The organism is Peristeroidobacter soli, from assembly GCF_004138485.1.
Taxonomy (GTDB): Bacteria; Pseudomonadota; Gammaproteobacteria; order Steroidobacterales; family Steroidobacteraceae; genus Steroidobacter; species Steroidobacter soli.
Map to the genome: position 1 here is coordinate 1 of NZ_RYEV01000010.1, position 115,343 is coordinate 115,343.

Consider the following 115,343-nt stretch of genomic DNA (forward strand, 5'->3'; position numbering starts at 1 on the left):
CAGCGGCCGGAATTGTTTGATCGGCTTCACCGACGTGGCGCCCGTGAAATGCATCTTTGGCGCGAGCGATGCCGCCAAGACCGTGGTGCTGTTCGGGGATTCGCACGCCGATCAGTGGTCCACCCCAGGAGCTGATGCTCGAGCCGATGCTCGAGGGCGCATTGATGAGCCAGGACGTGCCGAGGTCCTCGGATGACGGGTCAAAGCTTCCGGTTGTTGCACCCGACCGCTCCCATCATCTTCGGCTCCGACTGGAGTAGTCGGTAGAACAGGTAGCGAGCGGCAGCGAACCATCGAATCGCCCCTGTCACTTCAATCGCCGCGGCACCGCTCCGGCCTCACCACGCCTCCGCTGATCACGCCGCCGACCACGACCACTCCCCAGGCTTTCCCACCATCGGGCAAGTCGATGAAGGGAGACTGTGCTCGCATAAATGCCCGGATCGCACGCCGCAGTTTGAGCTTCACGGCTCGGCGCCTCGGTGCAAAGCCACCGCGCGATGCCATGGTGGTCCGGAACACGCTTGCGGCAAAGATGGCTTTGCGCAATGGCGTTTTGCGTGCATCGAGATCCGCGAGCCACAGCGCTGCCGTCCGCTCTGCATCCTTGCGCAGCGTAGCGGCACTCTTTTTGACGAGCCAGGCAGGGATCTCCGATAACACCACGGCCAGCTCACTGGAAATCGCCTTGACCAGAAGTGCCTTCAACAACGCCAGGAGCGCATCGATGATCAATTGAGCCTCCGAACGTGTCCCTCATCCATGGACCGCCCGAGATTGGATGACGATCCCCGCCCGCTCGTCGCCTCCTCGGCGAAGCGCAACGGCGGATCGCATCGCGGCCATGCCCGACGAGGATGACATGCAAACCGTCTCCTTGCACCATGGCCGCTTGGCGCAGCAAGGACAGGCGTGACCCGCCCGTCATCGTCTCTGCGCCAATTGAGAATGGGCGCGGAGCGCAGCTGCGAAAGCGAAGCGCTAGTGAGATGTGAGAGCGCGGGCGGCGGAGCAAACTCCGCGGGAGCCTGCCCGTCGCGGCCGGTGAATCGCCCATCCATCCATGCGTCGCTTCCCTCACTTCTGCATAGAGGAGGATCTGCACGGGGCCGAGCTGCCGGGCGGGCTCCGCCGCGACTGACGCGGACCGACACCACAACAAGACGATCGAGAGCACCAGCAACGAACACATTCTGACTACCATCCATTGACCCCTTCTCGCGGCAATTCTCTTGGGCTGTCACATAGGCAGTACCGCGCTTGGCAGCTGGACGCGCGCAAGCTGGGGATGAAATCTCTCCAATACGGCCATATCTGGCACGCCACATTTTCCGCGAAGGCTGACATCGCCTCTTCTGTGAGTCCGTCGCGACGAACCGTGCGCCTGTATCTACAGAGTAGCGAAGCACGCTGATCTTCCGATGAGGCTCACTGTCTTCCGTCAATTCAAAGCGTTCTACGTCCGCAGAGTTCATACACTGTATCTGGACGCCAAAGCGTACGCGCTTTCTTATCCGATTCGTGCCCACGATCGCCTACATGCTCAACCGGATCGCTACTGCAAGATCCTCAACGTTGAAGTGCCCCTGGATCTTCAGCGATGGATACGGCCTCGAGACCGAAGCAAACATAGACGAGAGAGCGTTTCATCGAGCGTGAGTGTGACCAATCGATATCCATACCGCCCGCCCCTTCCGTTCGTATGCGACACACATCTGGTTGTAGACCGGACTCAAAGCGAAGCTCATCCCCGTTGATCCATCGTTCAGTCACAATTATTTTTTCCGCACGGATTTGCGACGCCGAGCTTACTCGATCCCCTTATACTCAACGCTCGCCAGAGAGAACATCTCTCAACTCGTGATATTCAATCGCAAAGCGCGGCATCGAGTGCATGCTTCACACTCACTCGAACCTGCTCACGTTCGGAGGCATCGATGAGGTTTCCACGGATTGGGCTGGGACTGTTTGCCTCGTTCCTGTTTCTTGGGATCACGTTAGCGCACGCGCAGACATCGGCCACGCCGCCAAACATCATCGTTGTGCTCATCGATGAACTGCGCTACGACGAGGTGGACCCGAGCGCACGCCATCCGTTCGTGAAGCTACCGAACATCGACCGACTGGCCAACGAGGGCATGTCATTCAGGCAGTTCTACTCGGTCTCAACGATCTGCTCACCAAACCGAGCCACCTTGCTCACCGGACAGCATCCGGCCATTCACGGCGTCATCGACAATACTGATCGAAGCGCCTTGGGCCGATCCCTGCTCACCTTTCCACTGCTCCTCCAACAAAGCGGCTACGAAACGGCCTACGTCGGCAAATGGCACATGGGCAACGACCCCTCGCCGCGGCCTGGGTTTGATTTCTGGGCGGCCCTCCCCGGCCAGGGCAAGCTGTGGAACCCTGAGATTTGGAAGCAAGGCCGATTGCAGCAGGTGGAAGGGTATGTGACGGACGTACTCACCGATGAAGCGCTCGACTTTGTGCGCAGGCCTCGGAAGCGCCCGTTCCTGCTTTACCTCGCTCACAAAGCCATTCATCCGGACGCACATCAGCTCCCCGATGGATCGGTGGATTTGAGTTACGGCATGCGCTATGAGCCTGCGGCCCGACACTCGGGACGCTACCGAGACGTGCCGATATCCCTGCCGCAGGCGGCCGCAACGCTATCCGAGGACCTCAAAGGCAAGCCCGTTCTCGCCCGAGCACTCGACGCTCGGAATCAACCTGAGATCCAGAAGACGTGGGGCGAACTCCTCGGACTGGATGCTCAGCCCGATACGGTCCGCCGACGCGCCGAAATGCTGCTCTCGATTGACGAGGGGCTCGGACGCGTACTCGATGAGTTGAAGCGGCAGAAGCGTCTCGACAATACGCTCATCATCTTTACCAGCGACAACGGCACGAACTGGGGCGAGCATGGCCTCACGCTGGAGCGCAGGCTCCCGTACGAGCCGGTGATTCATTTGCCCTTGATCGTTTACTACAAACCCTGGATGCGCGAAGGCCGCCGCGTTAACGACAACTTGACGTTGCAGATCGATATCGCGCCCACGGTGCTCGCGGCCGCCGGCCTCCCGCAACCACCGACGATGCAGGGCCATTCCCTTGAGCCGCTACTGACCGCGAAGACGACGCCGTGGCGGGATTCCTTCCTCATCGAGCATGCGCCCGACGAGCGTCCCTTCTCCTGGCTACTCGATCTGTCCTACGTCGCTGTTCGTCAGCAACACCTGAAGCTCATCCATTGGTTGAAATATCCGGAGGAATCAGAACTCTATGATCTTTCAAAGGACCCGGGCGAGCAGCACAACCTCATCAAGTCGCCCGACTACGCGCCTCGCCTACCTGCCTTGCAGGCCGAGCTCAAACGCTTGGTGCTTGAGGCACGCAGCTTGGAGTGATTCGCCGCGCTCACCGGCCCTCCTGCCACAGCCAAGCATCGAGTCGCCTCGTCACGTCCAAATAGAACAACACTGCAACTCTGTGCGGCGCGCTGCCAACGGGCAAGATAGCGCCGCTGCGACCGACGTACGCTGCGCCTTCGGCAACGTGGGCATGGCCGCATCATGCACGTGCCCGGAAGCGGACCATTGACCGTGCCGCACGTTCGACGTAGCAAGGCCAGACAAACGCGCATGCATCCCTTGTTGGGTTGCGTAAGGAGCCTTCATGACGTTGTCCGTAATTGGCGCCGGATTCGGACGAACCGGCACACTGTCGCTCAAGTCCGCCCTCGAGCACCTCGGCTTTGGGCCGTGCTGTCATACATCCGATGAGCACCACTTCAAAGGCGGGCAGGCGTTCTGGGATCGGGTCTTCAATCACGAAACCATCGATTGGGACCAATATTTTGAGGGGTTTTCCTCGATGGTCGACTCGCCGAGCTGCCGCTTCTACCTCGAGCTTGCCGAAAAGTACCCCTCAGCCAAAGTCATTTTGACGTTACGCGAGCCGCAGGCCTGGTTCGAGTCCTATCGAACGACGATCCTGCAGCTGAGCGGCACGTCACAGGGCCGGAAATATTCCGCATTCCTTTTTGGTCGCGAGCTTCCCGATCGAGATTCGATGATCGCGGCCTACGAGCAGCACAACGCCGAGGTCCGGCACCGAATTCCACCCGCGCGCTTGCTCGTGTACGAGGTCAAGCAGGGCTGGGCACCCCTATGTGACTTTCTTGGAGTTCCCGTGCCCGCCCTGCCATTTCCTCACACGAACCAGCGATCGGAGTTCCCAGCGCTGCTCGACAAGATGCTCGGGCGCCTACAGCACTAGAGAAGACGCGGCGGGGACCGGATCGCCTACGTAGCCAGTCCTGACACATCGGCCCGCGCGCCTTGCACGCGCCGGTGTCCCAGCGCACGCCATCGCGGGCGGTAGTGTGCCGCGTGTTGGCCTCGCGCACCCGCCCCCTGCCGGGATGCGCAACGTCTTCGCAACGCGGGTCGCTACCGCCACGCTTGAACCCATGCCGGCGTGTGTCTTCCGATGGAGTGCTCAGATTGAGCAACCTGCGTCGTCATTGCCGCTCGTCCCTTGCTCATGGGTTCTTGAAATTCAAACTTTCCAACACTGAGTTCGCGCGCCGGCGAGAACGCCTGGGACTTGCGGTCGCGCGCAATTCCCAGGCCTGAGCGTGAAGCAACACACGGGCTGTGCAGGTCACGCGTTCTAACCTGGCGCTAACCATGTTGTTATTGACCTCCGGATGCGCACGCGGCGGGGACGCCGCCGTCCGCTGAGCGCGCGAAAGGAGAGTCCAATGACCGAACCCCGCCATGCATCGCTCCCTCGGGACAAGGTACCTGCGGCCTCCCCGAGTACGGCGCAGCGCGCCGAACTCCACGAACACAACCATCGGACTGCCGCCGAGTATCCCGCGCAGGCGCTTATTCACGAGCTCTTCGAAGCGCAGGTGAGGCGTGCGCCCGGGGCGATTGCGACCCTCTATGGTGAGCAAGAACTCACGTACGAACAGCTGAACCGTCGAGCCAATCGCCTCGCCCATCAGCTGCTAGAGCGCGGCGTTCAGCCCGATGATCGAGTGGGCCTCTACACCGAGCGCGGCATCGAGGAAATCATCGGGCTCCTTGCGATCTTGAAAGCAGGCGCCGCATACGTGCCGCTCGATCCGAGCTACCCGCCCGAAAGACTCCACTTCATGCTCGATGACACCTCCCCCGTTGCGATTCTCGCGCCGTCCTCTCTATCGCACCAGGTGACGAGTCTGGCGTCATCGACACCATTGCTGCTCGTGTCGACTGAAGAACCCCAAGCCGCATCCCACGATCCTCACGTACCGAGACTCCATTCTCGACAGTTGGCCTACATCATCCATACCTCAGGGTCGACGGGACGGCCCAAAGGGGTGATGGTGGAGCACCGTAGTGTCGTGCGGCTGGTCATCAACTCCAATTGCGTGCCGGTCGGACCCACCGATTGCATCGCCCATTGCGCAAGCCCCTCCTTCGATGCGACGACTTGGGAGGTTTGGGCCCCGCTGTTAAACGGCGCCCGTTTGCTGATCGTGCCACAGGCCGTGGTGCTGGAGCCTGCGGCCTTGAACGCCGCGCTCGTACGGCATCGGGTGACGGCGCTGTTTCTCACGGTGGGCTTGTTCCACGAATACGTGGACGAACTTGAAGCCGCGTTCAGCGGCCTGCGCTACCTGCTCACGGGTGGGGATGTGACCAATCCTGCGTGCGTGAGGCGCGCCCTGACCAAAGCCACTCCCCCTCAGTGCCTGATCAACGTCTATGGTCCGACGGAGACGACCACGTTCGCGACCGCGTTTGCCATTCCGCCCACGCACCCCGGCATCACGGCACTGCCCATCGGGCGACCTATTACCAATACCAGCGTCTACATCTTGGATCAGCATGGCAGACCTGTACCGATGGGGGGCGTCGGTGAGATCTACATCGGCGGTCCGGGTGTTGCTCGCGGCTATTTGGATCACCCTACGCTCACGACGGAGCGCTTCGTGCTGGACCCTTTCGAGCCGAGCGAGGGCGCACGAATGTACCGCACCGGAGACCTCGGTCAATGGCGTGCCGACGGCAATATCGAGTTCCTGGGCCGCAATGATTTGCAGGTCAAGATCCGAGGCTATCGGATCGAGCCGGGGGAGATCGAGGCGGTCCTACGCAGTCAACACGGCGTGAAGGATGCCCTCGTCGTTGCACGAGAGGACACGCCGGGCGAGAAGCGGCTGGTCGCGTACGTCGTCTCTGAGGATCGGTCCCGTAAAGTCGGCGCAGATACCTTGCGGGCACAGCTGAAGGCGGTGTTGCCCGACCATTTGGTGCCCAGTGCCATCGTGTCGATGCCAAGCCTGCCGTTGACGGTAAATGGAAAACCGGATCGGCGGGCGCTGCCCGCCCCGGTGCTCGCTGACTTTGTGAGCCAGCACTACGAGCCGCCACGCGGAGAGCTGGAGCGGGCGCTGGCAGAGCTCTGGCAGGCGCTGTTGCGGTTGGAGCGCATCGGGCGGCAGGACAACTTCTTCGAGCTCGGCGGAGACTCCCTCACCGTCTTCAAGTTGAGTGCTGCCATCGAACGTCGTTTTGGCATCAAGTTATATGCACACACGATTTTTGGCAGTCCCGCCTTCATCGACATGGTTGCGGCCATTGCGACGGCACGCTCGGCGACGACTGAGGCCGCGGTCGAGCCTGCCGTCGACTTCGAGCACGGTGTGCTGTGATGGCGGCCGGCCCGCACGACGTTCGCGCTGAACTCGACGAACTGCTCGAGTCGTTACAACGAAAGAACGTGCGGCTGTGGGTCGACCAGGGCGACTTACACTATCTGGCCGCACCCGGTGCGCTGACGCACCAAGAGCGCGAGGCGCTGCGCGCGTTCAAGGCGCGCATCGTGACGGAAGTGCGTGAGGGTGGCCTCGCGCTGAGCCCGCCCCCGGGCACGCAGCGGGCGCCGCTCACGCAGCAGCAACGAATCTATCTCGATCGAATGCGGAACGGTCACCTGCAGAGCCGACGAGCTCCGATCCTTTTGCAGATCGAGGGCCGTTTGAACGTAGAGGCCATGCAGTGCTCGGTACGCGCACTGGTACGTCGTCACAGCGTGCTGCGGACCCGACTGATTCAAGTGCGCGAGGAGCCCGAGCAATGGATCGACGATCTCCGCGATCAGTACCTCGAGGTTTTGGATGTCACCGGCATCCCGCAAGACGTCGTCCATCAGACACTGAAGGTGATCATCGATTCACTCTGCAACGAGCGCTGCGATGTGACGGTGGGTCCGTTGTTTGCAGCCAAGCTCATCAAGCTGACACCGACGGTACATGTCCTATTCATCGCCATTCACCACATCATCTTCGATGGCTCGACTCTGGCACTGTTGTTTCGAGAACTATGGTCTTCGTATGGGGACGTGGCGCTCGGGCGCGGTCTCTCGGTGAGCGCGCCCCCGATGCAGAACGCCGACTATGCGCGCTGGCAGCAGCTGCGGCATCACGCATGGATGAGGAACCATCGGCCCTACTGGTTGAAGCATCTCGCCGGCGCTCAGGGGATTCGATGGCCGAGGGACCCGATCGGCGATACCCGTGCAAACGGCTTGGCCTGCGTGAGCCTCCCGTTGGGCCCGACGCTCACGAACCAGTTGCGGGACGCCGCTCAGCACGCCAGAACGCTGCCCGTGATGGCGTTGATCGCCGTCTTCGCGGCAGTCGTTTCGCGAACGTGCGACCAGAAGGATTTCGTGGTGACGACCACGGTGCATGGTCGGGATCTTCCAGAGCACGAAGGGCTCGCAGGCTACTGCTCCCACAGCGTGTATCTGCTGATGCAGCTGCGCACAGATGAACGCTTTTACGACCTTCTGCGGTACGTCACCGACGAATTCCAACGAGCCATGGAGCACAAGGATTTCGGCGGGATCGTGGAGGAGCATCCGCAGTTACGGGCAGGCACGCTGTTTCAGTGGCTACCATGGCAGCGGCTTGAGGAGATCGATGCCTCGCAGGCTCAGGAGGGGCAAAGCGATCAACTTAAAGTGAAGCGCTTTGAGCGGCCTTTTCAGTTCAAGCACGATGCGTACTATCCCGACATCTACGACTTGGTCTGGACCGCCAGCAACACCAAGAACGGCATTCTGGTCCAAATCTTCTATCGATCGGAGATGTTTTCCGCAACCACAGTCGCGCAGTTTGCAAGCGACTTTCTTGCAACCGCCGAGCGATTAGCGGGTGACCTTCATGAGCCGGCGGTGCGGGTCGCCCCGTTCGATGCGGAACGCGTAAGTCTCAGGGAAGCACGGCATTCGTTGCAGAGCGGCGGCTCGTAACGGCGTGCCTCGGCATCGCGCTCGTCGGTGAGTATTTAGGTTGCTCTTGTCCCACGCCGGGACGATCGTAGTCACACACCCCGACCGGAAAGACCGCCTGCAACCTCGCAAGTTGCGCTGAACTCAAGGGGCGCTCGTAGTCGCGCCGATCGATCGGCTTCAATGCGCACTTCAACACATCCCCCGTCACCGGCCCACCGGCGGCCAGTCGAGGGGTTCCATAGGGCGGGTACTGCCGATTGCACTCCCCCGGCTCGGAATAACTCGCCGCCTCAGCGATCCACCGACCATCGGCGGCCCGACATCCCTCCGAAACGTCCTCCGGACGATTGCGCGAGATTCGCTCGGCGGTCGAGCTGAAGCGTTCATCTCGCTCAATGCGGCCGAGCCAATCATCCATGCTGCGTACGAATCGACTTTCTGTTTGAGCATTGTTTGCAAGCAGATTCTGCCTGCCCTGCGCCGTCCACAGAGGAATAAGTTCAGGTCGCGGCAGCACGAGCATGACGTGGTTGGTCGCGGTGCCGCTCGCAGCGAGCAACCGGGCTCGGATCATCATGGAGCCTGCGAGGACGTGGTTGTCCGCTAGGTCATCGGTGTACGTGCGCCAATCGATGATCGGAATATCCCTCAGGCCCCCTCCGCCGGTGAGCACCAGTCCATTGCGATAGGCATTGCGAATCGCAACCACATCTCCCTCCATGCGAGCGCCCGTGATGATGTTGCCGTCGGGGTCATAGCCGCCCATGCGCTCATTGAGCACGACGAAGTGCTCCGCATCGATCTGCCCGCTATTGAAGGCGAGCAAGCCATACTGAACGCCGATGTTATCGAGCGGCCGACGGGCACTGCCCGTACTCGGGTCGCGACCCAGCGCGCTCCATTCACGGGTGTAGTCACATTTGACTCCCGTTGGATTTCGCTGCTTGTCGTAGATCAGTGTTCGATCCATCGACGGATCGCAGTTGTCGGGTCGAACGATTTGCGGCATTCGAGCATAGGACAACCAGGTGTTCTTGCACGTTCGCCAAGTCGCAAATCCCGAGACGGCGCTCTTCTGTTCGTTGCTCCAGGCAAGCGTCGAGGTATTCATCGCATCATCCAGGAGCGCGCAATCCACCGGCATCACCAGCGTCGTCAGCATGTCTGGAAAGCTGCCCATGGTGACGATGCCATCGAGCAAGCCCGGATGGTTCTGGGCGATCAGCAACTGCTGAACGGCGCCGCCGGAGCCACCCTTACCGATCGTGTAGGCGGGCGCGCCATACTGTTTGGTGAAATGCTCCTTCACCATCGACAACGTTTCCGCGGACACCTCGTCATTGCAAAGGTTGATGAACTTATTCAAGGTCGACGTCGCGACCGCGTACCCCAGGGCGATCAGCGGATCCTCCGACATCGCCCCCAGCGTCCCTTGACGGTAGCCGGCGGCGCACCCGCCCCCAAAGACATAGATGAGTCGACCATTCCAGCTTCCCGCCTGACGCGCCCAGGGCGTCGGCAACGGGCTTCCCGGCTGATGAAGAAACTGAATGTCGTAGACGGCGCGGTTGATCGTGCCCAACTCGCGCCGAACGATGTAACTGACGCGTCGCCCATCGCTGGTCAGCGTTTGCGCCACGTCGGCGGGGACGGGTTTGGAGGGATCGTAGATCTTGAATCCTTCCGCCAGCGCGTCCGGCGCGGCGTCGGGCACGTTCGAGCGCTCACCGGAGACGGCCGAGGGGGCCGTCGACTTGTAGTAGTAGTAGATCCGGGTCTGCGCATTGCAATTACGGTCTAGCGCGGGGCCGAGCCCGTTCATCGAGGTTTGGCAAATGAACGGCATCTGGCGCGGCCCCGAGAAGATCGGGCCCTCTTTAGGGTGTCCCGTGAGTTCCAACGACTCGGCGCTCGTGCCATCGATACGAAGCTCAAATCGGTTGCGTCCCGGCTTGATTCCGCTCACGAGTGCGATCAGGGACGCCGAATTCTCGCTGCGACGAAACGCTTGGCTCACATCGCGCCCGTTCAGCATCACACGCCACTGCGGGTCCGACGGCGGCTCCAACTGCACCAAGACATCATCGCCGCTCACTGCATCCGCCGCACTCGAGATAACGCGAAGTGCGCCGGCGTCCGCGCTGAGGCCCCACGCAAGGCAGCAACTCGCCATGGACGAAATCACCATCCTGCGTACCTGCCTGAGCAGCAACGGAGCGGAATGAGGCATGAGCGCGTGAGGGGTCCAGGTAGCAGTGATGCTGAGTAGACCCCCTTACATTGCCGCTTACTCCCCCGGGGGCCCGGCGACACCGTCTGTCCAAGCGTGCGTTCGGGCATCCTGGTCTATCGGGATGCGAACCATATGACCACGGATTTCGCCGAACGCCAGGCAGGTATCCTGGAGCTAATGCTTGAGCCGATGCTCGAAGGCCATCTCACTAGCCAGGAAGCGCCGACATCATCGGATGCGGGCGCCTCGCTCTGATCCGGCTCCGAGCGGTTGGCCCTACGCTGCCGCCAATACCCGTGCCGCCTCGATGAGCGACGAGACCGTCGCTGACGCTCCGCTCACCACTGACGTGTAACCATCGCCCGCACATCCTCCGAGAGCTTCTTCAGGCTCGCCTCGACGGTGTAGAACAGATGGCCGCCCTGATAGTACGACGAGCGCACGCGATCCATCGGCCAGCCAGCCTGTGATATGAGGTAGTCCATGGCACCGATGGTCGTCTGCGTGTCGTAGTAGCCGTTGCCGACGAACACGCGGAACTTCGGGTTTGCTTTCATCACGTCGCGAACCTGCGTGACATACGGCCAGTCACCGAACGGCGATTTGTTGGGGCCCCAGTTCCAGCCGTTCAGGCCGGCGCCGGCGGTGGGCATGCCGGTGAAGTAAGTGCCGATCTCGGGTACCTTGAGCTCCTTATGAAAGTGCTCGATGGCTGCGGGTGAATAGCGAGACGCGTAGCCCGGCAGCTCTTCATCGTGGTTGCCCTGCGCCGCCGGTCGTTTGTAACGCGCATCATTGGTGTCGAGGACATACCCAGGGAATAACATCTGCTGATATTGCACCTTGGTGATCTTCAGATCGCGCTCCAGATACGACTGCGCTGACAGTCCAGTGAACTCCTGGAGCTTCCGGGCAACAGCTTCACGGCGCTCAGGCGCGGCCGTGTTGCCGAGGAACAGCACATTGAGATATTCGCCAGCGCCGTAATCCTGCGCCTCCTTGATGAACTGATCGAACGTCCGGCCTTTGCGATCCGTGACGTTGTGACTCCAGCCTATCGCCGCCAGCGTGGGCAGCGAGACCACGTAGCTCAGAATGTTTGCTGGACGTTGCGCGTACTCGATGATGTTGACCGCCTGGCCGAGCAGCATGATGCCTTCGAGCGGCATGCCGGCCTTCTGCAATTGATCGGCCGCCTCCACCGCCCGCATCGTGCCGTAGCTTTCGCCGACGAGATATTTCGGCGATGACACCCGGCGGTGAGTTCTCGCCCACTGCTGCACGAGATCGGTCAGCTGCCGGCCGTCGGCGACGACGGAGAACTGACTCTCCGGAGCCACGCCTGGTAATGTGCGGCTGAAGCCGGTGTTCGCAGGATCGAAGATCACGACGTCGGCCACATCGAGCGGCGCATAGACGTTGTCGATGACCTTGAAGCTCGCAGGATCGACGCTGATGTCATCCGGGATCGCGACGCGCTTCGGTCCAAATGCGCCCATGTGCAGCGGTGTCGTGGCCACGATGGGACCGCCGTTGAACACGAACAGGACGGGACGCGCGGATGCATCGCTGTCCTTGGCAATGTAAGAGGTTGATACGAGGCGCGCGACGGGCTTGCCGGAGGCGTCCGTGACGTCGAACGGCTCGACGACGGCCTCATACCTGATCCGTTTGCCCCCAAACGTTCCTTTGTGATGGGTAACGATGGGGCCTGGAATATTCACGGCACCAAACGGCGAGGCAGGCGCATCGGCGGACGCATCGATCGAGTAGATGGCGATGGTGAGCGTAGCCATCGCGATGGCGGCAGAAAGGCGCATACGAATCATGAAGAGTGGTCCACCTAAGGAGTGAGCACGGATTTGATGTAGCGATCGCGTAGCTGGCGGTTACGCGCGGCCAGCGATTGCTCGACGCCGCGGATCATCACCATCCGGGCCACGCTCGTCGTTTCCAGCGGGTCGCCGCTCCACAGCACGAGATCCGCGTCCTTCCCCTTCTCGATAGAGCCGAAGCGATCGGCGAACCCGAAGATGCGGGCAGGGTTGAGGGTGATTGCCGCCAGCGCGTCGTGAGGTGAGAGCCCGAAGCGTGCCGTGCGGCCGGCGATGAACCTCGGCGTGCGAATCAGGAACACGATGCGTGCCACGCTGGGTTTGAATGCAATCAGCACGCCGGCATCGTGCAGGATTCTGGCGTTCTCGTAAGTGGCGTTCAGGCTTTTGAAAGTGAAGGCTTGGTTCTCTTCGGCATCGAGCACCACGGGCACCTTGGCGGCCGCGATCTCATCCGCCAGCATCCAGGCCTCGGCGGCGCCGGAGAGAATGATTTTGACGTTCTGCTCGCGAGCCAGCGTGAGGATGTTGTGAATGTCCGGCGCCCGATCGACTTCCACGAGCAATGGCTGGCGTCCTTCGACGACCGGGATCAGCGCCTCCAGATCGGCCCGCGAGAGCGATTGTTCCTCCAGGCGTGCCGCATCGAAACTGCCGCGATTCTTCGCATAGGCTCGGGCATCCGCGAACGCCTGGCGCAGTCGAACTTGCAGTGCGCCCTGCCCGCCGCCCGCGACCGCCTCGCCCTGCTCGCCCGTATCCAGAAACATGGCGGCGTGACGTTTGACCGTGAGGTCGGCGGCATCGCCCAAGTGAATGATCGCGACCTGGCCGCCGAAGATGCGCGTCACATTCGGGCCGCCCGGTGCGTTCGGCGCGACGACCGCCCGCGTGACGCCTTCGATACGCGCCTCGCCGATCTGCGGTGACGTGGGCACGACGTCGTAGGAAACATCGAAGGCGGCGCTCAGAGTGGGGTTGGTCGAGGCGCGGCCGGCATAGCCCGACCCGATCGTGTCGTTGATCGCAAGCGGCGTGACGGTCGCAACCATGCCGGGCGTCAGGATCTGACCCTTGGCGTCGATGACCCGCGCATCGCTGGGCACGGCGACGGACTTTCCGACCGCCACGATCGTTCCATCGCGAACGACGACGGTGCCACCATCAATGTCGCCGGCAGCGCCCATCGTCAGGATGCGAGCGTTGGTGATGGCGATGGTTTCGGCGTGCGCCGTCACCGCCACTACGGACAGCAGCAGTGCTCGAAGCAACATCATGGCGTGCTCCCGAGTCCTTCAGGCGCTGGCCGTGCAGGTGACACCGGGCGTCGCACGTTACCCAGTTCGAAATCAGAGGCAGGCGTTGGCGAGGGCGCTGCGCGGTCGCTGACCAGCACGCCGTCGATGAACACCAGATCCGGCATCGAGTACACACTGAACGGATCGGCGCTCCAGAGCACCACGTCCGCCATCTTGCCGGGCTCGAGCGAGCCGGTTCGATCCGCGACGCCGATGATCCGGGCCGGATTGATCGTGAGCCATCGGACAGCTTCCTCAGGCGTCGTGCCCAGGCCCGCCTCGCGGCCTGCGGTCATTGCGCGCGCCGCCTCGTGATTCAGGTGCTGCAACAACATCACGTTGTCGGAATGCATGGCGGCCACGCCGCCGGCTTTGGCGACGAACGCGGCGTTCTCCATGATGGAGTCGTAGGCTTCCATCTTGTAGCCGGACCAGTCACCGGCCCAGGTCACGACGGCGATCTTCTCCCGCGCCAGCAGCGGTGCGATCTTGAAGGCCTCGGTGGCGTGATGAAACGCGGCGATCTGGAAACCGAACTCGTGCGAGAGGTCGATCATCTGCACCATCTCATCGGCTCGATAACAATGAATGTGAACTTTGATATCGCCACGCAAGGCCGCGCCGACGGTTTCGAGCATCAAGTCGCGCTTGGGTGGGTCTCCCGTCCCGCGTCGATGATAGTCAGCCCACTTCTGCGCGTACTCCGCCGCCGTGATGAACGTGGTGCGATAGCCGAGCATGTTCCCGGCACGCGTGGCGGGTCGTCCGGGACCGCCAGTTGGATTCTCGCCGCAGGCCATCTTCAATCCGGACGGCGCGCTGGGAAATTTCATTCCTTGCGTGCTCGTGGCGCTCACGTTCTTCAGCGTCACGGTGCGGCCGTTAAACAGGGTGCTGGAGCCCGGCAATATTTGTAACGTCGTGACACCAGCCGCACGCGCTCGCTCGAACATCGGATCCTGCGGCCAGATTGCATGCTCGATCCAGATGCCGGCGGCAGTCGGGCCGGTCTCATTCCCGCCTTCGCCATTGGCGGCACCAGGGCTGGAGCCCGAGCCGATGTGGGCGTGTGGATCGATGACGCCCGGCGTGACCCAGCGGCCAGCGGCATCGATCACGCGTGTTCCCTCAGGGATGGCTACGTCACGACCGACGGCCACGATTTTTCCATCACGGATCAGCACCGCGCCGCCGTCGATGCGCGGACCGACCGCCGTCAGCACCGTCGCGTTGATGATCGCAACCGCAGGCGCAGGCGTCGGTTGGTACGTCGATGCGAACGGATCGGGCCGCTGCGCAGGATCCAATCCAGGCGGCACCACACGCGGCGCCATCGCCGCAGATTTCACCGGCGCCGTGGAGCACGCAGTGAGAAATGCGAGTCCGGCAATCGAGCCCGCGAGGGCAATGAACTTACGACTCGACATCAATCTATTTCTTCGCTCCGGCAATGAATGCGCGAACATCTTTAGCGAGGGCCTCGCGTGCCTCGGTGCCCAGGTACGGCATGTGTCCGGATGGATATAGATAGAGCTGCGTCGCGTCCAACGGGATGCCCGCATGTGCGACGGTGTAGTCCGCCGCGCCGAGTGTCGTCACGAGGTCATAGTAGCCGGTGCCCACCATGAGTCGCAGTTGTGGGTTACGCCGCATGGCGACGGCAAGGTCAGTAGCGAAGTTCTTATCCGCGCCACCGCCCGGGCCACGACCGTAGTCCCACGGGCCATTCACTGCGCGGAATGCGATGGGCTGATACTCGTCGGCGATGGAGACGCCAAGGTCCTTGCGTGCATAGAGGTTATAAGCTGCAACGAAGCCCGGCACGTACTGTCCCATCGCGGGATCGTCGGCCACGGGGTCTTTGCCGCTTGCTGCCAGAGGCAGGGTGTAGCGACCGTCGTACATACCCAGCTCCTTGCCCTGATCGGCAAGCAGTGAGCGTGCAAACGCGCTGGCATTGAGGCGCAGATTGTTCTCGCGCACGACCGCAGGCGACAGTCCAATGAGCGCCGCGAGCCGGTTCACGACGGAGTCACGCTGAGCGTCCGTCAATCGTGAGCCCGCATGCAACGCTTGCAGATATTCCTCATTGATGAATTTGTTGGCAGCATCGACCTGCCCTGCCGCCGAGCACCCCGTCACTTTGCCGTGATAGCAAGCCGTCGCTGCGAGCGTCGGCAGCGTGTTGATGTAGCGGCCATCGTCTCCAGCAGATCCGCCCATATCCATCGCCTGGCCGAGCAGAATGACACCGTTGAGGGTTGTGCCCTCCATCGACCCGGTTTCCATCGGCCCGCCGGCGAGCAGCCGTGCGACCACGGCGGCACGAATCGTTCCGTAGCTTTCGGAGAGCAGATACTTCGGCGCGTTCCAGCGATCGTTCTCACGCGTCCAGCGCTGAATCAGCTCCACAGTCACCTTTGCATCCTGCGCCGTGCCGTAGAACTGCTCCGGCTTGCCGTCCGGCAGGATGCGGCTGAAGCCCGTGCCGACCGGATCGATGAGCACGATGTCTGCGGCATCGAGCGGGCTGTCGGGGTTGTCGACGGTGTTGAACGGCGGCACCGTCTCCGGCTTCACCACATCCTTGAAGTCGATACGGCGCGGGCCGACGTAGCCCATGTGCAGCCAGATCGAGGCCGAGCCCGGGCCGCCGTTGAAAACAAACATCACGGGTCGCTGCGCGCCTTTCGGAACATCGCTACGGATGTAACTCGTCGTGAAGATGCTGGCTGTGCGCTTACCGGCAGCATCGGTGATGAAGCGCTCCTCGACGATGGCCGAGTAGCGCAGCTTCTGCCCGCCGAACACACCCTGGTGATTCGAAGCGAAGCGACGGCCGTCCGCGTCGGCACCGTGACTTGCGAGTGGTGCGCTGGCCACGAAAGCCAACAACACCGCAACCTTGCGAGCAAGGGTCAATGGTTTCATTCTAAAAATTTCGCGTGAACGCCCATGTAGTACCGTCGCCGCCGCTCGAAAATGGAATCGACGCGTCGAACCCCAGGCCTTCGAAGTCATCCTTGAAGAGGTAATTGATCACACCGCCCATCGCGTCCGAGCCGTACACGGCCGCACCGCCGCCCGAGCTGTCGCCGTTGAGCGGTGACAGTGGACGCGCCGGTGAAATGAGCCTCGTCCCAGCGGATTCGCCATGGTCGTTGTACGCCTGCGCCAGATTCAGGTTTTTAATGCGGGCTTGACGCCTCTGGCACAAAATTTTGCCACCGGGGTCGCGCATACTCGTTTCCTTTTGGCCGACGCTCCGGGGCGGCGAAGAATCGTTCATGCACGAACCCTCCGGCGGACTCGCGACGCATGCGCGAGGCGCTTGGGGGGGCCGTAGAAGAGGGATATTTCTAAATCGATCTCAGCGCAGCTGGCTGTCCTTGCTGCCGCGGCGGTTGTAGCCGCTGAACGCGCCGTTTTCCTTGTCGTCGGCTTCCTGGCACGGAATACACAGCCGCACGCCGGGGACGGCCTTGCGGCGGGCTTCGGGAATCTCGGCTCCGCAATCGGCGCAATGGGTCAGGCTCGGACCGTTGGGCAACAGGCGCTTGGCGCGCTCCACGGCGTCCTTCACCGTCGCGTCGATCTGATCCTGAACTGCGCCGTCGCCGGCCCACCCTGTCGCCATGGTCACCTCGAAACCGCCTGCCTTCGGCAAGCTCAAGTATGTGGACGAGTGTCATTCATGCAAGTGCCGGGGCAGCAGGTGCATAGGCATCATATTGAGGCGGCTACGCTTCTACGCTGACCTGTAGGAGAGCATTACCTAAGCAAACGGACCACATTCCGTAACAAACCTCATCGCGCTGCCAAAAAACTCTCGCAGGGCCGTTGCCTTTCGAAGTCGCTGGAGTATATTCCGGCCATAGACGCTTGAGCGGACACAGAAATGCCGCCGGGCGGACTGAGTCACTTCTCAGCTATCGCTCGCCGTTGTTGTTGCTGGAACGATCGATTTGATCCTTGGCGCCATCAGCGGCTAACCCATCCGGGAGTCAGTTGAATGAGCAGCGCCTGGGAGAATTTTTTCGCCGCTACGGTTGTGCTTGCCTCCGCCGGGCCGATCAAGCATCGCCTTGCCGAAGCTTTTCGCGAGCACCTTGCCGATCTGGAAGAAGAAGAGCTGCCGCGGGAGATCCGCGACGAATACACCTCTTTGTCCTCCGCCATGTGCTGTGTCCGCCCGATGAAGGGCGAGACGGCCATTCAGGCGACCGTCCGCAAGATGTCCGACACCGAGGCCGGTGGCTGCGCCGTCCGCATCGTCGGCATGCTGGGTGTGCTGGCCCGCCTACAGTCGGCACAGCGTGCACCGAAATTGCGCGCGGTCGGCGAAGACTAGGACCGATCAGTCCAGCTTGAACTCGATGGTGTCCCAGCGGGCCGTGTCCTCGTGACGGGCCTGCCGGCGGATGGCGTCCGCGATGGAGCGCTCGTTCCACTCGATGATCTCGTCGCCGAGCGCTTCCAGCTGCACCGGTACTTTCTCCTTGACCCCGAATTTCTCCAGCACGATCACCGGTTTTTCGAAGCCCTTGGCGCAATTCAACTGAAAGTCGAGCAATTCCCGGTGGCGCTGGTACAAGCCGGCGGGAACGATCACCACCTCTGCGAGATTGATCTGTTTGCGCAGCTCCTCCTTCATCGCCTCGCGCGAGCTGGTGGCGAGCTCCGGATTGCTACAGTTGCGGTAGTAGAAGTTGTGTGAACTCTCCAGATACTCGAACACACGGTGATAATCGTCCGAGGGCTCGAACGCATGACTGACGAACAGTCGCACCGGATTGTGTTGAGAAATGCTGCCCACTTGGCTGGCTCCCGCCGCGATGATGGGCCCATTCTAATCCATAATGCTGCTGTAGAATGCGCTCGGTCCGCTTGCTCCTAAGCCGATGGTTTGAGCTCACGCCAACACGATGCGCTTCGTTCTGTACAACATCCGGTATGCCACCGGTTTCGGCCCGGCCTTCCACCTGCCGGTGCCCGGTGCAGGCTACCTTCGCAGCAACACGCGCGTCCTGAACGGCATCACCGACTGGCTCAAGTCGCTCGATCCGGACCTGGTGGGGCTGATCGAGATCGATACCGGCTCGATCCGCTCCGGGCTGGTCAACCAGGCCAAGCAGATCGCCGATTCGCTCGGCCACTATTCGACCTACCAGTGCAAATACGGCACGGCCTCGATCAACCAGCTGATGCCCATCGTGCGCAAGCAGGGCAACGCGTTCCTCGCGGCGCCCCGGGTCGAGGGCGAGCGCTTCCATTATTTCGAGACCGGCATCAAGCGCCTGATCATCGAGCTGGAGCTCGAGGAATGCGCCATCTTCCTGGTGCATCTGTCGCTGAAGTTCCGCCATCGCCACGACCAGCTGCGCCACCTGCACGAGCTGGTGAAGCGCGCCAGCAAGCCGGTGATCGTGGCCGGCGACTTCAACACCTTCTGGGGCGACCACGAGATCTACCTGTTCATGGAGGCCTCGGGCCTGAAGAGCGCGAACCGCCTGGGGCTGCCCTCCTACCCCAGCCACAAGCCGCGCAAGGAGCTGGACTTCGTGCTGTATTCCAACGGCATCGAAGTGACCCATTTCGAGGTGCCGGACGTGCGTTTTTCCGATCACCGGCCGCTGATCTGCGACTTCAACATCCGACCGCGAACTTGAGGAAGCTCGGATTTTTCGACTTCCCCAACCTCAACGACATGCCACGGGAAGGGATGCTTCGTGGGCCAAGGCCACCATTAAGGAAAAACAGTAATTGGGTGGGGGATTGCATGAACAACAACTGCGGGAGTCGACCATGACCGAAGCCTCGGCCGCTGCCAGCGGCGCCGTCCACTGGCGTTTGGAGACCGAAGCAAACGGCATCGCCTGGCTGATCATCGACAAGGCCAACGCCGCGGTGAACAGCCTGTCGCGCGAGGTGATGGAGGAGCTCGACGCCATCCTCACCGCCCTGTCCCGCACGCCGCCGAAGGCGCTGGTCGTCAGCTCCGCCAAGAACGGCTTCATCGCCGGCGCCGACATCAAAGGCTTCGTCGGCATCAATTCGCCCGAGGCGGCCTATCGGATGATCCGGCAGGGGCAGCAGGTGGTCGACAAGCTCGCCGCGCTCCGCTGCGTCACCGTCGCCGCAATCAATGGATTTGCCCTCGGCGGCGGTCTGGAAGTCGCCCTGGCCTGCCGCTATCGCGTGGCGGCCGATGACCCGTCGGTGACTCTGGGCTTTCCCGAAGTGCAGCTCGGCGTGCATCCAGGCCTGGGCGGCACCGTGCGGGCGGTTCAGCTGGCCGGCCCGATCGCCGCCATGGACCTCATGCTCACCGGCCGGCACATCCGCCCGAAGCAGGCGCTGCAGATGGGGCTGGTCGACAAGCTCGCGCCCGCGGCCCAGCTGCGCGAGGTCGCCCGGCAGGTCGCGCTCAGCCCGCCGCCGGTGAAGACGATGTCGTTCAAGCATCGGCTGCTGAACCTGGGGTTCGTGCGCCCCATCCTGGCCGGGCAGATGCGAGCGCAGGTGGCGAAGCGTGCCCGTCCGGATCACTACCCTGCTCCCTACAAATTGATCGAGCTGTGGCAGGACTACGGCGCCTCGGGCGAACGCGCCTACGAGGCCGAAGCGCGCTCGATGGGCAATCTGCTGTGCACGCCGACCTCACGCAATCTGGTGCGCGTGTTCTTCTTGCAGGAGCGGCTCAAGTCCGCGGGCAAGAGCGGCGGCGAGCCGATCAAACACGTGCACGTCGTCGGCGCGGGCGTGATGGGCGGCGATATCGCTGCGTGGTGCGCGGCTCGCGGACTCACGGTGACGCTGCAGGATCGCGAGGAAAAATACGTCGCGCCCGCCATGGAACGGGCGAGGAAGTTTTTCGAGAAGCGTTATCCGGATCAGACCAAGCGTAATGAAGTGATGAGCCGCTTGACCGCGGACGTCCCGGGCGCGGGCGTACCGCAGGCCGATCTCGTGATCGAGGCCATCTACGAAAATCTCGATGCGAAGCGCGAGCTGTACGCGCGCGTCGAACCGCAGCTGAAACCCACTGCGATCCTCGCGACCAACACGTCGAGCATCGTGCTCGAACAGCTGGCCGAGAAACTCGCGCAACCTCAGCGACTCATCGGTCTGCACTTCTTCAATCCGGTCTCGCGCATGCCGCTGGTCGAAGTCATTCAAGCCGAAAATACCGATCCGAAGCAGGTGCAGGCCGGGCTCGGCTTCGCCCGCCAGATCGACAAGCTGGCCATCGCCTGTCACAGCGCGCCGGGATTTCTGGTGAACCGGGTATTGATGCCTTATTTGAGCGAGGCGGTGCGCGCGGCGCAGGAAGGCATTCCGCTGGCCCTCATCGATCGCGCCGCCGAAGAGTTCGGCATGCCGATGGGCCCGATCGAGCTCGCCGACGTGGTGGGTCTCGATGTGGTCATGAGCGTCGGCAAAGTCTTTTTCGAGACGGGCGCGGACGTGCCGCCGGTGCTCGCGACGCCGTTTGCGCAAAAGAAGTTCGGCAAGAAAACCGGCGAAGGCTTCTATGTGTGGCAGAACGACAAGCCGGTGAAGCCGCCCGCCACGGGCCAGCATGCGCCGGATGATTTGCAGGACCGCTTGCTGCTGCCGCTGCTCAACGAGGCGGTGGCCGTACTGCGGCAGGGGATTGTCGAGGATGCCGATCTGATCGACGCCGGTGTGATCTTCGGCGCGGGCTTCGCGCCCTTCCGGGGCGGTCCCTTGCAATACGCCCGTGCACGCGGTGTCGACGCCGTCATCGCCCGCTTACAAGAGTTACAAAGAGTTCATGGGGACCGATTCGCGCCGGATGAAGGGTGGGATTTAGTGCGCTGATCGCGGCTGGTAGCGCGGCCTTACCGCCAAATCGGCTGTGCTACCATTTCCGGCAGATCTTTCAGGCCCGACGCCGCGTTGCTCGGGCAACCGCCCCCTGCGACATTGGAGACACATGGAGAGCAAGCCGCTCGATCTTGGCCTGCTTCGGTCATTTTCCCCGCTCGACGGATTAAAACCCGAGAATCTGCAGACCTTGGCGCGCAAGACCGTGCTCCGCGAGCTGTCCGTGGGGCGTTTGCTGTTCAAGGAGGGCGACAGCGACAAGCGGACGTTTTACCTGGTTAGCGGCGTCCTCGAGCTGCTGAAGGACGATCGCAGCGTGCAGATATTGCGCGCCGGCTCTCCCGAAGCCCGCAATCCCATCGCCCCTTTCACGCCCCGACGCTACAGCGCGCGTGCCGTGTCCGAGCGCGTCGAATTCATCGTCATCGACAGCGACATGCTCGACATGATGCTGACCTGGGACCAGACCGGCTCCTACGAGGTCGGTGAGCTGAGCAGCGCCAACGAGCAGGCGCCGGCGAGCGACGACTGGATGACGACGCTGCTGCAGACCAAGGCGTTTCATCGCATTCCACCCGCCAACATCCAGGCCATCTTCATGCGCATGCAGCGCCTCGAGGCCAAGGCGGGCGATGTCATCATCAAGCAGGGCGATGATGGCGATTACTTCTATGTGATCGTCAAAGGCAAATGCCTGGTGACGCGCGAGACGCCGCTGAACAAGGCCGGCATCAAGCTCGCCGAGCTCGGCATGGGCGACACCTTCGGCGAAGAGGCGCTGATCGCCGATGCGAAGCGCAACGCGAACATCACCATGCTCACCGATGGCGCGCTGATGCGGCTGGCGAAAGATGATTTCCGCAAGCTGCTCAACGAGCCGATGCTGCATTGGGTCACCTACGATCAGGCCAGGCAGATCGTGGCCCAGGGCGGCAAATGGCTGGACGTGCGTCTGCCGAGCGAGTTCGAGACCTTCCACATGGAAGGCGCGCTCAACCTGCCGCTGTATTTCATTCGTCTGAAGTTGAAGTCGCTGGACCCGAATGTGCACTACGTGGTGGTGTGCGATACGGGCCGGCGCAGCTCGGCGGCGGCATACATCCTCGCGGAGCGCGATTTGAATGCGTCGGTGTTGAAAGGCGGCTTGGGCGCCGCGGATGTGAAGCCCTGAGCATTTGTTGCGAAGTTGCTCGCTTGCTGTAACCGCAGGCGAGGCGCCCGCGTCGATAGCGTTGCGTGATTCGCTCATCCATGTCGGAGGTTGTCCCACCGCATGCGATTTCTGCCTCTCATCTGGTCCGGCATCTGGCGCAAGCCCGCCCGCAGCCTGCTGATCTTTCTTCAGGTCGGCGTCGCGTTCGCGCTGTTCGGCGTGCTTCAGGGCATGAAAACGGGCGTCGAACAGTTGATCGGCGAGGCCCGCGCCGATCTGTTGCTGGTCCATAGCAGCCTGGGGTTCGTCGACTCGCTGCCCATCGGCGCGCTCGGGACCATCGAGTCGGCGCCGGGTGTCAGGGCCGTCGTGCCGGTGGGCCTGTTCGGTGGGATGTATCAGAAGCCCACTCAGCAGATGGGCATCGTCGCGATCCGACCCGACCAGGACTGGCTCTCCGCCTTCACCTACACGGTCGCCCCGCAGGACGTCGCGGCGTTCGAGAAAACCCGCACCGGCACGCTGGTGAGAAAAGCGCTGCTGGAAAAGTATGGCTGGAAGATCGGCGATCGCATTCCGATCGTGACCAACGTTGCGAAGATGGACGGCTCGACCGACTGGACCTTCGACATCGTGGGCACGTACACCGACAGCGACATGGCCGGTGGCACCGACGTGATCCTGATTCAGTACGACTTCTTCGATGAGTCCCGGGCCATCGGCAAGGGCATCATCCATCACTTCAACGTTTCCATCGTCGATCCGAGACAGGCCGCGACGGTGGCCGATGCCATCGACCGGCGCTTCGCCAATTCCTCGCACGCCACGAAAACCGAGTCGTTGCGGGAGCTGGCGCAGGTGCAGATGCAATCGATCGGCGATCTGGGATTTCTGATTCGCGCCATCGTCGGCGCGGTGCTGGTCGCGCTGCTGTTTGCGACCAGCACGATGATGATGCAAACGACCCGCGAGCGGATGCCGGAGCTCGCGGTACTGAAAACCCTCGGCTTCGCGGACCGTGCCTTGTTCGTTTTCATCCTGGCCGAGGCCGCGGTGGTCTGCGTCGCAGCCGCTGCATTCGGACTGGCGCTCGCCCTACTCGCCTTTCCGTTCGCCGCCCGCTTCGTGCCCGGCGTCTCGATGCCGATTGAAGTGGTCGCGATCGGGTTGGGCTGTGCTGCGCTCGTGGCGCTGCTCAGCGCTTCGGTGCCCGCGGCGCGGGCGGCCCGATTGAACATCGTGGCTGCATTGGCCAGCCGGTAGGGGCGTATGAAATTCTTCCGAGAGCTCTTCGCCGTCCTGCGTGTGAACCTGTCGAGCATTCCTCAGCGCGTCGGCTCGGCGCTCACGATCCTCGTCGGTGTGACCTGTGCTGTCGGCGCACTGGTCTCCATGCTTGCGATGGGCACCGGCGCTCGCGAACAGCAGGTGGCCAACATTCGTCCCGACCGCGTCATTCTGACGACCAAGGGCACCCGGTTCGGTCAGGGCAGCATCACCAAGGAAGAAGCCGCCATCATTCTCGGTTTGCCCGGCGTGCGCAGAAACGCTGCGGGCGCGCCGATCGTCATGTTCCAGTCGATGGTGCCCATCGAAGGCCGTCGACGCGCGACGGACAAGCGCATCTACTTTCCGCTCGTGGGTGTCACCGCGACATTGCCTGATCTGGTGCCGGAGATGCACTTCACCGCGGGGCGGCCTTTCAAGTCGGGGCTCTCCGAGCTGGTCGCGACCAATGCGTGCACTCGCCAGTTCGTCGGCTTCGAGCTCGGCGACAAACGGTTGCTTCGCGGTGGCGATTGGACGGTCGTGGGCCTCTTCGATCAAGGTCACGGCCAGGACTGCGTCGTCTATGCCGATGCGAGCACGCTGATGAGCGCCTTCGGCCGCACCACGTATTCATCGGCCGCATTGATGCTGCGTTCACCAGGCGACTTCGATGCACTTCGCGCGGCGGTCTCGAGCGATCCACGGCTGCGACTCGATGCGCGTCGTGAGAAAGAAGCCATCGAAGAGAACTTCAAGCCGCTGAACGCGATTCTGAACTTCGTGAGTTATTTCGTCGGCACGATCATGGCCATCGGCGCGACGCTCGGCGCGGTCAATTCGCTCTACGCCATGGTCGACTCTCGCCAGCGAGAGATCGCGACGTTGCGCGCGATCGGGTTCAAGAGTGGCCCGGTGATTCTGGCTGTGCTGATCGAATCGATGCTGCTCGCCTTGCCGGGCGCGGTGCTGGGCAGCGTGCTCGCGTGGCTGCTGTTCAATGGACTCGCCGCGAGTCCGCTCGGTTACAGCTTTGAGCTTTCGGTGACGGTATCGCTCGCCGTGCTCGGTATCGAGTGGGCGTTGGCGATGGGATTGTTGGGCGGGCTACTGCCCGCGCTACGCGCGGCCCGTCTGCCAGTCGTGACGGCGCTGCGGGCGATTTGAGTTACATCGTATGGGTCGGCTTGTCGCCGCCCAGGGCGCCGGCCAGATAGCTTTCGATCTTGCGCTGGGTGTTGCCGCGGTCCTGCTCGCTGAACTGTACGCCGATGCCGGCGGTGCGCTTGCCCTGCGCGCCCTTGGGCGTCATCCAGATCACGCGGCCGGCGACCGGCAGCTTCTCGTCCTCGCCCATCAGGTTCAGCAGCATGAATACTTCGTCGCCGAGGCGATAGTTGCTGTTGGTCGGAATGAACAGGCCGCCGTTTTTCACGAACGGCATATAGGCCAGGTACAAGGCGCTCTTGTCCTTGATTGTCAGCGTCAGCAAACCGGGTTTGCTGCTGGGTTGACGCATCACCATGCGATCTTTCCGACGAGGCCTTTGGCGTTGACGTTAAGAGGAACTCAGCTCGCGCGTGCCACCGGTGCCTTGGAGGGCGCCAGTGCTTCCAGCAGAGCGATCAGCCAGGATTCCACGGCCAGCTCGCGCTGGAGCGCGGTGCGGGCCAGTTGCGCTTTCAAAGCCCGCGTGCGGTCCACCATGCTGTACAGCGCGCTTATGTTCAACGGCCGCGACGGGCTTGGCAAGTGCGCAGGTCCCCCTGGGAACGTGACCCGATCGTCAGTTCCAGCAATCCCTGTCCGGGCGAGCGCGGACAGCCACAGGTCGAGCCAGATCAGCCGGTCGATGAGTGCGTCATTGCCCCACTCCGCCGCGACCTGGGTCACATCCGTGTCGCCGGCGAACAGATCGCGCAGGGATTTCTGAATGTGCTGGCTGAGCTCATCGAAGCGGCCGTCGGCGTATTCCAGCGCCTTGAGCGGCGCGCCGCCGGCAAATTCCAGCAAGGCCGGCGCGACCGTTTTCCCGGCTTCTTTCTGCAGCCAGGCCATGGCCTCGGCCGTCGAGGGTCGCGCGATGGTGAGCTTCTGACAGCGGCTGCGCACGGTCGGCAGCAGGCCCGAGGGCCGTGAGGTCAGCAGGACCAGCAAGCTCCCCTTCGAGGGCTCCTCCAGCGTCTTGAGCACGCTGTTGGCCGCGCCCGGCGTCATCTGATGGGCCGGCTCGATGATCGCGACCTTGTAGCCCTGGCGGAAGCTGGTCTTGGCGAGCTTCTCGCAGCCGGCGCGCACCAGATCGACCGACAGCTGAGTCTTGTCTTCCTCGGGCGCGATCCAGTGCAGATCGGGATGAGTGCCCGCTTTGATGAGCGCGCAGCTCACGCACGCGCCACACACGTCGAGCACGCCATCGACCGACTTCTCACACAGCACCGCGGCCGACAGCCATGCCGCGAACGACCCGGTGCCGAGGCCTTCGGCGCCCTGCACGAGAATGGCGTGCGGCAGCCGATTGGCCGTCCACGCGTGTTTGAGCTGTGCGATCGCCTCCGAATGCCACGGCAACAGGCGTGGGCTCGGCAACGTTCGCGGCTCGGCTTGTTCCTCTTTCTTTGCCATGACTCGAACTGTAACTGAGAGTTATGAGCGCGGCGCTGGAGATAACTTCAGCAGACGCTCGGCAATGGCCTGTTGAATCGCGACCGTCACCGCTTCCAGGCTCTGCGTGGCGTCGATCACGGCAAAGCGCGTCGACTCCTGACGCGCGCGATCGAGGTATGCCGCTCGCACGCGCTCGAAGAACTCGCGGCGCTCCTGTTCGAAACGATCGCTGCTCCCCGCGGCCGCATTCCGGGCGCTCGCACGCGCGGCGCTGATATCGAGTGGCGCATCGAGCAGCAGCGTCAGATCGGGACGCAACGTTCCCTGCACCATCTGCTCCAGCGTCGCGATGTTCTCGACCGGCAGGTTGCGACCGCCGCCTTGGTAGGCGTACGTCGCATCCGTGAAGCGATCGCAGATGACCCAGGCGCCGCGTGCCAGTGCAGGCCGGATCACGTTCTCGATATGCGTCGAGCGTGCCGCGAACATGAGCAACAGCTCGCACGTGCTCGGCATCGGCTCATCGCTGGTTTCCAGCAGCAGCTCACGAATGCGCTCGGCGCGATGGGTGCCGCCGGGCTCGCGAGTGATCACCACCTCGACGCCCTGCCCGGCGATGAAGTCTTTCAGACGTCCGATCTGCGTGGATTTGCCCACGCCCTCGCCGCCCTCAATGGTGATGAACTGACCTTGCATCATCGATTACTGCGCAGCTTCTGCAGATAACGTTTCACGGCGGCGTTGTGCTCCGCCAGCGTGCGCGAGAAATAATGGCTGCCATCGCCATTGCCGGTCGCGACGAAGAACAATGCCCCGGTGGCCTGCGGCTGCACGGCTGCTCGAATGGAGTCGAGCCCGGGCAAGGCAATGGGCGTCGGCGGCAAGCCCGCGCGGGTGTACGTGTTGTACGGCGTATCCCGCAGCAGATCGGCACGGCGAATGTTGCCGTCGTACGCGTTCATCATGCCATAGATGACCGTGGGATCCGTCTGCAAACGCATGCCCCGTCGCAGTCGCTCGACGAACACGCCGGCGATCTGTGCCCGCTCGGTATCGAGGGCGGTTTCCTTCTCGATGATGGAGGCGAGAATCAGTGCCTCGTAAGGCCCTGCGAGCGGCAGATCCTTGGCGCGCGATTCCCAGGCGGTCTTCACTTCCTGCTGCATGCGTCGAAACGCCATGCCGAGCAGCTCGATGTCGGTGGTGTTGCGCGGGAAGCGATATGTGTCGGGGAAGAACTGCCCTTCTGGATGCAGATCGGGCTGACCGAGCGCGCGCATGATGTCCTCCGGCGAGCGCGCGGCGTACTCGCCGCGGACATCGGGTGACTGCGCGAGCAGCTTGCGAATGTCGGCAAAGGTCGAGCCCTCGATGAACGTGATGCCATGGAGCAGCACGTTGCCGGAGTTGAGCAGATCGAGCAGCCCGATCGGCGTCAGCCCGGGCGTCAGCTGATATTCGCCGGCCTTCAAGGAATGATCGCGCTTGGTGATGCGTGCCCATGCGGTGAAGATCAGCGGCTGATCGAGCAGGTTCTGATCGTTCAGCGTGCTCGCGACCGTGCGCAGCGAGGCGCCCTTGGGCACTTCGAACACCGTGGGTTCGGTCAGCGTGGCGATCGGCGTCTGCAGCCACTGATGCCCCCACCAGGCGAGCGCACCGGTCGCGATCACGCCCAGCAGAATCAACCCAATCAACAGACGGAACAGAATTCGCATTACAACTTGATTCCTTCAGTCGCCTGGCGCTAACGCAGCCGCCAGCCGCGTCGCCATGCTGGTCTCGCTCCACTGCAATGAATCGAGCGACGCCACCGATCGGATGCCGCGCACCGCGTTGGTGATGAACACTTCGCTCGCCGTCTCCAGATCGTGCGGCCACAATGGCTCTTCGCTGACCGCGAGATCGAGCTTCGCGGCGGCCTCGATCACTCGAGCGCGCATCACGCCCCGCACGCCGCTGAAGCGCAGATCCGGCGTGAGCAAGGCGCCCTCGCGCACGATGAACACGTTGGCCGACGTGGCACAGACGACCTCGCCCTCGGTGTCGAGCATCAGACCTTCATCGGCCTCGCCTTCGCGCCACTCACTTTGCGCCAGCACCTGCTCCAGTCGATTCAGATGTTTGATACCGGCCAGCCGGGCGTTGCGTCCGAGACGAATGTCACACCAGCGCAAGCGAAGCGCTCCAGGCGGCGCCGGATTGAAGGGATGCAGCGCCACGACGCGATTGCTCGACATTGCACTGCCGGGGCGATAGCCGCGTCCGCCCGCGCCCCGGGTTACGATGATCTTGAGCACGCCTCGATCGGCACCGGCGGTGACCTGCGCGATCTCACGCAGCAGTGCCGGCCGATCGGGCGGCGCAATTCCCAAACGTGCGCACCCGGTGAACAAACGCTGGCAATGATCGTCGATGAAACGCACGCGACCGTCGACGAGCAACGCGGTTTCGAACAATCCGTCGCCGTATTGAAAGCCGCGATCGTCGGCGGAAATCTGCTGCGAGGGTTGGCCGTTGATGAGCATGGCGAGGCTCATCGGCCGCCACCTTCTGCATCCGATCCCAACGCGCGCAGTACGCCGCGAGCCTTGGCGCGCGTCTCCGCCAGTTCGCGCTCAGGAATCGAATCGGCCACGATGCCGGCACCGGCGCGCAGCGTGAGCCGGTCGCCCGCCACTTCGAGCGTGCGAATCAGGATGTTCGTATCCATGCTGCCGTCGCGGTTCAGATAACCGAACGAGCCGGTGTACGCGCCGCGCGCGACGCCCTCGAGCTCGGCGATGATCTCCATGCAGCGAACCTTGGGGCAGCCGGTGATCGTGCCGCCTGGAAACACCGCGCGCAGCACATCGCCGGGCGTCGCATCGGCGCGCAGCGTGCCGCTCACATTGGAGACGATGTGATGGACGTGCGCATACGACTCGATGGTCATGAACTCGTCGACCTTCACGGTGCCCGCTTCGCAGATTCGCCCCAGGTCATTGCGCTCAAGGTCGATCAACATCACGTGCTCGGCCCGCTCCTTCGGATGAGCGTGCAGCTCGCGTGCGAGATCGACGTCGTCGTCGGCAGTCTGGCCTCGCGGTCGCGTGCCCGCAATGGGGCGCGTGGACACGTGGTTATCGCGCACCGAGACCAGCCGCTCGGGCGATGAGCTGACGATGGTGATGTCCTCGAGCCGCACAATGCCGCTGAACGGCGCCGGATTGGTCTGCCGCAAGCGCTGATACAGATGCTGAGGCGTGATGCCAGAAGTGAGTGTCGCCTGCCAGCTGCGCGAGAGATTCGCCTGATAGATGTCGCCGGCCGCGATGTAGTCGAGCGCGCGCTCGACACTTCGCAGGAATGTATCGGGCGCATCTTCGGTCACCCCGCCCGTTACCAGCGGCACGCTCGGCGGGAGCAGCGCAGGAGCGTGGGCGAGATCGTGCGCCATGCGCGTGAGCAGCGATTCGAACGCGGCCTCGGCAATCAACCACGACTTGCCGCTGTTGCGCTCGTGAATGATCGCGGCCGGCACACGAATCGCCGAAGCAATCGGGCCTGCGGCCGGTGCTGAAAGATGCAGTCGCGGTTCGATCTCTCCGGCGAGCTCATAGCCGAGATAGAGCAGCCAGCCGCCGGTGAACGGCAGCTCGCTGTCGATGCGGGCTTGGCGGCGCTCGCGTTGCCACCAGCGATCGAGCGCCGGAAGAAACTTGTCATCGGTAATGGCGCCCCCCGCTCGCGCCCGAGCATCCTGCTCGGCGCCGGTGCAAGCGCTCAGGGTGCCGTCACGAAGCAATGACAACCGCCCCTGCGGAAACGCAAAGAGAATGTCGAACCGGGTGGACGCGTTGCCCGCGGCGGCGCTCTCGAAGAGCGCCGGATAGCGATCGGGGAACGCGGCGTGCAACGCCAGCAGCGCCGAGGAATCGGCGCTGACGGGTTGGATGAGCGGCGCGCTATCGAACGATATGGACGTGGGCGACTCCGGGCCGCGCACTGATCAGTCGAGCTTCTTGAAGATCAGGCTGCCGTTGGTGCCGCCGAAGCCGAATGAATTCGACAGCGCCACCTTGATCGGCATCTGACGCGCGGTCTTGGGCACGTAGTCGAGATCGCAACCCTCGCCCGGGTTGTCCAGATTGATGGTCGGCGGCGCGACCTGATCGCGAATGGCCAGAATCGAGAAGATCGCTTCCACCACACCGGCGGCACCCAGCAGGTGACCGGTCATGGACTTGGTGGAGCTGACCGCAAGCTTCATCGCGTGATCGCCAAAGGCGCGCTTCATCGCGATGGTCTCGGCACGGTCGCCGAGCTCGGTCGAGGTCGCGTGCGCGTTCAGGTACTGCACTTCGCCCGGGTTGAGCTGCGCATCCTTCAGCGCATTGGTCATCGCCAGGCGTGCGCCCTCGCCGTCTTCCGGCGGCGCGGTCATGTGATGCGCATCGCCGCTCATGCCGAAGCCGACCAGCTCTGCGTAAATGCGAGCACCGCGCTTCTTCGCGTGCTCGTATTCCTCGAGCACGACGGAGCCGGCACCATCGGACAGCACGAAGCCGTCGCGATCTTTGTCCCACGGGCGGCTCGCCGCCTGCGGGTTGTCATTGCGGGTCGACAACGCTCGCGCCTGGCAGAAGCTGCCGAGGCCCAGCGGCGTGGTCGCCATCTCACCGCCGCCGGCGATCATCACATCGGCGTCGCCGTACTGAATCAGGCGCATGGCCAGACCGATCGAATGGGTCGAGGTCGTGCAGGCGGTCACCGTGGCGATGTTCGGCCCGGTGAGCTTGAAATCGATGGACAGGTGACCGGAGATCATATTGATGATGCTGCCGGGCACGAAGAATGGAGAGATGCGCTTCGGGCTCTTGGTCTCCATCCACTTGGTGTGATTCTCCTCGATGGTGTCGAGGCCGCCGATGCCGGCGCCCATCGCCACACCGATGCGTTGCGCGTTCTCGGGCGTCACGACGATGCCCGAATCCTTGATGGCATCGGCCGCGGCCGCATAGCCATAGTGCATGAACGGATCCATGTTTCGCAGCCGTTTCGCCGGCAGATACTTCTCCGCATCGAAGTCCGCCACCGCGCCGTGGAAGCGCACCGGAAATGCGCTCACATCGAAACGGGTGATCGGCACGATGCCGCTCTTGCCTTCGAGCACGTTGCGCCACGCCGTATCGAGCTGCGAGCCGACGGGAGAAACGATGCCCAGACCAGTGATGACGACGCGTCGCTTGGACAAACAGTTACCTCACAAGCGTGACTTCGAAAAACATGGAGGGGACAGAGAGGGGCGATTGGCGGAAGACCGTGGATGGTGCGGCCTTCCTTGATGCTTCAGCGTGGCGCTGCCGAGATGTCGACGGGGGCGCCGACAGCTCGTGTGCGAGGCCCGATCAGGCCTGGTTGCGGCGCTCGGTGATGTAATCGATCGCCTGCTGCACGGTCGTGATCTTCTCCGCGTCCTCGTCCGGGATCTCGGTCTCGAACTCCTCTTCCAGCGCCATCACCAGCTCAACCGTGTCGAGCGAGTCGGCGCCCAGGTCGTCAACGAAGGAAGCGTCGTTGGTGACTTCTTCCTCTTTCACCCCCAACTGTTCGGCGACGATGGCTTTGACCTGCTGTTCAATACTGCTCATTTGTGTACGAGTCCTCTATGAGGTGCTTAAACCCTTCGCTCGAGACCGACCCTTTTTGTTCATGGGTGGGGTCGCACGGGGGGCGTATTCTAAGTTAGAAGCCCGAAAGGGCCAACATTTGCGAAACTTATCGAATTCCGGGGTGACCTGGCCGCTATCAGACCATGTACATGCCACCGTTGACGTGCAGTGTCTCGCCGGTGATATAGCCGGCCTGTGGCGACGCAAGAAACGCCACAGCATGGGCAATATCCTCGACAGAACCCAGTCGCCCCAGCGCAACTTGAGCACTCAGCTGCTGTTGTTGCTCGGCGGGCAGCTTGGCGGTCATATCGGTGGCGATGAAGCCCGGCGCCACCACGTTCACCGTGATGCCGCGCGAACCCACTTCGCGTGCCAGAGATTTGGAAAAGCCGATGATGCCGGCCTTGGCCGCGGCGTAATTGGTCTGCCCGGCGTTGCCCATCACTCCGACCACCGAGGCGATGTTGATGATGCGGCCCCGGCGGGCCTTCATCATGCCGCGCAGGACCGCTTTCGACAGCCGGAACACCGACGCGAGGTTGGTGTTCATGATGTCGTCCCACTCCTCCTGCTTCATGCGCAGGAGCAGGTTGTCACGGGTAATTCCTGCATTGTTCACCAGAATGGTGAGCGCGCCTTCCTTGCCTTCGATGTCTTTGAGCGCGGTTTCGCTGGAAGCGGCGTCGGCGACGTTCAGCACGATGCCGCGACCTTTGTAATTGCCGGCGGCGAGCCACTCGGTGATGCCTTGAGCGCCGGCCTCGGTCGTTGCTGTGCCGATGACGGTCGCACCATTGCGCGCCAGTTGCTCGGCGATCGCGCGACCGATACCGCGCGAAGCGCCGGTCACCAGCGCGATATCCTGCGTCAAACCTTGCTCGCTCATGACTGACTCCGGCAGGCCGTGAGCGCCTGCTGCAAGCTCTCGGGATCTTCGATCGAGAGCATCGCGATGTCCTTGTTCTTCTCGATGCGGCGATTCAGGCCGGTCAGCACGCCCTTCGGGCCGCACTCGACCACCACTCTGGCGCCGCCGGCAAGGATGGCGCGAACCGTTTCGGTCCAGCGCACCGGCTTGACCAACTGCTGCACCAAGGCCTGACGAATGCTGTCCGGTCCCTGATGGGTCTTCACATCGACGGTGTAAATGTCGCGCACTTCGGGCTGCGCGATATTGATGCTGCTCAATTTCTCCGCGAGCCGGTCGGCGGCGGGCTGCATGAGCGCGGTATGCGACGGCACGCTGACCGGCAGCTTCATGGCGCGCTTCGCGCCCTTGCCTTTCAGCACTTCGATCGCGCGATCGACCGCAACCGCGGCGCCGGCGATCACGACCTGTCCGGGAGAATTGAAGTTGGCGGCCTGAACGATTTCGCCCGCCGCGCCACTCTGAGTGGCTTCAGCGCAGGCGGCTTCGACATCGGCATCGTCGACGCCGAGGATGGCGGCCATCGCGCCCTGGCCCGCCGGCACCGCCTGTTGCATGGCCTGGCCACGAAACTGCACCAGGGCCACGGCCGTCTTGAAATCGAGCGCGCCGGAGCAGACCAACGCCGTGTATTCGCCGAGGCTGTGACCGGCCATCGCCGCCGGCAGCGGACCGCCATGCTTGCGCCAGACCCGCCAGGTCGCGACCCCGGCGGTGAGCATCGCCGGCTGTGTCCGCTCGGTGGCACCGAGCTGATCCTCCGGGCCCTGCTGGCACAGCTGCCAGAGGTCATAGCCAAGCACGGACGACGCTTCGGCGAAGGTCTCCAGTACCTGCGGCTCGGCACTCGCCAGCCCGGCCAGCATGCCGACCGACTGCGACCCCTGCCCGGGGAATACAAAGGCAAAACTCATTGAGCTCCTGTGGGTCTTCTGGCCACTTTCGCGGCGGGACCGTCTGAGACCTGTCTCATGCGGCGCGCGATTATATCCATCCGCCCCCAGGTGGCTAGATCCTTGACTTTACGGCCACTTGCCTGTGGGCCTGCACCCACAGGATGAACCCGGCCAGCGCGCCCCCCAGGGCGCCGTACAGATGCGCGTCCACAACGACCGGCAGATCGCCCGACAGCGGCAAGGCGCCCTGCCACTGCTCCCAGGCCAATTTGCCCAGCAAAATCGCACTTAACGGCAGCGCGAGGCGCTTCGATTCATGGCGCCACCAGCCCACTGCGCCGGCCGCCAGCACCCCATGCAGAACCCCGGACAGGCCCACATACCAGCTCAGTTGTGGCTCCCAAAAGACAAACCCGAGATCGATGGCCGCCATGCTGAACAGCGCAATCAGCAGCCAGGCGCGCCAGGAATAGTGGTCGTCGTGCCGGAACAGCGCCGCGATCAGTGCCAGTCCCGCACTGTTCAGGAGCAGATGCTGGGTGCCGCCATGGACCAGATGTCCTGTAATCAGCCGCCAGTATTCTCCCTGCAGTACTGCCTCGCGCTCATACCGCAGCAGCCGTCGTCCGTCTTCGCCAAGTAGCGACAACAGAACCAGCCCGAGGAATACGAGTCCAAGCAGCCACTGTCCCCGGTTGTGGTCATCGGGCATCCATTGTCGGAGCCGACGCGAAAACGACAGGGCGGGCCGGGACAAGCCGTCACTCATTGGTACGATCTGCTTTGTTATGATCCGGCGCCTTACGCATAGCGGTAGAGCTCTCATTATCCACACTCGCCCCTCGCTTGGCCTGAAGCAGCGACACGGCGGCTTCACGCTGCTGGAGCTGCTGGTCGTGCTGGTGATCATCGGCGTGATGGTGGCGATGGCGGCGCTGTCCTTCGGCGTGCTCGGCCGCGACCGTCAGACCGAGGAGGAATCGCGACGCTTCTGGACGGTACTGAAGCAGGCGCGTGAAGAGGCCGAGCTGCAGGTCGAGGACATCGGCATCTTCATGTCCACCGGCGCCTACGAATATATGCGCTTCGATTCCCGCAAGAACGAATGGCAGCCGATCGAGGGCGATGAGTTGTTCATGCAGCGGGAGTTGCCCGCAGGCCTGCGCTTCCGGCTGCGGCTGGAAGCGCGCGAAGTGGTGCTCAAGCCGTCGCTGCCCAATCGCGGCGACAAAGATGAGAACAAGCGCAATCCGCCGCACGTGATGGTGCTCTCGAGCGGCGATGTCAGCCCGTTCGAATTGGAGATCGAGCGCGAAAACCAGCCGGCGCAGTGGCGCGTGACCGCGCTCGCCGACAACGATCTGCGCGTCGAAGTGCGCGATGAGCGCGATCAATGGGGGCCGCTGTTGCAGACCCGGCCGCCTAAAGATGACAAGAAACAGCCCACACGGGTGTCCAGTGCGCGCTGACATCCGCAGACTCACCGCCGGCTTCACGCTGATCGAAGTGCTGGTGGCGCTGATCGTGGTCGGCCTCGGCATGCTCGCAGTCATTCAGACCGTGAGTCAGACCGCGAACAACACCGCCTACATTCGGGACAAGACCATCGCGCACTGGATCGCGATGAATCAGCTCACGCAGGTGCGCCTGCAGCCCAACGCGCCCGCCATCGATAAAACGTCCGATGAAGTGAAGATGGCCGGCCGCGAATGGCGCTGGACCATGGAAGTGAAACAGACGCCGGTCGAGTCGATCCGCCGCATCGAAGTGAACGTGCGTCCCTCCGATGCGCCGGAGAAGAGCTCGATGGCTTACATCACCGGGTTTTATGGCACGGCCGTGGCGCCCGCCGGCATGACCCAGGTGTCCTGGCGTGGAAACAAACAGCCCGGGGGCGGTGGCCGTCAGGGCGAGCGCCGCCGGGATTCGGAGACCGAGCCGCCACCTCAGCAGACGCCGCTCGAGCCCGGTGAGCCGGTGCCCTCGGATCCGGAGCCGCCGCAGACGGAGGATCCGTCCTCATGAACAAAGTGAGCGCGCCCCCGCGCGGTTTCATGACCGGTGGCCGCATGGCACGAGGAAGCGGTCGAGAGTCCGGCTTTACGCTCGTCGAAATCATGGTGGCGATCTTCATCTTCGCCATCGTCAGCGCCATCGCCATGGGCGGCTACAACGAGCTGGTCAAGCAAAGCGACATCGTCGATGCGGGCGCCGCGCGCACGCGAGCCATTCAATCGACCATGCAACGCCTGAACCTGGATTTCACGTCGCTCGAGCCGCGCCCGGTGCGCCAGCCCCTGGGCGACGGTCTCGTGCCCGCGCTGCGTGCCGATGAGAAGAGCGCCGATGCGATCGTCGAGTTCACCCATTCGGGCTGGAGCAATCCGGCCGGCGTGCCCCGCTCCACTCTGCAACGCGTGGCGTATCGGATCGAGGAGAAAAAACTCATCCGCGAGTATTGGCTGGCTCTGGATCGCACCATGACCAGCGAGCCGGAGAGCGCGGTGATGCTCGATGGCGTCAAGACGGTGAAGTTCCGCTTCATGGACGCCAATCGCAGCTGGCACGATCAGTGGCCGCCCCTGGGCTACTCGCCGCAGGATGCACCGTGGCTGCGCCCGATCGCGGTCGAGGTCACGCTCGACCTCGAAGACTGGGGTGAGCTGAAGCGCCTGATGGAGGTGTCCGGATGAAACGCCGGCAACGCGGTGTCGCGCTCATCATGGCGGTGCTCATCGTGGCACTCGCCACCATGCTGGCCGCGGAAGTCGGCTTCCGTGGCTATCTGGACCAGCGCCGCACGGTCAACACGTTCTCGCTCGATCAGGCATTCGAGATCGCGATGGGCGGCGAAGCCTGGGCCTCGGACGCGCTGCGCCGGGACAAGATGCAAGGGGGCAACAAGACCGACGACTTCACCGAAGAGTGGGCCACGCCGATTCCGCCGATTCCTCTGGAAGACGTGGGCGGTGAGTTCGAAGGCCAGCTCGAGGACCTGCAGGGCCGCTTCAACTTGAACGATCTGGTGACATTCGATGAGTCGGGCCAGAGCACCATCAATCAGCAGGCGGTCGAGCGCTTCCAGCGCTTGCTGACGCTGCTCGAGATCGAGCCGAAGTGGGCCGGCTACATCGCCGACTGGATCGACTCGGACAACAATCCCGGTTTTCCCGATGGCGCCGAGGATCCGGTGTACACGAATCTTTCGCCGCCCTACCGCACCGCCAATATGGCGATCACCCGCGCCAGCGAGCTGCTGGCCTTGCCGGAATTCGGCGCCGAGCGCTATCGCAAGCTCGCACCGTTCGTCACGGCTTTGCCGCCGGGCACACACGTCAATCTGTGTACCGCCGCGCCGGAGTTGCTCGATGCAATGATTGGCGACAACCGGGAGTTCACGCTCGGGCGCGAGACCGGCAAGCAGACGCGCGCGCAACGGTGTTTCCCGAGCCAGAGCGAGTTCGAAGCGAGCCTCACGCCGGATCGCAAGCAGGAACTGGAAAACATGCTCGGTGAATCCAGCGACTACTTTCTGGCCACGATCTGGGTCACCCTTGGCACTCAAAGGTTCACCCTGTACAGTTTGTTGTATCGAAGCGGCGGCGCCAACCAGGTCCGTCCCATCCTAAGAAGCTACGGAACGCTCTGATGCCGGAAAACCTAGTTGTCCGCTTGCATCCCGTCGCGGCCGCCTCCCAGGGCGAGTCGCAGACGGCACCCCCACAGGCCGAATGGTTGCTCATCGACGGCACCGGCGCCCGCCGAGGCAATGTCTCGTGGGGCTCGCTCAACGATGCCGCCGAACAGTCACGCACCCACAAGACCATCGTGCTGGTGCCGGGCACCGATGTGCTGCTCGCCGAGCCGGTTCTGCCGGTGAAGAGTAGCGGCGCGAAGCTCGCCCAGGTCGTGCCCTTCGCTCTCGAAGAACACCTCGCGGTTGACGTCGAAGACATGCACTTCGCGGTCGGCAAGCGCGGTTCCGCCCCTGGCACACCAGTCGCCGCCGTCGCGCGTGCTCGCATGGATGAGTGGGTCGATCTGCTCAAAGCGGTGGGCCTGTCCACCGACACGATCTACGCCGAGACCAGCGTGCTGCCGACGGTGACGGGCGCGGTCGCCGTGCTCATCGATGGCAAGCGCTTGTATGTGCGTCGTGAGAATCAGCCCGGCACGGTCATCGAGGTCGAGCCGCTGATCGAAGCGTTGCAGATGGCGCTCGCAAGCGGCGAGGAATCCCGCGAGCACGTGACCATCTTCGTCTCCGAAGAAGATTACGAGCGCGAGCGCGAATTGCTCGAAGGCCTGCGCGAGTTCACCGCGAGCCTGCAGTTGAAGCTGCTGCCGGATGGTCCGTTGCCGCTGCTCGCGAGCAACATCTTGAAGAGCGGTGCCGTGAACCTGCTGCAGGGGCCCTACGCCGCCAAGACCAAGCTGAATGTTTCTTTTGCGCCGTGGCGCTATGCCGCGATTCTCGCCGCCGTGTTCGTCGCTGCGCACGTCGGCGTGAAGAGCTGGCAGTACTTCCATTACAAGAAGGTCGAAAGCACGCTCGATGCGCAGATCGCGGAAGTCTTCCAGCAATCGTTACCGGGTGCCCCGGTGCCCGATCCGCTGGAAGCACGTCGTCAGGTCGAGCAGATTCTGGGGCAATTGCGCGGCACCGGCCCGACCAGCGGCATGCTCACGACGCTCGCAATGTTGAGCGAGGCCATGGCGCAGGCCCCCAATACGAATATCGAAGCGCTCTCCTATCGAAACAATGTCACGGATCTGCGCGTGCTCACGCCGTCGGTCGACACGCTCGACAAAATCCGGCAAGTGGCCGGTGAGCGCGGCGTGACCGCCGAGATCCAATCCACCAATCCGCGCGACCAGAAAGTCGAGGGTCGGCTGCAGTTCAAGAAGGCAGGCGCGTGATGCAACCGCTCAAAGATAAATTCAATGCGCTGCAGCCTCGTGAGCGCATCATCGTCATCGGCGGCGCCATTCTGGTGCTCGTCGTCGCGGTATACGTGCTCGCGCTCTCGCCGCTCTATGCCGCGGTGGACAAGCAGGCCAAGCGCGTCGCGCAGAAGGAAGGCGATCTCGCCTGGATGCGCAGCGTGGCCGGCGAAGTCGCCGTGCTGAGTGCAAACGCGCCGAGCCATCCGGGCCCGAGCAACGAATCCATGGTCGTGCTGATCGATCGCGCCGCGCGCGAGTGCGGCCTGGGCTCCTCTCTCACCGGCCAGACGCCGAATGGCGAACGCGGCATCCGCGTGCGTTTGGAAGCGGCCGAGTTCGACAAGCTGATGGTGTGTCTGGGCACGCTTCAGCAGGTGCATTCCGTGGACGTGGAATCCGCCACCATCGATCGCACTGGCAAGCCTGGTCTCGTGAATGCCAACTTGGTCCTGACCCGCGTCGGCGCATAACAACTCTATGAAGCGACTCTGGCCGTTGGTTGTGCTCGGCGTGGGCGCATTCATCCTGTTCGCCGTGGTCACGTTTCCCGCCAGCATCGTGATGGGCTGGCTGGGCTCCTCGGGCGTTCAAGCCGGCGGCGTGTCCGGCACGATCTGGAACGGTCGCGCGCAGGTGTTACAGGTCCAGGGCGCCAACATCGGCAGTGTCGAATGGAAGCTGCATGCCCTGCCCTTGCTCACGCTGCACGCGAATGCGGACGTGAAGGTGACACGCATCGATGGCTTCGCGCAGACCCAGCTCAGCGTGGGACCGACCGGCACCCTCAGTTTGAAATCGCTCGCGGCCTCGCTGCCCTTGAGCGCCTTGCCACCGAGCGCGCTTCCCGGCGGCTGGGCCGGCACCCTCAATGCGCGCTTCGCTCAACTCACCTTGGACAACGGCTGGCCGACCCAGGTGGATGGCACTCTGGAAGTGCTCGATTTGAACGGCCCCGCTCGCAAGCCCGCGAAGGCCGGCAGCTACCGAATCCTGTTCGATCCCGCCGCGTCCAGCGCCGAGGCGTTGAAGGGTGCGATCTCAGATGCCGGCGATGGTCCGCTGCAAGTCAACGGTACGATTCAACTGAAGCCCGATCGCAGCTACGCCGTCTCCGCACGCATCGCCGCCCGCCCCGATGCACCTCGCAATCTGGTGCAGGCGCTGGAGTTCTTGGGGCCTCCGGATGCGGAAGGGCGCCGCGAGTTCAATACTGAAGGCACGCTCTGAGCTTGGCTCAAGCGGCTAGCTCCATTTGCCGCCGGCAACCTTCGCAGGCTCGAGCTTCGACGCGCTCGGCTCCAGGGTTTCGTCCGGGTAGTCGACGATTGGAGCAGCCCCCATTTCGACCGGACATAGTTGCGTAACTTAGGAGCTAGGCTTAAGCCTAGTCATACGCCTATGTCTTACGGTAGTGATCGTGTTGAAGTGTTGAGCGGCGTTCAACGCCGCCGTCGGTATTCGGTCGATCAGAAGATGGCCGTGTTGCAGGAAGCAGCGCAGCCGGGCATGTCGATTTCCTATGTGGCCCGCCGTCATGGTATTGCTCCCAGTCTGATCTTCAACTGGAGGCGGCGGATGAGCGAGGGTGGCAAGGAGGCGGTGCGCGCCGACGATGAAGTCGTCGCCAAGGCCGAGGTGTTGGCCCTACAGAAGCAGATCCGCGAGCTGCAGCGAGTACTGGGCAAGAAGACCTTGGAGAACGAGATTTTGCGTGAGGCGGTGAAGATCGCCCACGAAAAAAAACTCATCTCGCGGCTGCCGTCGTTACCCGAGGACGATACGCCGTGAGGCGCGTTGCTCAGGTCTTGGGCGTGTCTCGATCGCAGCTTAGCCAGCGCCTGAAGGAGCCTGGCAAGTCACGCTCGAGCTACCGCAAGCCCGAGGATGAGGACCTGCTGGTTGAGGTGCGAGCCTTGGTCGACGAGCGACCGACTTACGGCTATCGGCGCATCACGGCATTGCTGAATCGGGCACGTAGAAAAGCCGGAGTCGGCAAGGTCAATCACAAGCGGGTCTATCGGCTGATGTCACGGCACGGACTGCTACTTCAGCGATATACGGGGCGGCCACCAGATCGTGCTCATGAAGGCATCATTCGCACGATCCATCCGAATGCCCGGTGGACCTCCGATGGCTTCCAGATCCCTTGTTCGGATCAGGCCGTGCACGTGGCGTTCTGCCTGGACACCTGCGATCGCGAGGTGATCAGCTGGTGCGCCGGCACTAGCGCCATCAGTGGCCAGATGATCCGAGATCTGATGCTCCAAAGCGTGGAGCGGCGCTTCAAGGCGACAGCGACGCCTCATCCGGTCCAATGGCTATCGGACAATGGCAGCTGCTACCGAGCGCACGAAACCATCGAGTTCGCCACACTGTTGGGCCTGGTGCCGTGCTTCACGCCGCCACGTAGCCCGCAGTCGAATGGAATGGCCGAGGCGTTCGTGAAAACGTTCAAGCGTGACTACGTTCGCGTGAGCGAGACTACGACCGCGAAGTCAGTGCTATCGCAAATCGCGGGATGGTTCGAAGATTACAACGAGAACCATCCCCATCGGGGACTGCGGATGAAGTCACCTCGTGAGTTCATCCGCGGTTATCATCAATCCGCAGCCTGTCCGGTCTGACGGGGGCAACTCCAACGATATCTCGTGCCGGATCAGATGTGAGCTCGCCATCGACTTTCGCGATGCCAGGGAGCGGCACCGTCGCCACGTCCATCGGCGGCTACGGCGAACTATATTTCACACGGTATGCCTTGACCAACCGATGCACCGCCGGAAACGCCTTCGGCGAGCCATCGAGCTGACGTAGCGCAGCGAGTTCATCTGCCGTCACGGGCGCGACGTAAATCGGACTGAGATACGCCGCCGCTACTGCGACATAGCAGCCAGTCGCAGCCGAGGCAAATACCTCCCGCTCCAAATTTCTCAGTGCTTCGCTATCTTCACTCGGAAGCAGCACGCAAGCCGATGGAAACCCGGCAGCATACTCGGGCAGCGCGCGAACTTTCGACAACCACTCGTGCCCCAACGTCTCCAACAGGAACGCACGATTGAGCCTCGAACGCGAGTCTCCCAGCGACACAAATCTGACCGCGCGCCCGGATTCCGTCATCGCCAGGCCGCTCTCCGGCCCGTCGTAAAAATCGAATGCCAGGACTCGCACGTAAGCGCTGACTTGGTCCTGAAGCAGTTGACTCATGACCACTCTCGAATCACTTGAAGAGATCATTCCACATTCTGGCAACGTCCTCCGTCACGGGCTCCGGAAGCTCCACGGTATAGTGATCCGGATCTTTGCCCGTCTTCGTCACGCTGAAGCCGGCGTTCTCCACGTCGCTACATTTTGCACAGCGTACCACCTGGTCCGGGCGCTTGCCTTTCGGGTTGGTGCTGACAGAAACGCCATGAATGTTGACATCAGCGTTCGCTTTGGCATCTTGCGCCTGCTTTTCCAACGTCCTGCGGCTGTCATGCGGACCACGCCGATAAAGTAGCTTGTCGCCCGCCACACGGGTGATCTGCGCGCCGTTCTCCGCTTCTTGCACAACATGAGAGACTTGACTCAGGGCCCTTGCAGCATCGACCGTCTTGTCTGCAGCCCGCGCCGCTTTAATTACCTGTCCCGTACCTGGGATCGGACTCGCCACACCAATAACACTCGCCCCCACATCGATGAGGGCCCCTTGCACACCGACGCCGGTGTAGAGCGCCACACCGAGTTTGCCCACGTCGTACACCAGGAACGCGACATCCAGCGGACTATGCCCATCCGGGTCAACGAACTTGTAGGGATTGTTGTTGGCGTACGCGTACCGGTTCAGGCTGTGCAGGTTGTCGGGGTCGAGCTGTGCCGGGTCGATTCCCAGGAAACGCCCCAGCGTCGGATCGTAGTAGCGCGCCCCCATGTAGCTGAGACCCGTGCTCGCGTCATAGGACTTGCCTGCAAACCACAGCGAGTTGTTGGCAGAGGCCGACGACTGAACGATGCGATCGCCGTAGGGGCGATATGTTTCCTTCCACACCGGATTGCCGTTTACGTCGGTCGCGAGCGCCGGGCTTCCGGCCGCGTCGTTGTGAAAGAACGTGGTCGTCTCACCGGCATATGACGGAGTGAGAGCGCAGAGCGCGATCAGCGCTACGACTGCCGCGCCGAATCTTCTCAGTAACCGCATAAGGGGATTTTTTTCCTTGATCATATGCTTCATTCCCACGGTTAGTTGGACAACAGCAGATCCAACACGGCGGGCAACCAGGCGAGATTGACAACCTTGATCTGGAACACCACGGTATTGCCCGAGTTGCCGGCGTCCCCCGAATAGGTCGCGGTAATGGTATGAGTGCCCAACGCCAGGCCCTGCACATCGATGCTTGCCTGGCCGTTGACCACATAGACCGTGCCGAGCAAATTGCCACCCTCGCTAAAAGTCACCGTACCCGCTGGCGATGTGCCACCCACGTTGACGGTCAGAGTGACCATTTGATTGGCCTGGATCGCAACTGACGACCTCGTCGGCGTAATCGCGGTGGCCGGCAGCTGATCGGACACGCGCTGTGCGATTCGTTTGCCTCCCAGATAGATGTACTCGACCAGTTTGTTGGATTGCGTCGGTGTGTACTCGATCAGCAAATCGCCGTTGGCCGCATAGAACTCATAGGTCGTGGTACCTGATTTGGCCCGCTTCACCCGCTTGGCCAATCCGTCGTAGCCATATTCGATCTTATTGGCTGTCGCGCAGTTGATACAGCGCAAGTTGGGCGCGCCATCGTAGGTGTAGGTCGTACCGGCACTGGCCGCAATGTTGCCGTACGCATCATACGAATACGAAGATACACGACTACCTGAGACGCCACTGAGCCGGTTCTGAGCGTTGTAAGCGTAGGAAAGATCGAAAGACCCGAGGCTTTGACTAGTGATATTGCCCGCGCCGTCGTAGCCCAATGTTCCAGTACCCCACGGGCCCGTTGCGCTGGTCAGGCGATTCAGATTGTCATAGCCGAGAACGCGGTCCATCGTCGCATCGACAGCGTCGCTGACACCGGTCAGGTTGCCGACGCCGTCATAGGCGTACGTGCTGCTGATGTAGTACGTGCCGGCTCGACGCGAATGAAAGCCGCCCGTCCACAGCCTGGAGTTCTGATCATAGTTGGTGACGATGCCATTGGCGTAGTCGACCTGCTTGATCATGCCGGACGGCCAGTAACTGACCGTATTGACGTACCCTGAGACCTGAGTCGGACGACCCAGCACATCGGGAGCATAGCTGACCGTTCGAGTGGAGACCGGATACGTGATCGCAGACAGCTGGTCTCTAGCGTTGTATGCATACACCACTCCGAGCACATTGCCGTCGACCGTCAACGATTCGCTGGTCAGATTGTCGTTCGCGTCGTAGCCCATAACGCGGGTCGCGACAGATGAAGTTACAGTATTGAGCCGACCGGTCTTGTAATAGGTCTGCGACACTGCCGGCGTGCCATCGGAATAGGTGACGCTGTTGAGTCGATTCTGGCCATCGTAACCAAAGTCAGTGCGCACTCCACCGACGATTCTGGCCGTCATGTTCCCGGCCGCGTCACGTTCATAGGTCGTCGCCGCTTCAGGGTGAGTCTCCGAGGTCATGTAGTAGCGGCTGTCATACCCAAACGAGCGAGCAACGCCTGCCTGAGATGCCGCCGTCACGAGATCGACGCTATTGCGCGTTAGCGTGACGTTCGCGGCAGCGTCCGCGGCGACCACACTCATGAGCACTTTACGATCCGGATCCCCATATGCCCGAAAATGATAAGTGGTTACCTTGCTGCGCTCATCCGTTACGGTTGCACTGCCCGCGCCATATGAAAACACCTTGTAACTGTTATCCGCGTTAGTAATCTTCGTCAGCCGATCAACAATGTCGTATTCGTACCGCGTGCCGATTGTAGCCCCGGGATTCGACTCGAATGTCTTGCGACCGAGGGCGTCGTACTCGGAGAGTGTAGCGACGCCTCCGAGCTCAACCCGCGTGGGCCTGCCGTATGCATCATACGTCGTAGTCTCAACCAAGCTGCCGCGGGTGGAAGTCTTCGAATTCTGGGTGTAGACAATCGTCGTGGCATTGCCAATGGGTCGGGTAATCGAGGTCACCCGGCCTAATCCGTCAAAAGCGTAGGAGGTCACTCTACCCTCGCCGTCTGTCAATGACGTGATCTGGCCTGCGTCGCTGACCACTCGCGCGAGGTTTACTCCCTCCGGCTGGATCTCGGTGCGGGGGATTCCACGCTTATAGCTGGAGAATGTATGCACCAACCCGCGCGGAAAAGTAGTGGTGCTGATGTTTCCTTCGGTGTCGTAGGTATAGCTCGTCGAAACGCCGTCCGAGGTGCGCGAAGTGAGGCGCCCGTTGGCGTCGAATGAACGCGTAGTACTGGTGCTCGTGCGTGTTTCATCCTTGAGTCGACTGACGATCCACTTGGTCGTGTCAATGTAGTAGGTCAGGGCCGTGGTACGAGCACCGCCGTTCGGTCCGGATTCCGCCACCGTGCCCGGATTTCCGTAGCCATCGTAGTTCGAGAACTCCGTCGTGTGGGCTGCGCCGTTCACTGTGACCACCTTGCGCGCCAGCACGGGAATCTGCACGGAATAGTCGAAGGTGCTGCCCGAGCGTGCCGCCACCAGCGGCACCCTGGCGAATGTGTACTGCCACTTCAACGTCGTGGCGACCGACGTCCATTCGTTCGTTTCAGTGTAGTTGGTACCGATCTTTCGCTCGATCAGCAGCCCCAACCGCCATGCGCCGCCTCTCGTATACGTGATCGTTGGCGGCCCGCACAGCGCATCTCCCAAGGACGAAGAAAGCGGAACGTCTCTGAATTCGACAGGAACGAAGTACCCCAGGCCGATATGGCGATACTCCTCAACGCCTGCCGGAGTGGTGATCGTGGTGACATCATACTCACCTTCCGCGAGTCCCAGCACATAGGCAAATTGCCAAATTCCATCTGCCGTCGTACGCGTCAGCAGCCGGGGCTCGGTGGTGCTGGGCATGGGCGTGACGTGGCAACTCTCCGGCGGAGACCATAAGCCCACCTCCGGACTTGCCTCATAGTTGTAGACCACTTCGCCGCCGGAGGGCAGACGTACGGCCCTCAGTCGCTTCCAGCCATCGCCCTGCACTGTGAAGTAAGTGGTGAAATACTGGTAGCTCCAGTAAGTGGCGTCGGGGCGAATGGCTTTGTTCAGCGGCCACATGTCACCTGCCGCGTCATACTCGTACTGGTAGATGATGCCGGCGCTCTCGATTTGAGTCAGTCTCGCGACGGTGTCGCTACCGAACGCCTTCGGCGTGTAAGTAAGCACGACCGAGCGCCCATCGCTGGCATCGATCCGTGTTGGAACATAGGGTGGTGGTGACGCTGCCGAGGAACCCTGCGTATCCGAATATTGAATGGTGAGAGTGTTGCCGTTGAGATCGACCACGCGGGTGGCCTGCCACTCGGCGACCTTGTTGCCGAGTGGCCCGACAACCTTTCTGGATCCCATTTCAAACTTCAAGCCCGCCGGCGACACCAGGGTCGGCAGACCGCCTGGACAGGTCATGCGCCAGTTCGATGAGCTGCGCACCTCTCCGGCGGCACCGTGCCACAAGGGTTCCTTCGTGCCATTGATATGGAACAATTGATACTTGCGCGAGGTTGCCACCCAGGCTGTACCGGCACACAATGAATCCGTACTGGGTTGCTCCGTAGCGATCACCACCGGAGCAACATACAGGGTCCACCCCGCTCCCATGGAGCTCTGCGTGCCGCGCACGCGCCCATAGACGCGATTGATCTCGATGCTCAGTCCACCATTGCCCGACAGTTGCAGCTCACGATGCACAAAGGCCAGGTTGCCATTGTGGTAATCGATCTGCTCGGTGGCACCAAGTAACTCGTTGGACCGCTCGACTTGATTCCTCGCTTGATCGAGCGGGATCGGACTTTGCGCCAGCGCGGATTGGGCAAGGCTCAGTGCCAGAAGCAACGCAGCCACCCAACACATTCTGCTGGCGACCATGTCAGCGACTTTAAAGAGATATTGGCTCATTATTTTCTCAACGGCTGATGTCCACCGTGACTCGCGTACGAGCGTCCGCCAGACAGCCCTATTGGCATGGTTGAATTTCAATACAGTACGCGGAGGTGTCGATGTGCCCGTCGCTGTGAGTGCGGGATGATTCGCATTAGTCGCTGCAGCTATTGCTCAGCTGGGCGCGTAGATGCAGGAAACGTTGCAGCCCACTGACTGGTCGATGATCCGTATGCCAACTGTGCGATCTGACATCTGACGGGCGAGCAGAATGGCGTACATTTCTTCGTAGTTAAGCGACGAGCGCCTCAGCGTAATGTATGTATTCGACGCCAAAGTGCAGCCAAGCAACGCCATGTTGCCATGAGCTTCGACACACGTGTCGCCGTCACTGGTGCCGTACGAAGCCTTTATTTTTACGTCGCGGCAAGCCCAGGTGCTGCAATCGGCAGCCGCAGTCGCCATGGCCGACATTGCCAGCAGAACCAGTACTAGCGAACACATTCCCTTCATGTCCAGCTCTCCGAACAGTTGATCAATTTCCAGAGCGGGAACATCAACCAGACCCGGCCCGTCTTCATTGACACTCCAACCGCTCGCGTTGGCGTGCTCAGCCGAGCGGAACTCCTGAGCTCACCGTCCTTAGCTTCGAAGTCACACTGATCTCGTCCCGGAAGATCATCACGGCGCTTCTCATTCGGGTTTCGTTTGGAGAAGTAGGCCATCCAGTGATCATGGACCGCGGGAGTGAGCGACCTGAGAATCTGTTCGGCCGATGCCGCGCCGGTGAGCCACCTCCATGTCTTCATCGCTGATCTTCCCTATCGACAGGCGGGTTGCCTGCGTTCGTCATTGTTGTTGAACATACAATCGCAGCGCCAAAGGATATCTGTCAACGGCGATCATGTTGAACGTGTGCGAAATCAGGGATTCGATGAAACGACGAAACGGCAGCTTCATCGGGACCGTTCTCAGCGAAGCAGTGCTCGGTGAATCCCTGAATTTGTTCCTACGGCGATTGACATGACCACGAACTCGCCGCAAAACTAAGCCGGCTCAACATTAGTTATAACGTTGGCAACCAGGGAAGAAGAACACATGAAATTGTTTCGTTCGTTAGCCGTTTCAATCTTGTTATTGGTCGGCCACGCGGCGCCCGCTCATAGCGAGGCCTCCGCCGTGAATGCGATCATTCAACGCATGCAGATCAACAAGAATCTGGGAAACATGGTGTTCATCCAGCTTGCCACTCCGCCCGTCGACCGAGGCAGCTGCACGGGATCGCCTCCGAACCCGAGCTGGCACTTCCTGTTGCTCCTCGATGATGAGACGGGCGCGGGCAAGAGCATGTACGCACAGCTGTTGGTTGCTTTTGCAGCGGGACAGCCCGTCGACCTTGGAGGCACCGGTCTGTGTCCGTGGGGGACGGTCGAGGAACTGAAGGGAGTCGCTCTTAGAGCGAATTAGCTCAGCTGCACTTCCCGCCACTGCTTCATCAGCGGGAAGTACAGCGCGGCGCGCACCTGCTGACCGGGACGAAACAGTCCCATCAGCCGTGCATAGCGCTGCAGCTGTTCGCGATATCGCCGCACTTCATCGGCGAGAAACTGCTCCAGGCCGCCGCCCTCGTGCGTGCCGGTCTTGAAGTCGACGATCCAGCGCACGCCGTGTTCGTCGACGAACGTACGGTCGATCACACCGGAGACGAGTTCGCCTTGAAATACACCGGTCAAGGCCAGCTCGGACTCCGCGTCGATCAACTGAGATGACAAGCCAAGCAGCCAGCGACCGCGATCGTCGGCGAGCGTCTGAGCCATCGCGGCGACGACGCGTTCGGCGGCCGCCTCGCATCGATCGGGGGGCACGCCGAGCTCGGCCAGCTCGGCACACAACCGAGCGCGGTTCGGCGAGGGAATCGTATGGTCGACACCGGCGCGGACCAGCCGGTCCAGCTCACGGTGTACGAGCGTGCCGATGTGACGAGCGGTTTGCGAGGCCCAATCGAATTCGAGTCGCGGTTCCACATCGCTGACATTCACGGCCTTGGCAGTCACCGGCGCATCCGGCGCAGGCGGTTGCCATTGCGGCGGCAGGCGGCGCACGCGTAGAGCAGGACCGGAAGCGGCTGCGAACAAATCCTGTTGAGGCTTGGTTTGCACCGTCGATTCGAAGTGTGACTTCACCTCGGGCCAGAGCAGACGAAGCATCGAGCCATTCAAGGGCTCGCGGATGGACGCGCCCTCCTCTGTTTCTTTCACGCGGACCCGGCCGAGCAGGTGCAAGACTCGTTTGGCGCGAGTCGCCGCCACATACAGCAATCGGCCGCGCTCTCGGGCGCTACGCTCACGTTCCAGCATCTCGATCCAGCGGTACATGGGATCGGAGTCGGTGCCGGCGGCTTTGATCGGTGCGAAGACGATGCCGCCGTCGTTTCCTGGAATTCGCGTCCAGCGCATCAGCTCGCGGCTCTCACCGCGCAACAGTCGATCCAGCGCCGGCAGGATGACCACGTCGTATTCCAAACCCTTCGACTTGTGGATGGTCATCACTTCCACGCGCGCGCGGTTCTCGGGTCTCGGCCGGGCGAACAAGCGATCCAGCTGTTCTTCCAGGCGCGCGACGTCATCGAGATCGCCGGCGATTTCGATCTGATCGAGTCGCGACAGATACGCGTCGGCATCATCGAGATCCTGCGGCCGATGCAGCGTCGCCGGGCCGCCCAGCGCATTCCACGTTCGCTCGACCCAGTCACGCAGTGACAAGCGGCCACGCTGAGCTTCGGCAGTCTGCAGAATCGAGTGCACGCGAGCCACGCGCTCTCGGCCATCCGCGCTGAGCGCCTCGCTCGACTCCAGCGCCCGAGTCAGCAGCTCGCTAACCGTCGAGTTGCGATTGTTGTTCACGATCGCGTGCAAGTCGTTCAGCGTGAGCCCACTCCATGGCGCGCGCAGCACCGCGAGCCAGGAGGTGCGATCCGCAAGATGCAACAGCGCGCGCGTGAGCGCAGTCAAATCCTGCACGACGGGTCGATCCAACAGCGCCTCGATTTCGATGGCCTGGAAATCGATCGACGCCGCATGCAGCTGACTTGCAATCATGCCGACGTGCGTACGCGCCGTGACCAGCACAGCGACGGTCGTCTCCGGATCTTCGGCGAGACTCTTGCGCACCAGCTTCACGACCTGGCGCGCCTCAGCCAACTCATCCTTCTCGAACGACGGATGCACCTTCACGCCGCCGCGCGTGCTCGACAGCGCCGCGACGCTCGGGCTGTAACGAACTGCGCCCTGCTCCGCATTGTCGGTGGGCGACAGCACGCCCGGGAACACGCGATTCACCCATTCGATGATGGGGCGCGTGGAGCGGAAGTTCGAGGTGAGCTGCAACGGTTCGAGCGGCACATTGCGCAGGCCGTGCCGCTGCAACTGCAGGAACAAACCGACCTCGGCCTGGCGGAAGCGATAGATCGATTGCATCGGGTCGCCCACGCAGAACAGCGTGCGCCCATCGCCTTGCGTCCAGCCCGCCGTCAACCGTTCGAGCAGATCGAGCTGTCCGAACGAGGTGTCCTGAAACTCATCGACCAGCAGATGTTGCAGGCGATAGTCGAACGCGAGCGCAAGATCGGTAGGCTCCTCGCTCGATCCCAACGCCTGCAGCGCTCGCAAGGCGGCTTCGATGTAGTCCGCCTGTCCTTGCGACTGAAACACGATCTGCAACTCGGCGACCGCGACTGGCAGCACCGCGAGCAACGCTTCGAGAATCGCCCACTGATCCATCGAGTACGTCGGCCGCGGCAGACCGCGAAGCGCGTCGAGGTGCGCAATCAGCGTCTCATCGTCGGCAAGCTCGGCCAGCACCGAGAGCATCCGCTCCTTCTCGCGGGGATGCGTGGTCGGAAAGCCGCTCTTCTTCGTGACGGTCTGATACGGCGAGCCATCGCGCTTCAGGAACACACTCGCCAGCGCGAGCCAGGCATCGATGGTGTCGCTCTGCGCGTTCGGACACGCCTGAGCATTCGAGCATGCGTTCAGCAGCAGTCGTTTCTCTTCGTTGACGCCGGCGGCATCGCGCAGATTGGACGCGGCAAATACCGCCAGATCCCAATACTCGCGACGGCGAACGTCGTTGAGCAGTGCGCACAGCGTCGTGAGATGGCGCTGGATCACGTTCTGCAACGTTTGTTCGAGCACCGTGCGCAAGTTGTCGTGAGCGCCTGCGCTGACGATCTGATGCAACCACTGATCGCGCTTGGCGAGCAGCTCGCACAGCAGATCCGCGAGCAGATCGGTGCGATTGCCCAGATGCACGATGAGCGATTCCAAGTGCTCGGCGACCGTTGAGCCCTCGCCCAGTCGCTCGATCAGGCGGCGCGCGGCGGTTTCATACAAGGGCCACGGGTCGCTGGCCGGCTCCAGCGCGGAGCCCGTGCCGGCGAGAATCGGCAAGCGACGCGCGAGCGTCGAGTTGAGCGCGTCGATCGTTTGAATACGCAGGCGCGAGGGATGCTCGGCGAGTTTCCAATTGCGCTCGACGTCGGCGGCACGCACCGCGCGAGCCAGCTCCCACGTCGTGAGCTTGTGCGGCGATTCCGGGGCCGGGGCGCCAGCCGCTTCGATGGACAGCAAGATGCGATTGCGCATTTCCGCCGCGGCTTTGCGCGTGAACGTGATCGCGAGGATTTGTTCCGGATGCTCGACCGTCGCGAGCAATCGCAGATAGCGCTGAGTGAGCAGCTCGGTTTTACCGGAGCCGGCCGGCGCCTGGACGATGAATGAGCGCGTCGGATCGAGCGCGCGCTTGCGGGCGGCAGCGTCGCTACTCATCGTGAAGCTCCGTCTCGTCTTCCTGTGACTGCTCGCTGACGCGGCAGAATGCGCTCAAGTGACAGTACGTGCACTCCTGTGGCGTCAATGGATCGACCACCGCCTGCCCCTCGACGAAGCTCTCCGCCAGGTGCGTGAGTGTCTTGCGCCAGTGATCCACCAGCGATGGCCAATCGGGCGGATGATCGGGCCGCAAGCGCACGTGCCCTGGATAGGCCGAAACACCCTCGCCGATGAACGCACCGTCACTCCATCCGCGATACTCCACCGCGCCCGCCGCTAGCACGACGTATGCGAGGCCACGCAGCGACTCGGCGTGCGCCAATCCATATAACGGCAATTGCGGCCGCAGCGGACGGCCCGGCTTCGTGTCCAGCCATTGCCGGGGTGAATGCGAGTCGCCGAGTTTGTAATCGATCAACAGATAGCCGCCGTTGCCGAGCTCATCGATGCGGTCCGGCTGCAGCGTGATCGACAGGCCGCCAATTGCGTAGGGCTCCGACTTCTCGGTGAGTTGCAGCGCGAACGATGGCCGCTGCTTCTCCACGTCGAGCAACTGCAGAACCTGCTTCGCGACGTTGCTCGCTTCCAGAGCGGCGAGACGCTGGCGATAGCGAATGGTCGGCTGCAACGCCTGCATCGTGTGTCGCTCGGCGCTCGCGCGCACGCGCTCCGCCAATGTTTCCTCAGCGATGGCCATGAGGCCCGCGTGACTTCGCAGCGAGCCCCAGATCTCTTCGAGCACCCGATGCAGGATGATGCCGCGATCGATGGGCTCGACGCCGATGCTTACCGTCGGCAGCTGCTCGGCGCCCAGGCGAATCTGCGCCTGGGCCCGGAACGGACAGCGCGATTGCAGCTCGAGCGTCATCGCGCCGCCTCGCGCCGATTTCACAGTGAGTCGAGGGGCGACTTCATCACGCATCTGTTCGAGCAGTGGACGTTGATCGAATAACGTTCGTCGTAACGGACGCACTGAGGCGATGGCGATATCGCTGCCTTTGACCGTCGGCCACGCCGAGAGCATCGGACTCGGCTGCAACTCAGCTTCGCCCTCCTGTCGCGGCCAGCTCAGCACCACGTGAGCCGCGCTGCTCGTCCACCGCGCGAGCCTCGCTTGCGACAGCTGCATGACGCCTTCTGCCGTCGCTTCAGGAATCTTCGCCGCGCGCTGTAACGCGACCGGCAACAAAGGATCGGGATTGACCGGCTCGGGCAGGCGCGCGGCATCGAGGCCCATGACCCAGGTCGCATCGAACGTCATGCCCGCAACCGTCGCAGGATCGATGACGGTGATCGAGGTGGCCTGCGTCTCCGGCTCGAACGGCGTATCTCTCAATAGTTCCTGCAGTCGAGACAAAGCCGCGGCCGCTGAGAGTGGTGGTGTCACGGCATCGAGCGTGCCGAACTCGGCGAGCGCCGTGTGAAACTTGAGAACGGTTTGATGTTCGACGCTGCTGAGCGAGCGCTCGCCCGGCCAGCTCACCGCACGCAGCCAGGCATGGAAACGTTCGGCCCAGACGCTCGCGCCGGCCGATGACGTATTGCCGCGAATCAGCTCACCGATCGTGCGCGCCGCGAGCGCCAGTTGATCGCACTGGGTCGCTGCGGCCCATCGCTCGAGCTCAAACCAATCCCATCGATCGCGCTGATCCTCGCGCAGACGAAAGTCCGCCATGGCACGACGATCTCTCTCTGCTTCGTTGCCAGCGATGAAGGGAGAACGTAACAAGCGGCCTGCATGCGTCGCCGGGCGATCGTGCAAGGCGAACTGCAACACCAGCATCGCTGCATCGACGACCGGATAGGACGCGAGCGGCGTGGGCGCCGCGATCACGACCGGAATCTTCGCCGACTCCGCCTGAATGTTTCGCTGCCCCGGTGCGAATACATCTTCGAAGACACGCTGCACTTCCGCGCGACGCGACTGCAGGTCGGCAACGACGACGCCCACCGTGCTCTTGCCCGTGGCGATCTGCGCCCGAGCCCATCGCGCGGCCAGTTCCAATTCATCATCAGCATCGCGAGCGGTAACGACCACGACCGAGCGCATGGGCTGCTCTTCGGCTTCGACCTCCGCGATCTTGCCCAACCCGCGCCAACGATCGATGAGTCGTGCAACCGAGGGGGGCAGACTATCGAAGCCCGCGAGCGCCAATGTTTCCTCGGGGACAAAGTTCGCGTCATGCGCCCAGTGCGCCAGACGTGTTTCATCGATCGCCTGCAGCCTCTCGCAGCGGCGAAGGAAGTCGGTGCACCACGCGTGCAAGGCGCGACCCTCGGCGCTGTCGCTATTGTTCAGCGCTGCGAGCGGGATCAGATATTCCTGCATGCGTCGCCAGCTGCGCGCGGCGAGTCGGGCGGCGTTGGAGGGATTGAGCAGGCCCTCGCCCCACTCGCTGTCATTGACCAGCGTGTCCCAGAGGATTCGCGCCTGAGCATTCGTCAGCAAACGCGCGTGATGGGCGTGCGCACCGCTGGCTCGGGCTTCGAGCCATTGCTGAGCGAGCCAGGTCGACCACGGCAGGATGCGCGGCGTGCGCCAGACGGATTGGCCCAGGCTCTGTGCATGCTGGGCATAGCCCAGACGCAAGGCGTGCGCGAGCCTACGGCTCGCGGTGAGGACCGTGACGTTCTGGTCGAGAAGAGAATGGAGCCGCAATGCCCCTTAACTCATGAAGACGTGCGGACGACCTTCAGATCCGGCGCCGCGCGTGACACAGGCTCGGCCCCATCGGCGTAACTGTCCAACAGTTCCTCCATACGGCGGAACACGTCGGCCAGGACCTCGGGCCGCGGCAGATTGGTGATGCGGAAGTGCGTCTTGTAGGGGGTGTTGAAGCTGGTGCCTGGCGCGAGCAGCACGTGTTTGTGCTCGAGCAGGTCCATGGCGAAACGCTGATCGTCGAAGGCCGGCAGCACGCCGTCCTTGATGCCGATGAAGGCATAGATGGCGCCGCGTGGCGCATGCACCTGCAGATATTTGCTCTTCGCGACGCCATCGAGAATGGCCTGACGCGATTCATACAAACGGCCGCCCGGGCGGGTCAGCTCCTGAATGCTCTGATAGCCGCCGAGCGCGGTCTGCACGGCCCACTGGCCGGGCACGTTGCTGCACAAACGCAGCGACGACAGCTTGTCCAGCGCGCTCATATATTCGCGGGCCGATTCGACATCGCCGGAGAACGATACCCAGCCGACGCGATAGCCGCACGCACGATACACCTTGGACAGGCCCGACATGGTCGCGCACAGCGTGTTCTGCACGAGCGTCGCCATCGGCACGAACTTCGCGTCGTCATAGACGATCTGGTCATAGATCTCATCGGAGAACACAACCAGATGATGGCGCTCGGCGATGCGCGCGATCGCTTCCAGCGTCTCGCGTGAGTACACCGCGCCGGTCGGATTGTTTGGATTGATCACGACGATCGCCCGGGTGCGACTGGTAATCAGCGCCTCGATCTCCTCGGGCTTGGGCTCGAAGCCATTCGCCGCGTGACACGGATAGTGCACGGCGCGGCCGCGATTCAGATTCACTGCCGCCGTCCACAGCGGATAATTCGGCATCGGCACCAGCACTTCGTCGTCGGTCGACAACAATGCTCGCAGTACCAGATCGATCAGTTCGCTGACGCCGTTGCCCATGAACACTTCATCGGCGCTCACGCCACGCACGCCGCGGCTCTGCTGCTGCATGACCACGGCTTCGCGGGCCGGAAAGATGCCCTTCTGATGGCTGTAGGCTTCGCTGGCCTTCAGATTCTCGATCATCGCCAGGCGCATGGTTTCGGGCGTGCGGAACCCGAACACGCCGGGATTGCCGATGTTCAGCGGAATGATGTCGTAGCCCCGCCGCTCCATTTCATGGGCGCGACGTGCCAGGTCGCCGCGAATTTCGTATTTCACGTTGGCGAGGCCGGCACTGGGGCGGATGGTACGCATGGCTGGAGTCAATGGACTGTGGAACAGGCCTGCGAAGATAACAGAATCCATGCGCCCGAAGTGCGCACAGGTTCAAGGCCCGGCGGCCAGGACAGCTGCGCTCAATGCTCGGTCAGCAACGAGCCGAAGCCCTCGATCTTGTCCTCGATCCCCGTGCTTCTGAGCGCATGCCAGTAGGTGCAGGTGTTCACCGCCAGCACCGGCTTGCCGAGCCAGCGCTCGGCTTCGGCCGCGATGGCCGCGAACGCCAGGTTCGTCCCCACCTGCAGGATCAGCTCGACGCTGCTGTCATCGACCTCGCGAACGGCCCGGCGCAGACGCTCGGGCGACTCGTGGGCCATCAGCAGCGGGCTGTTGCTCTTCAGGCCGAGCAGGTTCACGACCTCGAAGCCACTGTCAGTAAATGAACGGCGCACCTGGGCATCGCCCGAGGGCATGTATGGCGTGATCACGCTGATCCGTCGGATCCCACCATAGCGCTGGATCGCAGCCTGACAGGCCTGCACGCCCAGGATCACCTTCACCCCGGCCCGCGCCTCCAGATGAGCCTGGACGGCATTGGCATCCATCACGCCCTCCCAGAAGGTCTCGGCGTTCAGCCCGGAAATGACGGCCGAAGGCGAACACGCCATGACGGCGTCCATGGCGCCTTCGATGTTGCTTCGGACCTGCCCCATCATGGCCGCGAATTCGCTTTCGGTCCCGACCGGCGAGTCGGGAATGACAACGCGGGCCATCTGGTTGGTCACACCGCGCGGTCGCATGGCGTCGAACTCCGGCTGTACGATGGTGTTCGTGGCCGGGGCGATCACGCCGAATTTCAGACGGGGAGCAAGGGCATCGGGCATGGCGGGAGCAGTCGTTCTCGTTGATGGCCGGCAGTTTAGCCGGTTGGCGGCCGGGGCCGGCGGTGAGCGCATTCCAGTTCTGGCAACGCGCGGCCGATTTGGCCGCTTTTCCCCTGCGGAACATGGCAGTACGCGACACGTTGTCGATTGACTCACGCGCTACGTTACAGTAGCTTGCCCGCCCGCTGCGGCGGCCTGCAGCCCTTACGTTTTGCGGTAGTTATCGGAGCCTAAGTTGAGCAAGATTCTGGTGGGCCTGAAGCGCGTGGTGGACTACAACGTCCGCGTCCGCGTCAAACCCGACGGCACGGGTGTCGTGACCGACGGCGTCAAAATGAGCATCAATCCTTTCGATGAGATCGCGCTCGAAGAAGCGCTTCGAATCAAAGAGAAAGGTGGCGCGACCGAAGTGGTCGTCGTCAGCATCGGCCCCGCCGATACCCAGCAGCAGCTGCGCACCGGCCTCGCCATGGGCGCCGATCGTGCCATTCTCGTGCAGACCGATACCGCCATCGAACCCCTCGCCGCCGCCAAGGTGTTCCTGAAGCTCATCGAGAAAGAGAATCCGCAGATCGTGTTGCTCGGCAAGCAGGGCATCGACGACGACAACAATCAGACCGGCCAGATGCTGGCCGCGCTGTGGGATCGTCCGCAGGCGACCTTCGCCTCCAAAGTCGAGCTCGACGGCGGCAAGGCCAAGGTCACGCGTGAAGTGGACGCGGGTCTGGAGACCATCGAAGTCGATCTGCCGGCGGTGTTCACCACCGACCTGCGCTTGAACGAGCCGCGTTACGTGAAGCTGCCGGACATCATGAAGGCGAAGAAGAAGCCGCTCGACACGGTCGCGATTGCTTCGCTCGGTGTCGACACGGCGCCGCAGTTCAAGACCACCAAGTACGAGCCGCCCGCGGCGCGTTCCAAAGGCATCATGGTGAAAGATGTGGCCGAGCTCGTCGCGGCCCTGAAGCAGAAGGGGCTCGTCTGATGGCCAAGATTCTCATCGTCGCCGAACATGCCGGCGGCAAGCTCAATCCCTCCACCGCCAAGTGCGTCGCGTGCGCCAGCAAGATCGATGGCGCGCAGATCGATATCGCGGTGTTCGCAACCGACGGCGCTGCTGTCGCCGCTGAAGCTGCGAAGATCCAGGGCGTGAAGACCGTGCTGACGGTGAACAACGCAGCGAACGCCGAGCCGCTCGCCGCCGTGCTCGCCCCGCAGGTCGCCGCGGTCGCTGCGAACTACACGCACGTGTTCGGTCCGTCGACCACGTTCGGCAAGGACCTGATGCCTCGCGTGGCTGCGCTGCTCGGCGTCGGTCAGTTGAGCGACATCGCGGCGGTCGAAGGCGCCTACAAATTCCGTCGTCCAGTGTACGCCGGCAACGCGATCATCAGCGTCGAGGCGCCGCAGGATAAGAAGCTCGTCGCCACCGTTCGTACGGCATCGTTCCAGGCGGCCCCGCAAGGCGGCAGCGCTGGTGTCGAAGCTGCGAATGTTTCTGCATCCCTGCCCTCCCACACTCGCTTCGTGTCCCGCTCGGCGGCCGCAACCGGTCGTCCGGATCTGCAGACGGCGTCGCGCGTCGTGTCGGGTGGTCGTGCGCTCGGCAGCGCGGACAACTTCAAGATCATCTTCGGCCTGGCCGACAAGATGGGCGCGGGTGTCGGTGCCTCTCGTGCGGCCGTGGACGCGGGCTACGCTGCCAACGATCTGCAGGTCGGCCAGACCGGCAAGATCATCGCGCCGGAGCTGTACGTCGCGATCGGCATCTCAGGTGCGATTCAGCACCTGACCGGCATCAAGGATGCGCGCACCATCGTCGCGATCAACAAGGACGCTGAAGCACCGATCTTCGAAGTGGCTGACATTGGCCTGGTGGGCGATCTGTTCACGATCGTGCCGGAATTGGAAAAGGCGCTCGGCTAAAACCCTACCGCCCTTCAAGACAAAGGCCGCCGCGTCATCTCATAACGCGGCGGCCTTTTCTTTTGTGAGCCACGCGTGCGTCCAGAAAAGAAATGGCCGCGCGTAGCGCGGCCAAAAACAAGCAAATTTCTTTAGCCCGCGCCCGCCGGGGCGAGGGCCTTCCGTCAGAGCTGCGTCAACACGTGATCCGCGCTCGACACCTTGAACTCACCCTTCTGCTCGACGTTCACCTGCTTCACCACGCCGTCGTCCACGACCAGCGAGAAACGCTGACCGCGGATTCCCATGCCGAAGCCGGTTGCGTCCATGTCGAGGCCCAGCGCCTTGGTGTAGTCGGCGTTGCCGTCGGCCAGCATCTCAACCTTGCCGTCGGTGTTCTGGGACTTGCCCCAGGCCTTCATCACGAACGCATCGTTCACCGCCATGCAGGCGATGACGTCGATGCCCTTGCCCTTGATGTCGCCGGCCTTCTCGACGAAGCCCGGCAGATGCTTGGCATCGCAGGTAGGCGTGAACGCACCCGGTACCGAGAACAGCACGACCTTGCGACCCTTGAAGAAGTCTTCGGCGCTGACCTTCTGCGGTCCGTCCTTGGTGATCTGCGTGAATGTGCCCGCGGGCATCTTGTCGCCGACTTTGATCATGACCATCCCCTTCGTTGCTGACGTGAATCTGGAATCCGGCATTGTAGTGCCGAATCCCCCTCACACAACCAAGGTTCCGCGCGCGCCGAGAATATGCGAACGCATCAGCGCCGAGCTCCAGTCGCCGTCGCGGGCTTCGAGGGCGCGCACGATTTCCAGATGATGCGAGGCACTGCGGATCAGGTCTTCGTCCTGATAGGTCGTAAATGATTTCAGCATCAACGGCGCTTCGATCAACGAGTGCAGTGCCGAGACCAGTCGCGGGCTGCCGGCGAACTCGTGGATGCGTCGATGGAAGTGGCTGTTGAGATGACCGACCCGCTCGAGATAACCCTCGGGCTTCGCGAGTGTTTCGTGATACTGATCTTCCGCGAGCTGACGCAATTCAGCGATGCCCTCGCCGGTGATGCGACGGGCAGCGCGAGCCGCGCCGTAGGCTTCGAGCATGGCGCGCAATTCATACACGTCGTCGCGATCCTCGAGGGTCCATTCCGTCACGATCGCGCCCTGATGCGGGACGAATTCCAACAATCCTTCCGCGTGGAGTTTTCGCAACGCCTCGCGCACGGGCGTGCGACTCACCCCGGCAACTGCCGCCACTTCCTGTTCAGTGATTCGGGAGGATGCTGGATACACACCGCGCACGATGCGTTCACGTACAGTGTGATACGCCTTGTCCACTGCCTTGGCCATGGTGCTCCTTCAGACATTCGGTGATGGAGGCCCGCAATTGCCAGTGCATATTGATTGAATACGACGGGCCTCGTATGACGCGAGTGTATACGCGCCCCCAAATGCCAAACAGCAATATACGCCCTGGATTCACTAACTTAAGTTAGGGGCGCGAACCCAGCCGAAGTGAGCCTGCTGCGGCGGGGCGGTAGCCGCGGCGGGAAAACCAGCCTGGAAGGCTGATGATCCGATAGTTATCTGGGGGTTACAGCAGGGAAGCCGCCGGCTTTGGAGACCATGCTCGGCACCGGTTTGCCGCGCTGTTCACCGAGCCACTTCGCGGTCTCGATCAGTTTGGTGAGATCGATGCCGGTGTCGTATCCCGAGCGGTTCAACATGTACACCAGATCTTCCGTGCCGACGTTGCCGGTCGCATTTGGTGCGAACGGACAACCGCCGACGCCACCGACGCTGGCATCGAGTATGTTCACACCGGCGAGCACAGCGGCGTATGCATTCGCGACCGCTGTATTCCGTGTGTTGTGAAAGTGACAGCGAATGGCGACATCGCCGACCACGCCTTTCACCTGTTCCACGAGCGCCGAAACTTGACTTGGAACCGCAACACCGATGGTGTCGGCGAGCGCGATTTCGAGCGGGTTGGACTTCGCCAGACGCTCACAGATTTCGACGACGCGAGCTGCCGGCACTTCCCCTTCAAAGGGACAGCCGAACGCGGTCGACAAGGTCACCTGCATGCGCACGCCGGCTTCACGCGCGAGCGGCGCGATTTCTTCGATCGTGTGAATGAGCTCTTCGGTGGTCGCGCCCTGATTGCGCTCGCTGAAGCTGTTGGTTGCGGCGGCAACCAGGCCCATTTCTGTACAACCGGCGGCGAGCGCACGATCGAAGCCTTTGCGATTCAGCACCAGGCCGACGTATTGCACGCCCGGCACCTTCGGCAAGCCAGCGAGCACCGCTTCGGCGTCGGCCATCTGAGGTACGCGCTTGGGATTGACGAAGCTCGCGACTTCGATGCGCTTCAGGCCGGCGGCCACCAGACGCCCGATCAATTCCAGCTTGGTCGCCGTCGACAGAATCTCAGGCTCGCTCTGCAAGCCATCGCGCGGCCCCACATCAACGATTTCAATCTTTCGCGCCATCGCTAAATCTCAACGTCTGAATCTGATCTGCCCTCGCCGCCTGCGGCGGCTGGGCCCAACTGAATATACGTTGCCGCCTGCGGCGGCGACCACTCACTGAATGCTCCCGCCGCCTATGGCGACGGAGCGCCGCTCACTGGATGCTCCCGCCGCCTATGCGACGGAGCGCCACTTACTCGAACGCTCTCGCGCCTATGGCGATGGGCGCCCGCCTACTGGAGCGCTCTCGCCACCTGCGGATCAATGACTCTCGCAGGCGTCGCCGTCAGTGATCGCGCCGAGTGAGGCGCTGCTGACTTCGCGAGCATACTTGGCGAGCACGCCGCGACGTGCGTACGGTGCGGGCGCTTTCCAGTCGGCACGACGCTTCGTCATTTCCTGATCGCTCACTGCGACCTGAATCTCACGCGCGACCGCATCGATGGTGATCTGATCGCCATCGCGGATCAGACCGATCGGTCCGCCGACCGCGGCTTCCGGCGCGATGTGGCCGACGACGAAACCGCGGCTGCCACCAGAGAACCGACCATCGGTGATCAACGCGACTTTGTCAGCGAGACCGGCGCCTGCGATGGCGCTGGTCGGGCTCAGCATCTCACGCATGCCCGGGCCACCCTTCGGGCCTTCGTAGCGAATGACGACCACATCTCCCGCTCCGACCTTGCCATCGAGGATGGCCTGCACCGACGCCTCCTCGCCATCGAACACGCGCGCGCGGCCAGTGAACGACAAGCCTTCCTTGCCGGTAATTTTCGCCACCGAGCCTTCCGGTGCGAGGTTGCCATACAACACCACGAGATGACTGTCGGGCTTGATCGGATCGTTGAACGCCGAAACGATGTCCTGATTCTTCGGATACGGCTTCACGCTCTTCAAGTTCTGCGCGAGCGTCTTGCCAGTGACGGTCAAGCAGTCCCCGTGCAGCAGCCCCTCCTTCAGCAGGATCTTCATCAGCGGCTGAATGCCACCGATGCGCACCAGCTCCGACATCATGTATTTGCCGCTCGGGCGCAGATCGGCGAGCACCGGCACCTTCTTGCCGATGCGGGTGAAGTCATCGAGCTCGAGCTTCACGTTGGCCGCGTGCGCGATGGCGAGCAGATGGAGCACTGCGTTGGTCGAGCCGCCGAGCGCGATGACGGTAGTGATCGCGTTCTCGAACGCTTCGCGCGTCATGATCATCGACGGCACGATGCCCTGCTTGGCAAGCTTCACGACCGCCTTGCCGGCGTTCTTGCAGTCTTCGATCTTCTGTTTCGACACCGCATCCTGCGCGGAGCTGCCAGGCAGGCTCATGCCCATGGCTTCGATCGCCGAGGCCATCGTGTTCGCGGTGTACATGCCGGCGCAGCTGCCGGGGCCGGGGATGGCCTTGCGCTCGATCTCATCCATCTGCTTCTGGGTGATCTTGCCGCTGGTGAGCGCACCGCGTGCCTCGAACACCGAGATGATATCGAGATGGCCCGCGCCCGGACGAATGGTGCCGCCGTACACGAACACTGCCGGGCGATCCAGGCGCGCCAGCGCCATCATGCAGCCGGGCATGTTCTTGTCGCAGCCGCCGATCGCGACCACGCCGTCGAAGCCTTGCGCACCGGAGACGGTCTCGATCGAGTCCGCGATCACTTCGCGTGAGACGAGCGAATAGCGCATGCCGGGCGCGCCATTGGAGATGCCGTCCGATACGGTGATGGTGCCGAACGTCGTGCTCTTGCCGCCGGAGGAGTCCACCGCGGCCGCGGCGGCCTTGGCGAGCTTGTCGATGTGCATGTTGCACGGCGTGAGATTGCTCCAGGTGGAGGCAATGCCGATCGCCGGCTTCTTGAAGTCCGCATCCTTGTAGCCGACGGCACGCAGCATGGCGCGGCTGGGCGCCTGCTTCAGACCATCGACGACCTCACTGGAATAGCGGCGAAAATTGACGGCGGGCTTGGGTGCTTGCTTTTTCGTGGCCATGACAAAGGACGCAACAGGAAGATCGGGCGACGGCCGCCATTGTAGAGGCCGTCGCCGAGGACCGGACAGTTTTTAAATATTTATGACGGCGCTCTTCTGCGCGCCTTTTTTCGAGTGCAAACCGGCGATACGCATGGCCAGCTCCAGCGCCTGCTCATGATTCAGACGTGGATCGACCTGCGATTTATAGGCGCGCGCGAGGTCTGCATCCGTCAGACCTCGAGCGCCACCCGTGCATTCGGTGACGTCCTCACCCGTGAGCTCAAAATGCACACCCCCGAGCCAAGAACCCAGTTCGCGGTGGATTCGGAACGCCGACTCCAGCTCGCTCAAAATGTTTTCGAAGCGCCGTGTCTTCAGGCCTGACGTGGCCGTCTCGGTATTGCCGTGCATGGGATCGCAGATCCACAGCACCGGACTGCCGGTGGCACGCACCGCCTGAATCAAGGGCGGCAGACGCTTGTCGATGTCCTTCGCGCCCATGCGATGGATCAGCACGATCCGGCCGGGCTCGTTGTTCGGGTTCAAGGTGGCGATCAGCCCCTGCACCCACTCCGCGCTCATCGACGGGCCGACCTTGACGCCCAACGGATTGGCGATGCCACGGAAGAATTCGACGTGTGCGCCATCGAGCGCGGCGGTACGCATACCGATCCAGGGCAGGTGCGTGGAGAGGTTGTACCAGCGCTTGGAGCGCGGGATGAAACGCGTCTGTGCCTGCTCCAGCAACAAGTGCAGAGCTTCATGACTCGTGTAGAAACGGGTCGTGGTGCTCTCGTGGATCGGCTGGCCCGAGGCCGCTTCGAAAAAGTCGAGCGATTCGGAAATCGATTGCACGACCTTCTCGTACGCATCCTTCGACGGCGAATGACGCACGAAATCCAGATCCCAGTATTCGGGGTGATGCAGGTCGGCGAAGCCGCCATCGATCAGCGAGCGCACGAAGTTCAGCGTCAGTGCCGAGCGTTCATAGCCACGCAGCAGTAACGACGGGTCGGGGGTGCGCTCCTCCGCCGTGAAGCCGGGACGATTGACGTTCGCGCCCCGGTAGCTCGGCAGCGTCACGCCATCGCGGGTCTCGGTATCCGCCGAACGGGGCTTGGCATACTGCCCGGCCATGCGGCCGACGCGGATCACCGGCTTCTTCAAGCCATAGACCAGCACCAGGCTCATCTGCAGCAGGATCTTCAACTTCTTGGCGATTTTGTCGGACTCGCAGTCCTCGAAGGTCTCGGCGCAGTCGCCGCCCTGGAGCAGGAAGCGCTCACCGCGCTGGGCGGCGGCGATCTGCTCCTTCAGCGCTTCGATCTCCCACGAAACCACCAGCGGCGGCAGGCGCGAGAGCTCGGCGACCACGCTGTCGAGCGCCGCCTGATCGGGATAGGTTGCTTGTTGCTGAGCCTGCCTGGACTGCCAGCTCGAGGGATGCCAATGAATCAGATCGGGAGTACGCGTCATAGCGGGCGGCAGACTAGCACCCGCCCGGTGCGAAGCAAACGGACAGACTGCGAAAATTGCATACAGTCGGGGCAGCCTCTGCCCAAAACTGCCCGATCGCGCCCCAAAAGTTTACAGCGCCGGGTTTCCGGGCCTTTAATGACCTCCTTTGGCCGGGGCCCCGCGGTGCCCGGCTCGCAGGCAAAGGAGCGTCCATGGCCAAGGTTCTGATTCTCGGTGCCGGCAAGATCGGCGCGTTGATCTCCGGGCTGCTGGCGGAGTCCGGGTCGTACGAGGTGCATCTGGGCGACGTGAGCGCCGAGGCCGCCAACGCCGTCGTCAGCGCGCATCGCTTCAAGAACCTGCACGCGCACCATGTTGATGCGGCCAACGCCGATGCGCTTCGGGCCCAACTGACAAACCATCCCGTCGACGCGGTCATTTCTAGCCTGCCCTACTACTGCAACGTCGGCGTCGCCGAAGCCGCCCGCCACTCAGGCACGCACTATTTCGATCTCACCGAGGACGTTGAAGTCACGCGCGCAGTTCGCAGGATCGCCGACGGCGCCTCGCAAGCGTTCGTGCCTCAATGCGGACTGGCGCCCGGGTTCATCTCCATCGCGGCCAATGAGCTGATCGGACACTTCGATGAGCTGCGCGCCGTGAAGCTGCGCGTCGGCGCCCTGCCCCAGCACCCGAACAACGTGTTGAAGTACTCATTGACCTGGTCGACCGAGGGCTTGATCAACGAATACGGCAACCCCTGCGAGGCCATCGTCGATGGCCGCCGCATCGAGGCCGCGCCGCTCGAAGGGCTCGAAGAAATCGAAATCGACGGCACGCTCTATGAATCGTTCAACACCTCGGGCGGCCTGGGCTCGCTCGCCGAAACGTATGGCAGCCGCGTGCAGAGCATGGACTACAAGACCATGCGCTATCCCGGCCACTGCGATCAGATGCGCCTGCTGATGAACGATCTGAAGCTCAATCACGATCGCGGCACGTTGAAGCGCATTCTCGAAAATGCCGTGCCACAGACATTGCAGGACGTGGTCGTCATCTACGTCGCGGTCACCGGCAAACAGGACGGGGAACTGCGCGAGGAGAACTACGTGAACAAGGTCTATCCGCAGGTGATCGCAGGCCGGCTCTGGTCGGCGATTCAAGTGACCACGGCGTCCGGCATCTGCGCGGTCGTCGATCTGGTCGTCAACGGCGGCGGCAAGCATCATGGCTTCGTGCGCCAGGAAGATTTTCGCCTGCAGGACGTGCTGACGAATCGCTTCGGCAAACATTACGCCGCCGTCGGCGGCAAGGAAGTGTCCGGTCACATCGTCGTGAGCGGACAAACCGGACATCAACGCAGGCACTGACATGCGCGACATCTTTGCAGCCCTCGAATTGAATGAAACCAACGCCGGCGCCTGGTCGGGCGATGGCGGCTGGTCGAACGACACCTCGGGTCCGCTGATCGATTCGGTGAACCCCACGAGCGGTGAGCTGCTCGGGCGCGTGCGCGGCGCGACGGTGGCCGATTACGAACGCATCCTCGTCTCCTCGCGCCGCGTGTTCGATCAATGGAAGATCGTGCCGGCGCCGAAACGCGGTGAGGCGATTCGTCTGGTCTCCGAGGAGCTGCGCAAGCACAAGAGCGCGCTCGGCAGCCTGGTCACGCTCGAAGTCGGCAAGATCAAAGCCGAGGGTGACGGCGAAGTGCAGGAGATGATCGACATCGGCGACTTCGCGGTCGGTCAATCGCGCATGCTGTACGGCCAGACGATGCACTCGGAGCGGCCGCTTCATCGCATGTACGAGCAGTGGCATCCGCTGGGCATCATCGGAATCATCAGCGCTTTCAACTTTCCGGTCGCGGTGTGGTCGTGGAACGCGTTCCTCGCGGCAATCTGCGGCGATGTGAGCATCTGGAAGCCCTCGCCCAAGGCGCCGTTGTGTGGCGTCGCCGTGCAGAAGCTCGTGAACCGGGTACTGGAGCGCAGCGGCTTTCCCGGCATCTTTCAGCTGTTGATCGCGGGCAATGAGCTCGCCGAGAAGTTGGTCGAGGATCGTCGCGTGGATCTGGTGTCGTTCACGGGCTCGACCGCGGTCGGTCGCAAGGTCGGTGAGCGCGTCGCGGCCCGTATGGGTAAGAGTCTGCTCGAACTGGGCGGCAACAACGGCATCATCGTCGATGAGTACGCCAATCTGGATCTGGCCGTGCCGTCGATCGTGTTCGGCGCGGTTGGCACGGCCGGCCAGCGATGCACCAGCACGCGTCGTGTGTTCGTGCACGAGTCGCGCTCGAAGGAGTTGGAGCAGCGTCTGCTGCGCGCCTACTCTCAAGTGCGCATCGGCGATCCGTTGAAGTCCGAGACCTTGATGGGCCCGCTCATCGATGAGGCCTCCGTGCAACGTTATCTGCAGGCCGTCGAGAAGGCGCAGCGTGCTGGTGGCACGGTGCTGTGTGGCGGCAAGGCCAAGCCGCCGGGCAACTTCGTCGAGCCCACCATCATTCGTGCGCGCGCCGAGTGGGAGATCGTGCAGACCGAAACGTTCGCGCCGATTCTGTATCTCATCGAGTATCAATCGCTCGACGACGCAATCGCCATGCATAACTCGTCACATCACGGGCTGTCCTCGGCCATCTTCACCGACAACCTGCGCCATGCGGAAAAATTCCTGTCGGCGCTCGGCAGTGACTGCGGTATCGCCAATGTGAACATCGGCACCTCCGGTGCGGAGATTGGCGGCGCATTTGGCGGCGAGAAGGATACGGGCGGCGGCCGTGAGTCCGGCTCCGACAGCTGGAAGGCGTATATGCGACGTCAGACCAACACGATCAACTGGAGCCGCGAATTGCCGCTCGCTCAGGGCATCGACTTCAAGGTGATGGGCTAATCTCCTCTGACACGCGGGCGTGGGCTTGATAGCCTCACGCCCTCGATGGGGTCAATGGGAGAGTTTCGTGTCACGTCCTGAGTTCGCGATCGTCGGCGCCGGTGCGCTCGGTTCCATCCTGGCCGCTCATCTGGTTCGTAGCGGCCGTTCGGTCGCCCTGCTCGCCCGCGGCCAGCGTGCCCAGCAGGTGCGCGAGCAAGGACTGCGCATCAAGGGGCTGAGCGAGATTGCGACGCCCGTCGAGGTGCTCACCGATCCTTCGCAACTTCTCGAGGCCGGCGCGCTCATCATCGCGACCAAGACCCCGGGGTCCGAGCAGACGCTGGCCTCGTTGCGTCACGTGCGCCTCGATCGCGCGCTGTCGATTCAGAATGGCGTGATGAAAGATGAGCTGCTCTCGCAGACCTATGGACGCGAGCGCACGCTCGGCGCGCTCGCCGATACCAGCGGTGAGCTGCTCGCATCAGGCGAGGTGCTGTTCACTCGCAATGTGAATTTGTTTGTCGGCGAGCTGGACGGCTCGATGAGCGAGACGGCGCGCGGCATCGTGAAAGCCATCGACGATGCCGGTGTGCGCTCGACCCTGATGCCTGACATCGTGTCGCGCGAATGGAGCAAGTTCGTGGGATGGATCGGTTTCGTCAGCCTGTCGCTGACCACTCGCGCCGTCACCTGGAAATTCCTGTCCGATCCCGATGCGGCGCTCCTCATCGCGCGACTGGCTCGCGAGCTTGCATCGCTCGCGACGGCACTCGGCGTCATGCTGAGCGACGATCGGGCGATATTGCCACTGAAGTCCGTGCTCGATGGGACCGAAGAACAGGCCATCGCAGCCGTGCAGAAAGCGGGCGCCGATTATCAGGCGAAAGCGCCCGAGCATCGCATGTCCTCGCTGCAGGACCTGCTCGGCGGCCGCCCGCTCGAGATTCACGAGACGTTGGGCTACGCGCTGCGTAAATCCAAGGAGCTGGGCTTGTCGTTGCCGCTGCTGGCGAGCTTCTATTCGTTGGTCAGTGCGATCGATCGGACGCGCGAGCGCTAGTCTGACGCTGGATCACCGCGAGATCTCGATCACGAACGCGGCCGCTGCCAGCACACAGGCGATGGTCCGCACGTGATTCCATCGCGTCCACGGTCCGCGATAGGCGTGCCATTGCGCTTCCAGGTCATCCGCCGACGGTGCAACCCTTGCCAAGGTGTCGTTGAGCGGCACATTGCGCACCATCGTGACGCCGATCGAACCGACCAGATACAACAACGCGCCGGCCACGACCAGCGGTGAATTGAGTCGGCCGATGAGCAGGACCACACACAGCAGCGCCGTGCCCAGGAAGGCTAGAAAGAACAGCGGATTCTGAATGACGCGATTGACGCTGTTCATCGCCGCGACCGCCGCCGCGGGCGACAGACGGTCGAAAGAGCGCATGATCGTGTTCGAGAAGATGAAGAACAGACCGCCGTTGAGCCCGGCGCCCACCGAGGCAAGGATCAACAGCGTGGACCAGAGATGGGCTTTCATGAGTCCTCCGAGGGGCTAGACCTTACTGCAAATCCCCCGGTCCCGGCCACGCCGGGGCGATGCCTCGCAACGGATGCGATAGTCCAAGACTGACACCGGCGTTGGTGCGCCGGGGCCGTCTCGCGCTCGCCGGGAAAATCACTGTCTCAAGCGCTGTTGCCTCACTGCAGGGGTCAAAAAATCTCGCACGCCTCCGAGTTGCCCCTCGTTAAATGCGCGCTTGCCAGCACCGTCGAAGGAGTTTGTGGCCAGTCATGAGTACAGCGGAAGTCACTCAAAGCAGCGAGGCGATAGCGACCCCAGTTGAAATCTCCCATGCCCACGCCACCACATACCGCCCGGACATCGATGGACTACGCGCAGTCGCCGCGCTTGCGGTGGTGGCTGCGCATGCGGGCTGGCTGCATGGAGGCGGGTTCGGGGTCGATATTTTCTTCGTCATCTCGGGATACTTGATCTCCGGAATCATCTTTCGCTCCCTGCGGCAGGGAGAGTTCAGTTTCCTCGATTTTTATGCGCGCCGGGTGAAGCGAATATTTCCGGCACTGATCGTGTTGCTCACGAGTGTCTCGGTGCTCGGCTGGCTCCTCCTGCCGGCAGCGGACCAGGCACGCCTCAGCGAAGATATCGTGGCGGGCGCCGCCTTTGTCCAGAACCTGTGGCTGTACGCGAGCATCGAGGGCCGGTATGCCCTGCCAAGAAGTATTCTGAGCCACTTGTGGACGCTCGGTATCGAGGAGCAGTTCTATCTCTTCTGGCCGCTGTTGCTCGCGGCGACATGGCTGCTGCTTCGAAAGTGGCGATTGCGCTCGATGCTCGCCACCGTCGTGCTCTCGCTCGCCTCTTATGCTTGGGCGCTGTCCTCCGATTTGCCGCAGTGGCTCCTGCCATGGAACCGACTGTGGGAACTGGCGAGCGGTGCCGTTCTCGCCTATCTCCAGTTCGAACCAGGCAGCGGGACGCCGCCCGCCTGGATGGCGCTGTTCCGGCGACCGTCCATCCGTGGTTTGCCGGGGATGCTGGGTGTCATCTGCGCCACCGTCGGCTTGCTCGGGCTCGATGACAAATGGCCGAGTGGCTATGCCTGGGTGCCGGTGCTCGGCGCGTTCCTGATGATCGCCGCGGGGCCGCGGCATTGGTTCAATCGTCACGTACTCGCCGCCCGACCGGTGGTTCTCATCGGGCTGATCAGCTATCCGCTCTATCTCTGGCACTGGTCGCTGTTTACGTTGGCCGCGATCCTGAATGGCCACGCTTCGACGACGGAAGTGAGGCAGCTGCCGCTGCTGTGGAAGGTCGGCGTGGTCCTCGCTTCTCTTGTACTGTCCTATCTCACCTACCGATACGTCGAGCGGCCACTGCGGTCTTCGCGAAACACTCGGGGCGTCGCACTGCTACTGTGTGTCGCTATGGTGGTCTGCGCCAGTCTCGCGTATTCACTCTTGGGTTAGGACGCCTCGGCGGATGCGCTCATTCGCCTTCCCTGCAGCGTCGGCCTCGCCTCCGACCAGAGTCCCTTGGACAATGCGATGGTGTCGCTCATGAATTCGATTGTGACCGCGTCGGCGTCGAAGCGGCACGTCACCACGTCGTGGTTGGGCGTTTCGTAGTAGCGCCACTGCATCTTCAGCGTCTGCGCACCTTCCCAAAACGCAGCGGCTGCCACGCCAAGCGGCCGTCGCTCACCCTGCGCGATGAATTTCGGCGGCGTGCCGGGCATGTCGAGCACATTGTCGATCCACCGGCCGAATCCGCATTGGACTTCCGCGGTGTGCTTGGTGAACTCGAGCTTGAACACGCAGACATCATCGCTAACCCGGAGGGATGCGCGCAGCGCGCCCAGGGTGTTGCTGTCGAGCGTAAAGCTGGCCTGCGCAAGCGAGCTGCCGCGACCCTGGCTCACCGGCGCCGGCACTGCCATCGATGCCAGCGCGTGTTGCAGCGGCACGCTGGCAGGATCGCGCGGCAACGCTCGATCGTGCAGGGCTGGCAGCAGATGCTCCCAGACTTCATCCAACAACCCTTGCATGTTCACCGTGTGGCTCGTCATGACGATGACGGCCTCCTGGTCCGGCAGAACGACACAGAACTGACCGTAGGCCCCATCCGCGCGGTACGCATCATGGCGACAGCGCCAGAGCTGATAGCCGTAGCCTTGATGCCAATCGCTGCTCACCTTTAGTCGAGCGAGCGCCTGCTCGAGCGACTCTCCTTCTTGCGCGACGACGTTCCATGCCGAGGACGACTGCACAGCGCTGCTCGCCCGCTCGATCCATGAGCGCGGCAGGAGCTGACGTCCCTGCCAGGTGCCTCGCTGCAAATGGAGTTGCCCGAATTTCGCAATCGACTCCGAGGTGAGGCTGAGGCCCCATCCCCCGACATTGATGCCGGCGGGGCAGCTTTCCCAATGCTTCCGACGAATGCCCAGCGGCCCGAACAGGCGCGGCTCGAGATAGTCGATCAGGCGTTGTCCGCAGACCTTCTGAACGATCGCCGACAGCATGTATGTCGCGACGTTGTTATAAGCGAACGTGCTGCCGGGGGCGTGCTCGATCGGCACGGCGAAGAACGCTTTCACCCAATCGCGTTCGCGCACGACGAGCTCGCTCGGGTTGCCGGTCTGCCCCACCGACATCGTGAGCAGATGTTCCACAGTCAGCGCCTGCAAGTGCGCCGACACGTGTTCCGGCGCTTGCCGGGGAAAAAAATCGAGCACTCGATCGCCGACCGCGAACCGGCCTTCGGCGACGGCGAATCCGACCGCGGTTGCGGTGAAGCTCTTGCTGATCGAGTTGAGCAACTGCACGGCATCGCGGCGATAGGGCGCCGACCAGCCTTCGGCAATGACGTGTCCCCGCCGGACAAATAGAAAGCTATGCAGCTCGTATCGACCGCGGACCGCGGACAGGAATCGAAGAATCGCAGCGGCGTTCACGCCCTGGGCTTCAGGCGTGCTTCGCGGCAGGGCTTCAACAGTATGCGGTTCAGGTTGAATGGCCATAGAGCAGTGTGCAGGGGTGTCGCACTTGTTATGGACCGCCCGAGCGCCCCCCTTCATCCCCGCACACCGATCGAGGCATCAGGCCGCGCGCTGAACCTCGATGCGAGCGCGCTCGATCTGGTCGGCGATGCGCTTATCGGACACGGGCAACGCGGCCTTGAGGTCCTGCGCGAACAGCGACACGCGGAATTCTTCGATCATCCATTGCAGACGATCGAGTTCCGGATGCGTTTCGCCTCTCGGCGCCTGCGATCGCAGACGCTGATAGGCCTGGGTCGCAGGAGAGATCTGCTTCATCAAGTCGGCGTCGCGTTTCTGATTGCCCGGCGCCTTGTCGAGCCGGCGCGTCAGGGCCTTGAAGTAGCGAGGCAGATGTGGCCACAGCGCGCTCGGAACGCTCGCGGGGAAATCGCCGGGGACCAGCATCTGCAGTTGCGCTTGAACGTCGGTCCGCAGGGGCTGGAATGGCGCGCCTTCGATCGACGCGAGCTTCATGCGTGCGTTGCGCAGCTCACGTAGCGCCGAGGCGGTGTGCTCGATCACCCGATCGGTCACGTCGCCGAAGCGAGCACGATGCTTATCCAGAAGCGCATCGAATTGTGCGGCCGAGCGCGGCAGTGCGCCCTCCTCGCTCAGGAAACATTCGACGAAACACTTTTCCGCCAGCGCCTCGGCGATGGGACGAGCGTTGTTCAACCCTTGAGCCAGCAGCATCAGTTCGGTGCGCTCCGAGCAGCGCTTGCGAGCATATTTGAACTGTTCGGGCAACGTCAGGATGGCGAGGCGCAGGACGCCCAGGCGCAGCATGCCTTCGGCATCGACCAGCGTGGCTGCCTCGGCCACTTCGACGCCGTCACCGCGATCGCGTAGCGTCGGGTACACGGAGAATCGCAGTCCGCGCCGTTGCACCGACTCTTCAACGGCCAGGTCACCGAAGTCCCAGCGCCGGTGCACGCCGCCGGTCGTCGCCGGCTTGTGATCGCTCGACTTTGCTTCGGTCTCGCGCACGGCTCGCTTCAGCGCCGCGAGGTCGCGTCCCTCGGCGAGCGTCTTGCCGTCGAGATCGGCGACGCGGAAGTTCACGCGTAAATGTTCGGGAAGGGGAAGTGCCGCCACCTCCTCCGCCGTGACGTTCGTGCCGCCAACACGAGTGATCCACTCCGCCACCGCGGTATTGAATTCCTTCGACTCATCGATCTCCTCCGCTGCCCGCGCCGCGTGCTCGGGCACGGGAACGAACGCCTTCCGAATCTGCTTCGGCAGACTACGTAGCAGCTGCGTGATGGTCTCGACGCGCCAGCCCGGAATGGGCCGCGAGAAGTCACCGATGACGGCAGAGCTCAGCAGCGGCTTCGGCAACACCACGGTCACGCCATCGCTCACCGAGCCCGGTTCGAAGCGATATTCGAGCGGCAGCTCATTGCCGGTCACCGCCATCACGGGCGGAAACTCCTGCGGCGTGATTTCAGAGGCATCACGACGCGCGATGTCCGCGAGCGTCATCTGTAACTGCTGCGCGTGGCCAGGCGTCCGCAGCCATTTCTCGAGCGCCGAGACTGAATTCACCGTCTCCGGCAGTCGTGACAGATAGAAATCACAGATTGCCTGCTCATCGGCCAGGATGTCGCGACGGCGGACTTTCGCCTCCATCACCTCGACCTGCTGACGCAGCCGACGATTGTGTTTCAGGAAGTCGGCCTTGACGCGCGAGTGCCCTTCGACCAGCGCCTCGCGCACGAATATCTCTTGGGCCTCGCGCGGCGCCACGTTGCCAAGGTTGATTCGGCGACGCGATGAGAGCGTGAGCCCATACAGTGCAACCGATTCGAAGGCCGCGACGAAGCCACGATCTTCCACCCAATGCGGCTCGCTGTAACTGCGCTTGATCAGGTGCGCGCCGGCGGACTCGATCCACTGCGGCTCGATGGCCGCAACCGTGCGTGCGTAGAGCCGCGTCGTTTCCATCAAGTTCGCGGCAACCAGCCACTTCGGCGGCTTGCCCGCAAGCGGCGTGCCTGGCGCGATCACGAAACGCGTGCCACGAGCACCGTCATATTCGCGCTTCTCATCGAGCGCACCGATGTTGCCCAGGAATCCGGTGAGGATGGCCTGGTGCAGATTCGCGTAATCGGCCGGCGCGCTGTTCAGTTTGAGTTCCAGCTCCTTGACCGTCTCACTGAGCTGTCGATGCAGCTCCTGCCATTCACGCGCACGCATGAACGCGATGAAGTTCTCGCGACACCATTTGCGCAGCTGGCTGCCAGATAACTCCACAACCTGCGCCTGATAGGTGTTCCACAGGTTCAGGACGCCTATGAAATCCGAGCGCGAATCCGCGAATGCGGCGTGTTTCTGATCGGCCTGCGTCTGTGCATCGGAGGGCCGCTCGCGCGGATCCTGCGCAGAGAGAAATGATGCAATGACGAGCATTTCCGACAGACAGCTGTGATGACTCGCGGCGAGCAACATGCGCCCGAGCCGCGGGTCCACGGGCAGCGATGAGAGCTGTCGACCGAGACTCGTCACCCGGCGATCGTCATCGACCGCTTTCAATTCCTGCAGCAGCCGATAGCCGTCGTTGATCAAGCGCGTGTCGGGCGGATCGACGAATGGGAAGGCTTCCGGCTCGCCCAGTTCCAGCGCCGCCATCTGCAGAATCACGCTCGCGAGGTTGGTGCGCAAAACTTCCGGCGGCGTGAAGGCTGGACGCAGATTGAACTCATCTTCGGCGTACAGCCGAATGCAGATGCCGGGCGCTTCACGGCCGGAGCGGCCTTTGCGTTGATCCGCGCTCGCCTGTGAGATCGGCTCGATCGGCAGTCGCTGGACCTTGCCACGCACGCTGTAGCGACTGATGCGAGCGAGGCCCGAGTCGACGACGTGTCGGATGCCGGGCACCGTGAGCGATGTTTCAGCGACGTTGGTCGCGAGCACGACGCGACGCTGGCCGTGCTTCTCGAAGATCTTTTCCTGATCGCGCGTCGACAGCCGCGCGTACAGCGGCAGCACTTCGGTGCCGTGCAGGCGAGCTTTCGACAGCGCATCGGCAGCGTCGCGGATCTGTTTCTCACCGGGCAGGAACACCAGCACATCGCCGCGATCGACGCGGTCGAGCTCTTGTACGGCGGCAACGATGCCTTCATCGAGCGACAGTTCGTAGTCGTCCTCATCGGTGCCGGTGAGCGGCCGATAGCGCACTTCCACCGGATAGCTGCGACCGGAGACCTCGATGATCGGCGCGCCACCGAAGAATTCGGCGAAGCGCTGCGGGTCGATGGTGGCCGAGGTGATCACGATGCGCAGGTCCGGCCGCTGCGGCAGCAGACGCTTCAGCACGCCCAGCAGGAAATCGATGTTGAGGCTGCGCTCGTGCGCCTCGTCGATGATCAAGGTGTCATAGCGACGCAGCAGCCGGTCGTTCTCGAGCTCGCGCAGCAGAATGCCGTCGGTCATGAGCTTGATGCGGCAGTCCGGGCCGGTGCGATCGTTGAAGCGCACCTGATAGCCGACGGCGCCGCCGACCGTGGTCTGCAGTTCTTCGGCGAGTCGATTGGCGATGGCGCGGGCCGCGATGCGCCGAGGCTGCGTGTGGCCGATCAAACCAAAGGTGCCACGCCCGGCTTCCATGCAGATCTTCGGCAGCTGCGTCGTCTTGCCGGAGCCGGTCGCGCCACAGACCACGACGAGCTGGCTCGTTTGTAACGCTTTCGCAATCTCTTCGCGATGTGCGGTGATCGGCAACGCGGCGTCGTATTCGACGCGCAAGGGCAATGCCTTGACGCGCTCGACGGTGGCGACGGAAGTTGCGATCGACTGGCGCAGGTTGTCGATGGCGCCGTCGGGTTCTGCGGGGGGATTACGGCGCGCGAACAGGCGATCCAGCTCCCGCGACAGACGCGGCCGGTCGGCGAATCGCGTATGGGGCAACTGGTCGCGCAGCGCTATGAGCGCGGTTGTGTAGGCGGTACTCATCGGCAGCCGGTTTGTATGCGATCAAGCCGGCCGGTTTCAAGTCCGGTCGTCAGACCGGCGCTATTTTCACCTCGATACGCGCGCCGCCCAGGGCCGACTCGTCGATATCGATGATGCCGCCGTTGAGGTTCACCAGCTCTCGAACCACCGACAAGCCGATGCCCTGCCCGGCCACGCGCTCGTCCAGTCGGGCGCCCCGCTCCAGGACTCGGGCGCGCGAGTCGAGCGGAATGCCCGGGCCGTCATCCTCGATCACGATACGCAAGCCATCGCGCCGGGCGGCGGGACTCACGACCCGATCGGCAGTGATGCGCACGGTGGTGCGGGTCCATTTGAAGGCGTTATCGAGTAGATTGCCCGCGATCTCCGTGAGGTCTTCGCGGTCGCCGGTGAACGTCGCGCCTTCCGCGACGGACAGCTCACAGGTAATGCCGCGATCCACGTAAACCTTCAGCAACGCGCCACGCAGGGCCTCCAGCGCATCGCGAACGTCGACGGGCGCTGAGCCGAGGCCACTGCCGCCTGCGGCCGCCGCGCGACGTAGCTGATATTTGACGATGTCATCCATGCGTCCGACCTGCTCATCGAGCTGTCGAACGACCGTGAGCTCGCGACCGCTCTGGGTGCTGAGCAGATTGCGCATGACCGCGAGCGGCGTCTTGAAACTGTGCGCGAGGTTACCGAGCGTGTTCCGATAGCGCGCGAGGCGCTCGCGCTCGCTGCGAAGGAGCGCATTCAAGTTCGTGGTGATGCCGAGCAGCTCGCGCGGATAGCCGCCGCCGAGCTCGGTGAGCACGCCGGCTTCGATCGATTCGATTTCACGCTCGACCCGTCGCAGCGGCGAGAGCAAGCGTCGCAACAGCACCGCCAGCGCGCCGAGCACAATCACCGCCAGCGCGCCGAACCAGCCGAACATGCGGCCGCGCAGACGGCTCAAGTTCGCGTAATACGGCTCGAGACTTTCCGCGACGCTGTAAACGAACGAGCGCGTGACCCGATTACGAAACTGCCACTCGATGCCCATGCTGAAGGACAGCACCGTGGTGCCGTCGGCCCGCTGCAACTCGCCGAAGCGTCGCTCGCCGACCTGGACGTGAGGAAATTCGATGCCGGTGCCGGTGAGCGATTTGGAACGCCAGCTGGGCCGGCCGTCGCTGCGCAGGATCTCGCCATAGAGCCCGGAGCCCGGGTTGTCGAACCTGGGCTCGGCGAGCTGATCGGGACGCAGGCCGCCGCTCGAGTCCTCCTCGGACGCCGACAGCAACGCCACGACTTGCACTTCCAGCCGGTCCTGGATGGCGCGACGGCTCAGGTCCTGGAACACGAAGTCCAGGGCCAGAATGGTGACGCCAAAGAACAGGATCAGCAGGAAGCTGACCGAGACGAGCAGTCGTGTGCTTAACGAACGCGGCTGCATCGTCCTCGCTTGTCAGTTCTCAGGCAGCGGCAGTATCACGCTGAAGGGCGAAACGATAACCCCGGCCGCGCAGCGTCTCGATCGGCTTGATGGTCTCGTCCGGATCGAGCTTGCGGCGCAGCCGACCGATGAACACCTCGATGGTGTTGCTGTCCCGGTCGAAGTCCTGAGCATACAACCGTTCGGTCAGCTCGCTCTTGGAGATCACCTCGCCGGCCCGATGGATCAGATGATCCAGGATGCGGTACTCGAAGCTGGTCAGGTCGACCTTGCGGCCGTTGACCGTGACTTCCTGAGTCCGCGGATCCAGCGACACCGGACCACAACGCAGCACTGGCTGTGCCCAGCCGCCCGAGCGACGCAGTAACGCCTGCACGCGCGCCAGCAGCTCCTCGAAATGGAACGGCTTGGCGACGTAGTCGTCGGCGCCCGCCTGCAGCCCTTCCACCTTGTCCTGCCAGCGATCGCGCGCCGTCAGGATCAGGATGGGAAAGCTCTTGCCTTCGGTGCGCAGCGTTTTGATCAGCTCCAGGCCAGGCAGCTTCGGCAGACCGAGGTCGACCACCGCCAGGTCCAGGGCATATTCCCGCCCGCAGTAGAGTCCTTCCTCGCCATCGGCAGCCGCATCGACCGTGAAGCCGTGCTGCTGCAGTTGTTCGACGATGGATTCACGCAGGGTCTGTTCGTCTTCAACAATTAGGACGCGCATGGATCAGTTCATTGCTCCCGAGTCTGCGTCCACGCTCACGTTCCGTACCTTGCCATCGGCGCTGAGCAGGCGGATGCGATGCTCCACCCTGTCGCCATTGCGAACGGTCTCGGCCCGGACCACCTTGGCTCGAAACCGCCGCTGCGCCATCTCCACCGCCTGTTCGAGCGAAATGCCCGCGGGCTGGGAGCGAAAATCACGACGCTGCCGGCGATCGATCAGCTCCTGGGCAGTGGCGCTCGGTACCGCTGCGACCAGCGATAGCGTAACCAACAACAGGTGCCAGAAAGTGCGCATGGGGGCTAAGTGTACGCACGGCGAGACGCATGTTCACGCCCCGCCGCACAACCTTTGAGAAAACTCCCGTTGAAGATGGAAGTCGTTTGACCGGCCTCCACCTCATTCCGCCACGGCGACGGCCACCCTGACGCGAATGCGCTCACCGGGGTCGTACGGCAGTCGGGTCGTGTATTCACGGCCGTTGTACTCGTAGCTCACCCGGTACCCGTCAACACGCTCTTCGTACCGTTTCTCATATCGGACTTCGCAACGCTGAACTATTTCTTCACGCACCGAAGCTGAACGGCGGGCGCCGGCGTCATAGCCGACCGCGGCACCGACCGTGGCGCCGGCGACGGTGGCCGCATCCCGGCCCCGGCCGCTACCGAACTGGTGACCGATCACGCCGCCGATCAGGCCGCCCACCAGGGTGCGAACGCCGACCTCGGGGTCGGAGATGTGCGGGCGGTCCTCGACGTAGCGGGTTTCGTCGTAGCACTCGCGGTTCGGGGTCTCGACACGGACCTGCCGGACGATGGGCTCGACGTGGGTGACGGGGGCGTAGTCGTACTCGTTGGAGGAGCTGCGCTCATAGCGGGGCGGTCCGGCCAGGGCCATGCCAGCCACCAGGACACCCGCGACAGCCATCGAAACGCGACCGACAGTCATCTTGATCTCTCCAGGAACCCGGCATGGGGAGCGCCGAGCGTGGGAGTCAAATTAGGGCTGAGGCCATGAATGAACCCTGAACCTCGTCAGACAACTTGTGACCGACTGTATCAAGTGTGCAACAACTCATCTCAAGCAGCCGTCCATGGACCCTCGGCCAGCCGTTACGTCCGTGTACCGGCCTGAGCGCGGTTCGAGGCGACGTTAAGTCGCCTCGAAGAGTCATCCGCGCTTAGCCTCATCCCAGAGCTGGTCCATCTCGGCCAGGGTCGCCTGCTGAGGGGTCTTGCCCTGTCTGGCCAGACCACGTTCGACATAACGGAAGCGCCGCTCGAAGCTTGCGTTGGTGCGCTTCAAGGCCTGCTCCGGATCGATCTTCAGGTACCGGCACACGTTCACCACGCAGAAGAGCACGTCGCCGATCTCGGCGGCGAGGCGCTCGTGCTGATGCTCGTGGCCCTGTGCCGACGTATCCGCCTGCAGGCACGCATGCGAGCGCACCTCGGCCTTGAACTCGGCGATCTCCTCATCGAGCTTCTCGACCGCACCGTGCACGTCGGACCATTCGAAGCCCACTTGAGCCGCGCGCTTGCCGAGCTTGTTCGCACGGGTCAGCGCCGGCAAGGCGACGGGCACGTCATCGAGCACGCTCGCCTGTTCTCCGCCGCTGCGCTTCTGCGCGCGCTCACGACGCTTCTGCTCTTCCCAGGCAACGGTCTGCGCCTCGGCATCGGCGATGGACGCATCACCAAACACGTGCGGATGACGACGTTCCATCTTGTCGCAGATGGCGTTCGCCACGTCGTCGAAGTCGAATGCGCCCCGCTCCCTGGCCATCTGCGAATGAAACACGACTTGAAACAACAGATCGCCCAACTCATCGCGTAACGATGGCAGATCGTCGCGCTCGATGGCATCGGCGACTTCATAGGCCTCCTCGACCGTGTACGGCGCGATGGTCTTGAAGTTCTGTTGCAGATCCCAGGGACAGCCGCCGTTCGGATCGCGCAACCGCGCCATGATTTCGAGCAGGCGTTGAATGCCGGACATGTTGGATTACTCCGCTTGTAGCAGTCGATACAGCGACATCAACATGCCGGCCGTGGCGCCCCAGATGTTGTGTTCCTGATAAGGAATGTCGTACACCTGCACGGTCACCGCGCCCAGCTCGCGGGTCCGTGCGCGATGATTGATCGGATCCAGAATGTGACGCAGCGGCACTTCCAGCGCGAAGTCGACTTCGCGACGATCCAGTCGCAGCTCGAAGCCCGGCCGCACGAACGCGACGACCGGTGTCACCCAATAGCCGGAGAGCACCAGTTGCGGCTCGAGATAGCCCGCAAACGTGACGTACTCGCGTCCGACGCCGATCTCCTCCTGCGTCTCGCGCAACGCCGCTTCCAACGGATTCAGATCGGTCGGCTCGATGCGACCGCCCGGAAAGCTGATCTGCCCGGCGTGATTCTTCAGCGTGGAAGCACGCTGGGTGAGCAGCACGGTGAGCCCGGAGTCATGATCGACGATGGGCACGAGCACGGCCGCCGCGATCGGTGAGGCTGGAAAGTACGCGCGAATCGCATCGATGTCGCCGGCGGAAAAGCCCGCGGGCACCGCCGTCGTGGGATCGGGTACTGCACGGGAATCCTTCAGCCGCTCTTCGATGAGCCGCCGCAGGGCGATTCGATCGTTCAACTCAGCCCCCGCCGCCTTGGGCTTTGCCGCCGGCCTTGGTCAGCTCGCGCGGATCCAGATATTTCGACAACTCCTCATCGGAGAGCTGCGTGTGCTCGGCCGCGACGTCCTTGATGGGCCGGCCGGTGGCATAGGCTTGCTTCGCGATCTTCGCCCCCGCCTCGTAACCGATGACGGGATTCAGTGCAGTGACCAGGATCGGATTGCGATTCAGTGCCTCACCGATGCGCTGCTCGTTGACGGTGAACCCCGCGACCGCCGAATCAGCGAGTGAGCGCGCGGCATTCGCGAGCAGATCGATGCTCTGTAACAGGTTATAGGCGATCACCGGCAACATCACGTTGAGCTGGAAATTGCCGGACTGCCCGGCGATGGCGATGGTGGCATCGTTGCCCATCACTTGCGCGGCCACCATGGTGACGGCTTCGGGAATCACCGGATTCACTTTGCCGGGCATGATGCTGCTGCCTGGCTGCAAGGTCGGCAACGAGATCTCACCCAGGCCGGCGAGCGGACCGCTGTTCATCCAGCGAAGATCGTTCGCGATCTTCATCATCGACACCGCCAGGGTGCGCAACTGCCCCGAGAGCTCGACGGCTGCATCCTGCGATGACATCGCCTCGAAGTAGTTCGTGCTCGGCTTCAGCTCGAGCCCGCTCTTCACCGAGAGATAGCGCGAGGCTCGCAGCGCGAAGCGTGGATGCGCATTGACGCCGGTGCCAACCGCGGTGCCACCGAGCGCGATCATTTGCAGTCGAGCTCGAGACTCCATCACACGGGCGCTGCCATGTTCGATTTGCGTGCGCCAGCCGCTCATCTCCTGACCGAACGTCACGGGCATCGCATCCATCAAATGGGTGCGTCCGGTCTTTACGATGTCGCCGACCTCACCGATGCGTCGACTGATGACGGCGCTGAGGTATGCGAGCGCGGGCAGCAGATGCTGTTCGACCGCGAGCAGCGCACTCACGTGAATGGCGGTGGGAATCACGTCGTTCGAGCTCTGGCTCATGTTGACGTGATCGTTGGGGTGCACGGCGATGCCGGCGAATTTCGAGGCCAGGTGTGCGATGACCTCGTTGGCATTCATGTTGCTGCTGGTGCCGGAGCCGGTCTGGAACACGTCCACCGGAAACTGGCGATCGTGCGTGCCCTCGACCACTTCGATCGACGCCTTCTGAATCGCCGCGGCGTGCTTGGCCTCGAGGCCGCCGAGCTCCAGGTTGGCGGTGGCCGCCGCCCACTTGATCAGGCCGAGCGCGCGAATGAAATCGCGCGGCATGCGCAGGCTGCTGATCGGGAAGTTGTCCACGGCGCGCTGCGTTTGCGCGCCCCACAACGCATCGCTGGGGACCTTCAACTCGCCCAGGCTGTCCCGCTCGATGCGAAAGTCGTCGTTCGCCACACTCTCTTCCTCTCACCATGCGCTCGCGCCCGCCTGAAGCGGGCGAACCGATCTGCGGTATGATTCTACGATGAACCACAGTCCCTTGAATGCGATTTCACCCATCGACGGCCGCTATGCTGACAAGGCCGCCGAGCTTCGGCCTCTTTTCAGCGAGCGCGGGCTGATCCGTCAGCGCGTCCGTGTCGAGGCGCTCTGGCTCAAAGCCCTGGCCGCCGAGCCGGGCATCGACGAGCTGCGCGGTCTGCCGGCCGCGGCGCTCACCGTCCTCGATGCGCTCGCCGCCGAGCTGACCGATGCCGAGGCCGCCGAGGTCAAGAAGCTCGAGCGCGAAACCAATCATGACGTGAAGGCGGTCGAGTACTTCGTCAAGAGCAAGCTCGATGATGTGCCGGCGTGGCGCACCCGTCGGGAGTTCGTCCACTTCGCCTGCACCTCCGAAGATATCAACAATCTCAGCTATGCATTGATGCTGAGGGAAGCGCGAGATCTGGTGCTGCTGCCGAGGCTCGACACGCTCATCACCCGTCTGCGGGCCCTGGCGCATTTACATGCGGCCACCCCGATGATGTCGCGCACCCATGGTCAGCCCGCGACGCCGACCACGCTCGGCAAGGAAGTGGCGAACTTCACTTACCGTCTGCGCGAGGCTCGCACGCGTTTCGCAGCCGTCACCATCAGCGGCAAGATCAACGGCGCGGTGGGCAATTTCAATGCGCACGCGGTCGCGTATCCGAACGTCGACTGGCCGCGCCTGGGGCAACGCTTCGTCGAATCGCTGGGGCTGAGCTGGAATCCGTACACGACCCAGATCGAGCCGCACGACTGGATGGCGGAATATTTCGATGCGCTCGCGCGCCTGAACACCGTGCTGGTCTCGCTGTGCCGTGACATGTGGGGCTATATCTCGCTCGGTTATTTCCGTCAGCGCGTGGTGGCGGGCGAAACCGGCTCCTCGACCATGCCGCACAAGGTCAACCCGATCGATTTCGAGAACGGCGAAGGCAATCTCACGTTGTCGATCTCGATGCTTCGTTATCTCTCGGACAAGCTGCCGGTGTCGCGTTGGCAGCGCGATCTCACCGATTCGACGGTGCTGCGAAATGTCGGCGTCGCGGTCAGCCATGCCTTGATCGCCTGGCGCTCCATCGAGCGTGGCCTGGAACGGGTCGATGTGGATGCGAGCCGGCTCGCCGAAGACCTCGATGCGAACTGGGAGCTGCTCGCCGAGCCCATCCAGACCGTGATGCGACGCTATGGCGTCGAGAATGCCTATGAGCAATTGAAGTCCCTGACGCGCGGTCAGCGGGTCGATGCCGCCGCCCTGCGACAGTTTGTGTCCGGCCTCGCCTTGCCGGAATCTGCCAGACAGGCGCTGCTGGAACTTACGCCGGCCCGCTACGTTGGCTATGCAGAGCAATTGGCAAAAAAGGTCTGAGGTCCACTCTGAGACCTTCGTCCAATAGCTTGAAAAGCATCACAAATCATTCTGACTGGGCAGCTATACTCCCGGCATGACCGTGCGCCCCGATCTGACCGTAGCCGCCGTCGTCGAACGCGACGGCCAATTCCTGCTCGTGGAGGAGCGGGTCGGCAATCGCATGGTGTTCAACCAGCCGGCCGGCCACGTCGAGCGCGGCGAGCAGTTCATCGAAGCGGTGATCCGCGAAACGCTCGAAGAGACCGCCTGGACCTTCCGGCCCGAGGCGCTGATCGGCGTTTATCTGTGGGAACAGGTCGAGAAGCAGAAGAGCTTCCTGCGGGTGGTGTATTCGGGCGAGGTGACCCATCACCACGCCGACCGGCAGCTCGATCGCGGCATCGAGCGCGCCCTGTGGCTGGATCGCGAGCAGATCGTGGCCCGCTCCGCCCGGCTGCGCAGCCCGCTGGTGCTCCGGTGCATCGACGATTACCTCGAAGGCAGCCGGCATCCCCTTGATGTCGCGAAAAACGTCGTCAAAGATGGGATTCTGTCCCCGGAAGTGCGCGCGCGTACGCTCGAGCATCCCGCCATCAATCGTTTGATCTGACCGTTCCGCAGTGACCGCTCCTCTCGTGATCGTCGGCATGTCCGGCGGCGTGGACTCGTCCGTCGCCGCGTGGCTGCTGTTGCAACAGGGTTACGAGGTCCAGGGCTTGTTCATGAGCAACTGGGACGAGGACGAAGACGGCTACTGCACCGCTGCCGAGGATTATCAGGATGCGCGCCAGGTCTGCGAGCAACTGCAGATCCCGCTGCACAAGGTGAGCTTCGCCGGCGAGTATCGCGAGCGCGTCTTCAGTTATTTCCTCGAAGAATATCGGCACGGCCGCACGCCCAATCCCGACGTGCTGTGCAATCGTGAGATCAAGTTCGGCGTTTGTTACGACTACGCGCGCCGGCTCGGCGCCGAGTGGGTCGCGACCGGTCATTACGCACGCGTCGAGCACGATGCCTCGCACACGCGCGCCAGGCTGTTACGCGGGCTCGATCCCAACAAGGATCAGAGTTATTTCCTGCACGCGATGCCGGGCGAGGCCCTCGCGCATACCCTCTTTCCGATCGGCGATCTGCAGAAGAGCGAAGTGCGACGGCTCGCTCGCGAACAAACCCTGCCGGTGTTCGACAAGAAAGACAGCACCGGGATTTGTTTCATTGGTGAAAGGCCGTTCGCGCAGTTCCTGGAAACTTACCTGCCCGCTCAGCCCGGTCACATCGAAACGCCCGAGGGACGCCGCGTCGGTCAGCATCGCGGACTCATGTACTACACGCTCGGCCAGCGCCAGGGCTTGGGGATCGGTGGCCGCAACGATGCTGGGGAAGCCCCCTGGTATGTGGCCGACAAGGACCTCGCTCGCAATGTGCTCATTGTCGTGCAAGGTCATGATCATCCAGCGATGCAGCGGACCGAGGCCTGGGGCTCGCAGCTCGCCTGGGTGGCCGGCGCGCCGCCGGCTCAGCGCTTCGATTGCACCGCTAAAGTGCGCTATCGCCAGGCGGATCAGGCATGCAGCGTCGCAGTACTCGCGGACGGCGGCGTTCACGTCCGATTCCACCAGCCGCAACGTGCGGTCACTCCCGGTCAATACGTGGTGTTTTACGTCGGCGAGGTGTGCCTGGGCGGCGGTGTCGTCGACCGGACCGCGTAAAAGATTGCGTTGTCAGCCCGAACTCGCCTGGAATTTGTTCTGGCCTGATTTAATTGTCCAAACAGGGGCTCGATCGTCCCCATAGTTACGCGGCGACCGCTATAATCCCGCCGATTTGTCCCCGGGGTTAGGGATGCCTTCCTTCACAGCCGCGGGGCCAATGAAGCATATGGGGCGCCTTTTGTCCGAGGTGGCGTCCCTGGCGCTGCCAGCGCATGAGCCAGCCGCGCCACTCCCTATCCTCGCGGAGGACGCATGAAAGACTCGTTTAAGGCGCGCACCACGCTCGCTTGCGGCAATCAGAATTTTGAAATCGCCAGCCTCGCAGCCCTGAAAGACCGCAACGTCGCCCGCCTGCCCTATTCGCTCAAAATCCTGTTGGAGAATCTGCTGCGATTCGAAGACGGCGTCAACGTGACGCGCGATGACGTCGAAGCATTGATCAAATGGGATCCGAAGGCCGCGCCTTCCTACGAGATTTCTTTCACGCCCAGCCGCGTGATCATGCAGGATTTCACCGGCGTGCCCGCGATCGTGGATCTGGCCGCCATGCGCGAGGCCATGATCAAGCTCGGCGGCAATCCGGATGAGATCAATCCGCTGTCGCCCGCGGAGCTGGTCATCGACCACTCCGTGCAGGTCGACGCTTACGGCTCGGCGCAGGCCATGGCCGAGAACAATCGCATCGACTTCAGCCGCAACACCGAGCGCTACGCGTTCCTGCGCTGGGGTCAGACCGCGTTCCAGAATTTCAAAGTGGTGCCGCCGAACACCGGCATCGTGCACCAGGTGAACGTCGAACACCTCGCTCGCGTGATCTTCGACAACGAGAAGGACGGCGTGCGCTGGGCTTATCCGGACACGCTGGTCGGCACCGACTCGCACACCACCATGGTCAACGGCCTGGGCGTGCTGGGCTGGGGCGTCGGCGGCATCGAGGCCGAAGCGGCCATGCTCGGTCAGCCGGTCACCATGCTCATTCCGCACGTCATCGGCTTCAAGCTCACCGGCACGCTGCCGGCCGGCACCACCGCGACCGACCTCGTGCTCACCATCACCGAGATGCTGCGCAAGAAGGGCGTGGTCGACAAGTTCGTTGAGTTCTTCGGCGACGGTCTCGCCAACCTGCCGCTCGCCGATCGTTCCACCATCGCCAACATGGCACCGGAATTCGGCAGCACCTGCGGCATCTTCCCGGTCGACGAAGAAACATTGAAATATCTCGAGCTCACCGGCCGTTCGCCCGAGCACATCGCGATGGTGAAGGCATACGCCCAGCACCAGGGCATGTGGCGTAACAATGGCGACCCGCAGGCCGATTACACCGACGTGCTCGAACTGGATCTCGGCACGGTCGAGCCTTCGCTCGCCGGTCCCAAGCGTCCGCAGGATCGCGTGCCGCTGCGGACCGCGAAGCAGACCTATCAGGCGGCTCACAAGAAGATGGCCGAAGAGCGCACGGCGAAGAACCCGAGCGCCAAGGGCACCGCTGCCGCGTCGATGGGTGGCAAGTCGTTCGAAGTGGCCGATGGCGCGGTGCTGATCGCCGCGATCACGAGCTGCACGAACACCTCGAACCCGGCCGTGCTGATCGCCGCGGGCCTGCTCGCCCGCAACGCTCGCAAGCGTGGCCTCACCTCGAAGCCCTGGGTGAAGACGTCGCTGGCGCCCGGCTCGCGCGTGGTCACTGATTACCTCAACAAGGCCGGCCTGAGCGACGATCTCGACGCGCTGGGCTTCTACACCGTGGGCTACGGCTGCACGACCTGTATCGGTAACTCCGGCCCGCTGCGCCAGGAGATCAGCGATGCGGTGAAGGCCGGCGATGTGATCGCCGCCTCCGTGCTGTCCGGCAACCGTAACTTCGAAGGTCGCGTGCATCCGGAAGTGAAGATGAACTTCCTCGCCTCCCCGCCGCTGGTGGTTGCGTACGCGCTCGCCGGCTCCATGACCATCGACCTGACCACCGAGCCGTTGGGCACGGGCAGCGATGGCAAGCCGGTCTATCTGAGGGACATCTGGCCGACGCCGGCCGAGGTGCACGAGTTCATCGCGAAGTCGGTGGACGCGGCGATGTTCAAGAAGGGCTACGCGAGCGTGTTCGCGGGCGATGAGAACTGGAACGCGATCCGCCTGCCGAGCGGCAAGATCTACGCATGGGACGAGAAGTCGACCTACGTGAAGAATCCGCCGTACTTCGTCGGCATGACGATGAAGCCGGGCGCGGTGGCCGACGTGCGTGCCGCCCGTGCGCTCGCGATTCTCGGCGACTCCGTGACGACCGACCACATCTCCCCCGCCGGCGATATTTCCAAGACCAGCCCGGCTGCGAAGTATCTCGTGGCGCAGGGCGTGCAGCCGAAGGACTTCAACTCCTACGGCGCGCGTCGTGGCAATCATGAAGTGATGATGCGCGGTACGTTTGCAAACATTCGTCTGCGCAACCTCCTCGCGCCGGGCACCGAAGGCGGTGTGACCGTGCACGTGCCGAGCGGCGAGCAGATGAGCATTTACGACGCCGCCATGCGCTACAAGCAGGAAGGCACGCCGCTGGTGATCCTGGCGGGCAAGGAATACGGCACGGGCTCCTCGCGTGACTGGGCTGCCAAGGGCACCATGCTCCTGGGCGTGAAGGCCGTCATCGCCGAGAGCTTCGAGCGTATCCATCGCTCCAACCTGATCGGCATGGGCGTGCTGCCGCTGATGTTCAAGGACGGTCAGAACGCGCAGTCGCTCGGCCTCACCGGCAAGGAAAGCTTCGAGATCATCGGCCTGAACGGCGGTGCCGCGAAGATGGTGACCGTGGTCGCCACCCCGGCTTCCGGCGCGCCGATCAAGTTCGAAGTGCGTGTGCGTATCGACACGCCGAAGGAGCGCGAGTACTTCCAGCACGGCGGCATCCTGCACTATGTGCTGCGTCAGCTGGCGTCTTCGAGCAAGGCTGCTTAAACCGATCGAGGAACGATCATGACCGAGCACGTGCGCATTGCCCTCGACGATGGCGTCCTTCGAATCACGCTCGCCCGAGCGGACAAGAAGAACGCGTTGACGCAGGCGATGTACACGTCGCTCGCTCAGGCACTGACCCGGGCCGAGACCGATGCCTCGGTTCGGGTCGTGCTGCTCGAAGCCGAAGGTGATTCATTCACCGCCGGCAACGATCTTGCCGACTTCGCCGCGGTCGCGGCTGGCACGCTCGATCGGAACGCCATGACGACGGTTCGGTTTCTGGATGCGCTCGCTCATGCGCGCAAGCCGCTCGTCGCCGCGGTGACGGGCCTGGCGGTCGGCATCGGTGTCACGATGCTGCTGCATTGTGATTTGGTGTTCGTCGCCGACGATGCGAAGCTGTCGACGCCGTTCGTCAATCTCGCGCTCGTGCCGGAGGCGGCGTCGAGTGTGTTGTTACCTGCGCGTATCGGTTATGCGCGTGCGTATGCGATGTTTGCTTTGGGTGAGCCGGTCGACGGTCGTACGGCGGCATCGATCGGGCTTGCGAACGCGGCGTTGCCTGCGAGCGAAGTGCGAGGCGCGGCACTCGCGGCTGCGAAGAAATTGGCGAGCAAGCCGATGGGCGCGTTGCAGGCGACCAAACAGTTGATGCGCGATGGCGCGGCGATTGCCGCGGTCATGGCGAAAGAAAGTGAGATCTTTGGTGCCCGACTGTCGTCGCCGGAAACGGCGGAAGCGTTGCGTGCGTTTGCTGAGCGGCGTCCGCCGGACTTCAGCAAGTTCGCGGGCTAGTCCGTAACGCCCCTCTCACCTGCCCCCGAAGGGGGGCATGAAACTAATAGTTAGTAGCTCGGCTTGGGCTTTTTCTTGAATGGCTTGCGCGGCGTCGGATGCCGCTGCAAACGAATCGGCAGCGTCGGCTCATCCGGCTCGTCCTCCACCGACCATTTCTCCTTGAACATCTGCATCGCTTCGCTCTGCACGGCCGCGTGACGGTTCGACAGCATGAGCGACGATGGCGAGCAGACGCGCGCGCGGATCAAACCCAAGTCGGCGGCCGCATCGAACAGACTCGGATACCAGCTGCGCCAGGTGGGCAACAGGTCCTCCACCTGCTCTCGCAGGCTGCGTCGGTCCGAAGGCGTTGCGGTTACGGTATCGGTCACAGCGGCCCTTTTACCACAAAGGTTTTTCCGAAAACGACAGTCGGTCTCAAATCGTGTGAATCCCCGATGACGTTCAGTGCGCGCTGGAGCGGGTCACGAACGATTTGCTATCGTGGTCGACCGGCATGATGATCGGCACAAATCTCACGGGAGCGACGAGCATGTCACCGAGCCAGTCCGCGCCACAGCTGCACGGAAGTTGTCTATGCGGGGCGGTCACTTATCAGGTGGGCGGCCCTTTCAACATGATGCTGCATTGTCATTGCTCCATGTGCCGCAAACACCATGGCGCCGCCTTCGCCACCTTTGTCGGGGCGCCGCTGATGAGCTTCAAGTGGTTGAGCGGCGAGGACCAGATCGTCAGTTATGTGTCCTCGGAAAAAGGCCGACGCGACCACTGCAAGCACTGCGGCTCGGTCACGCCAACTTTGCTCGAGCAAATGGATCTGGCGCTGATACCCGCCGGCAATCTCGAGGGCGATCCGGGAATTCGACCGCAGCTCCACGTGTTCGTGGGCTCCAAGGCGCCCTGGTATGCCATCACCGACGACCTGCCTCAGCACGAGGAGTTTCCGCCGGAGTTCGGTGTGGGCGGCGTCGAGCGGCCAGTGGTCGAGCCGCGCGAGGGCGCCGTGCTCGGCAGCTGCCTGTGCAACAGCATCACCTATGAGATCACCGGGAAGGCGCTACGAAGCGCGAACTGTCACTGCTCCCGGTGCCGTCGGGCCCGAAGCGCCGCGCACGCCTCGAATCTGTTCTACAAGCTGGAGGATTTCCGTTTCACCCGGCAGGATGCGGCCATCGGCGATTACCGCGTGCCCGAGGCGAGATTCTTTGGCGTCTCCTGGTGCACGAAATGCGGGGCCGCCGTACCCCGTGTCTCCAAAGAGCGTAACGCGGTGGTCGTGCCGGCTGGAGCGCTGGACACCGATCCAGGTCTCCAGCCGGCGGTGCACATCTATGTCGGTAACAAAGCGTGCTGGTACGAGATCACTGATACGACTCCTCAGTTTGAGACGGCTCCTCCGGTCTGAGGCGATACCAGTCGACGCGGCGCGTGGCCAGCATCACTGCGGCCAGCGCCGCGAACAGAATGATCGAGCCGAGCAGGAGACTGTAGTCCTCGGACAGCACGAGCATATACAGCAGTCCGTACACCAGGCTCATCGCTGCGCCGGCGACCACGCCTCGCCAGGCGCTACGAAGTGCGCCGGCCAGATACAGGCCGATCAATAGCACCAGCGCAGCAGCTGCGGTGACATAGGCGAGTGCGAAAGAAATGTGCTCGGAGAGCGCGATCAGCAGCAGATAAAACATGCTGAGCGCCAGACCGACCAGCAGATACTGCAACGGATGCAGTCGATTGCGGGTCACCTGCTCCCAGGCGAAGAACGTCAGAAACGTGAGCGCGATGAACAGCACCGCGTATTTCACGGCGCGCTCACCACGTTGATAGATATCCACCGGTTGAAACAAGCTGACACCGAACGACGACTGCCGGAGCGCATCGTCCGTCACCTCGCCTTCCTGCCACACCTGCCCGTAGGATCGATTCAGTTCGAGCACCTGCCAGCGCGCACTGAAGCCATTTGCCGTGATCGTTCGCTCGGACGGCAGGAACGCGCCCTGAAACGAGGGATGTGGCCAGTCGGAGCTCATGCTCACCGTGGTCGTGCCACCGAGCGGCAGCAGCGACACCGCGCGGCTGCCCGCGACCACGGTGCCGAAGTCGAAGGCAGCGGTTGGCGACTGTTGCAGCTGACTCAAATCCACGCGAGCCTCGATGCCCATGTGGACGCCGGGTGTCGCGGGGCCGAGCTTCACCGGCTGACCCGCGAACGTCGCATGCTGGATCTCACGCAGGCTGCGCACCGACGAGATTGGCAGACGCAGCCGGCTCTGCGACCACAGGTAGGTCACGCCCGTTTGCTCGAGCTGCGGACGCAGGCTCACAAAATCGAAATCGCCCTGCAGGCGCAGCGTCGACAGGTACACCGGCACTGCGTATATCCCGACATAGCGCGGCTGCGGATCGAGCTTCACCTGCACGGCGCCGTCGAGCTTCGCGGGCATCAGATACACGTCGCGGCGTACGGTGCGCTCGACGTTGTCGATGATGGCTTTGCGCTCGGTGGGCACGATCAGCATCGGTCCGCCGACGGTCAGCTCACCGCCCCACCCTTCGGCCACCCGCTGATACGCCTGCTCGCGCAATCCAGCCCGCTCGGTGACCACGCTGCGGAGCATCTCCAGCGGCATCAGCAGCAACAACACGATCACCCCGATCAACACCGCCTTGAACGTGACCGACCCAGACTCCACGATTCTCATGACTCGCGCCCTCCCATGGGGTTGCCTCAGTGCTTACACTGCGGGCAGCCTGACGGGGCGGGCGGGCAAATCGCCGACGCAATTCGGGCGAATTGTGGAGCAATCCGATGTAATGCCCAGCGCGAAACTCCGGTCTGGTGTTACGAGTCTGATTGAATACAGCGACTCGGGCATCCTGCCACTCGCGCTGTGGCGCCTGGAGAAAAGGCGTGACTTTTCCCCGGCCCCCGCCGCCTGCGCCGGCGGGCACGTCCCTGTGCCTGAGGGTGGCACCGTTCAAGTTTTGCGGAGGAGTTCATGCTGATCCGACGTTCCCGTCCCGGCGACAGTGCCGCTATCCGCCCCTCCGAAATCACCTCGGAGTCGGTGTACCTGGGTCGCCGCAAGCTGTTGCAGGCGGCGTTGATGGCGGGCGTGGCCGGCATCGGCGCTGGTTGGATGAGCGAGGCCGGCGCGGTCTCGGATCTGAAAGTCCAGCGCAACGCCAGGTACAGCCTGAGCGATCCGCCCAACAGCTATCAGGACATCACCACCTACAACAACTTCTACGAGTTCGGCCTGGACAAGAGCGATCCGTCCGAGAACTCCAGCCGTTTCAAGCCCTCCCCGTGGACGGTTGCTGTAAAAGGCGAAGCTGAGAACACCGGCACGTTCGCGCTCGAGGACATTCTCAAACCGCACACCATCGAGGAGCGCATCTATCGCCTGCGTTGCGTGGAAGCATGGTCGATGGTGATTCCGTGGGCGGGCGTGCCGCTCGCCGATGTGCTTAAGCAGTTCAAGCCCACCTCGAAAGCCAAGTACGTCGCCTTCAAGACGGTGCTTCGGCCCGAGGAGATGCCGGGACAACGCATGGCCTCGCTCGACTGGCCGTATGTCGAAGGCCTGCGCATCGATGAGGCGATGCATCCGCTGGCCCTGCTCGCCGTCGGTCTCTATGGCAAGACCCTGCCCAATCAGAACGGTGCGCCGTTGCGTCTGATCACGCCGTGGAAGTACGGCTTCAAGGGCATCAAGTCCATCGTCGAAATCCGCTTCACCGAGCGGCAGCCACCGACCACCTGGAATATCTCGGCGCCACACGAGTACGGCTTCTATGCCAACGTCAATCCCAAGGTCGATCACCCGCGCTGGAGTCAGGCACGCGAGCGCAAGATCGGCGCCGGCCTGTTCGGCTCGCGCGTGCCGACGCTGATGTTCAACGGCTACGAGCAGGAAGTCGCGTCGTTGTATCAGGGCATGGACCTGAAGAAGTACTACTAACAGCTTGAGAACATCGCGGCCCATCGAATGAGTGCCAACAGGCCTAACGCGTTGACGCCTTCCACGGTTGCCATCCGCCGCTTCATCAAGCCCGCGCTCTTCGTGGTGTGCGCGCTGCCCCTGCTGTCGCTGCTGCTCGGCGCGTTCGGGATCGGCGGCGCGTCGCTCGGGGCAAATCCGGTCGAGAAGATTCAGGACACGTTCGGTCAATGGGGCCTGCGCTTTCTGGTCATCACCCTCGCCGTGACGCCCCTCAGAGATTGGTTCGGCGCGCCCTGGATCGTACAGTTACGACGCATGCTCGGCTTGTATGCGTTCTTCTACGTGCTCATGCACTTTCTCACCTGGCTGATCCTCGATCAGGGGTTCTATTGGTCGGGCATCCTGAAAGACATCGGTGAGCGTCCGTTCATCACCATCGGCTTCACTGCATTGTTGTTACTGGTGCCGCTCGCGGTGACCTCGACCAACAAGATGATGCGCCGGCTCGGCAAACGCTGGAAATCCCTGCACCGGCTGATCTATGCGATCTGTTTGCTCGCGGTGTGGCACTACTACTGGCAGGTGAAGGCGGATGTGACCGAGCCGCTGATTTATCTCGCCATCGTACTGGGGCTGTTGGGATGGAGAGTGTGGAAGATGCGGCCTCGGCGTGCATCGGCCGCGATGGCGCGCGAGCCGTCCTGATATGTGAGGGGACCGATCACCAACCGACTTCGATGGCTGCGTACGACTCGATGCAAGCGCGCTCGGCCGCCTTGTCCGGCTTCCACGGCCCGTGCTCCATGCCGAAGATGAAATCGCGCCCCGTCCGCCGCATCCTGGCGAAGATGTGCTCGAGGATGTTGCGATAGTTCATCTCGCCGGTGCCCGGCCACAGCCGGCCCGGCACGTCGCCGATCTGGAAGTAACCGATCTCGCTCCAGACCTGATCGATGCTGGTCATGATGGATCCCTGATTCTGCTGCAAATGGTACATGTCGAACAGGATCTTGCAGGCCGGGCTGTTGACGGCACGGCATAGCTCGTAGGCTTGATCGGCGGTGCGCAGGAACAGATCGGGCGAGTCGGCCAAGGGCTCGATGACCATCACCAGATTCTCGCGCTCGAACACCTCGGCGCCCGCGCGCAGCACGTCGATCGCGTTCGCGGTCTGCAGGCCGATCGGCAATGTCCGATCGAACACGCCCGGGACGACGGTCATCCACCGCGCGTTCACACGCTTTGCGACCGCAACCGCGTCCTGGCAGGCTCGAGCAAATTTCCGGGGATTGTCCTCGTGCCCGGTCGTGAACAACCGGTTCTGGTTGCCGCCCACGGCAACGACGAACACGCCGAGCGACATGCCGAGCTCCCGCAGCGTGCGCGCAATCGTTTCCTGCGTGCTCACCGAACGCTGCATCATCTCGTTGTCTTCGAGGACCGTGAAGCCCTCGCCCGCCAGGAAGGTCAGCTGGTCGACGATGTCCTCACCCGCATGACCCACGAACTGGCCGAGGTGCGGGGCGAACTTCAGCTTGAACTTGCGCTTCGGCGGCGCGGCGCTTAGCGGTCGCATCGCCGCCAATGCAGTGGCGCTCAGTGAGGAGTGCAGCAGGGTGCGACGTGAGATCATGAGGGGCGGCCAGCGAGTTATTTGCTCGCAATAGTACCGGGCCCGTTGCGATCGTTCACCGCCTGCTCGACCGAACCGGGCACGATGAAGCTCACCAGCATTATCATGTCATCTCCCGACAGCGCTTTGCTCAGCGGAACCTGACCCAATCCACCTCGACGGTTTCGACGCCCGCCTGAGCGACGAAAAGATCGTGGACCCCGGCGGGAACTCGATGTGCCGCCGCACGCGCGATGACCCAATCGGTTCCTGCTCCGACGTCGATGCGACCGATCACCGGCCCGTCTGCTCGATCCAGCCGGATCTCGAGAGTGCCCCCGCCGAGCGCCTTCGCGCGCACCTCGATCGCGTTTTGAGCGCCTCGTCCAAAGTCGACTTCGTTGAATCGCACCCACGATTGCGCGGCACCGAAGCGGGTCTTCCAGCCGGCGTGCGGATTGGTTTCGTCCAGGAACGACACCGCGACGTCCGTGCCGCTCGTGGCGCTGTAGCGGTCGATCTGGATCTCGCTCTTGGCCGCGACCCGTCCCACCCCTCGCAGCGTCGGAATGACTCTTCGAATCGTGCCGTCGGCGTCGAAAAACAACCGGTCGGCCCGGATCGCGCGATTCTTGTCGAAAGCTGGCGACAGATCCTTGTCGTGATAGAACAGATACCACTGCCCCTGGTACTCGAGGATGGAATGATGAACCGTCCAGCAGCCACTCTCCGCCTCATCGAGAATGACGCCCGCCGCCGTGAACGGTCCCATGGGCGAGGTGCTCGTTGCGTATTCCAGCCGCTCGGTCTTGTTCGCGACATGCGGATAGGTGAGATAGTAGATGCCATTGCGCTCGAACACGAACGGCCCCTCCTGCAGTCCCTTCTTGGGCAGATTGTCGAACACCACCGGCTCACCCTCGATCTGCAGCATGTCCGGCTTCAGTCTGGCGACGAAGATCCGGTCCAGGGAGTAATACAGATAAGCCTGGCCATCCTTGTCGATCAGCACGGCCGGATCGATTCCCTGCACGCCTTCGATAGGCGTCGGCATGGGCTTGAAGGGCCCGTAGGGCTGATCCGCCACCGCCACGCCGATTCGAAAGCCGCCGGTCTTTGCGATCGCGGGAAAATAGAAATAGTACTTGCCGTCTTTGAAGACGCTGTCCGGTGCCCACATTGCATAGGCGCTCGTATCGACCCATGGCACGTCCGTCTGCTTCAAGATCACGCCGTGATCCTGCCAGTCCGTCAGATTCTCCGAAGAGAATACGTGGTAGTCCTCCATGACGAACCAGTTCGGTTTGCCTTTGTATCCGGGCGGCGCCTTGATGTCGTGCGAGGGATAAACATAGACCTTGCCCTGGAACACGCGCGCCGTCGGGTCCGCCGTGAACTGATCCATGATCAGAGGATTGGTCGCGAAGGCCGACGCGGACTGCAGTAGCCCGGCCACACCGGCGGCGAGAAGATGACGAAGCGGTGGTTTCATGATTTCCTGCGATTGCATCGAATGCGCACCGGAAGGCGACCCGAGTCGTCGGGTCGCCTTCCGTAGCTCGCATCAAAGATCGAAACGCACGCCGAGCCGATATACACGGCCCAGCGCGTCGTAGAGCGCCGGGTTGCTGAAGATCGTCACTTTGGCGGGATCCTCATCGAGCACGTTGTCGACTTTGAAATAGGCGGTCGTGCCCGGCAGCACCTGATAGGAACCGCCAATGTCCAGATACAGCGCGCCATCGACGTGATTGTTGTCGATGGTCGGCCGATCCACGGTGGAGACCGGACAGGTGCCCGGCCGGCACTCGAGGTACTGGTGGCCCAGCACGCCATCGCTGACCCAGCGCTCCTGAATCTGGAACGAGAACCGGTCGGTGTCGTAGCTCTGGATGGCCAGCACCTTCCAATCGGCCTTGGTGTCGATGTTGACCCCGGCGGTATCGATCGCAGCGGTTCCCAAGCCGTTGTCGGTGAGGTATTCGCGAATGTGCGTCGCGAGGCCGCGCACCGTCAACGTACCGGGCAGACCGAACAGCTGCGGCCAGCGATAGCTCGCTTCGATGTCGAAGCCCGAGGTCTCGATCGACGCGAAATTGAACGACTGCACGTTGATGAAGTTCGGTCCGTTCGGGTTGTTCAGGTTGAACGAATTGCAGGTCTGCGGCAGCACGCCCCGGAAACAGAAGTTGACGATGTCGTTGGCGCCGAGGCTCGAGATCACGTCGTCGATCTTGATCTTGTAATAGTCGACCGAGACGCTGAAGTTCGGCAGCCAGGCCGGTTCGGAATACACGAAGCCGAACGAGGTGTTGCGCGCGAGCTCCGGCGTGAGCGCGGGATTGCCGACCTGATTCTGGATCGCCAGCACGTTGATGTTACGGAACGGATCCAGGAAATTCGGCAGCGTCGTCGTGACCGGCGCTGCGAACAATTCGGAAAGATTCGGCGCCCGCGCATCGCGCGAGGTGGTGGCGCGCAGTCGCAAGCCGTCGATGGGAGTATCCCAGGTGCCGCCGACCTTCCAAACGTCGATCGTCCCCGAGGTGCTGTAGTCGGTGACGCGGTAGGCGGCATTCAAGTTGGCGCGCCCGGCGCTCGTCGCATCGAACAGCGGCAGGTCGAACTCCAGATACGCTTCCTTGACGCTGTAATCGCCCTCGCCGTTCTTGTAGTTGCCCGCATACCAGTTGTTACCCGTATCCAGCAGCACTGGATCGGCGGGATACGCGCCGCCAAAAGGCGTCCCCTCGATGCCGGCTTGCGTATTGATGCCGTTGCCATATGCATCGGCGCGCACCCGATACTCCTCCTTTCGATACTCGCCGCCGAATGCGAGCGCGAGCGGCCCGGCCCACAGCTCGACCGGCGTGCCGGAGAAGTTGAGGCTGGCCACTTCCTGGTTCTGGCGCGTGCGCTGATAAGGCCCCTTCGCGGGCATGATGTAGTTGAGCGCTTCGGCCGAGGGCCGCATGCCACCGAAGATGTTGATGGGAACACAACCGTTCGCTCGTGCCGTCGCATCGGCGCACACGATGGAGCCGTTCAACAGGGTCGCGTTGATCGCCTGATTGAAACGACGCGACAGCATGATGCTCTTCACATCGACGTCGCTGAAGTTGACCCCGTGTTCGTAGTAGCCGTTGTAGTGCCAGTCGTCGCCCAGCACCTTCAGACTACCCAAGGCGCCCAACACGAAACGATATTGACGGCGGTCGGTGTACACCTGGGTGCTCGGCAGGATGGCGTTGCTGGTGCCGTACTGGAAGCTGGTGATGGCGTTGGCGGGGTTGCCGTTGGGCGCCGCGCACATCGCCTGGATCGATGCGGGCAGGTAGGGATTGCTGCACTGGATGGTGAGATTCGGCCGGTTCATGCCGTTGATCGGCTGATTGTGAGTCTGAACCTGGGCCAGATTCGTCGTGAGATAGATTTCATCGTCGTCGCCAAAGTCGAAGCCGATCCGGCCGTAGCCGTTGATACGCTCCAGTGAAGACTGCAGCGTGCGGCCGGAGTCGACATTGCCCGACACATCGCCGCCGACACAGAAGCCCGGCAGACAGCCGCTGACGGTGCCGGCGGCATTACGATCGGGCACGCCGTTCGAGCCATACTGGAATTGGAACGGATTGCCGGCTTCGTCGAAGGCCCAACCCTGCAGCGGCCCCGCCGTGATCAGACCGTACTTGGTGTAGTTGTAGGGCTGCGCGTAGTCGATGACGGTGTACTGGGGCGAGCCGTCGTTCAGCACGTTGCGATTGACGAGCGTGCGCTGCGTGAACCAGTCGCGGCCGCCCGCGAGGCCGATGCCGTACGGACCGGGACCCACGCCCTTTTCATCGTGATACTCGACGCTACCCACCACGTGCAGACGGCCGTCGAGAAAACTGCTGCCGGCGGCTACCTGGGCGACGATAGTTTCATCGTCGTCGTAGTTGGTGACCGCACCCTGCACGTTGCCCTTCAGCCCCTCGAAGCGCGTGTTGGTGACGAAGTTGACCACGCCACCCACCGCGTCCGACCCATATGAAGACGATGCGCCGCCATTGACGACGTCGACGCGCTCGACCAGCAACTGCGGAAACAGACTCACATCGGGGACGCCGGTCACGTTCGCCCCGACGACGCGCTGCCCATCGAGCAGCGTCAGCGTGCGGATCGGCCCCAAGCCGCGCAGCGAGAACGAGCTCAGGCCCTGCTGCCCGCTCGAGGTGCTGAACGTGTTGGTCTGCGTGCCGGTGGACCCCTGCAGCGAAGGCAGTTGTGCGACCGTGGTGAAAATGTTGGGCTGCGCATTCGCGGTGAGCTGCTCGGCGCTGATGACCGACGTCGGTGTCGGCGCGTTGTATCCGCTCGACATGATGCGAGTGCCCGTGACCAGAATTTCTTCGAGCCCGACGCCCTGCTCGGCTTGCGCCGGCGTCGTTTGCGCCTGCACGGCGGCGATTGGAATCAGCAGCCCACACGCCGCCAGCGCCTGAGCGCGCGTCGATGTGATTTTCGTCTTGGCAGTACGGCGGTCCTTGCAAAAGTATGTCGTCATGGTTCCCCCTTGCGGGTTTGTGTTATCGGTTTTCATCATGGATCGCGAGTCACGCTCGAGCGCTAGGGCTCGAGCTCGATGACGGCCACCGAGTGCGGCGGTAATTTCAACGAGATCCGGTTGCCGCTCGACTTCGCTTCGAACGACTTGGGCGCTACGGTCGCCGGCGCTTCGAACGTATTCACGCTGTCGACCGTCGGAGCGGATAGAATCTGTCCCGCAGCGCGCCTCGCGCGCGTCGTCAATTCCAGCTGCGCGGGGCCGGTGGGATCGATGTTCGTGATGGCCAGCCAGGTCTTGTCATCCTTGCCCCGCGCGGCGATTGCATCGATCCGCGGCAACTTGATGCTGCCATTCGCGTACGTGCCGGCATCGAACTTCACCGGTAGCAACGTCGCATCCTGAAATGGCACGTACATGCGAAAGACGTGATAGCTCGGGGTCAGCACCAGCTTGTCCCGATCGGTCAGGATCATGGCCTGTAGCACGTTGACCATCTGCGCGACGTTGGCCATGCGCACGCGCTCGGCGTGGCGCGCAAAGATATTGATATTGAGCGCGGCGATGATGGCGTCACGCACGCTGTTCTGCTGCTCGAGGAAGCCTTCCTTGCTGCCCGGCGTCGGTGCGAGCCAGGCGCCCCACTCATCCACGACCAGCGCGATCTTTTTCTCCGGATCGTACTTATCCATGATCGCGCCATGGGTACGCAGCAGATCGTTCATGCGCAGCGTGTAGTCGATGAGTGTTGCGTACTCCTGGACGCCGAAGCCCGTCGCAGCGAATTTCGGCGGCCAGCCCGCGCCGACCGTGTAGTAGTGCAGCGACAGTCCGTCGATGTCCCAGCTCCAGTTGCGCTCCTTCCAGGCTTTCATCACCGCTTCGGTGTAGCCGGTATTCGCGCCGTCCGGTCCAACGGCGATTTTCCGCGTCGGATGCTCGGCGTTGTAATTGCGCGTGTAGCGGGCATAGATGCGAAGCTGAGCCGCATACTCCTCCGGCGTCATCGAGCCGCCGCATCCCCAGCTCTCGTTACCGATGCCCATGAACGAGATGCCGTACGGTTGCGGATGTCCGTTCGCCGCGCGTTGCTTCGCCAACGCCGTCGGTTGAGCCGTCGTCATGTACTCGAACCAGTCCGCCGCCTCCTGTGGCGTGCCCGAGCCGACATTGACCGAGATGTATGCTTCGGCGCCGATCTGCTGTACGAAGTCGAGGAACTCGTGCGTTCCAAAGCTGTTCGGCTCGATCACGCCGCCCCAGTTCGGGTTGAGCGTGGCGGGACGCTCCGCCAATGGACCGATGCCATTGCGCCAGTGATATTCATCCGCGAAGCATCCCCCAGGCCAGCGCACGTTGGGCACGCGCAACTCCCTGAGGGCGGCGACCACGTCGTTGCGAATACCGCGTGTGTTTGGAATGGATGAATCGGGACCGACCCAGACGCCCTCATAAACGCCCCGACCCAGATGCTCTGCGAACTGACCGAAGATCTGGCGATCGATCTTCGCGCCGGGCCGGTCGGTCTCGATCGTCAGCGGGACCGTCTGCGCATGCGCCATACTTGCGGACGCCGATACGCCGATCAGAAATGCCCGGAGCGCGGACTTCAGATTCATTACAACCTCTACTTCAGCACTTAGAAGGGCAGCGGTACGGTTTGCGTGGTCGTGAAGGACTGCGATTGCACGGCCACTCCCGAGTCCGGTTGGCCGGACCCGATGCTCACGCGGTGCTGGCCTGCGAATACCTGCCGCACCCCATCCCGATTGACGAAGCTCAGGTCGCGGGGTGTCAGCTCGAAGGTGATGGTTCGCTGCTCGCCGGGCTGGAGCGCGAAACGCTGCACGCCCCGTAATGCGATTCGTGGCGCGCCTTCGAAGTCCGGCGGATCCAGATAGAGCTGTGCCACTTCCTCGCCCGCTCGGCTGCTCGCGTTTCGCACCGTCGTGGTCACGCGAACCCCACGCTCGGGTGCCCCATCAAGAGCTTGGACATTCACCGCGCCATACTCGAACGTCGAGTAGCTCAAGCCGTAGCCGAACGGGTAAACCGGCGTGCCGGCGAAGTAGCGGTAGGTGCGGCCTTTCATCGAGTAGTCATCGAAGGGCGGCAGATCGGCGACGCTGCGATAGAACGTCAACGGCAATCGCCCCGCTGGATTGGTCTTGCCGGAAATGACGTTGCCGATGGCCAGGCCGCCTGCCTGTCCCGGGTACCAGGCTTCGAGGAGGGCCGATGCATGCGCCTTGGGCCACGACAGGTCGAGCGTGCTGCCGTTCATGAGCACGACGATCAGCGGCTTGCCGAGCGCCTGCGCCTGTTCGAGGAGCCGGCGTTGATCGGCGAGCAGGTCGAGGGATGTTTTGTCGCCGCCGGAGAATCCCTCCAGCTCGACCTTCATCTCCTCGCCTTCCAGATTGGAATTCAGGCCGACGGCAGCGACGATCACGTCCGCTTGCGCGGCCGCGGCACGCAGGTCCGGTTCGGGTTGCGTGGAGATCCGCTTCCACAACACGTCGACGCCCGCCAGCAACAGTGCATCGGCGCTCACGCGAATCGGATAACGCCGCCCCTTCACCAACGCGAGCTCCGTCATCGCCGAGCGCGTCCCCCAGGGCTGGTTTTGATGACGCGCGAGCACCTTCCCATCGAACATCAACTCCGCATTGGGGCCGCCGAGACTGATGCGATAGGTGCCGCTCTCGGGTGGCACGACGAAGCCGGTCCACACCACGCGGTAGTACTCCGACACCTGCGCATGCTCATTCCCGCGCATGGCGATGCCCGGCTCGACGCGAGATAGCGTCGGCTTACTCTTGAACTTGATCTTCCTTGCGTGCTCGGCGAAGTCCGCATGGTTCGCGTAACGCGTCGGCATCTGCTCCGCGACATCGTAGTACTCGGCCAGCAATCCCAGCTCACCGCGAGGGGCACGCAGAGCCGACGTCGGAATCGAGTCCCCATCGGTGATCGATGGCCCCCACGGAACGTGCGTGACCGTGGCCTTCGGCAAGGCACGCCGCAACCCCTCGACCAGCGAGACCGGTGGACTCGAAAGCGCCGATGAATAGTTTCCACGCAGTACCCGCGTCGCATCGGCGTGCGGACCGATGACCGCGATGCGCTCGGTGCCTCGCAACGGCAGGACACCGTCGTTCTTCAGCAGCACCAAGCTCTTCTCCGCGCTCTTCAATGCAAGCGCATCGCGCTCGGGCGTGGTGACAGGCGTGGGCGGAATATCGATCCGCCGTCGTCCCTCGAGTCCCGGCAGATCGCCGTTGCGATAACGAGCGGAAAACAATCGAATCAGCGCCTGATCGATATCGTGCATGCTGACCAGGCCACGCTCGTAGGCCTGGTTGTAGCGGGCGCCGAGGCCATCGATGTCGAACAACGTGGCATTGCTGCACTCGTTATCGACCCCTGCCTTGAGCGCCGCCGCTACACCCGCAGCTGCATCGGGTGCGAACTTGTGATTATCGCTGATGTCCTTCACGGCGTCGCAGTCCGAGACGACGTAGCCGTCGAACTGCCATGCGCCACGCAGGCGATCTTGTAACAACAGATTGCTGACGCAGGCCGGCTCGCCGTTGACGCGGTTGTACGCGCACATGATCGAGCCCGCCTTGCCCTCGACGATCGCCGCGCGAAACGCAGGCAGATAGGTATCTTCGAGATCGTGCGGGCTGACGAACACATTCGCTTCGTGACGCGTCGACTCGGGACCGCTATGGACCGCGAAATGCTTGGGTGAAGCGATCACATCGGGGCGCTCGGGATCGGGGCCCTGCATGCCGCGCACATACGCGACGCCCAGGCGCGCCGTGAGATAGGGATCCTCACCGTATGTTTCCTGTCCACGTCCCCAGCGCGGGTCGCGGAAGATATTGATATTGGGCGACCACGTGTCGAGGCCGGTGCCGATGCGGCCGAGCTTGCCGGTCTTGCGTCCCAACGCATGCAGCGCTCGCACCTCCACGCTGATCGCGGCGGCGACCTCTTGCACCAGGGATTCATCGAACGAAGCCGCCAGACCGATCGGCTCCGGAAAATTCGTGGTGGGCACCGGCCCCAGCGCACCGTGCAAAGACTCGGTCCACCAGTTGTAGGCGGGAATCTTCAGACGCGGAATCGCCGGCGCGGTGTTGAGCAATTGCCCGACCTTCTCATCCAGCGTCAGCTGCTCGACCAGGGCTTTGGCCTTCGCGTCAGCATGCGCACGCAGCGCGCCCTCGCCCGCACTCGACGCCACTGCGTTCATCGCCAGTGCCAGACTCATCAACGAAGCCGAAAGCAAGCGCACGCTCATCGCATTCCCTTTCACTCACGCACCCCGCAACATCTGCATTTCTGGGGGACCATGGTCATCGCTCTCGTCAGGTCCTGGCTTTACGACTCTTGAACAGGCGGGGCGCGAAATCGTTCAAGGCCCGCCGCCAGGTCTGCCACTCGTGATCCGTGCCCTGCGACTCGACGTAAACGTGCTCGATACCCGCGGCATTCAAGCTTTCGTGCAAGCCGCGAATGCCGATGCGAAATCGCTCCGATTCCGCCGTGCCGACGCCGAGCCAGAGCACATGCACTTTGTTTCTAAAAGCGCCGGCGTCGGCAAATACGCCGTTGTAGTCGGTGGCGGGATCGAACTTGCCGCCGCCCGCCGTCAGCAAACCGCCGGCGCCGCTGAAGCCGCCGATGTGAGAGAACAGGTCCAGATGTTTGAGCGTGATGTGAAACGTCTGCATGCCGCCCATCGACAGGCCGGCCATGGCGCGGTTGTCCCGGTCGGTGAGCGTTCGAAACGTCCGGTCGATGAACGGGATCAGCGCTTGAGTGACGTCATCTTCGAACGTGGACGCCATGTCCTGCATCGCCTTGAGCATCGCGGGCGAGCCAAATGCAACGGCGCTCATGTCGGGTGGCGATTCACCCGCACGTCGCGCGTAGCCGTACGCCATGACGACGATCATGGGCTCGGCCCGGCGCGCGGCGATCAGGTTGTCCAGGATGAAGTTCGCGTGCCCCTGCCGGACCCAACCGGTTTCATCCTCGCCGCCGCCGTGCTGCAGATACAGGACGGGATGGCGCGTTTTCGTTTGTGAGTCGTAACCCGGCGGCAGATACACCAGCGCATGCCGCCACGTTCCGGTGACCTTGGAGGCGTACCACACCTCGCGCACCTGGCCGTGGGGAACGTCCTGGATGGAATAGTACGTCGAGCCGGGCTCTGGAATTTCCACTGCGCTCGCATGTCGAGAGCCGCCGAAGAAGGCATGACTGCCTGGATCGGCGACGTCGGCGCCATCGATAACGACGGTGTAGTAGTGCAATCCCGGGACCAGCGGCTCGGTGGTCACCATCCAGAAGCCATCGGGCTGCTTCTGCATGTCCACTTTCGGGCCGCTCCAGAAATTCAATTTGACCTTGCTGGCTTCCGGCGCCTTCACGCGCACCTGGACCCGCCCGGCGTCGTCGACGCGCGGGTACTGAGCATCCCAGACATTCGTGCTCGCTGGCCGGAAGCTCTCGGCCGCCTGCGCCCAACAAACATTCATCGCCAGCGTGCCAACGATCGCCGTCATCCACTTCATGAGTCCCCCAACGTCCTGCAAGAAAATCCCCTGCCGGGCTTGTTTCAGGATCCAGCGAGCTTGCGATTGCGCAAATGCGCCAGTGTCGGTGTAGGCGAGCTGCAGACGACCGCTACGAAACAGACGCAGCACATCGGCGTCATCCAGCTCGCGCAGTGCGTGGCGGCTGACGGTGTACGGACTTCCCAACGCTCGTTGCAACCGTCGCAACGTCGCGCTCGACTGCTGTGCCTCATCGAAGAGCGTGCGTCTTCATCACCGCCAGCGCACCGACGAAGTCGGCACCGACCGTGCTGAAGTCGACCGCGCGGTTGCCTGAAGCCGTCGAGATGCGTCGCCCGTCGTACAGCGTTTCGTTGAAGTCGCCGCCGAAGCCGCGAACCGTGATGCCTTCCGGCTCGCCGCGGGTGCCGGAACGCTGGATCGAAACGCCGGGCACGCGTTGTAAAGACGCGGCGACGTTCGAGTCCGGGAATTTGCCGATGTCCTCGGAGGAAATCACGTCGACGACGCCAGTCGCCTCACGCTTCATGTCCAGGTTGCGCTGTAGCGATTCTATGATACCGTTACCAATCACTTCCTCAAGTTGGCTGGTATTGCCGGATGCCGAGGAAGATTCCTGCGCCAGAATCGGCGTCGGACCTGCTAGCGCTACCAAAATATCGGCGTGTAATACGCCATTCCTGCTGGCGGACTGCATCGATCCGTTCCCCCTTGCGAAGTCCCACCCTGTTATCGGGTGTGGTCTGGAGCCTAATTACACCGCGCCGCGGAGCGCGTCAATACTCGTACAATTTATTGGGTGATATTTTCCGCGCGCGCTCGAAATCTTTCGAAATGTGACCTGGCGCGCGACGATACATGTTTTCAGGAATACAAGCCACTTCATTACTGAAATCCAGTACGGCCGCCCGATCGAGACTTGGATTCGACCCGCCCTGCATGCCGCATCGAGCGTTGCGGTAACCGGTGGCAGTCAATCATCTACAATGAGAAGCATGAATACCCCTCAAAACAAACAACGTAAGTACAGCGCGCCTGCCCTCGAGAAGGGCCTGGACATCCTCGAGCTGCTCGCCGCGCGCAGCACGCCTCTGACGATGTCACAAATGGCCACGGAGCTCGGTCGCTCGCTGGGCGAGCTGTTCCGGATGGTCGAGGCGCTGATACGCCGAGGCTATATCGCTCCGGCCGATGACGGCGAAGGGCTGGAGCTGACCAACAAGTTGTTTGCTCTCGCACTGGCGCGAGCACCCGCCAGGAACCTTCTCGAGCAGGCGCTACCGGAAATGAGAAAGCTGACCCGTGCGATCGGGCAATCCTGCCATCTCGCGGTCGCCAGCGAAGAGCAGATGGTGGTCATCGCGCGCATCGAAGCGCCGGGCAACGAAGGCTATTCCGTGCGGGTCGGCAACCGCCGCCCCCTGGTGGCATCCGCCTCCGGGCTGGTGCTCTATGCGTTTCAACCTCAAACCATTCGTGCGGAATGGCGCGCCCGCCTCGCACGGTCCGTGAGCGGCAAGGCGTGGAAGGCGTTCGAGGAACGCGCGGCCTCCGCTCGTACCAAAAAACACGTGCGCGCGGACAGTGACGTCACTCGTCACATCGTCGATCTGTCGGCGCCCGTCATGTCGGGCGATGAAGTGGCCGCCGCGCTCACCTGCCCTTACATCGAAACGCCGAAGGCGCTGTCTATCAAGGATACGATCGTAGCGATCCGGCGCGCCGCTGCGGAAATCTCCACCAGGCTCAGTCAGCCGACGGCGGTCTGAGGTACGCGCTGGCTTTGATATGTGCAAGCGCTTTTATATTTGAGATATAGGCCGCCGACGACCCGGGTCGCAGCCTGGCCTGACTCCTGCTCAGAATCGATAGCCGAAATACAGCGCGTACAGGCTCTGATTCTTGTCCTTGACGATCGAGCTTGCGGTCGCATCGTCCTGCAGCTGAGCGGCGGTGATGCGTGCGCCGGCGAACCAGGGACCGGTGAACTGATACTGGGCGCCAAACGAGAGTCGTACGACGCTCACGCTGGCCTCGGGCGTGTACGCGGCGAGCCCCGAGCGCGCGGCCTGCTCATCGGTGATGCCGAAGAACGTCTGCATATAGTCCTCATCCGCCCAGGTGACTCCCGGACCACCGGAGAGCGTGAGTCGCGCCGTCGGTCGATAGGAGAACTCGACATCGATGTTCGCCGTCGTCCCCTGCTGTTTATCGGAGACATCCGTCATGGCGCTGGCCCGCAGCGTCAGCCAGCTCGCGATCCGGTAGCTCGAGAACAGCCCCGCCCGAACCGCCGCGTCGATATCGCCCAACCCTCGCAGGCTCTCATCATCCGATTCTTCGCGCGGTTTGGTGGCATCGACGGACACCACCGCGCCCAATCGAAACGACTCGCCTTCGTAGAGATGCGCACCGATGCCGGCAGGTGAGCCTGAGCCCGGCGCACCGCCCAGGAAGAGACGCTTGTAGCGCACGCTCACGACTGGCAGCCCGCGCGTTTCATATTCATCGCTACCGATGTACTCAGGCAGATTCGCCACACCGGCACCCAGCGTAATTTCCCACGGTCCTTTCTTCGGCTCCTCCTCCGCGGCGGTGGCGTTGGTTGCACCTGCCAGGGCCAGTGCTGCGCTGGTGGGCACGAGCCACGGACAGAGTTTGCTTGGCAGTCTCATTCGATCCTCTCCAACGGTTGATGTCGGAGATCATCGAGGAGTCGGTTTTAATAATGCGTTAAGGCGGCGCCGGCCGCTCCTCGATCATGGGGAAACGCACGACGATGCCGAAGCCACGCCCCTCGAGGCCCGGGCCCGTCGAAATATCTGCTGCGTGCGATCGGGCAATACGCGCTACCAGTGACAGCCCGATGCCACTGCCGCTTTCGGCGCTGCCGGCGACGCGATAGAAGCGATCGAATATTCGTCCCCGGTCTGCCTCCGGCACCCCCGGACCGTCATCGAGAACTTCCAGCCGCAGCGTGTTGCCTTCTCGAACGCATCGCACGGCGACGTGACCGCCCCGTCCGGCGTAGCGCAAGGCGTTGTCGAGCACGTTGCTGACCAGAATGCCGATCTCATCCAGATTGCCGCGGACCAGGCCGGGCTCGACGTGTACCGAGATGCTTTGCTCTTTCTGCGTGGCTGTCATCTCAAAATCCTGGATCAACATCGTGATGATGTCGGCAAGCTCGATCGGTGTTTGAGGATCCGCGGGCCGCTCGATGCGTGCCGAATGAAGCAGCTGCTGTGACAATCGTGCGCTTCGCTCCGCTCCACGCATCAACTGATCGAGCACCGGCCGAGCATCCTCCAGTGTCCGCGCCCGTCGTGCCACCTGTGCCTGTCCGAGCAGCACGGCCAACGGCGTGCGCAGTTCATGGGCTGCATCCACGATGAACCGGCGCTCGACGTGCACGGCCTCTTCGAGCCGCGCCAGCAAACGATTGAACGAATCGACCAGCGGACGCACTTCACTGGGCAGGCCGGCAGCGGGCAGCGGCGTCAGGTCGAGCGCCTCTCGCGAGGTCATTGCCGATTGCACCGTCATCACAGGCTGGAACGACCAGCGCACGACCAGCTTCACCGCCAGCCCCACCGCGAGCAGCGCGAGCGAAGAGATGCCAAGCGCGTAGTACAACCCGGTTCTGAGCTCCTCGGTCAGTGCGCTCATTGGCTGACCGGCCTGAACCTGCACCTGATTGCTTGCATCCGAGACGGCGTAGACACGCCACTGCTCGCCCGCCATCTGAAGGGTGGCGAAACCATCGATGAAGTCGGGCTTGAGCGGTGTGGTCGGCGCGCCCCTGCGCCACAGCACCAGCGCCCGACGCTCCTTGCTCCAGACCTGAATCCATCGCTCGGTTTTTTCCAATCGCCCCGGCGCGCCGCTTCTCAAGCTCAGCGTCGAGCGGCTCGACACCTCGCTGATGTCGCTCGGCATGGACAGCAGCGCGGTATTGGCGAGTTCTTCGAGACCCCTGTCCATCGTGCCGCTGCTCGCCTGCGCGAACTGCAGATAGAGATAAACGCCAGCGGCCACCCACGCGCCGATGAAGATGCCGAGCAACGCACTGAACAGGCGACCGCGCAGGGAAGGCATGTCAGCGTTCCGCACCGAGACGATAGCCGTAGCCATGCACGGTCTCGATGAGACTGTCGCCGAGCTTGCGGCGCAGCTGGTGGATATAGACGGCGATCGTGTTGCTCTCGATGGTGGTCGAGCCGCCATAGATCAGATCTTCCAGGTGACTGCGCGGCACGACGCGCCCCTGGCGCTCCATCAATGCCAGCAGCGTGCGGAATTCGTGCATGCTCAGGCGCACGTGCTGATCGCCACGCATGACGATGCGACGTACCGGGTCCACCGAAATGTTTTGATAGTGAAGTACCGGCGCAACCTGCCCGTTCGCCCGCCGCAGGACGGCCCGCAATCGCGCGAGCAGTTCTTCGACCTGAAAAGGCTTGACCAGGTAGTCGTCGGCGCCAGCATCGAGGCCACGAATGCGATCACCGAGTTGGTCACGCGCGGTGATGATCAAGGCGGGCGTGGCATCGTAGCGCGCGCGCATGCCACTCAACACGTCCAGGCCGGAGCCGCAGGGAAGGCCCAGGTCGAGCAGTACCGCCGCGTACCCGTGATCGATCAGGGCCGTCTGAGCGGCGCGCCCATCGCGGGCCACATCCACGTGCCACGAGTCTTGTTGAAGCGCGGCCGCGATGACGTCGCACAGCATGCGATCGTCTTCAACCAGGAGAATGTTCGGCAATCCCATGATTCACTCGGGCGAAAGTCCGATGATATCGGACACGATCCGCCGAGTTGTTAAGGAATTCATTAAGGGCGCGGCACCCTCGTTTACATCGACGTCCGAATCGTCCACAGCTCTGGAAAGAACCGCAGCTCCAGCGCCTTGTTCAAATACGACACCCCGCCCGTGCCACCGGTGCCGCGCTTGTAACCAATGATCCGCTCGACCGTCTTCATGTGACTGAAGCGCCAGAGTTGGAACTTGTGGTCGAGATCCACCAGCTTCTCCGCGAGGTCGTACAGGTCCCAGTTGTCCTCGACGCTGTGATACACGGCGAGCCATGCCGCGGCGACTTGTTTGCTCGGCTGATAGGGCTGTGACCAGTCGCGATCCAGATATTCCTCCGGAATCTCGAATCCGCGCCGGCTCAACAAGCGCAGCGTTTCGTCGTAGATGCTCGGGCTCTGTAACGAGCGCTGCAGCTCCTCATACACTTTCGGGTCGCGACGATGCACCTCGATGGTGTCGGCGTTCTTGTTGCCGATGATGAACTCCAGCATCCGGTACTGCACCGACTGGAATCCCGAGGCGCGGCCGAGCTGATTGCGAAACAGCGAATATTCCGCCGGCGTCATGGTCGCAAGCACATCCCACGACTGCACCAGCTGCTGCTGAATGCGCGATACGCGCGCCAGCATCTTGAACGACGGCCCCAGATCGTCGCGACGAATGTGCTCGCGGGCGGCGGTGAGCTCGTGCAGGCAGAGCTTCATCCACAGCTCCGAGGCCTGGTGGATGATGATGAACAGCATCTCGTCGTGTTCGAACGAGACCGGGCGCTGCGCGCTGAGGATCTGATTCAGGCCGAGGTATTCGCCATAACTCTGGGATTCGCCGAGGTCCCAATGAACCTGTTCATCGGACAAATCGACCGGGCGGCGCGTAGGAGGATCGGAACTGGACATGATGGGAGCGAAACCTGAATGGATGAACGGCAGGTTCCGCGCGGGGCGCGGCGCTGTCAACCCCGGACGGTCCCGGTATACCTGCGTCCCTTCGCGCTACTCGAACATCCAGCCCGGCACCGACTGCCAGCCCTTCAGCAGCTCCCGATCCAGCCGGCGGTAATCCGGCTCGTGGTGCTCCACCAGGGCCCAGAACCGGTTGGAGTGATTCATGTGGCGCGTGTGACAGAGCTCGTGCACGAACAGGTAATGCACCACCGCGGGTTCGAGGAACATCAGGCAGACGTTGAGACTGATGGTGCCGGTCGCGGAGCAACTGCCCCAGCGCGTACGCTGGCGGCGGATTTGTATACGGCTGAAACCCAGGCCCAGCTCGCGGGCGACGACTTTGAGCTGCTGGCCGAACTCATCGTAGGCCAGGTCGGCGAGCCACTGACGCAAGGCCGAGGCGATCGCCGCCTCGTCATGAATCGGTCCGAAGATCCGCAGCACGCCGTCTTCGAACAATTGTGGCCGGATGGAGGTGGAGCGCGTGGCCTGATACTCGACTTTGAAGCTGCGTCCGATCGCCGGCACGTGAATGTCGGTCGGCGGACCCGAAGTGATCGGCGCGCCGACGGCGCTCAGATCTTCGACGCGACGGGAGATCCATTGCCTGTGCGTGCCCACGAATCGTTGCACGGTAATGGGCGGCACGCCCGGCGGCACCACGACTTCGACGCGGCCGCCCGGATACACACGCACCGACATGCGCCGCGCACGCCGACTGACGCGCACGGTCCAACGCTCCGAAGTAGAGTCCCGTGACTCGAACAACTGCAATTGAGCGGACATGAATCGGGGAACGACAGTAACCAGCTCAGCGGGGGCGATTGGCCGCAGTCTGCAACAGCTTTTGCGCCTGTCGGTAGTCTGGCGCAAGCACCAGCGCTCTTTCCAGCACATCGCGGGCTGCGACCATCTCGCCGCGCTTCAGGTAACTTTCACCCAGCAACGTCAGTGCCTCGGCATGCCCCCAATCGGGCTTGCCAGGCTGCGAGGGCGGCGCTGCTTCGAACTTGGCAACCACCGCGCGCCAGCGCTCGATCGCCGCCGGATCGCCCTCGGCATCGGGCGAGCACAAGGCATTGATGAACAGCACGCGGGGATTCTCCGCGCCCAGTGTCATGGCAGTGCGCATGGATTTACTACGCGTACATGCCGTCGAGGACTGTTTCGGCGATCCGGGCTGATATGTGTCACACGCGGCTTCGATGGCGTAGATCTCGGCCATGCGTGGATCCTTCGAGATGGCATCGCGCGCATGCTGAACGCACTGCCTCGCCGCCTTGCTCACGCTCGATTTGGCGACCGACAGGCTACGTTCGCCCAGCAGCTGCGCGAGTTTCCAGTCGCCATAGGCGAGCTGATATGACTTGACGGCCGCGAGGCCCGGCTCGACCTCCAAGCCGCCGAGCTCGGTGATGGTTTCTTCCAGGGCGCGGCTGTCGCCGGTGAAGAAGGCAAACTGCAGTCGCGCCACCAGATCGTCGAACTCGGCGGTCGAGCCGGCGCTCGCCGACGCGCACACCGCCAGCAACAGCGGCAGCAGGATCCGACCCGGTCGAGGTGCCCATGCACTACAATTCATGGCTCTGGAAGATAGCACAAGACATTGAAAATGACGGTTGATCCGGTTCGACTTTCGACCACGTCACCTGCTGCCCCGACGCTGCTGGACATCGGCATCAATCTGGCTCACGACAGCTTCGATCAGGATCGCGACGCTGTCATTCAGCGCGCGGCCGATGCGGGTGTGACTCGCATGCTGATCACGGGCAGCTCGCTTGCGAGCACGCACACCGCGATCGCCCTGGTGCAAAAGCATCCGGCGCAGATGCGCTGTACGGCGGGTGTCCATCCGCATCACGCCGTCGAGCTCGACGCCGCGCAATTGCGGGCGTTCGATGAGCTCGCGCGTCGGAATGAAGTGGTTGCGGTGGGCGAATGCGGGCTGGATTACTTTCGCAACTTCTCGCCGCATGAGGCGCAGATCCAGGCGTTCGAAGCGCAGCTGGAGCTGGCCGCGGGCGTCGGCAAGCCGGTTTTTCTGCATCAACGCGATGCCCATCAGGATTTCATGAGGGTCATGGGCAAGCATCGCGCGCAACTGAGCGGCGGCGTCGCGCATTGTTTTACGGCGGGTCTGGATGAGGCTCGCGCCTATCTCGATCTCGACCTGTACATCGGCATCACCGGCTGGATCTGCGATGAGCGACGCGGCCATCACCTGCGCGAGGTGGTCCGTCACATTCCGGCCGATCGTCTGCTGATCGAAACCGACGCGCCCTATCTGTTGCCGCGTGATTTGCAGCCCAAACCGCAAAGCCGTCGCAACGAGCCCATGTATCTTCCGCACGTACTGGCGGCGATCGCGCAGGCGCGCGGCGACTCGGTGGCGGCTTTGGCTGAGATCACCACCGCCAATGCGTTACGCTTGTTCAATTGGGAGACGTTGGAATGAATAATGAGCAATTGATGCGCTTCGTCGCTGAAGCCTGGGACAAATCCATCGTGCCGGCGCTGTGCGAGTACATCCGCATTCCCAACAAGTCGGCGCATTTCGACAAGGACTGGGAAAAACACGGTCACATGGACGCGGCGGCGGAGCTGATGCGCCAGTGGTGCGAGGCCAATGCCCTGCCCGGCATGAAGACCGAGATCGTGCGTCTGCCCGGTCGCACGCCGCTGCTGTTCATCGACGTGCCCGCCTCGGGCGAGAAAAACAGCTCGGACTGCGTGCTCATGTACGGCCACATGGACAAGCAGCCGGAATTCACCGGCTGGGCGGAAGGCTTGTCGCCGTGGACACCGGTGATTCGTAACGGCCGTTTGTATGGTCGTGGCGGAGCCGACGATGGTTATGCGGTGTTCGGCTCGTTGCTGGCGCTGAAGGCGCTCGCCGACCAGAACATTCCACACGCACGCTGCGTGATCCTCATCGAGGGCAGCGAGGAAAGCGGCAGCCCGGACCTGCCGGCCTATGTCGATGCACTCGCCGATCGCATCGGCGATCCCTCGCTGGTCGTGTGTCTGGATGCCGAGTGCGGCAACTACGATCAGTTCTGGTGTACGACCTCCCTGCGCGGCAATCTCACCGGCACGTTGCGAGTCGATGTGCTTCGTGAAGGCGTGCACTCGGGCATGGCGAGCGGCATCGCGGCCTCGAGCATGCGCATCGCACGCCAGGTGCTCGATCGCGTCGAGGATTCTGCGACCGGTCGCATCAAGCTCGATGCGTTGTTTGCAAAGATCCCCGAAGACCGCGTGCAGCAGGCACAGGCCGCTGCCAAAGCGCTCGGCACCGAGGTGTATCGCAAGCTGCCGATGGTCGAAGGCATGCAGCCGATGGATAAGGATCCGGCGGAACTGCTGTTGAACAGCACCTGGCGGCCGACGCTGTCCACCACGGGCGTCGATGGCATTCCGAGTCTGCCCAACGCCGGCAACGTGCTACGGCCCTATACGGCGTTCAAGCTGTCGTTCCGTATTCCGCCGGGCGTCGATCCGGAGCGCGCGGGGGCCGCGATCAAAGAAGCATTGGAGAAAGATCCGCCGTACGGTGCCAAGGTCCGCTATGAAGCCGATCCGGGCGCGGACGGCTGGAATGCACCCTCCACCGCGCCGTGGCTCGCGGCGGCGATGTCGTCGGCGTCGAAGAATTTCTTCGGCAAGGACGCGATGTACATGGGCGTCGGCGGCACGATCCCGTTCATGGGCATGCTGAACGTGAAATTCCCCAAGACCCAGTTCCTGGTGACCGGCGTGCTCGGCCCGCAGTCGAATGCGCACGGCCCGAATGAGTTTCTGGATATTGAAACGGGTAAGAAAGTGACGGCGTGCGTTGCGCAGGTCGTCGCGGAGCATTACCGCCGCTCATAACGCAGCCATCGGTTTTCTTCCGGGCGCGGCGCGCCGGCCCGGAAGAAGCCAAATCGGTGGGGTGAGGGTCCTTCTCTTCGCCTTACGAAATCGGATTCGCTTCGGCGTGGCGCTTCACGTTCGCCCAAACGTCACCGAAGGCCGCCGTAATGTTTCCGCGCGCCTTGTCGACCGCCGGGAAATCATCCGTCAGGTCATCGATCCGTAACACGTTGCGCGGCTTGCCCTTCGGGAAGTCGCTCTTCAACGTGAACAGCAGGCGCCCTTCCACCGGCACTTCACCGGTCAGCAACCGGACCGCCGCCATCCGGTCGTACAGCGCGTGCTGAGGGTTGGGAAAGGTATAGCGCTGCTTCTTGCCGATCGCCGTCCATTCCAGCATCTGATCGCCGCCGAAGATCGCGCCCGGGCGGTCCAGCAGGTCCGCCACCAGCAGGCCGCGCTGGGTCAGCAGCAGGTAATGCACGTGGATCTGCCCGCCGTTGCCGTTCGGGATCAGCACGTTTTTCAGCATCTCGTAGGCGACGTTGGCGATGGCCGCATCGAGCCCCTTGCGGTAGCGATAGGCGCGGATCAGCACATAGATCCAGACGATGAGCGCGATCACCGCCGCGACAATGGCGGCGGGAATCGCCCAGAACGGAATCTGTTCGGGAAGCTGCTGCATGCGGTCTTAGTGTTGTTGCAATTGCGTCCGTAAAGCTTGCAGCGTGGGCTGAAGTTCCTGTTCCTGTCGCGGCAACGACAGCAGCTTCGCCAGTGCCGGCGGCACAGGCACTTCCTGCCCTGTCTGGGGCTCGACGATGTCGTTGAACTTGGCCGGGTGCGCGGTCGACACGATCACCCAGTGACCGCGCGCACCTCGCGAGAGCATGCGTCGGTAGACCTTGGCGGCCGTGGCGGTGTGCGGGCACCAGATGCGGTTCAACTCGTGCGAATCACGCCGCAGCGTACCGCGGATCTCGATGTCATCGACACTGGAGGCGCCGAGCTGGCCCTGCAGCTCCTCGAACTCCGGGTGCAGCGAGCGCAGCCGTTCCATGTTGCTCGGGTTGCCGACATCCATCGCCGAGGCGAGGGTCGCGACGCTCGCGCGCGGCTGCCATTCGCCCGAGCGCAGGAAGTCCGTGACCGTCTGATTGGCG

At 62.8% G+C, this 115,343-nt stretch carries 97 protein-coding genes and 1 pseudogene (1 of these 98 running past the window's edge); 38 read left to right on the forward strand and 60 right to left on the reverse strand.

The genetic code is table 11. The annotated features are described in order from the left end of the window. A partial coding sequence (locus tag EKO19_RS38980) for a hypothetical protein (RefSeq protein ID WP_217705795.1) occupies positions 1-196 on the forward strand: 196 nt, incomplete at its 5' end. Positions 197-312: 116 nt separating this feature from the next. Here EKO19_RS38980 and EKO19_RS34685 read toward each other — a convergent pair. After that, positions 313-735: a hypothetical protein gene (locus EKO19_RS34685; RefSeq protein ID WP_129782021.1), complete on the reverse strand. Its 423-nt coding sequence runs from the start codon at positions 733-735 to the stop codon at positions 313-315. Positions 736-1,937: 1,202 nt separating this feature from the next. Between EKO19_RS34685 and EKO19_RS34690 the strand changes: the two genes are divergently transcribed. From EKO19_RS34690 to EKO19_RS34705, 4 genes are all read left to right on the forward strand, one after another. Then, positions 1,938-3,410, forward strand: a complete 1,473-nt coding sequence (locus EKO19_RS34690) for a sulfatase-like hydrolase/transferase (RefSeq protein ID WP_129782022.1) — start codon at positions 1,938-1,940, stop codon at positions 3,408-3,410. Positions 3,411-3,678: 268 nt separating this feature from the next. Beyond that, positions 3,679-4,281, forward strand: coding sequence for a sulfotransferase family protein (locus tag EKO19_RS34695; protein ID WP_129782023.1), 603 nt, complete (start codon positions 3,679-3,681; stop codon positions 4,279-4,281). 487 nt (positions 4,282-4,768) lie between these two features. After that, entirely contained in the window at positions 4,769-6,712 is a 1,944-nt protein-coding gene (locus EKO19_RS34700; RefSeq protein ID WP_175597306.1) for a non-ribosomal peptide synthetase, read from the forward strand. After that, positions 6,712-8,316: a condensation domain-containing protein gene (locus EKO19_RS34705; protein WP_129782025.1), complete on the forward strand. Its 1,605-nt coding sequence runs from the start codon at positions 6,712-6,714 to the stop codon at positions 8,314-8,316. Before EKO19_RS34700 ends, EKO19_RS34705 begins: the two co-directional genes overlap by 1 nt. Here EKO19_RS34705 and EKO19_RS34710 read toward each other — a convergent pair. Next, positions 8,276-10,471, reverse strand: coding sequence for a DUF6351 family protein (locus EKO19_RS34710; RefSeq protein WP_129782026.1), 2,196 nt, complete (start codon positions 10,469-10,471; stop codon positions 8,276-8,278). The genes EKO19_RS34705 and EKO19_RS34710 overlap by 41 nt on opposite strands. A gap of 192 nt (positions 10,472-10,663) precedes the next feature. Here EKO19_RS34710 and EKO19_RS39620 point away from each other — a divergent pair, with 192 nt between their 5' ends. Continuing rightward, positions 10,664-10,786: a hypothetical protein gene (locus EKO19_RS39620; protein WP_281281150.1), complete on the forward strand. Its 123-nt coding sequence runs from the start codon at positions 10,664-10,666 to the stop codon at positions 10,784-10,786. Between the two features lie 83 nt (positions 10,787-10,869). On the opposite strand, the gene EKO19_RS34715 is transcribed toward EKO19_RS39620, so the two are convergent. The 6 genes from EKO19_RS34715 to EKO19_RS34740 all read right to left on the reverse strand — a co-directional run bounded on the left by EKO19_RS34715 (position 10,870) and on the right by EKO19_RS34740 (position 17,301). Next, positions 10,870-12,351 (reverse strand): S10 family peptidase, encoded by a 1,482-nt coding sequence (locus EKO19_RS34715; RefSeq protein WP_175597308.1) that lies wholly within the window; start codon positions 12,349-12,351, stop codon positions 10,870-10,872. A 23-nt stretch (positions 12,352-12,374) separates the two neighbouring features. Then, a complete protein-coding gene (locus EKO19_RS34720; protein WP_129782028.1) occupies positions 12,375-13,643 on the reverse strand; it encodes an amidohydrolase family protein in 1,269 nt (422 codons plus the stop codon). Next, entirely contained in the window at positions 13,640-15,091 is a 1,452-nt protein-coding gene (locus EKO19_RS34725) for an amidohydrolase (protein ID WP_129782029.1), read from the reverse strand. The genes EKO19_RS34720 and EKO19_RS34725 overlap by 4 nt, the downstream gene beginning before the upstream one ends. 4 nt (positions 15,092-15,095) lie before the next feature. Next, positions 15,096-16,595 carry a S10 family peptidase gene (locus tag EKO19_RS34730; RefSeq protein WP_129782030.1) on the reverse strand — a complete coding sequence of 500 codons (1,500 nt, stop codon included), beginning with the start codon at positions 16,593-16,595 and terminating at the stop codon, positions 15,096-15,098. Between the two features lies 1 nt (position 16,596). Next, positions 16,597-16,953, reverse strand: a complete 357-nt coding sequence (locus EKO19_RS34735; RefSeq protein ID WP_129782031.1) for a hypothetical protein — start codon at positions 16,951-16,953, stop codon at positions 16,597-16,599. Positions 16,954-17,034: 81 nt separating this feature from the next. Then, complete coding sequence (locus EKO19_RS34740) at positions 17,035-17,301, reverse strand: DksA/TraR family C4-type zinc finger protein (protein WP_129782276.1); 267 nt, start codon at positions 17,299-17,301, stop codon at positions 17,035-17,037. A gap of 375 nt (positions 17,302-17,676) precedes the next feature. Between EKO19_RS34740 and EKO19_RS34745 the strand changes: the two genes are divergently transcribed. Continuing rightward, positions 17,677-18,015: a hypothetical protein gene (locus tag EKO19_RS34745; RefSeq protein WP_129782032.1), complete on the forward strand. Its 339-nt coding sequence runs from the start codon at positions 17,677-17,679 to the stop codon at positions 18,013-18,015. Between the two features lie 6 nt (positions 18,016-18,021). On the opposite strand, the gene EKO19_RS34750 is transcribed toward EKO19_RS34745, so the two are convergent. Beyond that, positions 18,022-18,480 (reverse strand): TIR domain-containing protein, encoded by a 459-nt coding sequence (locus EKO19_RS34750; RefSeq protein WP_129782033.1) that lies wholly within the window; start codon positions 18,478-18,480, stop codon positions 18,022-18,024. A 109-nt stretch (positions 18,481-18,589) separates the two neighbouring features. On the opposite strand from EKO19_RS34750, the gene EKO19_RS34755 reads away from it, so the two are divergent. The 5 genes from EKO19_RS34755 (at position 18,590) to EKO19_RS34775 (ending at position 25,101) form a co-directional block, all read left to right on the forward strand. Then, positions 18,590-19,333, forward strand: coding sequence for an endonuclease/exonuclease/phosphatase family protein (locus EKO19_RS34755; protein WP_129782034.1), 744 nt, complete (start codon positions 18,590-18,592; stop codon positions 19,331-19,333). Positions 19,334-19,469: 136 nt separating this feature from the next. Next, positions 19,470-21,509 (forward strand): 3-hydroxyacyl-CoA dehydrogenase NAD-binding domain-containing protein, encoded by a 2,040-nt coding sequence (locus tag EKO19_RS34760; protein WP_129782035.1) that lies wholly within the window; start codon positions 19,470-19,472, stop codon positions 21,507-21,509. A gap of 115 nt (positions 21,510-21,624) precedes the next feature. Beyond that, positions 21,625-22,686, forward strand: a complete 1,062-nt coding sequence (locus EKO19_RS34765) for a cyclic nucleotide-binding domain-containing protein (protein ID WP_129782036.1) — start codon at positions 21,625-21,627, stop codon at positions 22,684-22,686. A gap of 102 nt (positions 22,687-22,788) precedes the next feature. Then, positions 22,789-23,931 carry an ABC transporter permease gene (locus EKO19_RS34770; protein ID WP_129782037.1) on the forward strand — a complete coding sequence of 381 codons (1,143 nt, stop codon included), beginning with the start codon at positions 22,789-22,791 and terminating at the stop codon, positions 23,929-23,931. Between the two features lie 6 nt (positions 23,932-23,937). After that, complete coding sequence (locus EKO19_RS34775) at positions 23,938-25,101, forward strand: ABC transporter permease (protein WP_129782038.1); 1,164 nt, start codon at positions 23,938-23,940, stop codon at positions 25,099-25,101. Between the two features lies 1 nt (position 25,102). On the opposite strand, the gene EKO19_RS34780 is transcribed toward EKO19_RS34775, so the two are convergent. From EKO19_RS34780 to rrtA, 11 genes are all read right to left on the reverse strand, one after another. Further along, positions 25,103-25,453: a PilZ domain-containing protein gene (locus EKO19_RS34780; protein WP_129648570.1), complete on the reverse strand. Its 351-nt coding sequence runs from the start codon at positions 25,451-25,453 to the stop codon at positions 25,103-25,105. Between the two features lie 50 nt (positions 25,454-25,503). After that, complete coding sequence (holB, locus tag EKO19_RS34785; protein WP_129782039.1) at positions 25,504-26,559, reverse strand: DNA polymerase III subunit delta'; 1,056 nt, start codon at positions 26,557-26,559, stop codon at positions 25,504-25,506. A gap of 21 nt (positions 26,560-26,580) precedes the next feature. Further along, positions 26,581-27,237, reverse strand: a complete 657-nt coding sequence (gene tmk, locus EKO19_RS34790; RefSeq protein WP_129782277.1) for a dTMP kinase — start codon at positions 27,235-27,237, stop codon at positions 26,581-26,583. Continuing rightward, complete coding sequence (gene mltG, locus EKO19_RS34795) at positions 27,237-28,259, reverse strand: endolytic transglycosylase MltG (protein ID WP_129782040.1); 1,023 nt, start codon at positions 28,257-28,259, stop codon at positions 27,237-27,239. Before mltG ends, tmk begins: the two co-directional genes overlap by 1 nt. Before the next feature lie 15 nt (positions 28,260-28,274). After that, entirely contained in the window at positions 28,275-29,081 is an 807-nt protein-coding gene (gene pabC / locus EKO19_RS34800; protein WP_217705797.1) for an aminodeoxychorismate lyase, read from the reverse strand. Then, a complete protein-coding gene (locus tag EKO19_RS34805) occupies positions 29,078-30,478 on the reverse strand; it encodes an aminodeoxychorismate synthase component I (RefSeq protein ID WP_129782279.1) in 1,401 nt (466 codons plus the stop codon). Before EKO19_RS34805 ends, pabC begins: the two co-directional genes overlap by 4 nt. Before the next feature lie 54 nt (positions 30,479-30,532). Continuing rightward, the gene (gene fabF, locus EKO19_RS34810; protein ID WP_129782041.1) at positions 30,533-31,777 is read right to left on the reverse strand and encodes a beta-ketoacyl-ACP synthase II; all 1,245 of its coding nucleotides are present in this window, start codon (positions 31,775-31,777) and stop codon (positions 30,533-30,535) included. Between the two features lie 154 nt (positions 31,778-31,931). After that, positions 31,932-32,174: an acyl carrier protein gene (acpP, locus tag EKO19_RS34815; RefSeq protein WP_066920125.1), complete on the reverse strand. Its 243-nt coding sequence runs from the start codon at positions 32,172-32,174 to the stop codon at positions 31,932-31,934. Positions 32,175-32,331: 157 nt separating this feature from the next. Then, the gene (fabG, locus tag EKO19_RS34820) at positions 32,332-33,084 is read right to left on the reverse strand and encodes a 3-oxoacyl-ACP reductase FabG (RefSeq protein ID WP_129782042.1); all 753 of its coding nucleotides are present in this window, start codon (positions 33,082-33,084) and stop codon (positions 32,332-32,334) included. Next, positions 33,081-34,040: an ACP S-malonyltransferase gene (gene fabD / locus EKO19_RS34825; RefSeq protein ID WP_129782043.1), complete on the reverse strand. Its 960-nt coding sequence runs from the start codon at positions 34,038-34,040 to the stop codon at positions 33,081-33,083. The genes fabG and fabD overlap by 4 nt, the downstream gene beginning before the upstream one ends. Positions 34,041-34,134: 94 nt before the next feature. Then, a complete protein-coding gene (gene rrtA, locus EKO19_RS34830) occupies positions 34,135-34,791 on the reverse strand; it encodes a rhombosortase (protein ID WP_157995580.1) in 657 nt (218 codons plus the stop codon). Positions 34,792-34,810: 19 nt separating this feature from the next. Between rrtA and gspH the strand changes: the two genes are divergently transcribed. The 8 genes from gspH (at position 34,811) to EKO19_RS34870 (ending at position 41,593) form a co-directional block, all read left to right on the forward strand. Further along, complete coding sequence (gene gspH, locus EKO19_RS34835; RefSeq protein WP_129782045.1) at positions 34,811-35,491, forward strand: type II secretion system minor pseudopilin GspH; 681 nt, start codon at positions 34,811-34,813, stop codon at positions 35,489-35,491. Next, positions 35,481-36,047, forward strand: coding sequence for a type II secretion system minor pseudopilin GspI (gene gspI, locus EKO19_RS34840; protein WP_157995581.1), 567 nt, complete (start codon positions 35,481-35,483; stop codon positions 36,045-36,047). Before gspH ends, gspI begins: the two co-directional genes overlap by 11 nt. Beyond that, positions 36,044-36,715 carry a type II secretion system minor pseudopilin GspJ gene (gene gspJ / locus EKO19_RS34845; protein WP_129782047.1) on the forward strand — a complete coding sequence of 224 codons (672 nt, stop codon included), beginning with the start codon at positions 36,044-36,046 and terminating at the stop codon, positions 36,713-36,715. The genes gspI and gspJ overlap by 4 nt, the downstream gene beginning before the upstream one ends. After that, a complete protein-coding gene (gene gspK / locus EKO19_RS34850; protein ID WP_129782048.1) occupies positions 36,712-37,671 on the forward strand; it encodes a type II secretion system minor pseudopilin GspK in 960 nt (319 codons plus the stop codon). Before gspJ ends, gspK begins: the two co-directional genes overlap by 4 nt. Beyond that, positions 37,671-38,942 (forward strand): type II secretion system protein GspL, encoded by a 1,272-nt coding sequence (gspL, locus tag EKO19_RS34855; RefSeq protein WP_129782049.1) that lies wholly within the window; start codon positions 37,671-37,673, stop codon positions 38,940-38,942. The genes gspK and gspL overlap by 1 nt, the downstream gene beginning before the upstream one ends. Then, positions 38,942-39,439, forward strand: coding sequence for a type II secretion system protein GspM (gspM, locus tag EKO19_RS34860; protein WP_129782050.1), 498 nt, complete (start codon positions 38,942-38,944; stop codon positions 39,437-39,439). Before gspL ends, gspM begins: the two co-directional genes overlap by 1 nt. A gap of 7 nt (positions 39,440-39,446) precedes the next feature. Beyond that, positions 39,447-40,196 (forward strand): type II secretion system protein N, encoded by a 750-nt coding sequence (locus EKO19_RS34865; protein WP_129782051.1) that lies wholly within the window; start codon positions 39,447-39,449, stop codon positions 40,194-40,196. A gap of 171 nt (positions 40,197-40,367) precedes the next feature. Beyond that, positions 40,368-41,593, forward strand: a protein-coding gene (locus EKO19_RS34870) for an IS3 family transposase (RefSeq protein WP_246039020.1) whose coding sequence is annotated in 2 segments (ribosomal slippage) — positions 40,368-40,704 and positions 40,704-41,593 — 1,227 coding nt in all. Because the reading frame shifts where the segments join, the coding sequence is not laid out codon by codon here. Between the two features lie 100 nt (positions 41,594-41,693). Here EKO19_RS34870 and EKO19_RS34875 read toward each other — a convergent pair. The 4 genes from EKO19_RS34875 to EKO19_RS34890 all read right to left on the reverse strand — a co-directional run bounded on the left by EKO19_RS34875 (position 41,694) and on the right by EKO19_RS34890 (position 47,531). Then, positions 41,694-42,170: a hypothetical protein gene (locus EKO19_RS34875; RefSeq protein WP_129782053.1), complete on the reverse strand. Its 477-nt coding sequence runs from the start codon at positions 42,168-42,170 to the stop codon at positions 41,694-41,696. A gap of 13 nt (positions 42,171-42,183) precedes the next feature. Continuing rightward, on the reverse strand, positions 42,184-43,167 hold the full coding sequence (locus EKO19_RS34880) for an RHS repeat domain-containing protein (protein WP_217705798.1): 984 nt from the start codon (positions 43,165-43,167) through the stop codon (positions 42,184-42,186). Between the two features lie 17 nt (positions 43,168-43,184). Beyond that, the gene (locus EKO19_RS34885) at positions 43,185-47,036 is read right to left on the reverse strand and encodes an Ig-like domain repeat protein (RefSeq protein WP_129782054.1); all 3,852 of its coding nucleotides are present in this window, start codon (positions 47,034-47,036) and stop codon (positions 43,185-43,187) included. A 156-nt stretch (positions 47,037-47,192) separates the two neighbouring features. Beyond that, positions 47,193-47,531, reverse strand: a complete 339-nt coding sequence (locus tag EKO19_RS34890) for a hypothetical protein (protein WP_129782055.1) — start codon at positions 47,529-47,531, stop codon at positions 47,193-47,195. 585 nt (positions 47,532-48,116) lie between these two features. Here EKO19_RS34890 and EKO19_RS34895 point away from each other — a divergent pair. Next, positions 48,117-48,485 carry a hypothetical protein gene (locus EKO19_RS34895; RefSeq protein WP_129782056.1) on the forward strand — a complete coding sequence of 123 codons (369 nt, stop codon included), beginning with the start codon at positions 48,117-48,119 and terminating at the stop codon, positions 48,483-48,485. Here the strand turns inward: EKO19_RS34895 and EKO19_RS34900 are convergent. The 4 genes from EKO19_RS34900 to EKO19_RS34915 form a co-directional block, all read right to left on the reverse strand. Further along, positions 48,482-51,844 (reverse strand): UvrD-helicase domain-containing protein, encoded by a 3,363-nt coding sequence (locus tag EKO19_RS34900; RefSeq protein ID WP_129782057.1) that lies wholly within the window; start codon positions 51,842-51,844, stop codon positions 48,482-48,484. The genes EKO19_RS34895 and EKO19_RS34900 overlap by 4 nt on opposite strands. Then, complete coding sequence (locus tag EKO19_RS34905) at positions 51,837-54,506, reverse strand: PD-(D/E)XK nuclease family protein (RefSeq protein ID WP_129782058.1); 2,670 nt, start codon at positions 54,504-54,506, stop codon at positions 51,837-51,839. Before EKO19_RS34905 ends, EKO19_RS34900 begins: the two co-directional genes overlap by 8 nt. 11 nt (positions 54,507-54,517) lie before the next feature. Beyond that, a complete protein-coding gene (locus EKO19_RS34910; protein ID WP_129782059.1) occupies positions 54,518-55,789 on the reverse strand; it encodes an aminotransferase class I/II-fold pyridoxal phosphate-dependent enzyme in 1,272 nt (423 codons plus the stop codon). A 101-nt stretch (positions 55,790-55,890) separates the two neighbouring features. Further along, entirely contained in the window at positions 55,891-56,709 is an 819-nt protein-coding gene (locus EKO19_RS34915; protein WP_217705799.1) for a maleate cis-trans isomerase family protein, read from the reverse strand. A 163-nt stretch (positions 56,710-56,872) separates the two neighbouring features. Here EKO19_RS34915 and EKO19_RS34920 point away from each other — a divergent pair, with 163 nt between their 5' ends. Both EKO19_RS34920 and EKO19_RS34925 read left to right on the forward strand, forming a co-directional pair. Then, on the forward strand, positions 56,873-57,622 hold the full coding sequence (locus EKO19_RS34920; protein ID WP_246039021.1) for an electron transfer flavoprotein subunit beta/FixA family protein: 750 nt from the start codon (positions 56,873-56,875) through the stop codon (positions 57,620-57,622). Then, entirely contained in the window at positions 57,622-58,563 is a 942-nt protein-coding gene (locus tag EKO19_RS34925; RefSeq protein ID WP_129782060.1) for an electron transfer flavoprotein subunit alpha/FixB family protein, read from the forward strand. The genes EKO19_RS34920 and EKO19_RS34925 overlap by 1 nt, the downstream gene beginning before the upstream one ends. Before the next feature lie 164 nt (positions 58,564-58,727). On the opposite strand, the gene EKO19_RS34930 is transcribed toward EKO19_RS34925, so the two are convergent. The 5 genes from EKO19_RS34930 to EKO19_RS34950 all read right to left on the reverse strand — a co-directional run bounded on the left by EKO19_RS34930 (position 58,728) and on the right by EKO19_RS34950 (position 64,456). Beyond that, entirely contained in the window at positions 58,728-59,207 is a 480-nt protein-coding gene (locus tag EKO19_RS34930; protein ID WP_129782061.1) for a peroxiredoxin, read from the reverse strand. A 60-nt stretch (positions 59,208-59,267) separates the two neighbouring features. Further along, complete coding sequence (locus tag EKO19_RS34935; protein ID WP_129782062.1) at positions 59,268-59,900, reverse strand: GntR family transcriptional regulator; 633 nt, start codon at positions 59,898-59,900, stop codon at positions 59,268-59,270. A gap of 233 nt (positions 59,901-60,133) precedes the next feature. Further along, positions 60,134-61,042 (reverse strand): hydroxymethylglutaryl-CoA lyase, encoded by a 909-nt coding sequence (locus EKO19_RS34940; protein WP_129782063.1) that lies wholly within the window; start codon positions 61,040-61,042, stop codon positions 60,134-60,136. A gap of 240 nt (positions 61,043-61,282) precedes the next feature. Continuing rightward, positions 61,283-62,998: a dihydroxy-acid dehydratase gene (gene ilvD / locus EKO19_RS34945; RefSeq protein ID WP_129782064.1), complete on the reverse strand. Its 1,716-nt coding sequence runs from the start codon at positions 62,996-62,998 to the stop codon at positions 61,283-61,285. Positions 62,999-63,070: 72 nt separating this feature from the next. Then, positions 63,071-64,456 (reverse strand): class II 3-deoxy-7-phosphoheptulonate synthase, encoded by a 1,386-nt coding sequence (locus tag EKO19_RS34950; RefSeq protein ID WP_129782065.1) that lies wholly within the window; start codon positions 64,454-64,456, stop codon positions 63,071-63,073. Between the two features lie 194 nt (positions 64,457-64,650). Here EKO19_RS34950 and EKO19_RS34955 point away from each other — a divergent pair, with 194 nt between their 5' ends. From EKO19_RS34955 to EKO19_RS34965, 3 genes are all read left to right on the forward strand, one after another. Further along, a complete protein-coding gene (locus EKO19_RS34955; RefSeq protein ID WP_129782066.1) occupies positions 64,651-65,808 on the forward strand; it encodes a saccharopine dehydrogenase family protein in 1,158 nt (385 codons plus the stop codon). Position 65,809: 1 nt separating this feature from the next. Next, positions 65,810-67,330 carry an L-piperidine-6-carboxylate dehydrogenase gene (amaB, locus tag EKO19_RS34960; protein ID WP_129782067.1) on the forward strand — a complete coding sequence of 507 codons (1,521 nt, stop codon included), beginning with the start codon at positions 65,810-65,812 and terminating at the stop codon, positions 67,328-67,330. Positions 67,331-67,397: 67 nt separating this feature from the next. After that, on the forward strand, positions 67,398-68,372 hold the full coding sequence (locus EKO19_RS34965; RefSeq protein ID WP_157995582.1) for a ketopantoate reductase family protein: 975 nt from the start codon (positions 67,398-67,400) through the stop codon (positions 68,370-68,372). A 12-nt stretch (positions 68,373-68,384) separates the two neighbouring features. Here EKO19_RS34965 and EKO19_RS34970 read toward each other — a convergent pair whose 3' ends face one another. After that, positions 68,385-68,849, reverse strand: a complete 465-nt coding sequence (locus EKO19_RS34970) for an anthrone oxygenase family protein (protein WP_129782069.1) — start codon at positions 68,847-68,849, stop codon at positions 68,385-68,387. Between the two features lie 254 nt (positions 68,850-69,103). Here EKO19_RS34970 and EKO19_RS34975 point away from each other — a divergent pair, with 254 nt between their 5' ends. After that, complete coding sequence (locus EKO19_RS34975; protein ID WP_157995583.1) at positions 69,104-70,300, forward strand: acyltransferase family protein; 1,197 nt, start codon at positions 69,104-69,106, stop codon at positions 70,298-70,300. On the opposite strand, the gene EKO19_RS34980 is transcribed toward EKO19_RS34975, so the two are convergent. The 9 genes from EKO19_RS34980 to EKO19_RS35020 all read right to left on the reverse strand — a co-directional run bounded on the left by EKO19_RS34980 (position 70,297) and on the right by EKO19_RS35020 (position 81,993). Further along, on the reverse strand, positions 70,297-71,850 hold the full coding sequence (locus EKO19_RS34980) for a serine hydrolase domain-containing protein (RefSeq protein ID WP_175597309.1): 1,554 nt from the start codon (positions 71,848-71,850) through the stop codon (positions 70,297-70,299). The two genes, EKO19_RS34975 and EKO19_RS34980, sit on opposite strands and share 4 nt — an antisense overlap. A gap of 78 nt (positions 71,851-71,928) precedes the next feature. Beyond that, on the reverse strand, positions 71,929-75,822 hold the full coding sequence (gene hrpA / locus EKO19_RS34985; protein ID WP_129782072.1) for an ATP-dependent RNA helicase HrpA: 3,894 nt from the start codon (positions 75,820-75,822) through the stop codon (positions 71,929-71,931). 49 nt (positions 75,823-75,871) lie between these two features. Further along, positions 75,872-77,239: an ATP-binding protein gene (locus tag EKO19_RS34990; RefSeq protein ID WP_129782073.1), complete on the reverse strand. Its 1,368-nt coding sequence runs from the start codon at positions 77,237-77,239 to the stop codon at positions 75,872-75,874. A gap of 19 nt (positions 77,240-77,258) precedes the next feature. Next, the gene (locus EKO19_RS34995; RefSeq protein ID WP_129782074.1) at positions 77,259-77,948 is read right to left on the reverse strand and encodes a response regulator transcription factor; all 690 of its coding nucleotides are present in this window, start codon (positions 77,946-77,948) and stop codon (positions 77,259-77,261) included. Positions 77,949-77,951: 3 nt separating this feature from the next. After that, entirely contained in the window at positions 77,952-78,245 is a 294-nt protein-coding gene (locus EKO19_RS35000; RefSeq protein WP_129782075.1) for a PepSY domain-containing protein, read from the reverse strand. A gap of 102 nt (positions 78,246-78,347) precedes the next feature. Further along, on the reverse strand, positions 78,348-78,896 hold the full coding sequence (locus EKO19_RS35005) for a glycine zipper 2TM domain-containing protein (protein WP_129782076.1): 549 nt from the start codon (positions 78,894-78,896) through the stop codon (positions 78,348-78,350). 222 nt (positions 78,897-79,118) lie between these two features. Further along, on the reverse strand, positions 79,119-79,946 hold the full coding sequence (gene mazG, locus EKO19_RS35010) for a nucleoside triphosphate pyrophosphohydrolase (protein ID WP_129782077.1): 828 nt from the start codon (positions 79,944-79,946) through the stop codon (positions 79,119-79,121). 6 nt (positions 79,947-79,952) lie between these two features. Next, positions 79,953-80,588 carry an NUDIX hydrolase gene (locus tag EKO19_RS35015; RefSeq protein ID WP_129782078.1) on the reverse strand — a complete coding sequence of 212 codons (636 nt, stop codon included), beginning with the start codon at positions 80,586-80,588 and terminating at the stop codon, positions 79,953-79,955. A gap of 1 nt (position 80,589) precedes the next feature. Beyond that, a complete protein-coding gene (locus tag EKO19_RS35020; RefSeq protein ID WP_129782079.1) occupies positions 80,590-81,993 on the reverse strand; it encodes a class II fumarate hydratase in 1,404 nt (467 codons plus the stop codon). 70 nt (positions 81,994-82,063) lie between these two features. Here EKO19_RS35020 and purB point away from each other — a divergent pair, with 70 nt between their 5' ends. The 5 genes from purB to EKO19_RS35045 all read left to right on the forward strand — a co-directional run bounded on the left by purB (position 82,064) and on the right by EKO19_RS35045 (position 88,866). Continuing rightward, positions 82,064-83,431 carry an adenylosuccinate lyase gene (gene purB, locus EKO19_RS35025; RefSeq protein WP_129782080.1) on the forward strand — a complete coding sequence of 456 codons (1,368 nt, stop codon included), beginning with the start codon at positions 82,064-82,066 and terminating at the stop codon, positions 83,429-83,431. A gap of 76 nt (positions 83,432-83,507) precedes the next feature. Next, positions 83,508-84,023, forward strand: a complete 516-nt coding sequence (locus EKO19_RS35030; protein WP_129782081.1) for an NUDIX hydrolase — start codon at positions 83,508-83,510, stop codon at positions 84,021-84,023. A 10-nt stretch (positions 84,024-84,033) separates the two neighbouring features. Next, a complete protein-coding gene (gene mnmA / locus EKO19_RS35035) occupies positions 84,034-85,122 on the forward strand; it encodes a tRNA 2-thiouridine(34) synthase MnmA (protein ID WP_129782082.1) in 1,089 nt (362 codons plus the stop codon). 255 nt (positions 85,123-85,377) lie between these two features. Next, positions 85,378-88,071 (forward strand): aconitate hydratase AcnA, encoded by a 2,694-nt coding sequence (gene acnA, locus EKO19_RS35040; protein WP_129782083.1) that lies wholly within the window; start codon positions 85,378-85,380, stop codon positions 88,069-88,071. 18 nt (positions 88,072-88,089) lie between these two features. Continuing rightward, a complete protein-coding gene (locus EKO19_RS35045) occupies positions 88,090-88,866 on the forward strand; it encodes an enoyl-CoA hydratase-related protein (RefSeq protein ID WP_129782084.1) in 777 nt (258 codons plus the stop codon). Positions 88,867-88,916: 50 nt separating this feature from the next. Here the strand turns inward: EKO19_RS35045 and EKO19_RS35050 are convergent, their stop codons facing one another. Further along, positions 88,917-89,240: a hypothetical protein gene (locus tag EKO19_RS35050; protein WP_129782085.1), complete on the reverse strand. Its 324-nt coding sequence runs from the start codon at positions 89,238-89,240 to the stop codon at positions 88,917-88,919. A gap of 161 nt (positions 89,241-89,401) precedes the next feature. Here EKO19_RS35050 and EKO19_RS35055 point away from each other — a divergent pair, with 161 nt between their 5' ends. Next, positions 89,402-90,274 (forward strand): GFA family protein, encoded by an 873-nt coding sequence (locus tag EKO19_RS35055; protein ID WP_456107279.1) that lies wholly within the window; start codon positions 89,402-89,404, stop codon positions 90,272-90,274. On the opposite strand, the gene creD is transcribed toward EKO19_RS35055, so the two are convergent. Next, positions 90,231-91,571 (reverse strand): cell envelope integrity protein CreD, encoded by a 1,341-nt coding sequence (gene creD / locus EKO19_RS35060; protein ID WP_129782087.1) that lies wholly within the window; start codon positions 91,569-91,571, stop codon positions 90,231-90,233. The two genes, EKO19_RS35055 and creD, sit on opposite strands and share 44 nt — an antisense overlap. 297 nt (positions 91,572-91,868) lie before the next feature. Between creD and msrP the strand changes: the two genes are divergently transcribed. Continuing rightward, positions 91,869-92,834, forward strand: coding sequence for a protein-methionine-sulfoxide reductase catalytic subunit MsrP (gene msrP, locus EKO19_RS35065; protein ID WP_129782088.1), 966 nt, complete (start codon positions 91,869-91,871; stop codon positions 92,832-92,834). A 27-nt stretch (positions 92,835-92,861) separates the two neighbouring features. After that, on the forward strand, positions 92,862-93,521 hold the full coding sequence (locus EKO19_RS35070) for a protein-methionine-sulfoxide reductase heme-binding subunit MsrQ (RefSeq protein WP_129782089.1): 660 nt from the start codon (positions 92,862-92,864) through the stop codon (positions 93,519-93,521). A gap of 16 nt (positions 93,522-93,537) precedes the next feature. Here EKO19_RS35070 and EKO19_RS35075 read toward each other — a convergent pair whose 3' ends face one another. From EKO19_RS35075 to EKO19_RS35105, 7 genes and pseudogenes are all read right to left on the reverse strand, one after another. Next, on the reverse strand, positions 93,538-94,449 hold the full coding sequence (locus tag EKO19_RS35075; RefSeq protein WP_217705801.1) for a hydroxypyruvate isomerase family protein: 912 nt from the start codon (positions 94,447-94,449) through the stop codon (positions 93,538-93,540). A 130-nt stretch (positions 94,450-94,579) separates the two neighbouring features. Then, positions 94,580-95,920, reverse strand: coding sequence for a family 43 glycosylhydrolase (locus EKO19_RS35080; protein WP_129782090.1), 1,341 nt, complete (start codon positions 95,918-95,920; stop codon positions 94,580-94,582). Between the two features lie 72 nt (positions 95,921-95,992). Then, a complete protein-coding gene (locus tag EKO19_RS35085) occupies positions 95,993-98,971 on the reverse strand; it encodes a TonB-dependent receptor plug domain-containing protein (RefSeq protein WP_129782091.1) in 2,979 nt (992 codons plus the stop codon). Between the two features lie 62 nt (positions 98,972-99,033). Next, the gene (locus EKO19_RS35090) at positions 99,034-100,590 is read right to left on the reverse strand and encodes an alpha-N-arabinofuranosidase (protein ID WP_129782092.1); all 1,557 of its coding nucleotides are present in this window, start codon (positions 100,588-100,590) and stop codon (positions 99,034-99,036) included. A 20-nt stretch (positions 100,591-100,610) separates the two neighbouring features. After that, entirely contained in the window at positions 100,611-103,283 is a 2,673-nt protein-coding gene (locus EKO19_RS35095) for a glycoside hydrolase family 3 C-terminal domain-containing protein (protein WP_129782093.1), read from the reverse strand. 67 nt (positions 103,284-103,350) lie between these two features. Further along, positions 103,351-104,772 carry an alpha/beta hydrolase-fold protein gene (locus EKO19_RS35100; RefSeq protein ID WP_217705802.1) on the reverse strand — a complete coding sequence of 474 codons (1,422 nt, stop codon included), beginning with the start codon at positions 104,770-104,772 and terminating at the stop codon, positions 103,351-103,353. A 37-nt stretch (positions 104,773-104,809) separates the two neighbouring features. Continuing rightward, a pseudogene (locus tag EKO19_RS35105) lies at positions 104,810-105,262 on the reverse strand (TonB-dependent receptor plug domain-containing protein); the annotation flags it as partial. A 298-nt stretch (positions 105,263-105,560) separates the two neighbouring features. On the opposite strand from EKO19_RS35105, the gene EKO19_RS35110 reads away from it, so the two are divergent. Continuing rightward, positions 105,561-106,334, forward strand: a complete 774-nt coding sequence (locus tag EKO19_RS35110; protein WP_217705803.1) for an IclR family transcriptional regulator — start codon at positions 105,561-105,563, stop codon at positions 106,332-106,334. 90 nt (positions 106,335-106,424) lie between these two features. On the opposite strand, the gene EKO19_RS35115 is transcribed toward EKO19_RS35110, so the two are convergent. The 6 genes from EKO19_RS35115 to EKO19_RS35140 all read right to left on the reverse strand — a co-directional run bounded on the left by EKO19_RS35115 (position 106,425) and on the right by EKO19_RS35140 (position 111,907). Then, positions 106,425-107,240: a MipA/OmpV family protein gene (locus EKO19_RS35115; RefSeq protein WP_129782095.1), complete on the reverse strand. Its 816-nt coding sequence runs from the start codon at positions 107,238-107,240 to the stop codon at positions 106,425-106,427. Between the two features lie 58 nt (positions 107,241-107,298). Then, positions 107,299-108,663: an ATP-binding protein gene (locus tag EKO19_RS35120; protein ID WP_175597312.1), complete on the reverse strand. Its 1,365-nt coding sequence runs from the start codon at positions 108,661-108,663 to the stop codon at positions 107,299-107,301. A 1-nt stretch (position 108,664) separates the two neighbouring features. Next, entirely contained in the window at positions 108,665-109,336 is a 672-nt protein-coding gene (locus EKO19_RS35125; RefSeq protein ID WP_129782097.1) for a response regulator transcription factor, read from the reverse strand. Positions 109,337-109,419: 83 nt separating this feature from the next. Further along, positions 109,420-110,277 (reverse strand): tryptophan 2,3-dioxygenase, encoded by an 858-nt coding sequence (gene kynA / locus EKO19_RS35130; protein ID WP_129782098.1) that lies wholly within the window; start codon positions 110,275-110,277, stop codon positions 109,420-109,422. A gap of 96 nt (positions 110,278-110,373) precedes the next feature. Continuing rightward, on the reverse strand, positions 110,374-111,111 hold the full coding sequence (locus EKO19_RS35135) for a M48 family metallopeptidase (RefSeq protein ID WP_157995585.1): 738 nt from the start codon (positions 111,109-111,111) through the stop codon (positions 110,374-110,376). Positions 111,112-111,136: 25 nt separating this feature from the next. Beyond that, positions 111,137-111,907 carry a tetratricopeptide repeat protein gene (locus tag EKO19_RS35140; RefSeq protein WP_129782100.1) on the reverse strand — a complete coding sequence of 257 codons (771 nt, stop codon included), beginning with the start codon at positions 111,905-111,907 and terminating at the stop codon, positions 111,137-111,139. Between the two features lie 30 nt (positions 111,908-111,937). Between EKO19_RS35140 and EKO19_RS35145 the strand changes: the two genes are divergently transcribed. Continuing rightward, entirely contained in the window at positions 111,938-112,780 is an 843-nt protein-coding gene (locus EKO19_RS35145) for a TatD family hydrolase (protein ID WP_129782101.1), read from the forward strand. Then, positions 112,777-114,198, forward strand: coding sequence for a M20 family metallopeptidase (locus tag EKO19_RS35150; protein ID WP_129782102.1), 1,422 nt, complete (start codon positions 112,777-112,779; stop codon positions 114,196-114,198). The genes EKO19_RS35145 and EKO19_RS35150 overlap by 4 nt, the downstream gene beginning before the upstream one ends. 82 nt (positions 114,199-114,280) lie before the next feature. Here the strand turns inward: EKO19_RS35150 and EKO19_RS35155 are convergent, their stop codons facing one another. Next, positions 114,281-114,865 carry an NERD domain-containing protein gene (locus tag EKO19_RS35155; protein ID WP_129782103.1) on the reverse strand — a complete coding sequence of 195 codons (585 nt, stop codon included), beginning with the start codon at positions 114,863-114,865 and terminating at the stop codon, positions 114,281-114,283. A gap of 6 nt (positions 114,866-114,871) precedes the next feature. After that, a protein-coding gene (thrC, locus tag EKO19_RS35160; protein ID WP_129782104.1) for a threonine synthase crosses the window boundary here: on the reverse strand, positions 114,872-115,343 show its end. The gene runs 830 nt beyond the window's last position; the window shows 472 of its 1,302 coding nt (coding positions 831-1,302); its start codon lies off the right edge, out of view; its stop codon occupies positions 114,872-114,874.

Bases quoted from the DNA above. Each gene is read 5' to 3' on its own strand.
- EKO19_RS34690 (WP_129782022.1), top strand. From the start codon at position 1,938: ATGAGGTTTCCACGGATTGGGCTGGGACTGTTTGCCTCGTTCCTGTTT.
- EKO19_RS34695 (WP_129782023.1), top strand. From the start codon at position 3,679: ATGACGTTGTCCGTAATTGGCGCCGGATTCGGACGAACCGGCACACTG.
- EKO19_RS34700 (WP_175597306.1), top strand. From the start codon at position 4,769: ATGACCGAACCCCGCCATGCATCGCTCCCTCGGGACAAGGTACCTGCG.
- EKO19_RS34705 (WP_129782025.1), top strand. From the start codon at position 6,712: ATGGCGGCCGGCCCGCACGACGTTCGCGCTGAACTCGACGAACTGCTC.
- EKO19_RS34710 (WP_129782026.1), bottom strand. From the start codon at position 10,471: ATGGCGAGTTGCTGCCTTGCGTGGGGCCTCAGCGCGGACGCCGGCGCA.
- EKO19_RS39620 (WP_281281150.1), top strand. From the start codon at position 10,664: ATGACCACGGATTTCGCCGAACGCCAGGCAGGTATCCTGGAGCTAATG.
- EKO19_RS34715 (WP_175597308.1), bottom strand. From the start codon at position 12,351: ATGCGCCTTTCTGCCGCCATCGCGATGGCTACGCTCACCATCGCCATC.
- EKO19_RS34720 (WP_129782028.1), bottom strand. From the start codon at position 13,643: ATGATGTTGCTTCGAGCACTGCTGCTGTCCGTAGTGGCGGTGACGGCG.
- EKO19_RS34725 (WP_129782029.1), bottom strand. From the start codon at position 15,091: ATGTCGAGTCGTAAGTTCATTGCCCTCGCGGGCTCGATTGCCGGACTC.
- EKO19_RS34730 (WP_129782030.1), bottom strand. From the start codon at position 16,595: ATGAAACCATTGACCCTTGCTCGCAAGGTTGCGGTGTTGTTGGCTTTC.
- EKO19_RS34735 (WP_129782031.1), bottom strand. From the start codon at position 16,953: ATGAACGATTCTTCGCCGCCCCGGAGCGTCGGCCAAAAGGAAACGAGT.
- EKO19_RS34740 (WP_129782276.1), bottom strand. From the start codon at position 17,301: ATGGCGACAGGGTGGGCCGGCGACGGCGCAGTTCAGGATCAGATCGAC.
- EKO19_RS34745 (WP_129782032.1), top strand. From the start codon at position 17,677: ATGAGCAGCGCCTGGGAGAATTTTTTCGCCGCTACGGTTGTGCTTGCC.
- EKO19_RS34755 (WP_129782034.1), top strand. From the start codon at position 18,590: ATGCGCTTCGTTCTGTACAACATCCGGTATGCCACCGGTTTCGGCCCG.
- EKO19_RS34760 (WP_129782035.1), top strand. From the start codon at position 19,470: ATGACCGAAGCCTCGGCCGCTGCCAGCGGCGCCGTCCACTGGCGTTTG.
- EKO19_RS34765 (WP_129782036.1), top strand. From the start codon at position 21,625: ATGGAGAGCAAGCCGCTCGATCTTGGCCTGCTTCGGTCATTTTCCCCG.
- EKO19_RS34770 (WP_129782037.1), top strand. From the start codon at position 22,789: ATGCGATTTCTGCCTCTCATCTGGTCCGGCATCTGGCGCAAGCCCGCC.
- EKO19_RS34775 (WP_129782038.1), top strand. From the start codon at position 23,938: ATGAAATTCTTCCGAGAGCTCTTCGCCGTCCTGCGTGTGAACCTGTCG.
- EKO19_RS34780 (WP_129648570.1), bottom strand. From the start codon at position 25,453: ATGCGTCAACCCAGCAGCAAACCCGGTTTGCTGACGCTGACAATCAAG.
- holB (WP_129782039.1), bottom strand. From the start codon at position 26,559: ATGGCAAAGAAAGAGGAACAAGCCGAGCCGCGAACGTTGCCGAGCCCA.
- tmk (WP_129782277.1), bottom strand. From the start codon at position 27,237: ATGCAAGGTCAGTTCATCACCATTGAGGGCGGCGAGGGCGTGGGCAAA.
- mltG (WP_129782040.1), bottom strand. From the start codon at position 28,259: ATGCGAATTCTGTTCCGTCTGTTGATTGGGTTGATTCTGCTGGGCGTG.
- pabC (WP_217705797.1), bottom strand. From the start codon at position 29,081: ATGAGCCTCGCCATGCTCATCAACGGCCAACCCTCGCAGCAGATTTCC.
- acpP (WP_066920125.1), bottom strand. From the start codon at position 32,174: ATGAGCAGTATTGAACAGCAGGTCAAAGCCATCGTCGCCGAACAGTTG.
- fabG (WP_129782042.1), bottom strand. From the start codon at position 33,084: ATGAGCGAGCAAGGTTTGACGCAGGATATCGCGCTGGTGACCGGCGCT.
- fabD (WP_129782043.1), bottom strand. From the start codon at position 34,040: ATGAGTTTTGCCTTTGTATTCCCCGGGCAGGGGTCGCAGTCGGTCGGC.
- rrtA (WP_157995580.1), bottom strand. From the start codon at position 34,791: ATGAGTGACGGCTTGTCCCGGCCCGCCCTGTCGTTTTCGCGTCGGCTC.
- gspH (WP_129782045.1), top strand. From the start codon at position 34,811: ATGATCCGGCGCCTTACGCATAGCGGTAGAGCTCTCATTATCCACACT.
- gspJ (WP_129782047.1), top strand. From the start codon at position 36,044: ATGAACAAAGTGAGCGCGCCCCCGCGCGGTTTCATGACCGGTGGCCGC.
- gspK (WP_129782048.1), top strand. From the start codon at position 36,712: ATGAAACGCCGGCAACGCGGTGTCGCGCTCATCATGGCGGTGCTCATC.
- gspL (WP_129782049.1), top strand. From the start codon at position 37,671: ATGCCGGAAAACCTAGTTGTCCGCTTGCATCCCGTCGCGGCCGCCTCC.
- gspM (WP_129782050.1), top strand. From the start codon at position 38,942: ATGCAACCGCTCAAAGATAAATTCAATGCGCTGCAGCCTCGTGAGCGC.
- EKO19_RS34865 (WP_129782051.1), top strand. From the start codon at position 39,447: ATGAAGCGACTCTGGCCGTTGGTTGTGCTCGGCGTGGGCGCATTCATC.
- EKO19_RS34875 (WP_129782053.1), bottom strand. From the start codon at position 42,170: ATGAGTCAACTGCTTCAGGACCAAGTCAGCGCTTACGTGCGAGTCCTG.
- EKO19_RS34880 (WP_217705798.1), bottom strand. From the start codon at position 43,167: ATGATCAAGGAAAAAAATCCCCTTATGCGGTTACTGAGAAGATTCGGC.
- EKO19_RS34885 (WP_129782054.1), bottom strand. From the start codon at position 47,036: ATGAGCCAATATCTCTTTAAAGTCGCTGACATGGTCGCCAGCAGAATG.
- EKO19_RS34890 (WP_129782055.1), bottom strand. From the start codon at position 47,531: ATGAAGGGAATGTGTTCGCTAGTACTGGTTCTGCTGGCAATGTCGGCC.
- EKO19_RS34895 (WP_129782056.1), top strand. From the start codon at position 48,117: ATGAAATTGTTTCGTTCGTTAGCCGTTTCAATCTTGTTATTGGTCGGC.
- EKO19_RS34900 (WP_129782057.1), bottom strand. From the start codon at position 51,844: ATGAGTAGCGACGCTGCCGCCCGCAAGCGCGCGCTCGATCCGACGCGC.
- EKO19_RS34910 (WP_129782059.1), bottom strand. From the start codon at position 55,789: ATGCGTACCATCCGCCCCAGTGCCGGCCTCGCCAACGTGAAATACGAA.
- EKO19_RS34915 (WP_217705799.1), bottom strand. From the start codon at position 56,709: ATGCGCTCACCGCCGGCCCCGGCCGCCAACCGGCTAAACTGCCGGCCA.
- EKO19_RS34925 (WP_129782060.1), top strand. From the start codon at position 57,622: ATGGCCAAGATTCTCATCGTCGCCGAACATGCCGGCGGCAAGCTCAAT.
- EKO19_RS34930 (WP_129782061.1), bottom strand. From the start codon at position 59,207: ATGATCAAAGTCGGCGACAAGATGCCCGCGGGCACATTCACGCAGATC.
- EKO19_RS34935 (WP_129782062.1), bottom strand. From the start codon at position 59,900: ATGGCCAAGGCAGTGGACAAGGCGTATCACACTGTACGTGAACGCATC.
- EKO19_RS34940 (WP_129782063.1), bottom strand. From the start codon at position 61,042: ATGGCGCGAAAGATTGAAATCGTTGATGTGGGGCCGCGCGATGGCTTG.
- ilvD (WP_129782064.1), bottom strand. From the start codon at position 62,998: ATGGCCACGAAAAAGCAAGCACCCAAGCCCGCCGTCAATTTTCGCCGC.
- EKO19_RS34950 (WP_129782065.1), bottom strand. From the start codon at position 64,456: ATGACGCGTACTCCCGATCTGATTCATTGGCATCCCTCGAGCTGGCAG.
- EKO19_RS34955 (WP_129782066.1), top strand. From the start codon at position 64,651: ATGGCCAAGGTTCTGATTCTCGGTGCCGGCAAGATCGGCGCGTTGATC.
- amaB (WP_129782067.1), top strand. From the start codon at position 65,810: ATGCGCGACATCTTTGCAGCCCTCGAATTGAATGAAACCAACGCCGGC.
- EKO19_RS34970 (WP_129782069.1), bottom strand. From the start codon at position 68,849: ATGAAAGCCCATCTCTGGTCCACGCTGTTGATCCTTGCCTCGGTGGGC.
- EKO19_RS34975 (WP_157995583.1), top strand. From the start codon at position 69,104: ATGAGTACAGCGGAAGTCACTCAAAGCAGCGAGGCGATAGCGACCCCA.
- EKO19_RS34980 (WP_175597309.1), bottom strand. From the start codon at position 71,850: ATGGCCATTCAACCTGAACCGCATACTGTTGAAGCCCTGCCGCGAAGC.
- hrpA (WP_129782072.1), bottom strand. From the start codon at position 75,822: ATGAGTACCGCCTACACAACCGCGCTCATAGCGCTGCGCGACCAGTTG.
- EKO19_RS34990 (WP_129782073.1), bottom strand. From the start codon at position 77,239: ATGCAGCCGCGTTCGTTAAGCACACGACTGCTCGTCTCGGTCAGCTTC.
- EKO19_RS34995 (WP_129782074.1), bottom strand. From the start codon at position 77,948: ATGCGCGTCCTAATTGTTGAAGACGAACAGACCCTGCGTGAATCCATC.
- EKO19_RS35000 (WP_129782075.1), bottom strand. From the start codon at position 78,245: ATGCGCACTTTCTGGCACCTGTTGTTGGTTACGCTATCGCTGGTCGCA.
- EKO19_RS35005 (WP_129782076.1), bottom strand. From the start codon at position 78,896: ATGACTGTCGGTCGCGTTTCGATGGCTGTCGCGGGTGTCCTGGTGGCT.
- mazG (WP_129782077.1), bottom strand. From the start codon at position 79,946: ATGTCCGGCATTCAACGCCTGCTCGAAATCATGGCGCGGTTGCGCGAT.
- purB (WP_129782080.1), top strand. From the start codon at position 82,064: ATGAACCACAGTCCCTTGAATGCGATTTCACCCATCGACGGCCGCTAT.
- EKO19_RS35030 (WP_129782081.1), top strand. From the start codon at position 83,508: ATGACCGTGCGCCCCGATCTGACCGTAGCCGCCGTCGTCGAACGCGAC.
- acnA (WP_129782083.1), top strand. From the start codon at position 85,378: ATGAAAGACTCGTTTAAGGCGCGCACCACGCTCGCTTGCGGCAATCAG.
- EKO19_RS35045 (WP_129782084.1), top strand. From the start codon at position 88,090: ATGACCGAGCACGTGCGCATTGCCCTCGACGATGGCGTCCTTCGAATC.
- EKO19_RS35055 (WP_456107279.1), top strand. From the start codon at position 89,402: ATGTCACCGAGCCAGTCCGCGCCACAGCTGCACGGAAGTTGTCTATGC.
- creD (WP_129782087.1), bottom strand. From the start codon at position 91,571: ATGAGAATCGTGGAGTCTGGGTCGGTCACGTTCAAGGCGGTGTTGATC.
- msrP (WP_129782088.1), top strand. From the start codon at position 91,869: ATGCTGATCCGACGTTCCCGTCCCGGCGACAGTGCCGCTATCCGCCCC.
- EKO19_RS35070 (WP_129782089.1), top strand. From the start codon at position 92,862: ATGAGTGCCAACAGGCCTAACGCGTTGACGCCTTCCACGGTTGCCATC.
- EKO19_RS35075 (WP_217705801.1), bottom strand. From the start codon at position 94,449: ATGATCTCACGTCGCACCCTGCTGCACTCCTCACTGAGCGCCACTGCA.
- EKO19_RS35080 (WP_129782090.1), bottom strand. From the start codon at position 95,920: ATGAAACCACCGCTTCGTCATCTTCTCGCCGCCGGTGTGGCCGGGCTA.
- EKO19_RS35085 (WP_129782091.1), bottom strand. From the start codon at position 98,971: ATGACGACATACTTTTGCAAGGACCGCCGTACTGCCAAGACGAAAATC.
- EKO19_RS35090 (WP_129782092.1), bottom strand. From the start codon at position 100,590: ATGAATCTGAAGTCCGCGCTCCGGGCATTTCTGATCGGCGTATCGGCG.
- EKO19_RS35095 (WP_129782093.1), bottom strand. From the start codon at position 103,283: ATGAGCGTGCGCTTGCTTTCGGCTTCGTTGATGAGTCTGGCACTGGCG.
- EKO19_RS35110 (WP_217705803.1), top strand. From the start codon at position 105,561: ATGAATACCCCTCAAAACAAACAACGTAAGTACAGCGCGCCTGCCCTC.
- EKO19_RS35115 (WP_129782095.1), bottom strand. From the start codon at position 107,240: ATGAGACTGCCAAGCAAACTCTGTCCGTGGCTCGTGCCCACCAGCGCA.
- EKO19_RS35120 (WP_175597312.1), bottom strand. From the start codon at position 108,663: ATGCCTTCCCTGCGCGGTCGCCTGTTCAGTGCGTTGCTCGGCATCTTC.
- EKO19_RS35125 (WP_129782097.1), bottom strand. From the start codon at position 109,336: ATGGGATTGCCGAACATTCTCCTGGTTGAAGACGATCGCATGCTGTGC.
- kynA (WP_129782098.1), bottom strand. From the start codon at position 110,277: ATGTCCAGTTCCGATCCTCCTACGCGCCGCCCGGTCGATTTGTCCGAT.
- EKO19_RS35135 (WP_157995585.1), bottom strand. From the start codon at position 111,111: ATGTCCGCTCAATTGCAGTTGTTCGAGTCACGGGACTCTACTTCGGAG.
- EKO19_RS35140 (WP_129782100.1), bottom strand. From the start codon at position 111,907: ATGAATTGTAGTGCATGGGCACCTCGACCGGGTCGGATCCTGCTGCCG.
- EKO19_RS35145 (WP_129782101.1), top strand. From the start codon at position 111,938: ATGACGGTTGATCCGGTTCGACTTTCGACCACGTCACCTGCTGCCCCG.
- EKO19_RS35150 (WP_129782102.1), top strand. From the start codon at position 112,777: ATGAATAATGAGCAATTGATGCGCTTCGTCGCTGAAGCCTGGGACAAA.
- EKO19_RS35155 (WP_129782103.1), bottom strand. From the start codon at position 114,865: ATGCAGCAGCTTCCCGAACAGATTCCGTTCTGGGCGATTCCCGCCGCC.